This window comes from Nitrosomonas sp. H1_AOB3 (genome assembly GCF_015709435.1).
In the GTDB taxonomy this organism is placed as follows: domain Bacteria; phylum Pseudomonadota; class Gammaproteobacteria; order Burkholderiales; family Nitrosomonadaceae; genus Nitrosomonas; species Nitrosomonas europaea.
The window spans coordinates 576,717-692,059 of record NZ_CP054389.1 but is presented as its reverse complement, the minus strand read 5'-3'; the positions used below and the strand labels follow the sequence as shown (position 1 = coordinate 692,059).

The 115,343-nt window shown below is 51.0% G+C and carries 113 protein-coding genes and 1 tRNA gene (2 of these 114 cut by a window edge); 40 read left to right on the top strand and 74 right to left on the bottom strand.

The features are described from left to right. A protein-coding gene (locus HRU73_RS03360) for a chemotaxis protein CheW (RefSeq protein WP_287399454.1) crosses the window boundary here: on the top strand, positions 1-1,280 show its 3' portion. It extends 244 nt beyond the left edge of the window; 1,280 of the gene's 1,524 nt are visible here — the last part of the coding sequence; its start codon lies beyond the left edge, outside the window; it ends in the stop codon at positions 1,278-1,280. A gap of 19 nt (positions 1,281-1,299) precedes the next feature. Here HRU73_RS03360 and HRU73_RS03355 read toward each other — a convergent pair whose 3' ends face one another. The 10 genes from HRU73_RS03355 to HRU73_RS03310 all read right to left on the bottom strand — a co-directional run bounded on the left by HRU73_RS03355 (position 1,300) and on the right by HRU73_RS03310 (position 12,694). After that, positions 1,300-2,043, bottom strand: coding sequence for a uracil-DNA glycosylase (locus tag HRU73_RS03355; protein WP_287399453.1), 744 nt, complete (start codon positions 2,041-2,043; stop codon positions 1,300-1,302). A 55-nt stretch (positions 2,044-2,098) separates the two neighbouring features. Further along, positions 2,099-3,559 carry a class I SAM-dependent DNA methyltransferase gene (locus HRU73_RS03350; protein ID WP_287399452.1) on the bottom strand — a complete coding sequence of 487 codons (1,461 nt, stop codon included), beginning with the start codon at positions 3,557-3,559 and terminating at the stop codon, positions 2,099-2,101. Positions 3,560-3,674: 115 nt separating this feature from the next. Continuing rightward, positions 3,675-5,627, bottom strand: coding sequence for an RNA/DNA-binding domain-containing protein (locus HRU73_RS03345; protein ID WP_287399451.1), 1,953 nt, complete (start codon positions 5,625-5,627; stop codon positions 3,675-3,677). Next, the gene (locus tag HRU73_RS03340; RefSeq protein ID WP_287399450.1) at positions 5,624-7,135 is read right to left on the bottom strand and encodes a restriction endonuclease subunit S; all 1,512 of its coding nucleotides are present in this window, start codon (positions 7,133-7,135) and stop codon (positions 5,624-5,626) included. The genes HRU73_RS03345 and HRU73_RS03340 overlap by 4 nt, the downstream gene beginning before the upstream one ends. After that, the gene (locus HRU73_RS03335; RefSeq protein ID WP_287399448.1) at positions 7,132-9,912 is read right to left on the bottom strand and encodes a type I restriction endonuclease subunit R; all 2,781 of its coding nucleotides are present in this window, start codon (positions 9,910-9,912) and stop codon (positions 7,132-7,134) included. Before HRU73_RS03335 ends, HRU73_RS03340 begins: the two co-directional genes overlap by 4 nt. 42 nt (positions 9,913-9,954) lie before the next feature. Continuing rightward, complete coding sequence (gene rimI, locus HRU73_RS03330) at positions 9,955-10,428, bottom strand: ribosomal protein S18-alanine N-acetyltransferase (protein ID WP_287399446.1); 474 nt, start codon at positions 10,426-10,428, stop codon at positions 9,955-9,957. 2 nt (positions 10,429-10,430) lie between these two features. Further along, complete coding sequence (tsaB, locus tag HRU73_RS03325; protein WP_287399445.1) at positions 10,431-11,102, bottom strand: tRNA (adenosine(37)-N6)-threonylcarbamoyltransferase complex dimerization subunit type 1 TsaB; 672 nt, start codon at positions 11,100-11,102, stop codon at positions 10,431-10,433. Then, a complete protein-coding gene (gene thpR, locus HRU73_RS03320; RefSeq protein ID WP_287399443.1) occupies positions 11,083-11,658 on the bottom strand; it encodes an RNA 2',3'-cyclic phosphodiesterase in 576 nt (191 codons plus the stop codon). Before thpR ends, tsaB begins: the two co-directional genes overlap by 20 nt. A gap of 5 nt (positions 11,659-11,663) precedes the next feature. Beyond that, positions 11,664-12,155, bottom strand: a complete 492-nt coding sequence (ispF, locus tag HRU73_RS03315) for a 2-C-methyl-D-erythritol 2,4-cyclodiphosphate synthase (protein ID WP_287399442.1) — start codon at positions 12,153-12,155, stop codon at positions 11,664-11,666. A gap of 191 nt (positions 12,156-12,346) precedes the next feature. Further along, positions 12,347-12,694: a DUF488 domain-containing protein gene (locus HRU73_RS03310; protein ID WP_287399441.1), complete on the bottom strand. Its 348-nt coding sequence runs from the start codon at positions 12,692-12,694 to the stop codon at positions 12,347-12,349. A gap of 54 nt (positions 12,695-12,748) precedes the next feature. On the opposite strand from HRU73_RS03310, the gene HRU73_RS03305 reads away from it, so the two are divergent. The 4 genes from HRU73_RS03305 (at position 12,749) to HRU73_RS03290 (ending at position 17,367) form a co-directional block, all read left to right on the top strand. After that, entirely contained in the window at positions 12,749-13,423 is a 675-nt protein-coding gene (locus HRU73_RS03305; protein ID WP_276679816.1) for an ABC transporter ATP-binding protein, read from the top strand. Continuing rightward, a complete protein-coding gene (locus HRU73_RS03300) occupies positions 13,420-15,969 on the top strand; it encodes an FtsX-like permease family protein (RefSeq protein ID WP_287399439.1) in 2,550 nt (849 codons plus the stop codon). The genes HRU73_RS03305 and HRU73_RS03300 overlap by 4 nt, the downstream gene beginning before the upstream one ends. Then, positions 15,969-17,039 carry a lipocalin-like domain-containing protein gene (locus tag HRU73_RS03295; RefSeq protein ID WP_276679812.1) on the top strand — a complete coding sequence of 357 codons (1,071 nt, stop codon included), beginning with the start codon at positions 15,969-15,971 and terminating at the stop codon, positions 17,037-17,039. The genes HRU73_RS03300 and HRU73_RS03295 overlap by 1 nt, the downstream gene beginning before the upstream one ends. Before the next feature lie 85 nt (positions 17,040-17,124). Continuing rightward, positions 17,125-17,367 (top strand): sulfurtransferase TusA family protein, encoded by a 243-nt coding sequence (locus HRU73_RS03290; RefSeq protein WP_011111975.1) that lies wholly within the window; start codon positions 17,125-17,127, stop codon positions 17,365-17,367. Between the two features lie 118 nt (positions 17,368-17,485). Here HRU73_RS03290 and HRU73_RS03285 read toward each other — a convergent pair whose 3' ends face one another. From HRU73_RS03285 to HRU73_RS03270, 4 genes are all read right to left on the bottom strand, one after another. Then, on the bottom strand, positions 17,486-18,826 hold the full coding sequence (locus tag HRU73_RS03285) for an ATP-binding protein (protein ID WP_287399438.1): 1,341 nt from the start codon (positions 18,824-18,826) through the stop codon (positions 17,486-17,488). After that, entirely contained in the window at positions 18,823-19,512 is a 690-nt protein-coding gene (locus tag HRU73_RS03280; protein WP_011111977.1) for a response regulator transcription factor, read from the bottom strand. The genes HRU73_RS03285 and HRU73_RS03280 overlap by 4 nt, the downstream gene beginning before the upstream one ends. Before the next feature lie 142 nt (positions 19,513-19,654). Continuing rightward, the gene (locus HRU73_RS03275; RefSeq protein ID WP_281871811.1) at positions 19,655-19,945 is read right to left on the bottom strand and encodes a PepSY domain-containing protein; all 291 of its coding nucleotides are present in this window, start codon (positions 19,943-19,945) and stop codon (positions 19,655-19,657) included. Positions 19,946-20,029: 84 nt separating this feature from the next. Continuing rightward, a complete protein-coding gene (locus tag HRU73_RS03270) occupies positions 20,030-20,374 on the bottom strand; it encodes a hypothetical protein (RefSeq protein WP_287399437.1) in 345 nt (114 codons plus the stop codon). Between the two features lie 531 nt (positions 20,375-20,905). On the opposite strand from HRU73_RS03270, the gene HRU73_RS03265 reads away from it, so the two are divergent. After that, positions 20,906-21,730 (top strand): methane monooxygenase/ammonia monooxygenase subunit C, encoded by an 825-nt coding sequence (locus HRU73_RS03265; protein ID WP_281871803.1) that lies wholly within the window; start codon positions 20,906-20,908, stop codon positions 21,728-21,730. Positions 21,731-22,270: 540 nt separating this feature from the next. Here the strand turns inward: HRU73_RS03265 and ispD are convergent. Genes ispD through ftsY form a run of 4 tightly spaced genes read right to left on the bottom strand, consistent with a single transcriptional unit; the run spans position 22,271 to position 25,660 of the window. Further along, positions 22,271-22,978 carry a 2-C-methyl-D-erythritol 4-phosphate cytidylyltransferase gene (gene ispD / locus HRU73_RS03260; protein ID WP_287399435.1) on the bottom strand — a complete coding sequence of 236 codons (708 nt, stop codon included), beginning with the start codon at positions 22,976-22,978 and terminating at the stop codon, positions 22,271-22,273. Between the two features lie 36 nt (positions 22,979-23,014). Then, complete coding sequence (ftsX, locus tag HRU73_RS03255) at positions 23,015-23,935, bottom strand: permease-like cell division protein FtsX (protein WP_287399434.1); 921 nt, start codon at positions 23,933-23,935, stop codon at positions 23,015-23,017. After that, the gene (ftsE, locus tag HRU73_RS03250; RefSeq protein WP_287399432.1) at positions 23,932-24,585 is read right to left on the bottom strand and encodes a cell division ATP-binding protein FtsE; all 654 of its coding nucleotides are present in this window, start codon (positions 24,583-24,585) and stop codon (positions 23,932-23,934) included. Before ftsE ends, ftsX begins: the two co-directional genes overlap by 4 nt. A gap of 37 nt (positions 24,586-24,622) precedes the next feature. Continuing rightward, the gene (gene ftsY, locus HRU73_RS03245; RefSeq protein WP_287399431.1) at positions 24,623-25,660 is read right to left on the bottom strand and encodes a signal recognition particle-docking protein FtsY; all 1,038 of its coding nucleotides are present in this window, start codon (positions 25,658-25,660) and stop codon (positions 24,623-24,625) included. A 66-nt stretch (positions 25,661-25,726) separates the two neighbouring features. Here ftsY and HRU73_RS03240 point away from each other — a divergent pair, with 66 nt between their 5' ends. Together HRU73_RS03240 and alr are read left to right on the top strand one after the other, a co-directional pair. Then, positions 25,727-27,115 (top strand): M16 family metallopeptidase, encoded by a 1,389-nt coding sequence (locus tag HRU73_RS03240; RefSeq protein ID WP_287399430.1) that lies wholly within the window; start codon positions 25,727-25,729, stop codon positions 27,113-27,115. Positions 27,116-27,237: 122 nt separating this feature from the next. After that, positions 27,238-28,326: an alanine racemase gene (gene alr, locus HRU73_RS03235; protein ID WP_287399428.1), complete on the top strand. Its 1,089-nt coding sequence runs from the start codon at positions 27,238-27,240 to the stop codon at positions 28,324-28,326. Positions 28,327-28,344: 18 nt separating this feature from the next. Here the strand turns inward: alr and HRU73_RS03230 are convergent, their stop codons facing one another. The 3 genes from HRU73_RS03230 to HRU73_RS03220 all read right to left on the bottom strand — a co-directional run bounded on the left by HRU73_RS03230 (position 28,345) and on the right by HRU73_RS03220 (position 30,865). Beyond that, on the bottom strand, positions 28,345-29,139 hold the full coding sequence (locus tag HRU73_RS03230; RefSeq protein WP_276679841.1) for a peptidyl-prolyl cis-trans isomerase: 795 nt from the start codon (positions 29,137-29,139) through the stop codon (positions 28,345-28,347). 155 nt (positions 29,140-29,294) lie between these two features. After that, positions 29,295-29,597 (bottom strand): YciI family protein, encoded by a 303-nt coding sequence (locus HRU73_RS03225; RefSeq protein WP_287399427.1) that lies wholly within the window; start codon positions 29,595-29,597, stop codon positions 29,295-29,297. A 113-nt stretch (positions 29,598-29,710) separates the two neighbouring features. Further along, positions 29,711-30,865, bottom strand: coding sequence for an NAD(P)/FAD-dependent oxidoreductase (locus tag HRU73_RS03220; RefSeq protein ID WP_287399426.1), 1,155 nt, complete (start codon positions 30,863-30,865; stop codon positions 29,711-29,713). A gap of 305 nt (positions 30,866-31,170) precedes the next feature. On the opposite strand from HRU73_RS03220, the gene htpX reads away from it, so the two are divergent. Further along, the gene (gene htpX, locus HRU73_RS03215; protein ID WP_041356766.1) at positions 31,171-32,049 is read left to right on the top strand and encodes a protease HtpX; all 879 of its coding nucleotides are present in this window, start codon (positions 31,171-31,173) and stop codon (positions 32,047-32,049) included. A 70-nt stretch (positions 32,050-32,119) separates the two neighbouring features. Here the strand turns inward: htpX and HRU73_RS03210 are convergent, their stop codons facing one another. The 4 genes from HRU73_RS03210 to thiD form a co-directional block, all read right to left on the bottom strand. Then, entirely contained in the window at positions 32,120-32,821 is a 702-nt protein-coding gene (locus HRU73_RS03210) for an MlaA family lipoprotein (protein ID WP_287399425.1), read from the bottom strand. 220 nt (positions 32,822-33,041) lie between these two features. Then, the gene (gene hemL / locus HRU73_RS03205) at positions 33,042-34,325 is read right to left on the bottom strand and encodes a glutamate-1-semialdehyde 2,1-aminomutase (protein ID WP_287399424.1); all 1,284 of its coding nucleotides are present in this window, start codon (positions 34,323-34,325) and stop codon (positions 33,042-33,044) included. 36 nt (positions 34,326-34,361) lie between these two features. After that, positions 34,362-34,985 carry a thiamine phosphate synthase gene (gene thiE, locus HRU73_RS03200; protein WP_287399423.1) on the bottom strand — a complete coding sequence of 208 codons (624 nt, stop codon included), beginning with the start codon at positions 34,983-34,985 and terminating at the stop codon, positions 34,362-34,364. Positions 34,986-34,989: 4 nt separating this feature from the next. Continuing rightward, on the bottom strand, positions 34,990-35,835 hold the full coding sequence (gene thiD, locus HRU73_RS03195) for a bifunctional hydroxymethylpyrimidine kinase/phosphomethylpyrimidine kinase (RefSeq protein WP_011111993.1): 846 nt from the start codon (positions 35,833-35,835) through the stop codon (positions 34,990-34,992). Positions 35,836-35,887: 52 nt separating this feature from the next. Here thiD and HRU73_RS03190 point away from each other — a divergent pair, with 52 nt between their 5' ends. The 3 genes from HRU73_RS03190 to erpA all read left to right on the top strand — a co-directional run bounded on the left by HRU73_RS03190 (position 35,888) and on the right by erpA (position 37,097). Then, positions 35,888-36,076 carry a rubredoxin gene (locus tag HRU73_RS03190; protein WP_011111994.1) on the top strand — a complete coding sequence of 63 codons (189 nt, stop codon included), beginning with the start codon at positions 35,888-35,890 and terminating at the stop codon, positions 36,074-36,076. After that, complete coding sequence (gloA, locus tag HRU73_RS03185) at positions 36,076-36,465, top strand: lactoylglutathione lyase (protein WP_287399422.1); 390 nt, start codon at positions 36,076-36,078, stop codon at positions 36,463-36,465. Before HRU73_RS03190 ends, gloA begins: the two co-directional genes overlap by 1 nt. A gap of 266 nt (positions 36,466-36,731) precedes the next feature. Then, positions 36,732-37,097: an iron-sulfur cluster insertion protein ErpA gene (gene erpA / locus HRU73_RS03180; RefSeq protein WP_011111996.1), complete on the top strand. Its 366-nt coding sequence runs from the start codon at positions 36,732-36,734 to the stop codon at positions 37,095-37,097. 4 nt (positions 37,098-37,101) lie between these two features. On the opposite strand, the gene HRU73_RS03175 is transcribed toward erpA, so the two are convergent. After that, entirely contained in the window at positions 37,102-38,193 is a 1,092-nt protein-coding gene (locus HRU73_RS03175) for an anhydro-N-acetylmuramic acid kinase (RefSeq protein WP_287399420.1), read from the bottom strand. A gap of 32 nt (positions 38,194-38,225) precedes the next feature. After that, positions 38,226-39,464, bottom strand: coding sequence for a peptidoglycan DD-metalloendopeptidase family protein (locus HRU73_RS03170; RefSeq protein WP_324519807.1), 1,239 nt, complete (start codon positions 39,462-39,464; stop codon positions 38,226-38,228). Positions 39,465-39,650: 186 nt separating this feature from the next. Here HRU73_RS03170 and tyrS point away from each other — a divergent pair, with 186 nt between their 5' ends. Then, positions 39,651-40,880: a tyrosine--tRNA ligase gene (gene tyrS / locus HRU73_RS03165; RefSeq protein WP_281871790.1), complete on the top strand. Its 1,230-nt coding sequence runs from the start codon at positions 39,651-39,653 to the stop codon at positions 40,878-40,880. A 115-nt stretch (positions 40,881-40,995) separates the two neighbouring features. On the opposite strand, the gene nrdR is transcribed toward tyrS, so the two are convergent. Next, positions 40,996-41,475 carry a transcriptional regulator NrdR gene (nrdR, locus tag HRU73_RS03160; RefSeq protein ID WP_281871789.1) on the bottom strand — a complete coding sequence of 160 codons (480 nt, stop codon included), beginning with the start codon at positions 41,473-41,475 and terminating at the stop codon, positions 40,996-40,998. Between the two features lie 27 nt (positions 41,476-41,502). After that, the gene (gene glyA, locus HRU73_RS03155) at positions 41,503-42,753 is read right to left on the bottom strand and encodes a serine hydroxymethyltransferase (RefSeq protein ID WP_287399418.1); all 1,251 of its coding nucleotides are present in this window, start codon (positions 42,751-42,753) and stop codon (positions 41,503-41,505) included. A 206-nt stretch (positions 42,754-42,959) separates the two neighbouring features. Here glyA and HRU73_RS03150 point away from each other — a divergent pair, with 206 nt between their 5' ends. Then, positions 42,960-43,700, top strand: a complete 741-nt coding sequence (locus HRU73_RS03150; RefSeq protein WP_276678619.1) for a 4-aminobenzoate synthase — start codon at positions 42,960-42,962, stop codon at positions 43,698-43,700. A gap of 48 nt (positions 43,701-43,748) precedes the next feature. On the opposite strand, the gene HRU73_RS03145 is transcribed toward HRU73_RS03150, so the two are convergent. Beyond that, positions 43,749-44,723 carry a LysR family transcriptional regulator gene (locus HRU73_RS03145; RefSeq protein ID WP_281871787.1) on the bottom strand — a complete coding sequence of 325 codons (975 nt, stop codon included), beginning with the start codon at positions 44,721-44,723 and terminating at the stop codon, positions 43,749-43,751. 100 nt (positions 44,724-44,823) lie between these two features. Here HRU73_RS03145 and metE point away from each other — a divergent pair, with 100 nt between their 5' ends. Further along, positions 44,824-47,100 carry a 5-methyltetrahydropteroyltriglutamate--homocysteine S-methyltransferase gene (gene metE, locus HRU73_RS03140; protein WP_287399417.1) on the top strand — a complete coding sequence of 759 codons (2,277 nt, stop codon included), beginning with the start codon at positions 44,824-44,826 and terminating at the stop codon, positions 47,098-47,100. Positions 47,101-47,413: 313 nt separating this feature from the next. On the opposite strand, the gene HRU73_RS03135 is transcribed toward metE, so the two are convergent. Beyond that, positions 47,414-48,628: an argininosuccinate synthase gene (locus HRU73_RS03135; RefSeq protein WP_287399416.1), complete on the bottom strand. Its 1,215-nt coding sequence runs from the start codon at positions 48,626-48,628 to the stop codon at positions 47,414-47,416. A 38-nt stretch (positions 48,629-48,666) separates the two neighbouring features. Then, positions 48,667-49,590: an ornithine carbamoyltransferase gene (argF, locus tag HRU73_RS03130; protein WP_011112006.1), complete on the bottom strand. Its 924-nt coding sequence runs from the start codon at positions 49,588-49,590 to the stop codon at positions 48,667-48,669. Between the two features lie 38 nt (positions 49,591-49,628). On the opposite strand from argF, the gene HRU73_RS03125 reads away from it, so the two are divergent. Further along, complete coding sequence (locus tag HRU73_RS03125) at positions 49,629-49,751, top strand: hypothetical protein (protein WP_281871783.1); 123 nt, start codon at positions 49,629-49,631, stop codon at positions 49,749-49,751. Between the two features lie 3 nt (positions 49,752-49,754). Here the strand turns inward: HRU73_RS03125 and HRU73_RS03120 are convergent, their stop codons facing one another. The 16 genes from HRU73_RS03120 to HRU73_RS03045 form a co-directional block, all read right to left on the bottom strand. After that, positions 49,755-50,936 (bottom strand): aspartate aminotransferase family protein, encoded by a 1,182-nt coding sequence (locus HRU73_RS03120; RefSeq protein WP_281871782.1) that lies wholly within the window; start codon positions 50,934-50,936, stop codon positions 49,755-49,757. Between the two features lie 176 nt (positions 50,937-51,112). After that, positions 51,113-51,538 carry a YdbL family probable chaperone protein gene (locus HRU73_RS03115; RefSeq protein WP_011112008.1) on the bottom strand — a complete coding sequence of 142 codons (426 nt, stop codon included), beginning with the start codon at positions 51,536-51,538 and terminating at the stop codon, positions 51,113-51,115. Between the two features lie 45 nt (positions 51,539-51,583). After that, positions 51,584-51,826, bottom strand: a complete 243-nt coding sequence (locus HRU73_RS03110; protein ID WP_011112009.1) for a hypothetical protein — start codon at positions 51,824-51,826, stop codon at positions 51,584-51,586. After that, a complete protein-coding gene (locus HRU73_RS03105; protein ID WP_287399412.1) occupies positions 51,826-53,946 on the bottom strand; it encodes a hypothetical protein in 2,121 nt (706 codons plus the stop codon). The genes HRU73_RS03110 and HRU73_RS03105 overlap by 1 nt, the downstream gene beginning before the upstream one ends. Next, positions 53,898-54,785, bottom strand: coding sequence for a cysteine synthase CysM (cysM, locus tag HRU73_RS03100; RefSeq protein ID WP_287399410.1), 888 nt, complete (start codon positions 54,783-54,785; stop codon positions 53,898-53,900). Before cysM ends, HRU73_RS03105 begins: the two co-directional genes overlap by 49 nt. 228 nt (positions 54,786-55,013) lie before the next feature. Continuing rightward, positions 55,014-57,803 carry an XrtA/PEP-CTERM system TPR-repeat protein PrsT gene (prsT, locus tag HRU73_RS03095; RefSeq protein WP_287399409.1) on the bottom strand — a complete coding sequence of 930 codons (2,790 nt, stop codon included), beginning with the start codon at positions 57,801-57,803 and terminating at the stop codon, positions 55,014-55,016. A 530-nt stretch (positions 57,804-58,333) separates the two neighbouring features. Continuing rightward, the gene (locus HRU73_RS03090) at positions 58,334-58,894 is read right to left on the bottom strand and encodes a NifU family protein (RefSeq protein WP_011112013.1); all 561 of its coding nucleotides are present in this window, start codon (positions 58,892-58,894) and stop codon (positions 58,334-58,336) included. A 5-nt stretch (positions 58,895-58,899) separates the two neighbouring features. Next, entirely contained in the window at positions 58,900-59,379 is a 480-nt protein-coding gene (sufU, locus tag HRU73_RS03085; RefSeq protein ID WP_011112014.1) for a Fe-S cluster assembly sulfur transfer protein SufU, read from the bottom strand. Further along, the gene (locus HRU73_RS03080; protein WP_287399408.1) at positions 59,376-60,644 is read right to left on the bottom strand and encodes a cysteine desulfurase; all 1,269 of its coding nucleotides are present in this window, start codon (positions 60,642-60,644) and stop codon (positions 59,376-59,378) included. Before HRU73_RS03080 ends, sufU begins: the two co-directional genes overlap by 4 nt. A gap of 3 nt (positions 60,645-60,647) precedes the next feature. After that, complete coding sequence (sufD, locus tag HRU73_RS03075) at positions 60,648-61,955, bottom strand: Fe-S cluster assembly protein SufD (RefSeq protein WP_287399406.1); 1,308 nt, start codon at positions 61,953-61,955, stop codon at positions 60,648-60,650. Further along, entirely contained in the window at positions 61,952-62,743 is a 792-nt protein-coding gene (gene sufC / locus HRU73_RS03070) for a Fe-S cluster assembly ATPase SufC (RefSeq protein WP_011112017.1), read from the bottom strand. The genes sufD and sufC overlap by 4 nt, the downstream gene beginning before the upstream one ends. Further along, complete coding sequence (sufB, locus tag HRU73_RS03065) at positions 62,740-64,176, bottom strand: Fe-S cluster assembly protein SufB (protein WP_011112018.1); 1,437 nt, start codon at positions 64,174-64,176, stop codon at positions 62,740-62,742. Before sufB ends, sufC begins: the two co-directional genes overlap by 4 nt. Before the next feature lie 21 nt (positions 64,177-64,197). After that, positions 64,198-64,527, bottom strand: a complete 330-nt coding sequence (locus tag HRU73_RS03060; protein WP_011112019.1) for a HesB/IscA family protein — start codon at positions 64,525-64,527, stop codon at positions 64,198-64,200. A 24-nt stretch (positions 64,528-64,551) separates the two neighbouring features. Beyond that, a complete protein-coding gene (locus HRU73_RS03055; RefSeq protein ID WP_011112020.1) occupies positions 64,552-65,031 on the bottom strand; it encodes an Rrf2 family transcriptional regulator in 480 nt (159 codons plus the stop codon). Between the two features lie 290 nt (positions 65,032-65,321). Next, a complete protein-coding gene (locus tag HRU73_RS03050) occupies positions 65,322-67,820 on the bottom strand; it encodes an ABC transporter permease (RefSeq protein WP_287399405.1) in 2,499 nt (832 codons plus the stop codon). Positions 67,821-67,885: 65 nt separating this feature from the next. After that, positions 67,886-68,596, bottom strand: a complete 711-nt coding sequence (locus HRU73_RS03045; RefSeq protein ID WP_287399404.1) for an ABC transporter ATP-binding protein — start codon at positions 68,594-68,596, stop codon at positions 67,886-67,888. Here HRU73_RS03045 and HRU73_RS03040 point away from each other — a divergent pair. Beyond that, positions 68,595-69,281, top strand: coding sequence for an arylesterase (locus tag HRU73_RS03040; protein WP_287399402.1), 687 nt, complete (start codon positions 68,595-68,597; stop codon positions 69,279-69,281). The two genes, HRU73_RS03045 and HRU73_RS03040, sit on opposite strands and share 2 nt — an antisense overlap. A 46-nt stretch (positions 69,282-69,327) precedes the next feature. On the opposite strand, the gene HRU73_RS03035 is transcribed toward HRU73_RS03040, so the two are convergent. Then, positions 69,328-70,314: an RluA family pseudouridine synthase gene (locus HRU73_RS03035; RefSeq protein WP_287399401.1), complete on the bottom strand. Its 987-nt coding sequence runs from the start codon at positions 70,312-70,314 to the stop codon at positions 69,328-69,330. A gap of 486 nt (positions 70,315-70,800) precedes the next feature. On the opposite strand from HRU73_RS03035, the gene HRU73_RS03030 reads away from it, so the two are divergent. Next, complete coding sequence (locus HRU73_RS03030) at positions 70,801-73,359, top strand: Rne/Rng family ribonuclease (RefSeq protein ID WP_287399400.1); 2,559 nt, start codon at positions 70,801-70,803, stop codon at positions 73,357-73,359. A 136-nt stretch (positions 73,360-73,495) separates the two neighbouring features. Here the strand turns inward: HRU73_RS03030 and xerD are convergent, their stop codons facing one another. Both xerD and HRU73_RS03020 read right to left on the bottom strand, forming a co-directional pair. Continuing rightward, positions 73,496-74,413 carry a site-specific tyrosine recombinase XerD gene (gene xerD / locus HRU73_RS03025; protein ID WP_287399399.1) on the bottom strand — a complete coding sequence of 306 codons (918 nt, stop codon included), beginning with the start codon at positions 74,411-74,413 and terminating at the stop codon, positions 73,496-73,498. A gap of 144 nt (positions 74,414-74,557) precedes the next feature. After that, positions 74,558-75,388: a cytochrome C assembly family protein gene (locus HRU73_RS03020; RefSeq protein ID WP_287399398.1), complete on the bottom strand. Its 831-nt coding sequence runs from the start codon at positions 75,386-75,388 to the stop codon at positions 74,558-74,560. Between the two features lie 137 nt (positions 75,389-75,525). Here HRU73_RS03020 and ffh point away from each other — a divergent pair, with 137 nt between their 5' ends. Further along, positions 75,526-76,872 (top strand): signal recognition particle protein, encoded by a 1,347-nt coding sequence (ffh, locus tag HRU73_RS03015; RefSeq protein WP_287399397.1) that lies wholly within the window; start codon positions 75,526-75,528, stop codon positions 76,870-76,872. Between the two features lie 38 nt (positions 76,873-76,910). Here the strand turns inward: ffh and HRU73_RS03010 are convergent, their stop codons facing one another. From HRU73_RS03010 to coaBC, 3 genes are read right to left on the bottom strand one after another with little or no spacing between them, the layout of a single operon-like run. After that, a complete protein-coding gene (locus tag HRU73_RS03010) occupies positions 76,911-77,354 on the bottom strand; it encodes a DUF192 domain-containing protein (protein WP_287399396.1) in 444 nt (147 codons plus the stop codon). Next, on the bottom strand, positions 77,348-77,797 hold the full coding sequence (gene dut / locus HRU73_RS03005; protein WP_287399394.1) for a dUTP diphosphatase: 450 nt from the start codon (positions 77,795-77,797) through the stop codon (positions 77,348-77,350). Before dut ends, HRU73_RS03010 begins: the two co-directional genes overlap by 7 nt. Further along, entirely contained in the window at positions 77,784-79,013 is a 1,230-nt protein-coding gene (gene coaBC, locus HRU73_RS03000; RefSeq protein ID WP_287399393.1) for a bifunctional phosphopantothenoylcysteine decarboxylase/phosphopantothenate--cysteine ligase CoaBC, read from the bottom strand. Before coaBC ends, dut begins: the two co-directional genes overlap by 14 nt. 146 nt (positions 79,014-79,159) lie before the next feature. Between coaBC and radC the strand changes: the two genes are divergently transcribed. The 3 genes from radC to rpmG all read left to right on the top strand — a co-directional run bounded on the left by radC (position 79,160) and on the right by rpmG (position 80,332). After that, entirely contained in the window at positions 79,160-79,834 is a 675-nt protein-coding gene (gene radC, locus HRU73_RS02995; RefSeq protein ID WP_011112032.1) for a RadC family protein, read from the top strand. A 68-nt stretch (positions 79,835-79,902) separates the two neighbouring features. Further along, the gene (gene rpmB / locus HRU73_RS02990) at positions 79,903-80,139 is read left to right on the top strand and encodes a 50S ribosomal protein L28 (RefSeq protein WP_011112033.1); all 237 of its coding nucleotides are present in this window, start codon (positions 79,903-79,905) and stop codon (positions 80,137-80,139) included. Positions 80,140-80,176: 37 nt separating this feature from the next. Further along, positions 80,177-80,332 carry a 50S ribosomal protein L33 gene (rpmG, locus tag HRU73_RS02985; RefSeq protein WP_011112034.1) on the top strand — a complete coding sequence of 52 codons (156 nt, stop codon included), beginning with the start codon at positions 80,177-80,179 and terminating at the stop codon, positions 80,330-80,332. 77 nt (positions 80,333-80,409) lie between these two features. On the opposite strand, the gene HRU73_RS02980 is transcribed toward rpmG, so the two are convergent. Then, entirely contained in the window at positions 80,410-81,606 is a 1,197-nt protein-coding gene (locus tag HRU73_RS02980; RefSeq protein ID WP_287399392.1) for a DesA family fatty acid desaturase, read from the bottom strand. Between the two features lie 143 nt (positions 81,607-81,749). After that, on the bottom strand, positions 81,750-84,488 hold the full coding sequence (gene polA, locus HRU73_RS02975; RefSeq protein WP_287399391.1) for a DNA polymerase I: 2,739 nt from the start codon (positions 84,486-84,488) through the stop codon (positions 81,750-81,752). A gap of 15 nt (positions 84,489-84,503) precedes the next feature. Here polA and HRU73_RS02970 point away from each other — a divergent pair, with 15 nt between their 5' ends. The 4 genes from HRU73_RS02970 to HRU73_RS02955 all read left to right on the top strand — a co-directional run bounded on the left by HRU73_RS02970 (position 84,504) and on the right by HRU73_RS02955 (position 87,613). After that, positions 84,504-85,223 carry an LOG family protein gene (locus HRU73_RS02970; RefSeq protein WP_011112037.1) on the top strand — a complete coding sequence of 240 codons (720 nt, stop codon included), beginning with the start codon at positions 84,504-84,506 and terminating at the stop codon, positions 85,221-85,223. A 59-nt stretch (positions 85,224-85,282) separates the two neighbouring features. After that, positions 85,283-85,666 (top strand): DUF2782 domain-containing protein, encoded by a 384-nt coding sequence (locus HRU73_RS02965; protein WP_276817593.1) that lies wholly within the window; start codon positions 85,283-85,285, stop codon positions 85,664-85,666. A gap of 83 nt (positions 85,667-85,749) precedes the next feature. Beyond that, the gene (locus HRU73_RS02960) at positions 85,750-86,700 is read left to right on the top strand and encodes a homoserine kinase (protein WP_287399389.1); all 951 of its coding nucleotides are present in this window, start codon (positions 85,750-85,752) and stop codon (positions 86,698-86,700) included. A gap of 121 nt (positions 86,701-86,821) precedes the next feature. After that, complete coding sequence (locus tag HRU73_RS02955) at positions 86,822-87,613, top strand: BPSS1780 family membrane protein (RefSeq protein ID WP_011112040.1); 792 nt, start codon at positions 86,822-86,824, stop codon at positions 87,611-87,613. Between the two features lie 87 nt (positions 87,614-87,700). Here HRU73_RS02955 and HRU73_RS02950 read toward each other — a convergent pair whose 3' ends face one another. The 5 genes from HRU73_RS02950 to hrcA form a co-directional block, all read right to left on the bottom strand. Continuing rightward, positions 87,701-89,932, bottom strand: a complete 2,232-nt coding sequence (locus HRU73_RS02950; RefSeq protein WP_287399388.1) for a UvrD-helicase domain-containing protein — start codon at positions 89,930-89,932, stop codon at positions 87,701-87,703. A gap of 60 nt (positions 89,933-89,992) precedes the next feature. Continuing rightward, positions 89,993-90,862, bottom strand: a complete 870-nt coding sequence (locus HRU73_RS02945; RefSeq protein WP_011112042.1) for a phosphoribulokinase — start codon at positions 90,860-90,862, stop codon at positions 89,993-89,995. Between the two features lie 117 nt (positions 90,863-90,979). Then, a complete protein-coding gene (locus tag HRU73_RS02940; RefSeq protein WP_287399387.1) occupies positions 90,980-91,774 on the bottom strand; it encodes a M48 family metallopeptidase in 795 nt (264 codons plus the stop codon). A gap of 99 nt (positions 91,775-91,873) precedes the next feature. Continuing rightward, positions 91,874-92,968 (bottom strand): ferrochelatase, encoded by a 1,095-nt coding sequence (gene hemH / locus HRU73_RS02935; protein ID WP_276678581.1) that lies wholly within the window; start codon positions 92,966-92,968, stop codon positions 91,874-91,876. Between the two features lie 24 nt (positions 92,969-92,992). After that, positions 92,993-94,009: a heat-inducible transcriptional repressor HrcA gene (gene hrcA, locus HRU73_RS02930; protein WP_287399386.1), complete on the bottom strand. Its 1,017-nt coding sequence runs from the start codon at positions 94,007-94,009 to the stop codon at positions 92,993-92,995. 217 nt (positions 94,010-94,226) lie between these two features. On the opposite strand from hrcA, the gene HRU73_RS02925 reads away from it, so the two are divergent. Next, positions 94,227-95,117, top strand: a complete 891-nt coding sequence (locus tag HRU73_RS02925; RefSeq protein ID WP_011112046.1) for an NAD kinase — start codon at positions 94,227-94,229, stop codon at positions 95,115-95,117. A 5-nt stretch (positions 95,118-95,122) separates the two neighbouring features. Continuing rightward, positions 95,123-96,808 carry a DNA repair protein RecN gene (gene recN / locus HRU73_RS02920; protein WP_287399385.1) on the top strand — a complete coding sequence of 562 codons (1,686 nt, stop codon included), beginning with the start codon at positions 95,123-95,125 and terminating at the stop codon, positions 96,806-96,808. A gap of 29 nt (positions 96,809-96,837) precedes the next feature. Here recN and HRU73_RS02915 read toward each other — a convergent pair whose 3' ends face one another. The 5 genes from HRU73_RS02915 to rplM form a co-directional block, all read right to left on the bottom strand. After that, the gene (locus tag HRU73_RS02915) at positions 96,838-97,269 is read right to left on the bottom strand and encodes a bactofilin family protein (protein ID WP_281871097.1); all 432 of its coding nucleotides are present in this window, start codon (positions 97,267-97,269) and stop codon (positions 96,838-96,840) included. Continuing rightward, positions 97,250-98,023: a DUF6776 family protein gene (locus HRU73_RS02910; RefSeq protein WP_011112049.1), complete on the bottom strand. Its 774-nt coding sequence runs from the start codon at positions 98,021-98,023 to the stop codon at positions 97,250-97,252. Before HRU73_RS02910 ends, HRU73_RS02915 begins: the two co-directional genes overlap by 20 nt. Before the next feature lie 96 nt (positions 98,024-98,119). Then, positions 98,120-99,148 carry an N-acetyl-gamma-glutamyl-phosphate reductase gene (gene argC / locus HRU73_RS02905; protein ID WP_011112050.1) on the bottom strand — a complete coding sequence of 343 codons (1,029 nt, stop codon included), beginning with the start codon at positions 99,146-99,148 and terminating at the stop codon, positions 98,120-98,122. Positions 99,149-99,289: 141 nt separating this feature from the next. Then, on the bottom strand, positions 99,290-99,682 hold the full coding sequence (gene rpsI, locus HRU73_RS02900; RefSeq protein ID WP_011112051.1) for a 30S ribosomal protein S9: 393 nt from the start codon (positions 99,680-99,682) through the stop codon (positions 99,290-99,292). A gap of 11 nt (positions 99,683-99,693) precedes the next feature. After that, the gene (gene rplM / locus HRU73_RS02895; RefSeq protein ID WP_011112052.1) at positions 99,694-100,128 is read right to left on the bottom strand and encodes a 50S ribosomal protein L13; all 435 of its coding nucleotides are present in this window, start codon (positions 100,126-100,128) and stop codon (positions 99,694-99,696) included. 226 nt (positions 100,129-100,354) lie between these two features. Here rplM and HRU73_RS02890 point away from each other — a divergent pair, with 226 nt between their 5' ends. The 5 genes from HRU73_RS02890 to lipA all read left to right on the top strand — a co-directional run bounded on the left by HRU73_RS02890 (position 100,355) and on the right by lipA (position 104,474). Next, positions 100,355-101,476 (top strand): D-alanyl-D-alanine carboxypeptidase family protein, encoded by a 1,122-nt coding sequence (locus HRU73_RS02890; protein WP_287399382.1) that lies wholly within the window; start codon positions 100,355-100,357, stop codon positions 101,474-101,476. Between the two features lie 23 nt (positions 101,477-101,499). Continuing rightward, a complete protein-coding gene (locus HRU73_RS02885) occupies positions 101,500-102,360 on the top strand; it encodes a D-amino acid aminotransferase (RefSeq protein ID WP_011112054.1) in 861 nt (286 codons plus the stop codon). A 9-nt stretch (positions 102,361-102,369) separates the two neighbouring features. Further along, positions 102,370-102,633 (top strand): HP0495 family protein, encoded by a 264-nt coding sequence (locus HRU73_RS02880; protein ID WP_011112055.1) that lies wholly within the window; start codon positions 102,370-102,372, stop codon positions 102,631-102,633. Positions 102,634-102,895: 262 nt separating this feature from the next. Continuing rightward, a complete protein-coding gene (gene lipB, locus HRU73_RS02875; RefSeq protein WP_281871101.1) occupies positions 102,896-103,510 on the top strand; it encodes a lipoyl(octanoyl) transferase LipB in 615 nt (204 codons plus the stop codon). Positions 103,511-103,529: 19 nt separating this feature from the next. Beyond that, positions 103,530-104,474 carry a lipoyl synthase gene (gene lipA, locus HRU73_RS02870; RefSeq protein WP_287399380.1) on the top strand — a complete coding sequence of 315 codons (945 nt, stop codon included), beginning with the start codon at positions 103,530-103,532 and terminating at the stop codon, positions 104,472-104,474. Between the two features lie 33 nt (positions 104,475-104,507). On the opposite strand, the gene ttcA is transcribed toward lipA, so the two are convergent. Next, positions 104,508-105,452 carry a tRNA 2-thiocytidine(32) synthetase TtcA gene (gene ttcA, locus HRU73_RS02865; protein WP_281871102.1) on the bottom strand — a complete coding sequence of 315 codons (945 nt, stop codon included), beginning with the start codon at positions 105,450-105,452 and terminating at the stop codon, positions 104,508-104,510. 150 nt (positions 105,453-105,602) lie between these two features. Here ttcA and HRU73_RS02860 point away from each other — a divergent pair, with 150 nt between their 5' ends. The 6 genes from HRU73_RS02860 (at position 105,603) to HRU73_RS02835 (ending at position 110,272) form a co-directional block, all read left to right on the top strand. Further along, complete coding sequence (locus HRU73_RS02860) at positions 105,603-106,055, top strand: cupredoxin domain-containing protein (protein WP_041356772.1); 453 nt, start codon at positions 105,603-105,605, stop codon at positions 106,053-106,055. Continuing rightward, on the top strand, positions 106,052-106,579 hold the full coding sequence (locus HRU73_RS02855) for a DUF411 domain-containing protein (RefSeq protein WP_011112060.1): 528 nt from the start codon (positions 106,052-106,054) through the stop codon (positions 106,577-106,579). The genes HRU73_RS02860 and HRU73_RS02855 overlap by 4 nt, the downstream gene beginning before the upstream one ends. 4 nt (positions 106,580-106,583) lie before the next feature. Then, positions 106,584-107,072: a c-type cytochrome gene (locus tag HRU73_RS02850; protein WP_281871103.1), complete on the top strand. Its 489-nt coding sequence runs from the start codon at positions 106,584-106,586 to the stop codon at positions 107,070-107,072. 481 nt (positions 107,073-107,553) lie between these two features. Next, positions 107,554-109,071: a CHAD domain-containing protein gene (locus HRU73_RS02845; protein WP_287399378.1), complete on the top strand. Its 1,518-nt coding sequence runs from the start codon at positions 107,554-107,556 to the stop codon at positions 109,069-109,071. Further along, complete coding sequence (locus HRU73_RS02840; protein ID WP_287399377.1) at positions 109,071-109,820, top strand: ParA family protein; 750 nt, start codon at positions 109,071-109,073, stop codon at positions 109,818-109,820. Before HRU73_RS02845 ends, HRU73_RS02840 begins: the two co-directional genes overlap by 1 nt. Beyond that, the gene (locus HRU73_RS02835) at positions 109,817-110,272 is read left to right on the top strand and encodes a CYTH domain-containing protein (RefSeq protein ID WP_011112064.1); all 456 of its coding nucleotides are present in this window, start codon (positions 109,817-109,819) and stop codon (positions 110,270-110,272) included. The genes HRU73_RS02840 and HRU73_RS02835 overlap by 4 nt, the downstream gene beginning before the upstream one ends. A 115-nt stretch (positions 110,273-110,387) precedes the next feature. Here the strand turns inward: HRU73_RS02835 and HRU73_RS02830 are convergent. Then, positions 110,388-110,463, bottom strand: a tRNA-Arg gene (locus tag HRU73_RS02830). Positions 110,464-110,748: 285 nt separating this feature from the next. Further along, positions 110,749-110,964, bottom strand: coding sequence for a DUF3460 family protein (locus HRU73_RS02825; RefSeq protein WP_011112065.1), 216 nt, complete (start codon positions 110,962-110,964; stop codon positions 110,749-110,751). 153 nt (positions 110,965-111,117) lie between these two features. Here HRU73_RS02825 and HRU73_RS02820 point away from each other — a divergent pair, with 153 nt between their 5' ends. Beyond that, a complete protein-coding gene (locus HRU73_RS02820) occupies positions 111,118-112,536 on the top strand; it encodes a homospermidine synthase (RefSeq protein ID WP_281871107.1) in 1,419 nt (472 codons plus the stop codon). A gap of 96 nt (positions 112,537-112,632) precedes the next feature. Here the strand turns inward: HRU73_RS02820 and HRU73_RS02815 are convergent, their stop codons facing one another. The 5 genes from HRU73_RS02815 to HRU73_RS02795 all read right to left on the bottom strand — a co-directional run. Beyond that, positions 112,633-113,016, bottom strand: a complete 384-nt coding sequence (locus HRU73_RS02815; RefSeq protein WP_276679348.1) for a SirB2 family protein — start codon at positions 113,014-113,016, stop codon at positions 112,633-112,635. A 2-nt stretch (positions 113,017-113,018) separates the two neighbouring features. Beyond that, positions 113,019-113,495, bottom strand: a complete 477-nt coding sequence (locus tag HRU73_RS02810; RefSeq protein WP_011112068.1) for a hypothetical protein — start codon at positions 113,493-113,495, stop codon at positions 113,019-113,021. Between the two features lie 47 nt (positions 113,496-113,542). Beyond that, positions 113,543-113,887, bottom strand: coding sequence for a SpoIIAA family protein (locus HRU73_RS02805; protein ID WP_011112069.1), 345 nt, complete (start codon positions 113,885-113,887; stop codon positions 113,543-113,545). 90 nt (positions 113,888-113,977) lie between these two features. After that, positions 113,978-114,844: a DMT family transporter gene (locus HRU73_RS02800; protein WP_287399376.1), complete on the bottom strand. Its 867-nt coding sequence runs from the start codon at positions 114,842-114,844 to the stop codon at positions 113,978-113,980. Positions 114,845-114,864: 20 nt separating this feature from the next. Next, on the bottom strand, positions 114,865-115,343 hold the final stretch of the coding sequence (locus tag HRU73_RS02795) for an aromatic ring-hydroxylating oxygenase subunit alpha (RefSeq protein ID WP_287399375.1). It continues 628 nt past the right edge of the window; the window shows 479 of its 1,107 coding nt (coding positions 629-1,107); its start codon lies off the right edge, out of view; the stop codon is at positions 114,865-114,867.

Here is a 115,343-nt window from a genome sequence, read left to right as displayed (position 1 = left end):
CGCATGAAAACCGGTTGCTGGGCCTGCTCACGGAAGCTGTCACCGGGGTGTTCACCGGAGAAAGCGAAGAGATCAACCCAATCAGTTTCGCGGCAGCGGATCAGCCCGTTTTCCATGGCAGCATCCGTCGCAGCGATAACGGTACACTCGTCAATCTGCTGTCACCCTCTGTACTGGCTACACTCCGGGATGTGCCGCTGGCAGATCACCGGGAAATGAAAAAGAAGGCTGCAACCCGGACAGATGCTGCCAGCGGGCAGGACAAGGTCATGCCCGTGCTGTTACTGCGCTGCAACCGGATCGCCTTTGCCATCGATGCCATGGAGGTTTATACGACATTATCCGATCCGGAAATCAGAAATTCTCCACTGGCCATGGGCAGCTGCCGTGGCGTGATCGAACACGCCGGCAGCAGAATCCCGGTCCTGGATTTGCTGGAAATATGCGGACTGGGCAAAATCGAGCCGGACACACCGCTGCAGGCGTTTCTCATTCAACTACCCAAAGGCATGGCTGCATTTCTGGTCAGCAAGGTGATCGATGTCGTGCGTATCCGCGCCGGCGAAATCATCGATGTGCCCACCTATGCTCTGCCGCAACCGGAATTGTTCAGTGGTGCGATTCCCAAATCATCCCTGCCGGCATCCCGCTCGCAACAGGAAGCCATCCTCGCTTCCCAGTTTCTGGTATTGAGAGGTGCAGGACTGAAATCCAATCATGAAATCATGGCACTGGCCGATGTCAGCTCCCCGCAACAGCCCTTCATCCATCAGGATCACTCACAAACATCTGTTGCAGGCAAAAAAAATACCAGCCGTAAACGCGATATGGTGACCTACCTGCTCCGGAGTGAAACGGCAACGCCGTTTGAACAAATCCGGGAAATCCTGCCCTTCAACCACAGCATTCCTGTTTTTGAACAAACCGGCCCGCTGCTGGGCATGATCGTGATACGCGGGCGCAGCATTCCGGTGGTTTGCCTGCACCGGCTGATGACCGGACAATTCACGCCGGCCTCCTCTTCCGCCTATATTCTGGTGGTGGAAATCGACAATGAAGTGATGGGGTTTGCCATTCCCGCCCTGAAATCGATCGAAACGGCTGAATGGGAACCGGAATTACCGCAGTTCGGCGGATCGGCGGACGATGATCTGAAACGTGCGATCCATTCCAACAAACTGGCCCAGATTGGCAACGGTAATGCCATACGCATGCTTCCTGTGCTGGATCTCGAAAAAATAGGACGTGCATTCCGGGCACGACAACTGTCGGCAGCCTGAACCGCGGACAGGGAATCGCTTACGATGAATGAGCCGCCTGTAAATTGCGCATGGTGTCGCGGGCAAAACACAGGTCTTCCCATGCTTTGGCTTTGTCACCCAGCGAACGCAGCAAATAGGCAGGATGATAGGTGACGATCAGAGGAATCCCTGAAAATTCATGCAACCTGCCGCGTAGGCTGGCAATGCTGGCATCGGTAGCCAGCAGATTCTGGGCAGCTACCTTACCCAGTGCCACGATCAGCCTGGGCTGAATCAGTGCAATCTGGCGCAGCAGATAGGGACGACACTGTTCCGCTTCTGCATCCAGCGGATTACGATTTCCCGGCGGGCGACATTTCACGATATTGGCAATATAGACATCCTGACCGCGACGGAGGCTGACCGCCTGCAGCATATTATCGAGCAGTTTGCCGGCCTGGCCGACGAACGGTTCACCCAGCTCATCCTCGCGGGCACCCGGCCCTTCCCCGATGAACAACCAGTCAGCCTGCTCATCACCGACACCGAACACCGTCTGCTTGCGTGTTTGGCTAAGCGGACAGGCAGTGCAACCACTGACCATCTGCCGCAACTGCTCCCAATCCGCATACGCTATGGAAGTTGAACGATCTTCGGATTCTTCAAACGGGCGGCTTTCCGCAGCAGTTTCTATCTGATCGGACATATTCTTCCCCGAGTCAGGCGATTGACCGGCTATGGCACCCGGCCTGACGCGCCACACCGGTAACAATCCGAGTTCCTTGAGCCGATTGGGATCCATGGTTGTACCTTTCTTAATCAGACAAAACAGAAAATTTGGAAATATCCTGAATTAATCAATTATTTCGTAGCCCGATTGCAACATTCCGGAACGCTGACAACGCTGCTTCCAGATGCTCGATGATCTCCTGCTGCAACACATCTGGCGGCGGAAGGTCATCGAGGTTATCCAGGCTGTTGTCCTTGAGCCAGAAGATATCGAGACTGGCCTTTTCACGAGCCATCAGTTCCTCGTAACTGAAGAGTTTGAAGCGCTCAGTGGCGACGCGCTGATGACGGTTTTCCGGGTTGTAGCAGGTGATGAAATCCTGCAGATCAGCCAGCTTCAGCGTATGCGTCTTCAGCGTAAAATGCTTGTTCGTGCGCAGATCATAAAACCAAATACCCTTTGTATGCACGCGGCCATCCTTGGGTGCGTTATCGAAGAACACCACATTAGCCTTCACACCCTGCGCGTAGAAGATGCCCGTCGGCAGGCGCAGGATGGTGTGCACATCGCAGTTCTCCAGCAGCTTGCGGCGAATCTTTTCCCCCGCACCGCCTTCGAACAGCACATTGTCCGGCAGCACCACGGCGGCCTTGCCCGTCACCTTCAGCATGCTGACGATATGCTGCAGGAAGTTGAGCTGCTTGTTCGAAGTCGTTTCCCAGAAATCCTGGCGTTCGTAGGTCAACGCATCGCGATCTTCCTCACCCTCCTCATTGGTGATAGTCATGCTGCTCTTCTTGCCGAAGGGTGGGTTAGCCAGCACGTAATCCACTTTGATCTTGGGTTCGGCGATCAAGGCATCGGAGCGTTCCACCGAGGGCTCACCATCCAGTTCACCAATGTTGTGCAGGAACAGGTTCATCAAGCACAGACGCCGCGTGTTCGGCACAATTTCATTACCGAGAAAGGCCTCGTCGCGCAAAAATTCCTTCTGGCGCTTATCCAGCCTGGCACCCGGGCGAGTCAACCAGTTGTAAGCACCGAGAAAGAAACCACCGGTGCCGCAAGCGGGATCGGCAATCGTCTTCATCGGCTCCGGACGCACGCAGGCCACCATCGCTTCGATCAGAGCGCGCGGCGTGAAGTATTGACCCGCGCCACTCTTGGTATCTTCCGCATTCTTTTGCAGCAGCCCTTCGTACAAATCGCCCTTGGTGTCGGTATCGAGGCTGATCCAGTTTTCCGCGTCGATCATCTGCACCAGACGCGAGAGCTTGGCCGGGTCCTGAATCTTGTTCTGCGCTTTGAAGAAAATAGCGCCGAGCATGCCCGGCTCCTGCCCCAGCCTGTGCAGCGTGGCCAGATAATGCGCCTCCAGCGGCTCACCGGTCTTGCTACGCAAACCGGCCCAGTCATACTCCCTGGGGATGCGGATATCGCGGTTGTACGGTTCCTGCGCATATTCGTGCGCCAGCTTCAAAAATAACAGGTAGGTGAGCTGTTCCAGGTAGTCGCCGTAACCCACGCCATCGTCGCGCAGAGTGTGGCAGAAATTCCAGATTTTCTGGACGAGGGCGGAGGTGTTCATGGGCAGGCTCGGGCTTGATTGGATAACAACGCCACATGCAACGCGTTGAAATAAAATGTTTCTTGTTGGTTTTTGAGTTTGTTTTCCAGGATGCTGGAAAACAACGACTTGGCTTTCATGGCCTATTACCTTCTTTGGCCGTCCCAGTGGTATACGCCTGCCGTGGATCCTTCATGGCTGGATACGCAGTCTGCAGTTGGCCGTTCTTGACCATTCCGGAAAGGGTGCGTTTGCGCAGATCATCCGGATCACGTTTCAGAACCTGGGCAAGTACCCGCAACCCCAGATAGCGGCCTTCGCAAAGCACCAACAAGGTTTCCTGCAACACCGCCGGCGTCACTCTGCCCATGCTGGAGACGGGCAGCCCCAACTCACCGAGCTCCCGCTGGAGTGCCTCGGGGATGCTGCCCCAATCCAGATAAACGCTCCTGCTGACAGCACCAGAATCACCTAGCTCCGGTGGTTTGGTCGCTAGCTCCGGTGGTTTGGTCGCTAGCTCCGGTGGTTTGGATACCATGGGAGTGGCTGTCGCCTCGTTTTTCGTTAGATCAAAACCAGCTGCAAAGCGGGATTGCCAAGGCAGGAAGTAAACCGTCCCCCGCCCACTGCCATCAGGCATCAGCAGACCATCACGCACCAGTATTCCCAACATTTTGGTCAGATCGGCAGGATGATCGGTACAGATCTGCTTAAGCCGATCATGGCTAACCATGCCCTCCACATGGGCCGTGATCAGTGCCAGCCGTGCGTTGTCAGGCAAGTAAGTAAAGCGCGAGCCCATGCTCTGGGTCAGTGCTGACACGGCCTCATCAGGCACCAAGCTGCTCATGCGTAGCTCCATCAACGTCTGCTCAGGCTCCGACAACTCGTACAGCACAGGTCTGCGCCAATGCTGCCCAGCCCAGTTGGCATAGATCTTGGGCAACCCCGACCCCGCATGGTCGCCATAGCCGACAAGTTGGAACATGGTCTGCAAACGCCGGTTGCGACAATCGCTGTTGCCGCCGTGAATGGCTAGTTCTGGCGGGATGCGCATCCTGCCGGGATTACGGAATCCAAACATGTCCGGGCGTTTAACCACCATCACCGATACCCGTCCCGAATAATCGGCATGGATCAACGTGTTGGCCAGCGCCTCGCGCAGCGCCTCGTGAACAGGCGTGTCCTCCACCCGCTGACCTTCCTTGAGCTGAAATGGCACCTTCAGATCGGCCGTCAACTTCTGATAGACGCGCCGGAAAAAATCGTACAAATTTCCTGACCAAGTCCCATCCGGAATCAACCGATCCACCCAGCGGTTTTCTGTTTTCGCTTCCGGCCTTTCCTGATAATCCACCATGTAATGCGGCAATACATCCCGGATCACTTCTGCACGACCAAACATCAACAGGCCGGCAATGCGCAGCCCTTCATAGTCTTCCTCGCGGTTTCTGCCAAATACGCCAATACGCTCCAGAAAAGCAGGCACCGGCAAATCAGACCACACATGGCCCGGCTTCGCCGCTGCAAAGCGATTGCGGTAGGCGGCCACCGTGTCCACGTCCAGATCATTAAAGCTGAAATGGCGCAGCACCCGTTCATCGCGCGAGTCCTCCACCCGCTCCGCCAACAGGCGGCGCACGATTTCATCGTCTGCCTGGTAATCGCCTTCATAGCGACGCAGAAACGTGCCGCCAAACGGGTTGTTGCCGATATGCACCGGCTTGTGCTGGCGGGCCGCGCGCGGCACCTGGATGCGTAGCACGGTTCTGCCGTCAATCTCGACGGGCACCACATCCTGTTCGCCCAGCAGATTGACGCTCACCTGCTTACGGTTGTGCAGGTTGTCCCACAGCGCCTTGCGCACCTGCTCTACGTTCGCCAGACCCAGTGCGTGGAACGTGCCTCGCGGCTTTTCCTGCACGCCCAACAGGATGATCCCGCCATCGGCATTGGCCATGGCGCTGTAGCTTTTCCAGAAATCCTCGGGCAGTTCGCCCTTCCCATCACGACCCTGTGCCGCCTTGCACTCCAGATCGCAGGATTCCGCAAGGCTGGCGAGATCAAAGCCGTTCCATTGCTCGTTCATGCCGTCTCCTTCGCCTTGCGCCCGCGCGGCTTTCTCACTGCCTCATGCTCAGCGCGTTCAGCGCGGATGCGTTCCAGCAGCACGCTGGCCGGTTCGTCGTTCGGATCTTGCGGCACCAACTGGCCGGAGAAGGCGGCTTTGAGGATGTTTTTGCGTTGGGCGGCGGATTGTTTGAGGGCAAGCTCTACTGCTCTCTGCTGTTGCCTGATCTGATCAAATTGCCCGTCCAGCAATTGCATGATTTCACACTGCTCGACATTTGGCGGAAGAGGCAAAGTAATTGATTTAACAATTTGAAGGTTCAGGTTTGGCTGAACTCCGCCTGATGCTTGAGCCCGCATTCTCTCGTAACTGTCTAGCAGGAAAGCCTTGAGGTATGCCTTGGACGGTTGAGCCTCGGGTTCCAAAACGATCGCTGCGATTGCTTGGTTGATCGTAGCCGGGATCAGCAATTCAGAGCATTTTCCACGAGTTTTTCCTTCACCGTACATCGCCACCAAAAGCGAGCCAGGTGAATATATTTCAAGGCGACACTCCTTCAATGCCGTTTCCGTTACGAATTCTGTCGCGGATATCACGATCTCATTGTTAAGTGCACCGCTGGTCACCCAGGGAACTGTGCCCTCATTAAAATATGCGATTTTTGATCGAAGGGGCGTTACTCCAGTCCCGACTTGTGCCAACTGATCAATCGTCGCCCACACCCACCCCTCCGGCAATTCCGGCAAACCGCTGGTATCGGGCTGCACTGGTTCGGGGTATTTCTTCTGCCAGTCTTTGGGCGGGGTCTTGCCTTGTTCGGCGAACTTGGCAAGCTGCTTTGCTTCCCAGCGGGCGCGGCGTTCGGTGAGGATGCGTTCCAGCAGTTGCGCGCCTGTTTCCCGTGGCGAGTTGTGCTTGCGCTGTGCCTCGCGCCAATCGGCGGTGAGCGCGCCTTCCACAGCGGCTTTCAGCAGCGATTGCCGGTACTGCCCCAGCTTTTTCTGCGCGGCCTTGAGTTCGGCCACCCCGGCATCAAGGTCGGAGAGCAGTTCTTCGAGTTTTTCGACGATGCGGGTTTGTTCGGCTGCAGGAGGTAAGGCCAGCTCAAACTTTCCTAACTGATCGAACTTCACGCGAGGCCGATCACCCTCATATTGGCTGCATGCAAAGTCAACGAAGTCACCGGCTGATAGTCGCCTGTGTATGAATTTATTGTTGATACCCATGAGAGTTGGGAAAACGATGAACTCAGCCGAGGCCAATCCATCGAACTGCGGCTGCACCACCTTGTTCAAGTAAGGGCGCATCCGTCCATACAGAACGTCACCTGCAAAGAATCGAGCTGCACTGCTAGACATCGTGGCGGCGGGCACCGTTGTCAGTAACCTACTCGTTTGTGCCTCAACATGTTCAAGCCCGATGTACGGAGCATCAGGCATATCACGAGGTGACACACGCGTACTGCGCGGCTCGAACAATTGATCCAGTTTGATGCTTAGCCAGCCATCCGGCAGTTTTTTACTCACACCACCAACTCCCGATTCATCTCATCCATCAGCCCATCGAGCTGGTTGCCAAACACCGCCCACACCTTCTGCAAACCGCCCCTGCCCGCCAGTTCAGCGTAATCGAAATCATCGCGGCTGATGCTGCAACTGCTGGCGATATGGTCCTTCATCAACCGCAGCCATTCGGTTTGCTCCGGCGTGAAGGCGGTAGCGCGCTGGGCGTTGTGGCGGAATATCCATTCCTGAAAGCGCTTGTCCACCTGCTCGCTGAAGGGTTTGAGTTCGGTTTCCAACCCCAGTGCAAAGCGCACCAGTGACACCAGATCGGTGAGCTGGCGTTTGCTGTCCGCGCCTTTCACCTGGCTGGCTTGCACGCGGGCATAGGCGCTCCACAGGCGCTCGGTGGTCAGCATCAGCGGCGGGCGGCTGAGGGCTTCATGCAGTTCCTCGATCATGTCGAAGGTGAGTGCGCGGCGCTGGTACGGCTGCTGGTAGAAAAAGCTGAGCGCGGCGATTTCGTCTTTGTGCTGCGCGATGTACGTTGCGAAACTGTCGATGACCGCTTTGGCCTGCGTTTCGGCTTGCGCGCTGAAGCCCGAGAAAGTGATTTGATCGAGGTTGATATGGTCGATGAGCTGCTCGCGTTCGCGGCGGGCAGCTTCGATCTCGTCGCGCAGGGCCGGTTGATCGAAGGGCGCGCAGGCGGCAGCGACACGCTCGGCGCGGGCGGCTTCGATTTCTTCGGGCAGCAGGGTGTCTTCGCTGCGGGTGATGCCCTTTGCCTGGGCGGTGGCCAGTGCGGTGGCGACGATGGCGTCGGGGTCCAGCGCGGCAATCAGGCCCTTGCCCAGTTCCGCCACCGACATGCCGCCCGAGGCTTTTGCGATGCGGGCCTGGGCTTTGGCGTCCAGTTGCTTGCCCAGCCGTATCAGGCGGTTGGCGAGCGAGAGCACGGTATCGTCGTCACGGTGGCCGATGGCGACGCCTTGCAGCAGGTCCTTGAGCGCTACGCCGGGCTTTTTCTCCAGCGGGCGGCTTTCTGTTTTCAGCGATTTTTCCACGCCCACGGCGTCGATCAGCACGAAGCGGCTCTTGGCGCCGTCGGCACTGTTGCTGACGCGCTTGAGGCTGTCGCCGTCGAGCGAACGCACGCCACGGCCTTTCATCTGCTCGTAGTAGCCGCGCGAACGCACGTCGCGCATGAACAGCAGCACTTCCAGCGGCTTCACGTCGGTGCCGGTGGCGATCATGTCGACGGTGACGGCGATGCGCGGGTTGTAGTCGTTGCGAAAGCTGGACAGGATGCTGTCGGCGTCTTCTTCGGCGCGGTAGGTTACCTTTTTGCAGAAGGCGTTCCCCTGGCCGTAGACCTCGCGCAGGATGTTGATGATGTCGTCGGCGTGGCTGTCGGTTTTGGCGAAGATGAGCGTCTTCGGGGTTTCTTCGCGCGCCGGGAAGATCTGCGTCTCCACGGCGGTTTTCATGGCCTGGATCACCTGGCGGATCTGGCTGACGTTGACCACGGAACGGTCCAGCTCCTTACCGGTGTAGGGGGTGTCCTCTTCGGTTTCGCTCCAGCGCTTTTTGCGGGTTTGGCGGTCGCGGTGGTCCACCCATTCCCTAGCTTTCAGCTCGGCGCCTTTCTGGGTGATTTCAGTGACGATCTCGTACACGTCGTAGCCGACGTTGACGCCATCGGCCACGGATTGCTCGTAGGTGTATTCGGCGACGATGTTCTCGTTGAAGAAGCCGAAGGTACGCTTGTCGGGCGTGGCGGTGAGGCCGATCAGGCTGGCATCGAAGTAGTCGAGCACCTGCTTCCACAGGTTGTAGATGCTGCGGTGGCATTCGTCGATGATGATGAAGTCGAAGGTTTCCACCGGCACTGCCGGGTTGTAGCGCACCAACTTTTCCTGCCTGGTGGTCTGCTGGAGTTCGTTGAGCGACAGGTCTTCGGCGGACTCGTCGATAGGCTCGCCGGAGAGGATCGAGTACATGCGCTGGATGGTGCTGATGCACACCTGCGAATGCGGGTCGATGCTGGGCGATGCCAGCCGCTGCACGTTGTACAACTCGGTGAACTTGCGGCCATCATCGGGCGGCGTGTAGGCCATGAATTCTTGATGCGCCTGCTTGCCGAGGTTGCGCGTATCGACCAGAAACAGAATGCGCTTGGCGCCGCCGAATTTGAGCAGACGGTACACCGAGGTGATGGCGGTAAAGGTCTTGCCCGCGCCGGTGGCCATATGCACCAGGGCGCGGGGCTTGTTCAGCACCAGCGATTTTTCCAGCCCGGTGACGGCGCTGATCTGGCAGTCACGTAGATTTTTGGTGGGCAGGGCTGGCATCTGCTCGGCCAGTCGACGGCGCAGAGTGTTGGGTTGAGCAAGCCATGCGGCAAGCTGCTCCGGCTTGTAGAAATGAAAGATTTCGCGGGAGCGTGGCGCTGGATCAGCGTTATCCGTAAAGCGGATGATCTGGCCCGTTGCCTCGAAGAGGAAGCGAAGCGGAGTATTGTCTTTGCGCCATTTCAGGCTGGCGTTGGCGTAACGCTCGGTCTGGCTTTCGGTGACGGTAATGTTTTCACCGGCGCTGTCCTTCTTGGCTTCGATCACGCCGCAAGCGGTGCGATTGACGAAGAGCACGTAGTCAGCCGGGCCGGTGTCGGTGGGGTATTCGCGCACCGCAACGCCTGTTGCAGCACCGAGGTTGAGCTGCTTCATGTCCTGCACGACCCAGCCTGCCTGGATGAGCTTGTCGTCGATCTGCTGGCGCGCTTTGATTTCAGGTGTCATGCGTAAATAAAACAGGAAACCTGGGTAGTTGGAGCTTCGGTTTCATAACTCCAGCTTCATGACCAGTGCATCCTCACGTCCGCACATCGCCGGGTAGTAGCCCTTGCGTATAGCAATCTGCTGGAATCCAAGCCTCTGGTATAAATTTATCGCACCGGTATTCGATTCACGCACGTCCAACAGGACAAATTCCGCCTGATGCTTTCTGGAAAGCTCGGTCAAATGGCGCAGCATCTTCCCGCCCAGCCCCTGGCTCTGCCAGGCTGCCCCGACACCAAGTGTCAGCACATGGGCTTCGCCCGGCCCGGTCATCAGGATGCCGTAGCCCATCACCAGATCTCTGTTCGGCTGTACCAGCACGCGACAGTGGTAACCCGCCTTGATCGAATCACTGAAATTGACGATCGACCATGGAAAAAGAAAAATCTCATGCTCGATGCGGATGACCTGTTCCAGATCGTCCGGATGCATTTCACGAATTTCGGCCTGAAAGAAAGATGTTCCGGTCGTTGCCATCGTTATCGTTCACTTTCCTTAAGTGCCACCTTGTTGCGGATGTACACCGGGAGTGCTTCTTCCGCCACCCTGCCCTCACCGCTGGCGAACTTTATTGCCGACATCTCTGCCATTTCACGTGCGCGCGGATAGCAGCCTGGAACGATCCGCTGCAGGTTACTGCTGTACTTTTCCGATAAGACTGGCTGATACAGATCGAAACCACTGCCGCACCCTGTCCACCCGTCCCCGGATACTTCCGGAACTGTTTCCGGCCGGCATAGCAGCGGCTCATGCACACACAACCAGCCGGTTGCCGTTTTTTCATACGCTGCAAAGTACAGTTCTCCCATGCGCGCATCCAGTGCAGCCAGTACCCGCGGGGCATCGACCTGCTGCGCCAGCGCTTCCAGCGTGCTGATCCCGATCACCGGTATATCCTGGGCAAACGCCAGCCCCTGGGTAATACCACAGGCAATTCGCAACCCGGTAAAGGAACCCGGACCCGCTCCAAAAGCGATGCCATCGATCTGATTCAGAGCGATGCCGGCTTCAGTCAGCAGGGTTTGCAGCATCGGCAACAACAGCTCGGAATGGCGCTGGCCAGCCAGCACTTCCCTGCTGACGAGGTTGCCGTTCAGCCATAAAGCCAGGGAACAGTACTCGGTCGAAGTATCAAGCGCGATGATGTTCATCAAAATCCTGTGATGCGAGCGCCCAATCCGCAAGCGATTGATAGGCCGATCCGTATGGAGCTGGCCGGGATTGCACCAGTGACCATCGATCTGCCGCCCAGGCGACGGGCGGAATCGTTTCCGGAAAATGTTTCTGCTCGGGTTCCCGTTTGGCATTTCGCACCAGCGTGACATGCGGTACGAATTTCACTGTGTCATAGCGAACGCCAGCAGCAGAAAGCTGATTGCGCAAATCCTGTACCAGTACTGTCAGTTCGCCGCAAGGCTGTGAAACTCCAGCAGCGATGATGCTGCCTTTTCCCCAACAGTGCAGTTTATCCAATAACAGATCGAACGATGTACGGTGGATGGCTGAGCCTGCCTGGCGCAATATCGGGACCACGCTGCTATCCACTTCACCAATGAATGCCAGTGTCAGATGCAGGTTCTCCGGCCGCACACACCGGCCAGCACACTGATCTGCAATCCTTCTGGCCAGCCGGGCCAGTTGTTTACGCACCGCCTCCTGCGGCCACAACGCGAAAAACAGTCTGACGGAGGGAGCCACACTGGACATGATGGTTACACCTCATCTCCATCCGCGATCAGGCAGACCACTTCCGCCACGATCCCTTCGCCACGCCCGACAACCCCCAGCTTCTCTGCGGTTTTCGCTTTGATATTGATGTCTCCTGCCGGAAGAGCGAGATCCTGCGCAATGTTCGTAACCATCCCTGGAATATGGGGTGCCATTTTGGGTGCCTGGGCAATGATGGTTGCATCGATATTCACCACACGATAGCCTGCTTCAGTCAACAACCGGTGAACTTCACGCACCAGTTTGCGGCTGTCGATCCCCTGATAGCGCGCATCGGTATCGGAGAAATGCCGGCCGATATCTCCCAGGGCAGCTGCACCCAGCAGTGCATCACACAAAGCATGCAGCAGCACATCCGCATCCGAATGACCAAGCAGCCCTTTCTCATACGGAATGGTCACTCCCCCGATGATGAGATCACGCCCAACCACCAGCGCATGAATATCAAACCCTTGTCCGATTCTGATTTTTTTCATAGTAATTGAATGATTCTGAAACTGGCAGGTTGCCCGGGCCTGGGGTAAACAGCAGAAATTACCTGATGCTGCCGACCCGCTCTCCTGCATATGGACGAAACACGCGATTATCGCACGACCGGTCCGACTGCGAAAATCCGCAACTGATGCCGGCCAGCCACCAGCCTCTCTGTAAAAAATGCATATCCTTGTCAGTTTCGTTCCAGCAGATAATCCCGTAACACCACGGCCTGGTTGCATTCGGCATCACGTGCACCGTAAAGCAGTGTCAACCGTCCTTTGGCAGCTCTGTCCAGCAACTCTTTCATAGCAGGATTGGCTGACAGCTCGTCACGATAGCGACGCTGGAATTCTGCCCACTTTGCATGGTCATGATTAAACCACTTACGCAAATCAGCAGTGGGAGCAACCTCTTTCAGCCACAGATCACATGCCACCTGCTGTTTGGTCAGTCCGCGCGGCCAGAGCCGATCCACCAGGATACGGCAGCCATCTGCGGGATCGGCCGGTTCGTAAGCTCTTTTGATTTGGATGTCCATATCGGTAAAAACCTCGTATGCTCTGATCATGTCATCAACTATACAATACCCGGTATGAGCCTTACACCCGTTCTGGAATTGAGCAATGTCAGCAAAACCTATTCGAGCCGGCAGGTGCTGTCCGGTTTGTCGTACAGCTTTGCAGCCGGGGAATATGTCGCAATCATGGGAGATTCCGGAGTAGGCAAATCGACCCTGCTGAACCTGATCGCCGGACTGGACAGCCCCGACAGCGGCGAGATCAGAATTGACGGCAAAATCCTGCCGGTGGAAGACGAAGCAGCAACGAACCTGCGACGCAGGCACTTGGGATTCATCTTTCAGGCATTTCATATCCTGCCGCACCTGACACTGCTGCAAAATGTCTCGCTGCCGCTGTTGCTCAATCGTCTGCCCCTCGATCGTGCACCCGTCATGCTGACGGCAGTGGGTTTACAGGGAAGGGAACAGGATTTTCCCCATCAGCTGTCCGGAGGAGAACTGCAGCGGGTAGCCATTGCCCGTGCGCTGGTACACCGCCCTCGTCTGATTCTGGCTGATGAACCTACCGGCAATCTCGATCAGGATACCGCCCGTGAGGTACTGCAACTGATCCGTACCGAAATCAAAGCCAATCAGGCTTCCGCGATTATCGTCACGCACTCGCGCCTGGCCGCCGAGACAGCCGATAAAATTCTGGTGCTGAGCAAACACGGTCTCACACCCGCACAATCGGAAAATCAGACATGAATCCAGTATCGCTCACTCGCTGGCTGTTACTGGGTGAATGGCGCTCGCACCGCTTGCAGTCTGTTGTGGCTGTTCTGGCCATCATGCTCGGGGTAGCATTGGGATTTACCATTCATCTGATCAATACCGCAGCGGTCAGTGAATTTTCTGCAGCCACCCGCAGCCTCTCCGGTACATCCGATCTGACAGTACGTGCAGTGCAATCCACGTTCGATGAATCCCTCTACCCGACTCTCATGCAACATGAAGGCGTGGCACAGGCCAGCCCGGTACTGGAAATCACCGCAGGCGTGCCCGCCAAAGCAAAAAGCATGCATAACCCTGTTTTCAAGATACTGGGTCTGGATGTTTTTCGCGCAATCGCCGTCACACCTGATCTGCTAGGCGTTCCCGCAGAGGATAGACAAATGGACATACTGGCCAGCGATGCCGTTTTTCTGTCCCCTGCCGCAATGGAATGGTTGTCAGTCAAACAGGGAGATTCGATCGAAGTCAGTGCAGGCGCCAAACGCATCACGTTGCGGGTGGCCGGTGGACTGACGCGAGCACACGCCGGCCAGCGCATTGCCGTCATGGATATCGGCGCGGCACAGTGGCATTTCGATCAGCTCGGGCAACTCTCCCGCATCGAGCTGAAGCTGCGACAGGGTGTCGATCGCAACGCTTTCCGCGCAACGCTGGGCAAAGAGCTGGGCACATCCTACCTGCTGACGGAGAGCGAGGATGACGATGAGCGCGCACACAACATGTCCCGCGCCTATCGCGTCAATCTGAACATTCTGGCACTGGTGGCACTGTTTACCGGCGCGTTTCTGATTTTTTCCAGCCAGGTTCTGTCCACTATCCGACGACGATCACAGCTTGCCCTGTTACGTGTTCTGGGCATGACCCGCCAGCAGATACTGCGCCAGCTTCTGCTCGAAAACGGGATGCTGGGTGTACTGGGATCGTTACTGGGACTGGCGCTGGGGTATCTGCTGGCCGCCACGGCGCTGTATTTCTTTGGTGCAGATCTAGGGGCCGGCTTTTTCCCGGGGCTGGAACCCCGGCTGCATCCCGATCCTATGGCAGCACTGTTTTATTTTCTGCTGGGCACGGGTGTCACCCTGTCAGGCAGCCTGCTACCTGCATGGGAAGCTGCCCACGCCCATCCGGCACCCGCGCTCAAATCCGGCAGTGAATACACCGTGCTGGCGGCACTGCGCGCTCCCCGGCTGGCGGCTGCCTGTCTGCTGACAGGTGTCATCTTTGCCGGCTTGCCGCCGGTCGATGATCTGCCCGTGTTCGGTTATCTCGCCATCGTCCTGTTGCTGATCGGCAGCATGGCTGCGCTGCCGTACCTGTGCGAACTGTTTTTTTCCACGCTGTCACGCGCACTCAATCCAAACAGATCAAGTGTTTTGTACACGCTGGCCATCACCCGGCTTTCAAATGCCTCCGGTCTGGCAGCCATTGCGCTGGGCGGTGTACTGGTCAGTTTCAGCCTGATGGTCGCCATGGCGATCATGGTGGCCAGTTTCCGTATATCGGTGGATGACTGGCTTGCACGAGTGCTGCCGGCCGATCTCTACCTGCACCCCACCATTCATCAGGATATGCGCGGATTCATACCGGATGAGCAGCAGATCATTGCCAGCCAGCCAGGAATCGAACGCATCGACTTCATCCGCTCGATCCCGCTCACCTTCGACCCTGCCAGACCGAACATCACCCTGCTGGCGCGCCCGATCGACCGGAATGACCCCGGGCTGACGTTGCCTTTGACGGAAGATAGACTGCCGCCCGGCGATATTCCACCTGATGCGATACCGATCTGGGTATCGGAAGCCATGGTCGATCTGTATGGTTTCAAAACCGGTAAACGGGTCACACTCCCCTTTGCTGATCCGGAACAAACATTTATTGTCGCTGGAATCTGGCGTGATTACGGCCGCATATTCGGTGCAATCCAGATGCAATTGTCCGATTACCGCAGACTGACTGGCGACGACCATGCCAGTGATGCAGCGCTATGGGTAAAAGAGGGGGCTGCAATTGATACGGTAATATCCGCACTGCAGGCACTGCCGTTTGGCGATACGCTGGAAATCATGGAAACCGGCCGGGTCCGGGCAGTTGCCCTGAAGCAATTCGACCGCAGCTTCGTCATCACCTACCTGCTGGAACTGGTTGCGATTGGCGTCGGATTGATGGGCGTGGCCGCCAGCTTTTCCGCACAAACGCTGACCCGGATCAGGGAATTCGGCATGTTGCGCCATATCGGCCTCAGCAGACGGCAAATCCATCATATGCTGACGCTGGAAGGCGGATTGCTGGCCGGATTCGGCATTACTGCCGGATTCCTGGCAGGAACAGGTATCAGCCTGATTCTGATTTTTGTCGTCAACCCGCAATCTTTTCACTGGACCATGCAGCTGCACATGCCCTGGACATGGCTGCTGCTGATGGCGCTGGCAGTACTGGGTGCTGCTGCACTGACGGCATTTGCTGCCAGCCGGCACGCAGCTTCCGGTAATGTCATCCGCGCTGTCAGGGAGGACTGGTAATGCGTTACTTATGGATACTGTTGGGCTGGCTTGCCGTCCAGAATATGCTGTTTTCCGCTCCGCCGGTGCTGGCGCCGGTCGTTCCCGGCAAAGCACTCGAATTCCCGCAGGATTTCGGTGCTCACAATGATTTCAGGATCGAATGGTGGTACGTGACCGGCTGGCTGGAAACCCCGGCAGGAAAACCGCTCGGTTTCCAGATCACATTTTTTCGTACAGCGACTGAAATCGACAGGGATAACCCCAGCCATTTCGCTCCCGATCAACTGATCATCGCGCATGTAGCGCTGTCTGACCCGGCAATCGGCAAATTGCAACATGACCAGAAAATCGCTCGCGCAGGATTCGATCTGGCGTATGCCCGCACCGGTAATACGGATGTCAAACTGGATGACTGGATTTTTGTACGTGAAACCGATGGCCGCTACCGTACCCGTATCGAGGCAGAAGATTTCACCCTGGCGTTCATCCTGACACCTTCACAACCGCTGATGCTGCAGGGCGAGAATGGGTTTTCACGTAAAGGCCCGGGAGCGCCGCAAGCCAGCTACTACTACAGCGAGCCGCATTTACAGGTAAGTGGCATAATTAATCGCCAGGGAGAGGATATACCTGTAACCGGGACAGCCTGGCTCGATCGTGAATGGTCAAGCGAGTATCTCGACCCGAATGCTGCGGGCTGGGACTGGATCAGTGCAAACCTCGATGATGGCTCAGCGTTGATGGCATTTCAGATACGCGGAAAAGACGACAGCAAAATCTGGGCGTATGCCGCATTGCGCGACGCTTCCGGCCATACCCGGCTGTTTACACCTGATCAGGTCAGTTTTCACCCGATCCGCACCTGGCGCTCTGCCCGCACGCAGGCTGTATATCCGGTTGCCACCCGCGTCCTGACAGGCGAAACCGAGTGGCAGATTACACCTCTGATGGACGATCAGGAACTGGATTCACGTGCCTCTGCCGGAGCAGTTTACTGGGAAGGTGCAGTAACATTCACACGCGATGGCCAACCAGCCGGGCGTGGCTATATGGAACTAACCGGCTACGTACGTCCGTTATCGATGTGAAACTGATTTGACAGACTGTCAGCAGATATTACAAACAGATAGAATCCACCCATTTGCTGATCAGGTAATTCGAGGTAATAACAGTATGAATCCGAATAATGAATTTTTTGACAGGGAACTGGATGTGCGCGGGCTTATTTGTCCACTGCCCATCCTGCGAACGAAAAAATCCCTGTCTGAAATGACACGGGGACAGGTGCTCAAAATCATGGCAACCGACCCGGGTGCAGTGATCGATTTTCAGGTATTCGCCGACCAGACCGGACATGAACTGCTGTCCTCATCCGAAACTACCGGTGAATTCCTGTTTTATCTGAAGAAAAGGTAAATTCCGGAAATACTGAAGGTGGTAAAGCAGCCATTTTTACCTTCATCATGACAACAAACCAGCAGAATTTTTCCTTGTTTCATGGCGCTCCACTATCATAGTAATCTTACCCCCAACATCATTTGCTTTTCTCAAAGCGCAAAGTCACACTCAGACCACCGTCAGGATTGTTGCTGATCAACAGCTCACCTCCATAGACCTGCATGATGTCACGTACGATGGCCAGACCGATACCGTGGCCAGGGATGGATTGATCGGCCCGTACACCACGTTCCAGGATGCGGGCGATTTCGTGGGGCGAAATACCTGGGCCATCGTCCCTGACTTGAATCACCACTTGATCCTCCTGATAATCGGCAGATAAATGAATGCTGTGGTGACACCATTTGAATGCATTGTCGATCAGGTTGCCAAGCAGCTCCATCAAATCACCTTCATCGATGCGCAAATTCATACTGTCATCGATCTTCACCGTAATATGCGGCCGTTTGTCACGGTAGACTCTGGTGATGGTATTGATGATCCTGTCCGCCATCGAACGTAACGGGATCAACCTCATACCCGGTGAACTGCCGGCAGTTGCAGCACGGCGCAATTGATACTGGATGGTGTTATCCATACGGTCGATCTGCTCTTGAATCGTTTTGAGCCGGACAGCTTCGTCGTTTCCGCCATGAATCGCGCCCTGCAATACGGCAAGCGGCGTTTTCAGGCTGTGCGCCAGATCAGCCAGACCGTTACGATAGCGTTTCTGCTGTTTATGTTCGTGGGTAATCAGGGAATTGATACTGTCGGTCAGCAGCTTGAGCTCTTTGGGATAGCGGTCTTTCAGACTTTCCTGCCGGCCGGATTCGATCGCGGCAAGCTCCGTTGAAACCGTGCGTAATGGCAGCAACCCCCAGCGCAATACCAGCATTTGCGTAGCCAGCAGGAAAACGGCCATCAGACCCAGCCAGCCCCACAAATCTTCGCGATAACGTTCGATCTGCGCTTCCAGCAGCGCGGTATCGGTCATCACGTTGAAAATCAGTGGATAGTTGCCGGATGATGTTTCCCAGGCAACGCTGTAGCGGTAGATGAAGTAGGGCTCTTCATCGAGCGTGATTTGCTCGAATTCCTGTTTACCCTTTTCCAGCAGCGTGATACCGGGAATCGGTTTATTCAGCGACGAAGTGGAGCGCCAGACGATGGTATTGGCAGGGCCGGTCACGAAAGCATAGATATCCGAGTTGACATGACCGAATTCTGCATCCAGCAGGTTGGTGGGAATTTCCAGTTCACCGGATTCATCCACTTCGGTATCACCCAGCAGCATCAGCAGCCTTGCAAACAGCCGATCCTTCACACCGATACGCGCACTGTCATAGAAGGCACGATCCAATGTCAGGGTAATTCCGGCGATGAAAACCAGTAATACCAGAGCGGCACTGAGCAAGACGCGCTTGTTGAGCGACATCATGGCGATTTGCTGTTACATTCCAGCGTAAAACGATAGCCGCGCCCGCGCATGGTTTCGATCGGCTTCAATGTACCCTCCGGGTCGAGTTTGCGCCGCAACCTGCCGATCATGACTTCGAGCACGTTGCTGTCACGATCTTCATTGTGCGGATACAAGGCATCAGCGAGTGATTCCTTGGAAAGTATCTCGCCACGGTGGCACACCAGTTCTTCCAGCAGGCGATATTCAAACGATGTCAGTTCGATGTTCGCACCATCGACACTGACCGATTGTGCTGTGACATCCACCGCGATGGGACCACACTTCAGCAAGGTTTGCGGTATGCCGACAGCACGGCGCAATAATGCCCTGACTCTGGCTTGCAGCTCTTCCATCTGAAACGGCTTGGTCAGGTAATCATCCGCGCCCATTTCCAGTCCCTGCACCTTGTCCTGCCAGCTGCTGCGCGCAGTCAGAATCAGGATGGGCAGCAGGCTGCCGCGTTCCCGCAGCGCCTTGATGATTTCCAGGCCGGATTTACCGGGCAGGCCAATATCGATGATGGCAGCATCGGGCCGGTATTCCGTGGCGAGAAACAACCCTTCATCGCCACTGCTGCTGGTATCGACCATATAACCCGCTGCCTCCAACTGCCGGCGGATCTGATTTTGCAGACGAAATTCATCTTCGATGACCAGGATGCGCATTTAACTTTCCTGCAGCATACGGTAATGACTGAGGAACCTCTGCAAAACTATCTGCATTGCCATTTCTGCGTTAAAAGTCGGCTCAGAATACTCATTTATTACGTAAACGTACCGGATTGAATCATGAAATTTATTTTTGAGATCAACGGGCTGATACGACGGCACCATTCAGTGCGTCGATCAGAATCGTGTGGACGGTACCTTGATCACTGAGAATCTTGATGCGGTAGACGCGATCGGTCTGACTGATTGCCAGTACGCGCCCCGAGAAATGCTGTTGCGCGATTGCGATCGCACGCTGTTCCGAAATACCACCAGCCGGCTTGCCTGCTCTGTCATGTCCACTGGCCGCATCATGCCGGCGGGCTAAAGTGTCCGGCATCGCAGCAACCATGATCGACATAATCAGTAAAGCTTGCTGCCATCTGCTCATCACACCACATCCTTACACACTGAAAATTGAAATCAAGCGGGAAAGGGATGAATTTCCGGTTCATCCCCATACCCGCTTGTGACATCAGAACCGTAACATAAAATCCACCCTTCCGGTATTGATCCCCATCATCATTTGCGGGGGAACGACGTACACCGGGGCTGGGACCGGAGGATAGTAGCCGTACTGCTGCGGCTGCGGGTAGTTCTGCCGGTAATAGGCAGGTGCCTGGTTGTAGATATGCACATGCCCGCCGGAATGACGCTGGTGGTCATGACGATCATGGTGATGGTGGCGGTGATGATCATGGTGACGATGATGGCGATGACCTCTGTCTGCATGCGCTATAGAGGACATGGTGAGGCTGGCTGTTAATAAGCCGGTTAATATCAGGCCGGTCAAATTTCTTGTTCTTGTTTGAGTGGTCATGTCATTTCTCCTCGGTGTTGTGCTCATCAGGCCCATTCCTGATGGCGTCAATTTACGCCACTCTGTCTGAACGAAAACTGAATGAGGAAAACCTGATACAGCCGGCCGGATTTCATGATCGCAATACCTTTGCTGTGGAAGCGATGACCCATTATTTTGTTACACACTTTTGCCAGTACGTACCGACACTACTACAGAAGCAGTTCTGAGCCAGGAATACGCCCTTGCTTTTCAGTGTAATTGACTTGGGATAGGCCATCCACTTCGACATTGAACTTTATCGGATTTAAGGACTCAGATAAGTGCCTGTAAAAAAACAGGTTTTTTATTCATCCAAACAGAGGAGATATCCGCCATGAAAGCGTCTGAATCCGGCAGTTGCATGAGACTGATTCGATTAACCGCAATTTTCTCAGCAACCCGGAATTGTCCTAAATCGGATTTCACTTTGAAGCCCGACTGGTAACTTACTTTTTTCTAATTCAGGAATTTCTCCGGAAATTCCGATTGCTGCAAGAAGGAGCGTTATTTATGGCTACAAGCATATTGAAGGATAAGACTGCACAGCAAGTCGCTGATAAACCGGCTTACGACAAATCAGAATGGTTTGACGCCAAGTACTACAAATACGGCCTGCTGCCCATTCTGGGCATAGCGGTATTCTGGGTATGGTATCAGCGTACGTTTGCCTATTCCCATGGCATGGATTCGATGGAGCCGGATTTTGACCGGATCTGGATGGGTCTGTGGCGTGTTCAGATGGTCGTTATCGCCTTGGCAGCATTCTCCATCTGGGGATGGCTGTTGAAAACCCGGAATACGGCAGAACAGCTTGCCAGCCTGACTCCCAAACAGGAAATAAAGCGGTATTTTTATTTCATGATGTGGCTTGGAGTCTATATATTTGCCGTTTACTGGGGATCAAGCTTCTTTACCGAGCAAGACGCCTCATGGCACCAGGTGATTATCCGGGATACCAGTTTTACACCCAGCCATATTCCTCTGTTCTATGGCTCATTCCCGGTATACATCATCATGGGTATAGCGATGATCATTTACGCCAAAACCCGGTTACCGCTGTATAACAAGGGGTGGTCGTTCCCGCTGATTATGGTAGTGGCCGGCCCGCTGATGAGTCTGCCCAACGTTGGTCTGAACGAGTGGGGGCATGCCTTCTGGTTCATGGAAGAACTCTTCAGCGCGCCACTGCACTGGGGCTTCGTTATCCTGGCCTGGGCTGCCCTGTTCCAGGGTGGTCTTGCCATACAGCTCATAACACGTTATTCCAATCTGGTTGACGTGGAATGGAACAAGCAGGACAGAGCCATTCTGGACGATGTCGTAACAACTCCGTAACCGGGCATATTTCCAACCCTCTGGTAAATTCAGGGGGTTGGAACAGTCTGAATACCATCCCTCCCTGATTATCGAAACCTGATACTGTTATTGTGTTTTCCGATTCAGGTTGTCAGGATCCGGAAATGACAGATATCGATACCGTACGGTATTGGCCAGGTAATCAGAATTTTCTGCGAAGCAGGCTGCGAACAGCGTGGAGCAACTCAACTGCTGTTCGCAGTCACCATCACTAGCACACCATTTAAGCAGCGTCAGGATACCCTGGTATGGGACTGGCTACGGGAAATTTCAGAGTTGTTTAGCTTGCTTTTTGTCTAATCCAATGAATCACAGTAGCTCAGCAAAATCAACGAACAGCAGACGGTTGCACTACAAATGTTCTGCTTAGGAACCTCTGAAAAACTACCTGCGTTGCCATTTCTGCGTTAAAAGTCGGCATCAAAATGCTCATTTATTATGTATGAACTCCGCTTTTTCGCCGATTTCTGCCTTGAACTGACTGCCTCGCTGACGTTTTTCAGAGGTTCCCTTATGAGATCAGTTCTGCGTTGCGGTACGCTCTTGCAGGATCAGTTCAGCCAGTTTCAAATCCTGCGGATACGTCACTTTGAAGTTATAAGCATCGCCCGTTACCAGTTTGGGAGAGAATCCCAGCGCTTCCACGGCACTGGCATCATCGGTAATCCCTGCCGGGGCTTTTTCCAGTGCTTCAAGTAATAACTTCGTACGAAACATCTGTGGTGTTTGTGCCTGCCACAGACGTTCTCTCGGCTCAGTGCACATCACCCGGCCAGTATCATCTGCACGCTTTAATGTATCTGCCAGCGGCACTGCCAGCAGGCCACCGATTTCATCCTGCGCAAGCTGATCGAGCAATCGTTCAACCAGCGCCCGGCTCAACCCTGGACGAGCTGCATCGTGTACCAGTATCCAATCCTGATCCTGTACATGATTCTCAGCACGCAATGCTTTCAGCCCGTTGGTGACGCTTTCGGCACGGGTTGCCCCGCCGCAGCCAAACACCCGGATCTTGCCGGCAAATTCACTCCAGTCATGCCGTGCCCATTCTGTATCGTCAGGTGCCAGTACAACACAGACCATGCCAATACGCTCTGCGCTACACAAGGTGCGCAACGCATGATAAATCATCGGTTTACTGGCCAGTGGCCGGTACTGCTTGGGAATATCTTCTCCCATACGCGAGCCGGAACCGGCAGCCGGGATCAGTGCTATGAATTCAGCCATGCAACCACCCTGTGAGCAGATATGAATCCATAACCATCAGGAAATGGCACTTTCGTGGTCGATTTGTGCAAAATGCCGGGCGACTGACCAGCGCGCCCCAATCCACCCCAATGTGCCGGAGAATAAGATCAGAATCAGGCTGTCCTGCCAGGAAAGAGGATCGAGTGTGAACGTGGTGGCATATAACCGGGCCAGTTCAGACAAAGTCTCATTCAATTTGATGATTGTAAAATAAAGCAGCAGCCAGGCCAGCGCAGCACCTGCCAGCCCCTGTATCGCGCCAAAATAAAGAAATGGACGGCGGATATAACTATCCGTAGCACCAATCAGCTTGGACAGCTCGATTTCATCGCGCCGCGTCAGTATCTGCAAGCGGATGGTGTTGAACATGACGATGACGAGTGTCGTGCCAAATACTGATGTCAGCATGATGACGACCAGCCTGCCAACATCGAGCATGGCATCCAGCTTTCTGGCCCAGTCGGTATCCACCAGTACATGAGCGATCTTGGGCCAGGCTTGCATCATGGCCTGCATTTTTTCAATTTCACCGGCGGACAGGCTGCCAAGGTTGATCACGAATGCATCCGGCAGCGGATTCTGTTCGAGATTACGCATTACCTCAGCCATCCCGCTTTCTTGTTGCAATTCCTGCAGGGCGACTTCCCGGGAAATGAACTGAAACCCCTCGATTGCAGCTATTTTCTCCAGTCGGGTATTGATCAGTTCTACATCAGCCGAACCCGCCGCAGTATCCAGGATGAGGGTCATCTGCTGCGAATCCGTTGCGTGCCCGGATAGTGCGCGCAAATTTTCCAGCAGGATGAAGATACCGGCCGGCAGACTCAGGACGATGCTGAAAACGATGATGCTCAGCAAGCTGGTCATCGGCGTTCCGGCAAGCTGCCTGAGTGCACGTATCAGCGCATAGCCATGTTGGGATAACCAGTTGCTCATGCGACCAGCTTTCCCTGTTTCAATTCGATGATACGATGCCGGGTCGAATCAAGCAGCATTCTGTCGTGTGTCGAAATGAGAACGGTGACACCCACCTGGTTGAATGACTCGAATACCGCCATGATGTCCCGTGCATAATTGCTATCGAGATTGGCGGTAGGTTCATCGGCGATCAGGAGAGATGGACGATGGACAACTGCACGGGCAATACACAACCGCTGTTTTTCACCACCTGACAAGGTAATCGGATCTGCCTTTTCCTTATGCAACAGACCGACTTTATCCAGCGCGGCACGCACTCGTGATGCACTGGTTCTGGTATCGAAGCCAGTCACCTGCAGCGGCAGCATGACGTTGGCAAAAACGTTGCGATCGTACAGAATTTTCTGTTCCTGAAAAATCATTCCGATATTCCGGCGTAAGTAAGGAATGGCACTGCGCCTGAGCATACTGATATTCTGCTGTCCGACGACGATACTTCCGGAAGTCGGGCGTTCTATGACTGCAATCAACTTCAGCAATGTGCTCTTACCGGCACCGGAATGTCCGGAAAACAAAATCAGCTCTCCCTGATCGATCGACAGGGTAATGCCTTTGAGCGCCTCAAATCCTCCCGGATAACACTTACTGACATCGTTGAAGCTGATCATTGCCACCATACCGGACACTCAAACAAGGCAAAAGACGTCAGTCGAACAGTGCTTCAGCAAATTCACGGGCATTGAAGGGCCTTAAATCATCCAGCCCCTCCCCCACCCCGATGAAGCGCAGTGCTGGTGGTGTATCGGTAAATTGTGCAGCGATGGCAGCAATCACTCCGCCCCTGGCAGTTCCATCCAGTTTGGTCATGACCAGCCCGGTAACGCCCAGCGCATCATTGAAAGCCTTTAACTGGCTGACGGCGTTCTGACCAGTATTTGCATCCAACACCAGTAATACCTCGTGTGGCGCATCCGGGATAGCTTTAGCGATGACTCGCTTGATTTTCCTGATTTCTTCCATCAGATGAAGCTGGGTCGTCAGGCGACCGGCGGTATCAGCCAGGACGATATCGATTTTTCTGGCAATGGCAGCATTGATTGCATCGAAAATCACGGCTGCCGGATCACTTTTTTTACCCGGGTCACTTTCCTGTGAAATGACCGTGATCTGGTTACGTTCACCCCATACCTTGAGCTGTTCCTGTGCTGCTGCGCGAAAAGTGTCGCCCGCCGCCAGCAATACGGAGTGTCCCTGTGACTGGAAATAATGGGCCAGCTTGCCGATGGTCGTAGTTTTACCAACACCATTCACACCCGCGATCATGATCACGAAAGGTGTATGCCCGGTTGTGACCAGTGGCCGTTCCAGCGGCTGCAGCAGTTCGGTCAGCACATCCTGCAAGACTGTTTTGAGTTGTTCCGAATCATCCAGTGCATCACGCCTGACACGAGTGCGCAATGACTCCAGCAACCGGTTTGTCGCCTCGATTCCGGTATCTGCCGTCAATAAAGCAGTTTCGAGCTCTTCGTACAAATCCTCATCGATTTTCCTGCCACCGAACAATCCGGATAACTGCTTTCCAAGCTGCTGTCGTGTACGTGTCAGCCCTTGCCTGATCTTATCGGTAAAACTGACCGGCCCGGTTTCAACCTGAGCCGGATTTTTTTCATCAGGATTCTTTTTGGATTTAAAAATACTAAACATTCTGGTAGGCTGTTTCTGTTTCAGGAAGGTAAATATCATACCATCAACCGGTTACCGGGGTGGTGCCGGTCACCCGACCCAAGTCTGTTCAATTTCCAGTACGACATGAAAATCAGTTTCCATTTCAGCTACTTCGCCACTTTACTTTGCATTACATTGGCATGGCCGCTGCCGGCTACAGCCAATTCACATGAATATCTGCTCGACAACGGTCTCAAACTGGTCGTCAAAGAAGATCACCGTTCCCCCGTCGTTATTCAACAGGTCTGGTATAAAGCCGGCAGTATGGACGAAGTCAATGGCACAACCGGTGTTGCACACGCGCTGGAACATATGATGTTCAAGGGAACGGACAGTGTGCCCGCCGGTGAATTTTCCAGAAGGATTGCTGCCATCGGTGGCAAGGAGAATGCATTCACCAGCCGTGACTACACTGCTTATTATCAGCAGCTGCACCAGCGCCACTTACCGATGGCGATGGAGCTCGAATCCGATCGCATGCACAACTTGCAATTGACGGAGGAAGCATTCGCCAAGGAAATACAAGTTGTCATGGAAGAAAGAAGATTGCGTACCGATGACCAGGCACATTCACTATTGTATGAAAAGATGATGGCAACGGCTTTTCAGACACACCCTTACCGGCGTCCGGTCATCGGCTGGATGAACGATCTGGAGAATATGCAGGTAAATGACGCCAGGGACTGGTACCAGCGCTGGTATGCTCCCAATAATGCGGTGCTGGTGGTGGTGGGTGACGTTGATCCGGAAAATGTGTTCGTACTGGCAAAGAAATATTACGGAAGATTCAGTGCCGCCAGGGTCTCTGCTCTGTCTGAACGCAAGCCGCAAATCGAACCACCTCAAACAGGAATCAAGCGCCTGGTGGTGAAAGCCTCTGCACAACTTCCCTATCTGATCATGGGATACAAAGTCCCCGTTCTGAAAGATCCGAAAAATGAATGGGAGCCCTATGCACTGACCATTCTGGCAGAGGTGCTGGATGGCAATGCTTCTGCAAGACTCAACAAAACGCTGGTACGCGAAACACGTGTCGCGATCTCGGCCGACGCCAGCTATAATGCCATTGAACGCGGCCCGGGTACTTTTTTCATCGATGGAGCGCCCAGCGAGGACAAGACGGTGGATGATCTGGAGCAGTCGATCCGTACTGAAATCGGCAAAATCATCCAGTCCGGAGTCACACAGGAAGAGCTTGCGCGTGTCAAGGCACAGGTAGTGGCAAACCATATTTATCAGCTCGATTCCACATTTGCTCAGGCAATGCAGATTGGCAGACTGGAAAGCGTCGGGCTGTCCCACCGTGACGCAGATATCATTCTGGAGGGGTTGCAGGCGATTACCGCAGAACAGATCAGGAAAGTGGCCGAGAAATATCTGATCGATGATTCACTGACGATTGCCGTGCTGGATCCGCAACCTCTACCAGAAACCGCACACCCCCGGAACAGTAACATCGAGCTGAAACATTGACTCGGTTTGTTTCCTGGAGACGATCTGAAAATTGATCGTGACGCCAGTTATTTATTGTTTGCTTCGTGGCCATCCCAGCCGCGAGCTGCTGACTCTTTTTCAGCTCGGTTGATCCCCTATAAATGTCCCGGCCGATCCGCGCCTTCATAAATTGTGCTGCTTTACGGCACAACCTCGCCGTCGTTCGCAGACACGTTCACCAGGCTCGTATCATGGCCATCGTCAAGGCTGATGCCTATGGTCACGGTTTACTTCGTGTCGCCCGGGCACTTGATGCTGTCGACGGATTTGCGGTGCTTGAACTGGAAGCGGCGATTCAGTTGAGAGAAGCCGGATTCAGCCAGCCCATTCTGCTCCTGGAAGGTTTCTTTTCGATAGAGGAAATTGAAGCGATCAATCACTACAGGCTGAGCACGGTAATTCACTGTCATGAACAGCTATCGATGCTGCTGGCCCATAAAAAAACAGGAAAACCGGATATCTTCCTCAAAATCAATACCGGGATGAACCGTCTTGGTTTCAGGCCTGAAGAAGGAAATTCTGTCTTGAACAGGCTCAGACAATGGCATACAGATATCAGTATCACGCTGATGACACATTTTGCCTGCGCCGATGATTTACTGGAAGCAGATCATGTTGATCAGCAACTGGGCAATTTTGCACGACTCGAGGAAAAACGGGAAGGCTGTATACCCCGAACATTGGCCAATTCTGCTGCAATCCTGCGTTATCCCGGAACACATGCAGACTGGGTACGTCCCGGCATAATACTCTATGGCGCCTCCCCTTTACCGGACAAAACAGGTATCGAACTCGGATTACAACCAGTCATGACTCTGACCAGCCGGATCATCGCTGTACAGCATCTTGATTTTTCGGATCGACTGGGATATGGAGGACAGTTCGTTGCCGATCAGCCGATGCGTGTCGGAGTCGTTGCAGCAGGTTACGCGGACGGGTACCCGCGCCATGCTCCTACCGGAACTCCGGTACTGGTCAACGGCCGACGCACACGCTTGATCGGACGTGTTTCAATGGATATGTTGACTGTTGATCTAAGCGGGATCAATGAAGCTGGTGCAGGGAGCCTGGTAACCCTTTGGGGTGAAGGGTTACCGGTAGAAGAAGTTGCCAGATCAGCACAAACTATCAGTTACGAGCTCCTGGCTGCACTTTCTCCGAGAGTGCAAACCGTGAGCTCTATCCCCTGACTACTGATTGAATTCTGATTATTCAACTTTGGCGTTTTTACGCAGTGATTCGACCACCGCTGCAAACTTGCGCTGCAATACCCGCTGCTGCATATTTTGTTTTACTTCCTCGAAGGAAGGCGGAACAGCGGTCCGGACATCATCCAGACGAATGACGTGCCAGCCAAAAGGGCTCTGTACCGGTTGACTGGTGGTTTCGCCTTTTTTCAGTCTGGTCAGCGCATCAGCAAATGGTTTGACGTACACAGCCGCTGAACTCCAGCCCAGTTCGCCACCATTACTCTTGCTGCCAGTGTCAATGGAACGTTCGCCCGCCAGTTTATCGAACGCACTGCCTTTTTTGAGAGCCGCAACCAGATCCTTGGCTTCCTGCTCGGTTTCCACAAGAATATGACGTGCTTTGTATTCCTTGTCGCCCATCTGTGCTTTTACTGATTCATACTCCTTGCGCAATTCGCTGTCGCTGACCGGATTGTTCCGCATGAAATCAGCCTGATATGCTCTGATCAGTATGCCCTGGCGCGCGAGATCGATCTGTGTTACCACCTCCGGGCTACGGTCAAGCCCTTTCTTGATTGCTTCCTGCGCCAGTATCTCTTCCGTGATGAGATTCTCACGTAATGCGTTCCTTACTTCAGCCGAATCGGGCTGGCCCTGCGCTGTTGCGGCCTTGACTACCAGGTCGAGACGTGATTGCGGAATCGCTACGCCGTTGACCTTGGCAACTGTCCCCCCGCTCTGGGCATTCAGAGGAGCAACACAGACCAGCCCCAGAACAGTCAGTGGCACACAGAGAAACTTGGATAAGCGCATAAAATTTCCTTTATTGAATAGTATTAAGTGGTTGACAAATTTTATCTGAGAAGCATACATCTTAACAAAATACAGATGAATCCTTTTCAGAAACAGATAAATTTTTCACAAACTTCCTGAAGGATGTATCCGTAATCCCTGTCACTGCCGCCTGTCTATTCAGGCAGAACCTTCCTGAATGGCTTGACGGTTACTTTTTCATACACGCCAGACAGCAGATACGGGTCTGCGTCTGCCCATTCCAGGGCAGCATCCAGTGATGCAAACTCAGCCACTATCAGACTTCCGGTAAACCCGGCCGGCCCCGGGTCAATGCTATCTATCGCCGGACATGGGCCAGCCAGTAACAGCCTTCCCTGCTCCTGTAATTCACGGATTCTGGCCAGATGTGCAGGGCGGCTGGCAGCCCGCTGTGCCAAGCTATCGGGAACATCCTCACCATATATCAAATAAAGCATGTCTGTTTTCTCTCAATCCATATGAATTTTCTGCGATTTCCGGAAAAATCATCTAAGCTCGATTTCATTTCTCCAGAAAAGGTAAAACCGGGTTTACCGTAAGCAACCATTGTTCATGCCAATACAGGCGGCAAACGGGAAGCCAGTGTATTACGCTCAACCGTTGCTGTCCCGAGCAAGGCAAAGCCGTGCAGATTACCGGCTTCATCGTGATAAAGCGCTTTCATGCCATTCTCGATCGCTACGACTTCCCATTCACCTTGTACAGCAGGGTCAGGAGGTGAGACGACGGTCGGACATGCAGGCGTCTTGACCATTACCGGCATCGCCGGGTAGTGCAGCAGCGTTGGATTGCCAGCAATCGTCGCCGCCAGAGCCCTGCCCGCATGCGCAATCGGCAAAATGAAAGGTAAAACCTTTCCTTCCACTTCTGCACAATCTCCCAAAGCATAAATATTCTGAATACTGGTCTGCAAATAACGATTCACGGCAATGCCGCGATTCACCTGAATTCCAGCAACCGCAGCCAGGCGGGTACGTGGTCTCAGACCCACAGCGGACAGGATCATGTCTGCCTGAACGACTTTGCCACCCTCGTAGAACAACTGATAGCACCCGTTTTCCTTACTGACTCTTTCGACCGTTGTACCGAGTAAAAAATTGACCCCTGCTGCAGTCAGTTTATCGCGAAAGAACCTGCCAGCCTCGGGAGGAAGCAATCGCCCTAACGGTTGTGGGCTCAGGTCGAATACACTTACCTGATAACCTTTTGCTGCAAGATCATTGGCAAACTCGCAACCTATCAGTCCGGCACCCAATATGGCGATATGGCGCTTACTTTCCAGGGCTTCACGAAATTTGCGGTAATCATCCAGATTATTGACGGATAATATTTCATCCACACCTTCTCCCGGTATCGGCAGGCGAATCGGGTCAGCTCCCAGCGCCAGAACGAGTCGATCGTAAGTCAGTTGTCCGCCTTCTTCGAAAGAAACACTGCCTGCAGCAACATCGATAGCGTTGACACTGGTATAAGGCCGCACCGTAATATCCAGTTGCCCGGACATTTGCATGGTACCGGCACTCAAAATCGAATCAGGCGTTTTACCCGTTGCCAATGCATTGGATAACATCGGTTTTGAATAAAAACTGCCGTGATCGGCAGACAGGAGAGTAATCGGTACCGCGGTATCCAGTTTCCGCAATTCACGTACCACCGTATAACCAGCCAATCCGCTTCCCACCACTACCACAGACGGCTGATTCATCTTGATACACCCCATCTGACTCCAGTCAATTTACTTCTCCCTTTTTCTTAAATGGTGAAGCCGGTAATTTTTTGTACATCTCTGCCTGTAATTTCAGATTTTGTACAGCAACCAGCGTATTTTCCAGGTTTTTATTGTACCTCAAGCAAAGAGGATTCCAGTGACATACCAGGGGGAGTTACGTGAAATCACACATCCCTTGATATTGTGAAATATGTCACCATATAGGCGCTTGGCTTGAACGATTATTTTTTATTACTCTCAAAGTCAGATAGGCGTACCAATCAACTTGAAGGAAGAGGATGATGAAACGGATTTTTCTTTTTATAGTAACGAACCTGGCCATACTGTTAATGCTGAGCATCACCCTGCGTCTGCTTGGCGTTGACCGCATACTGGATGCCGAAGGCAGTGAATTAAATTTTAATGCGCTGCTGGTTTTCTCGGCCGTACTGGGATTTGGCGGCTCGCTCATTTCTCTTGCCATGTCCAAGTGGAGTGCAAAACACATGACCGGCGCCATGGTCATTGATGTGCCTTCCAACTCAACCGAGGGCTGGCTGGTGGAAACGGTACGTCGTCAGGCAAAAGCGGCAGGAATAGGCATGCCCGAAGTAGCGATCTACGATTCACCCGATATCAACGCATTTGCTACCGGAATGAACCGGAACAATGCGCTGGTGGCAGTCAGTACGGGATTGTTGCAAAAAATGAACCGGGACGAGGCTGAGGCCGTGCTGGCTCACGAAGTCAGCCATGTTGCCAATGGTGACATGGTAACGCTTGCATTGATCCAGGGGGTCGTGAATACCTTCGTGATTTTTCTCTCCCGGATCATCGGCCATATCGTCGATCGCGCCGTTTTCAAATCGGAAGAAGGGCACGGGCCAGCTTATTTTGTGACCAGCCTGATCGCTCAAATGGTGCTGGGTATCCTTGCCACGATTATCGTGATGTGGTTCAGCCGTCAGCGTGAATTCCGCGCAGATGCCGGCAGTGCGCAGATTTCCGGAAGGAACAAGATGGTTGCTGCGCTGCGGCGGTTGCAGCAGGAGTATGAACCTTCTCATTTGCCAGACAAGATTGCTGCTTTTGGCATCTCCGGACAAAAAAGCCAGATCGGGCGTCTGTTCATGTCGCACCCGCCTCTGGAAGAGAGAATCCAGGCACTGCAATCTGCCTGATGAAACAAAACCGGGGCTGGTAATTTACCCAGCCCCGGCAGAAATACCGTCAATAACTGCCCTAACCGAATCAATCGTCGATTATTATCTCTTCTTCATCAAAATTCACGGGCTCCTCCTCGGAAGCAGCACCGTTATTTTTTATCAGACTCCCTCGTCTTTGCAGGTAGGCGTCACGGACAAACTCATATTTATCCAGAGAGGCTTCCTCCAGCGTTTTGTCCAGATCCAGTAATTGTTCACGCCGATCGATAAATTCGACAGTCGTAACAGGCAAACGTACGGTCAGCAGATCGAAACTGGTGTAAATGGCTCTCGCCGGGTGAAAAATGGTACTGTCCACACCAATCCCTATTGCATCCCTTACCGTGCTGGGCCCCAGTATCGGCAATACGATGTAAGGGCCGCTGCCAATTCCGTAGAAGCCTAATGTCTGGCCGAAATCTTCATTACGCTTACTGATATCGATATCGCTCACCTGACTGATATCACTGGCCAGATCGATGGCACCCAACATTCCAAAAGTCGTATTGATCACGATACGTGTCGTACTTGCCATTGCATCCATGAATTTCAATTGCAGCAACGAATTGGCAGCGATAACGACATCATCGAGATTGGAAAAGAAATTGCCGACGACCATTCTGACCGGCGATGGCACGAACTGCTGATATCCCCTGGCAACAGGCTCCAGTACGACTTCATCCAATTTCTCGTTGAACGAGAACACCGCGCGGTTCATCGATTCCAAAGGATCATGCCGGTTATCCACAGTGGCACAAGCCGACAGTACGCTACCCAGTGACAGGAGTATCAGTAGTTTCCGAAAACAAGAAGAGCAAGTAAACATAACCCGTTAATTATTCTTTATATGAATTGGACATATTGCTACAGTCAGAAAATCACAGTAAACCAGCTGGCAAAATATAAACGGCAATCAACTGCACGGATTGAACCTTTCGTTCATTTCTACAGAATTGCTTCTCTGTTTTTCACATACCCTGACCAAATATCCGATCAGCCGCTGCCAATGTTTTATCGATTTCTTCATCACTGTGCGCAGCAGAAACGAAACCTGCCTCGAATGCGGAAGGAGCAAAATATACGCCCTCTTTCAGCATGGCATGAAAAAAGCGGTTGAATGCCTCGCGATCGCTCTCCATTACTTCAGCAAAACTTTCCGGTGGAGATTTTCTGAAATAAAGGCCGAACATTCCACCCATCGCCTGTGCACAGAACACCACACCATGTTTTGCAGCAACGGCAGTCAACCCTTCAGTCAGCTTATGAGTCATGGTCGACAACTTGTCGAAAAAGCCAGGTACCTGGATCTGGCGCAATGTTTCCAATCCGGCAGCAACGGCAACTGGATTACCGGAAAGTGTACCTGCCTGATACACCGGCCCCAGCGGCGCAAGACATTCCATCACGTCGCGCCGACCACCAAAGGCTGCCATGGGTAATCCCCCCCCGATTACCTTGCCTAGAATGGTCAGATCCGGTTTGATACCATATAACCCTTGCGCACATTCCAAACCCACACGAAAACCGGTCATCACCTCATCCAGGATCAGCAGACTGCCATGTTTCGTACATAATGTGCGTAATGTCTCCAGAAACTGAGGAGTCGCTTTGATCAGATTCATGTTGCCAGCCACCGGTTCGACAATCACGGCTGCAATTTCAGTACCCACTCTGCTGAAAGTTTCTTCCACCCCTGCCACATCGTTATAGTTCAATACTAGGGTATGGCCTGCCGTCTCGGCAGGAACTCCTGCTGAACTGGGATGACCAAAAGTCAGCGCGCCGGAACCGGCTTTGACCAGCAGCGCATCATCATGTCCGTGATAGCAGCCTTCAAACTTGATGATCCGGTTTCTGCCGGTATAACCACGTGCCAGCCGAATGGCACTCATTCCCGCTTCGGTACCGGAACTCACCAGCCGTACCATCTCCAGAGAAGGCAGCAGACGGCACAGTAACTCGGCTATTTCCAGTTCTGCAACCGTTGGCGCACCAAAAGAGGTGCCATGGCCTGCCGCAGTCTGGACTGCCCTGACGACATCCGGATGTGCATGCCCAAGAATGAGTGGTCCCCATGATCCGACATAATCGATATAGGATTTTCCTTCCACATCCCAGAAATAGGCACCCTGCCCACGCTGGAAGAAAACAGGTGTGCCTCCTACGGATTTAAAAGCCCGTACAGGTGAATTGACCCCCCCCGGAATATATTGTCTGGAGCGCTCGAACAGTTGCTGGTTAGTGATCGTCATTGGAATGTTTATAAAGATTATTGAGAAATTCTTGATTCAACCAAATAATTCTGAGAAATGCCACGCGGCAGACTGGATATCCCGTGCACCGAACAAAGCCTGACTGACAGCCACAGCATCACACCCACGGACAATCAGCACCTCGGCATTATCCAGATCGATACCGCCAATTGCCACGACGGGAATACCCAGTTTCTTTTTTGCAGCAGTCAGCAAATCAATCGGCGCCTGATGTGCACCCGTTTTGGTCATGGATGGATAAAAAGCGCCAAACGCAACATAATCTGCTCCTGCTTCTTCCGCTTCGATCGCGCGGTCGAGCTGATTGTAACAGGAGACCCCGATAATTTTATCCTGGCCCAAATGACATCTGGCTACCGCCGGAGAAATGTCATCCCCACCCACATGCAAGCCCTCTGCACTAATCTCCATGGCCAGATCCAGGTGATCGTTGACGATCAGGGGAACCTGAAACTGCCTGCAGAGCAGATGAATCTCCGCAGCTTGTACAAGTCGCAATCGGCTGTCGGCCGTTTTGTTCCGGTATTGGAGCCAGCTCACTCCACCAGCTAACGCCTGGCGAACTGCATCACACAACCGACCGGTATCTGCCATATCGGGGGTAATTGCATAAAGACCACTTACTCCAACCGGTTTCATAGGTTCAGCTGCTGGTACCACCGCCAGTCTCTTCCTCCGGATTTTCGCTCTCTGTCCAGAAAAACCTATCCGGAATATACTGCCCCATCCCAGGACGGAAACCTGCCTTGAGTGTATGCCAGGTAAAATCCTGCGCCTCATACACACTATCCATAATCGACATACCATGAGCGAGTGAGGCCGCTATTGCAGAAGACAAAGTACACCCCGAACCATGAAACGATCCGGGTAAACGCTGCCACGCATCGGAGCGGACCACGCCATTGGCATCGTAAAGTATGTTGACTACCTCTGGCGTGTTTTCGTGAGCGCCTTTGATGAGCACATAACCACATCCCCATTGCAGCAGCCGGTCTGCACTCTGTTTCAGATCCAGTATTTCCGGATCATCCTCGTCATCGAGCGCAATACGCCTAGCTTCCATACTATTGGGTGTAACAATGGTTGCCTGAGGAAACAGCATTTCACGCATGGCCGCAATGACTTCTTCATTGGCAAACGTGTCACCGCGGCCGGAAGCCAGGACGGGATCCAGCACCAGCGGTATATCCGGATAATCCGATATGATTTCAGCAATGGCCGAGATGATTTCAACACTGCCCAGCATGCCGATCTTGAATGCCTGTACCGGCATATCCTGCAGAACGGTCCGTGCCTGATCAGTAACCCATTCGGCGTCCATCACGAATATATCCTCAACACCGGTCGTATCCTGCACAGTCACGGCAGTAAGCACAGTAAGCGGATGGCAGCCCATTCCGGCAAGTGTCAGTATGTCCGCCTGGATACCAGCCCCCCCGCTCGGGTCGCTGGCAGCAAAGGATAATACGATTGGTGGTGGTAGAGACATGCACTAATACCGTAAAATGTCATTTTAACTTAAGCAAATCTACTTATCTATTATGACTACAGAGGACAACCAGGTTTACAATCGTTATATGTGCATGATTTGTGGTTTCATCTATGACGAAGCAGAAGGGTGGCCACAGGATGGTATTCCTGCCGGAACCCGCTGGGAAGACGTTCCTATGAACTGGACATGTCCTGAATGTGGTGCACGGAAAGAAGATTTTGAAATGGTCAAGGTGTAATGCGTATTCTTCATACCATGTTGCGGGTAGGCAATCTGGAACGTTCGATCCGGTTTTATACCGATGTTCTGGGAATGCAGATCCTGCGCCGCAAGGATTACCCGGAGGGAAAATTCACCCTTGCTTTTGTCGGTTATCAAAGTGAAACAGAAGGTACGGTACTGGAACTGACTCATAACTGGGAAACCGATCACTACGATCTCGGAACAGGTTTTGGACATATTGCCATTGAAGTCGACAATGCCTATGAAGCCTGTGAGAAAGTCCGGAATCTTGGTGGTCGCGTTACGCGCGAAGCAGGTCCGATGAAGCATGGGGCTACCGTTATCGCCTTCATAGAGGATCCGGATGGTTACAAAATAGAGTTCATTCAGAAGAAAACAGTATAGCCGTTTATATGCCTGAATATTCTGTATACAATACGGTTTGGCAGTTCCTCAAACCATATTTATGATGGTATGTTACTTTACTGCAGGTTACCGGTACCGGCAAAACCATCATGTCACGGATTCCTGAAAAGTGCTTGCGTTTACAGGCATGTCAGGCATTCATGAGATATTCAGAAAAATTTCTACTGCACATCTCGTGTTAATGGCATAAACAATCCTGACTGTTCAACTATTGGAATAACCAATCACATAGACAGGTGAACAAAATGGGTACAACGATCCATGAAGAAACAAGTGCAGCTCAACCTCCATTGAATTTTACCGATGGTGCTGCCAGCAAAGTAAAAGAACTGATTGAAGAAGAGGATAATCAGGCGCTCAAATTAAGGGTTTTCGTCAGTGGTGGCGGCTGCTCCGGGTTCCAATACGGCTTTACCTTCGATGAGATCGTCAACGAAGATGATTTCGTGATGGAAAAGCAGGGAGTGAAACTATTGGTCGATTCGATGAGCTTTCAGTACCTGGTAGGCGCAGAAATCGACTATCAGGAAAGTGCCCAAGGCGCACAGTTCGTTATCAAAAATCCATCCGCAGCCAGCACATGCGGATGCGGCTCTTCCTTCTCGGTCTGAAGTCTCAGGCCGGGTAAATCGCACCCAGCGTCCGGCTGCCAGTTGCGCCGGTTACAGCAGGAAGATTGCCAGGAGCGCGTTCAATCGATTGTCGCGCCAGCCAGGCGAATGCGCACGCCTCCACCCAGTCAGCCTCGATACCCAGTGCATCAGTCAGGTTGATTCTCCGACCCGGTAATTGCTGCTGCAACCGGGTAACCAGGGTGCCGTTATGCGCCCCTCCCCCGCATAAATAGAGCTCACGGACAGCAGGATAGTAAGTCTCGACTGAATCGGTGATCGTTCGCACAGTCAACTGCAGCAACGTGGACTGAACATCCTGTGTAGCTTCATCACCCCTCAAACAAGGTTGCAACCAGTCAAGACTGAACATTTCTCTGCCGGTACTTTTTGGTGGTGGCAAAGAAAAATAGGGAAAATTCAGCAGATTTTCCAGTAGTGGATTGATCACCCTTCCTGATTCCGCCCATGATCCATTGTGGTCATAAGTCATACCTGTATGCTTCAGACACCAAGCATCCATCAACATATTCCCTGGTCCACAGTCAAAGCCATTCACACCGCCACTGACGGGTAAACTGGTTATATTGGTGATCCCACCGATATTGATGATCAGGCGGTGAATATCCTGGTGTGCAAACATTTCATGATGAAATGCAGGAACCAGTGGTGCTCCCTGCCCTCCGGCAGCAATATCACGACTCCTGAAATCAGTCACGACAGTCATACCTGTCAATTCCGCCAGCAGGGCACCATTTACCAGTTGGATACTGTAGCCGTTTTCCGGTTGCGGGCAATGCCTGATCGTCTGGCCATGGCAGCCAACTGCTATGATCTCCCCGGGATCAATCCCGGATTTCTCAAGCAACCGTCCCACTGCTTGCGCATACCACCCTGACAACTGGTTACTCAGTATGGCTGCACGGTGCAGTTCATTTTCACCGGCCTGATTCAGGCCCAACAGCGCAGCCCGGAGAGGCGGATCATAGGGAATATAACAGGTATGCAGCAGCGAAAACGACGGCCCGGAGAAATCTACCAGTACTGCATCGATACCATCCAGACTGGTACCCGACATGATGCCGATGTAATACATTTCATCCGATATGTGTACTGCCCGGAACTGAATCAGTTCAATGCAGCAAAGCTGGAATTACGCAGCAGATCAAGCTGGGAAAGCAACTCGCTGGTTTGTCTACGGAAAGTTGAATAATGTTTCTTACTAATGGGCTGAGCAGCCGGCATGACGATTCTGGAAGGATCACGCTGAACACCGTTTACCCGTAACTCATAGTGGAGATGCGGACCGGTTGCCATTCCGGTTGACCCAACAAAACCGATAACATCCCCCTGCCTGACACGCTTTCCTTTCTGCAATCTCTTGTCGAAACCCGAAAGATGACCATACGCAGAGCTGTACTGTGCATTATGTTTGAGTACCACCAAATTTCCGTAGCCATTCTGCCAGCCCTTGTATTCAACGATACCATCCGCTGTCGCCATCACAGGCACTCCTCTCGGAGCAGCATAGTCGACTCCCCTGTGGGCGCGCCATCGCTTCAATATGGGATGATAGCGCGCATTGGAGAATCCGGAGCTGATCCGGGAAAATTTCAGAGGTGCCATCAGGAAAGGTCGACGCAGGCTTTCTCCTTCAGGTGTGTAGTATTCACCCTTACCATCTGATGGTTGAAAATAAACGGCTCTCCGGGATTTACCCTTATTGAAAAACTCTACTGCAAGCACTCGGCCCACCTGAATTTTTCCACCTTCATCCTGCCTGGATTCATAAACGACTGTAAAATGGTCACCTTTCTGGATATCCCGATGGAAGTCGATACTGCTGGAGAAAATATCGATCATCTGAGAAGCAATCGTACTCGGCAAATCGGCCTTATCAACGGCTGCAAACAATGAAGTGCTGATTACCCCTGAACCGATCTGGATATGAGTATCACTTTTACCGGATTGCTCACTCAGTTCAAACGCACCGTCCACTTTTTCAACCTGGAACTGCTCACCATTTCCATAGAAATAACGTAATGTCAGCAATTCTCCATCTGGACGAGTTTCCGCATGAACGACTTCGCCCGGCTTAAGCTGGCTCATTGCCTTGCTGCCACGAGTCGCATCCAGAAAATTGTTTTTATCTTCCTGGCTGATTTCAAGGCGGGCAAGAATCGCTACAATGGTATCCCCCCGGCGTATGCTTTCCTGATGCCAGAATGTCATCTCGGGGTCAGAAGATGCAAATTTTTCCGGAAGCTGTAAAGGACGAACGATTTTTTTACCAGGTATTTCATGCGGGGGAGCATCAGGAACGATCCCGAAGGCAGTAACCATTCCGAATAACGGCAAACTGGACAAAATGGTTATCCAGCGTACTTTTTTTTGTGCGAGAACAGCGAGCTTTTGCGCTAGAATGCTTCTTCTTTTGCGAGGTGACTGGTAGTAAATCAAATGCCATCACTCCTATTTCGTCTGTTGGAAACTTTTAAAGTCTAACATGGAAATGCATAAATATGATGACGACTGATTTTTTGTTGAGTAGCCGTGTCTGAATCAATCTCTCATCAACTGCAGCTAATCAAGCGCGGCTGTCAGGAGCTGCTGATCGAAGAAGAATTCGTACAGAAGCTCGCCCAGGGCAGGCCTCTCAGAGTTAAAGCCGGCTTTGACCCAACCGCACCGGATCTGCATCTGGGACATACCGTCCTGCTGAACAAGCTGCGCCAGCTTCAGGATCTCGGCCATCATATTCTGTTTCTGATTGGTGATTTTACCGGGATGATTGGTGATCCCAGCGGCAAAAGCGCCACACGTCCGCCCCTGACACGCGAGCAGATTACGCAAAATGCAGACACTTATGCATCTCAGGTATTCAAAATACTTAAACCTGAGCAGACAGAGGTGGTTTTCAATTCATCGTGGATGGATAAATTCAGCGCGGCGGATGTCATCAGGCTAGCGGCCACTTATACTGTCGCACGCATGCTGGAGCGGGACGATTTCAGCAAACGCTATCACGAGAACCGGCCAATCGCCATTCATGAGTTTCTTTATCCACTCGTTCAGGGCTACGATTCAGTGGCATTAAAAGCTGATCTCGAACTGGGCGGCACCGATCAGAAATTCAATTTACTGGTAGGACGTGAATTACAGAAGCATCATGGTCAGCCACCCCAATGCATCCTGACCATGCCTCTTCTGGAAGGACTCGATGGTATCCAGAAAATGTCCAAGTCACTCAACAACTATGTCGGCATCAATGAATCATCTGCTGAGATATTCGGCAAACTGATGTCGGTAAGCGATACTCTGATGTGGCGTTATATCGAATTACTGTCTTTTGAATCACTGGAAACCGTACGCCAGTGGCAAAATGAAGTGGAATCAGGCTGTAATCCGCGTGAAATCAAAATGCGATTCGCTCGGGAAATCGTGGCACGTTTCCATAGTCAGACTGATGCCGTTCGAGCGGCAGAAGAATTCGAAGCCCGTTTCAGCAAAGGTGTCATCCCTGACGATATTCCGGAGAAGAAGCTGTATATTCAGGATGCCGGACTGGCTCTTCCACAACTGCTCAAGCTGGCCGGGTTGACTGCCAGTACCAGTGAAGCTCTGCGCATGATCGAGCAGGGTGGGGTAAAGCTGGATGGAGATAAGGTAAGCGACAAAACCCGGATCATCCCATCCAATGTCACCGTCATTGCCCAGATTGGCAAGAGAAAGTTTGCAAAAGTTACCCTCGTAACCGAACAGAGCGGCAAACAGGCAAACTGACGGAATTGCCCGGCAATCTCTTTTTGTACGACCACAATCTCCTCGACTCAGGCCGATTGCTTGATTCAATGCGGTGAAAATGATACTGAAAAGCAAGTAGCCGTTTTAATTCTTGTCAGGAGGATGGGCCGTCACCGTTCTGCGGAGACGACTGAACTTCCCTGATGACTTCCTGAAAATCTCCTACATCCTCAAAACTTCTGTATACCGAAGCAAAGCGTATGTAAGCCACTTTATCCAGGCTGTAAAGCTCCTGCATGACCCACTCACCGATCGTGCGCGATGAAATTTCCTGCACCCCGCTTCCCAGCAGTTTTTGCAGTATGCGCTCGATTGCAGCATCCACCTGCCCGGTTGGAACCGGGCGTTTGTGCAACGCCCGGGCAAAGCTGGTGTAGAGTTTTTCCCGGTTGAATTCCACACGATTACCATCTTGTTTGATGACCTGCGGGAAACGTAATTCAACCGTCTCATAGGTTGTAAAGCGCTTCTCGCATTCCACGCAACGCCGTCTGCGCCTGATCCGTGCACCTTCCTCACTGATTCGCGAATCAACTACACCGGTATCCTCAGCACCGCAGAACGGACATCTCACCGCCACACCTCCAAATTGAAACGAACGTCAGTTTCCATACACCGGAAACTTCGTACACAATGCCTGCGCTTTCCGGGCGACCTGATCCAGCACTGCTGTGTTGGCCGGAGCATCCAGCACGTCAGCCACCAGATTGGCAAGTTCCTCGGACTCAGGTTCCTTGAAGCCGCGTGTAGTAATGGCCGGAGTACCGATCCGTATTCCACTGGTAACGAAAGGTTTTTGCGGATCATTCGGAATCGCATTCTTGTTGACGGTAATATGCGCCGCCTCCAGCGCGGATTCTGCCTCCCTTCCTGTCAGATTTTTGGCACGCAGATCGACCAGGAACATATGGCAATCCGTACGGCCAGATACGATACGCAGGCCGCGCTGTTGCAGCACCCTTGCCATGACACGTGCATTCTCGATGACCTGCTTCTGGTAATCCTTGAACGCCTGGCTGGAGGCTTCCTTGAAAGCCACTGCTTTGGCCGCGATGACATGCATCAGCGGGCCGCCTTGTGTCTGCGGAAATACTGCCGAATTGAGTGCCTTTTCATGTTCCGGCTTGGCCATGATTACTCCGCCACGCGGACCACGCAGTGTTTTATGTGTGGTACTGGTGACAAAATCAGCGATTCCCACAGGATTGGGATAGTAACCGGCAGCAATCAATCCGGCATAGTGCGCCATATCAACAAACAGATAGGCACCCACGTTGTCAGCAATCTGACGAAAAGCTTTCCAGTCTATGACTCGTGCATAGGAGGATGCTCCAGCCACGATCATGCGCGGTTTATGTTCATGTGCAAGCCGCTCCAGCTCTGCGTAATCGATCTCTTCGGTTTCCGGATTCAGGCCGTAAGAGATTGAATTGAATATCTTGCCACTCATATTGACTGCTGATCCGTGAGTCAAATGTCCACCATGAGCCAGCGACATACCCAGGAGCGTATTTCCGGGCTTCAGAGCCGACAGATAGACCGCGGCATTTGCCTGAGAACCGGAGTGCGGCTGCACGTTGACATATTCTGCATTGAACAGATTCCGGAGACGGTCGATAGCAAGCTGCTCGACGATATCCACATACCTGCACCCCCCGTAATACCGCTTGCCCGGATACCCTTCAGCATACTTGTTTGTCAGTACGGTACCCTGTGCCTGTAAAACAGCCGGACTGGCATAATTTTCCGAGGCAATCAGCTCGATATGATCTTCCTGCCGCTGTACTTCACCTTTGATGGCCTGCCATAAATCCGGATCGACCTGCTCAATCGTCAAGCTCTGTGAAAACATAATATTTCTCTCTGATTTTTATTGAAAAACGGCCATTCTATCATCGCGCCATATTGCAAGCTGTAATTGTGACATGACTTTCCGCCCATGAAACAGATACGGTTCCCGGGCATGAAATCCTTGTATCAATTTGACTTCATTTACCGAATTGGCGATGATAAAAAAAGCAGCATATTATTTCATTTCACTCTGAACAGGAGCTTTTCATGGCTACAAACACATTCAAGCAACAGGTCGATTCCATCATTCAAAGCAGACACCTGCTGCAGCATCCGTTCTACATTGCCTGGACCGAAGGCAAACTGACTCGTGAACAACTACGCCACTATGCTGAGCAGTATTTCTACAATGTGCTGGCAGAGCCTACCTACCTCAGCGCAGTTCACTTCAATACCCCGCATTTCCATAATGTGGAAAATAGTGGTGATATCAGCATTCGTCAGGAAGTTCTGAAAAACCTGATCGATGAAGAACACGGAGAGAAAAATCATCCTGCTCTGTGGAAAGCATTTGCATTTGCGCTGGGAGCCGACGATGCCAGCCTGACACAAGCCGATGCGCTGCCGGAAACAGAAAACCTGGTGGCAACTTTCCGTGATATCTGCATCAACGAACCATTCTATGCAGGATTGGCCGCATTACATGCGTTCGAATCTCAGGTGCCTGATATTGCTGCCGTCAAAATCGACGGTCTGGCCAAGTTTTACGGTATGAAAGATCCGGACAGCTACGAATTCTTCTCGGTTCATCAGACAGCCGATATCTTCCATTCACAAGCCGAATGGGCAATCATCGAGAAATTTGCCGATACACCGGAAAAACAGGCTGAAGTACTGGCCGCTACACGCCGGGCTTGCGATGCACTGTGGAAATTCCTGGATGGTATCCACGAAAATTACTGTGCCAATCTCATTTGCGAGGAAAAAACCGCAGTCACCCTGCACTGATCCTGCAAGTCTGATAAGCAAACAACCCATACCGGGCAGTCGCCTTCCTTAAACCGGAGATGACTGCCCGATCGTCTTTCTGGCCTCCCGTTTTTTCTCTTTCCTTTTCCCGCTCAGTGGCCTGATTCCATCCAGCCTGGCAAAGCAGATCTGACCAATAGTCTCCAGAAAATCCTGCAGATAACGCAATGAAGCATCCTCTTCCCGCACCGAAAGGTACAGATCGCTCCACAATCCACGGGTGCCGATACGTTTGGCAATCACATACTCGTAATCCAGGTAGTTTTTGATGCCCCAACCGGGCAACGCGGCAATTCCCCGCCGGCTCGCCACCAGTTGCAGAATGGCCACGGTCAGCTCGGTCGTTCGCCGCTGCCAGCTGACGCCAGCGGGAATCAACACCTGCCGGATCAGATCGATCCGTTCCTCGGGGACCGGATAGGTAATCAATACATCCTGTGCAAAATCAACCGCCTCCAGTACCCGTTTGTTACCGAGTACATGACCTGGCGCCAGCACTGCCAGAATCTCAAAGCGGAACAGCGGAAAATGAACGATTCCCTGCTGCGGCCTGTTTTCGGAGCCGATCACCACATCGGCAATATCCTGTCTGAGCAGCGCTACCGGATCACTGTGAAAACCGGAAACCAGATCAAGTTCCACTTCCGGCCAGTGCTGCCGAAAATCATCCATGATGGGCATCAGCCAGTCGAAACAGGTATGACATTCCAGCACAATCCGCAAACTTCCTGCCGCCTGCCGGGCTATTTTTGCCAGATCCCGCTCTGCTGACTGAACTTCTCCCAGTATTTTCTCCGCCAGTTTTACCAGACGTTTACCTGCCTCCGTCAACTGCACGGCATGACCGCTGCGTTGAATGAGGGGCAACTGATAATACTCCTGCAATGCCTTGATCTGATGAGATAGTGCGGACTGAGTCAAATGCACACGCTGCGCCGCCAGCGAAATGCTGCCGGTCTCGTGTAATGCATTCAACGTACGGAGATGCCGCAATTCGATCATATATGAAAATTATTCATATTTTATTACAAAAAGTTTCATTTGATTCATTATAGAGCATTCTACAGAATGGTGATTTTTCCGATCATGTAGAGAGAATTGAATGAGAACACTGACACATAACCTCGGATTTCCGAGAATCGGCGCACAACGCGAATTAAAAAAAGCACTCGAAACTTACTGGAAAGGACAAAGCGATGTCGATCAACTGCTGGCCACAGCGCGTGCAATCCGTACCGGTAACTGGCTGTTACAGCAAAAGGCAGGAATTGACCTGATCCCGGTAGGCGATTTTTCACTGTACGACCACATACTCGATATGACCACGTTGCTCGGAGCGATTCCTCACCGTTTCGGTAATACCAGTGACAAAATTTCTCCTGCTCTGTACTTTGCCATGGCACGCGGTACCGCCGATCAGCCGGCAATGGAAATGACTAAATGGTTCAATACCAATTACCATTACATCGTTCCGGAATTTGATGACACCACCCAATTCCGCCTGGCATCCGACCGGCTGTTCCAGGAAATCGAAGAAGCTAAAGCACTGGGAATAACTGCAAAAGCTGTCCTGATCGGTCCGCTGACCTATCTGTACCTTGGCAAGGAAGTCACACCCGGTTTTCAGCGACTGGATCTGCTCCCCCGCCTGCTGCCGGTTTACCGGGAAATCCTGCAAAAAATCGCTTCGCTGGGTGTGGAATGGGTACAAATCGATGAGCCCATCCTTTCTCTCGATCTCGAACAACCCTGGCGGGATAGTTTTGCAGAAGCCTATCACACACTGCATGACAGCAGCTGCCGCCTGCTGCTCACCACTTACTTCGGTACGGTTGATCACCATCTTACCCTGCTCAAGAATCTGCCGGTGGATGGGCTGCATATCGACGTAAGCAGCGCCCCGGAACAGCTCGAATCATTTCTCACCGAAGATTTCTCCGGTAAAACACTGTCGCTGGGTTGCATCGATGGACGCAATATATGGCGCACCGATCTGTCGCAAAAACTGGAAACACTGTCGCAGGCTGCATCCCGATTTGCGGGTGAACTCTGGATTGCTCCGAGCTGCTCCCTGCTGCATTGCCCGGTGGATCTGGCACTGGAAACGAAACTGGAGCCGGAAATCAAAAATTGGCTGGCATTTTCCGCTCAAAAGCTGGAAGAAATGACTACACTCGGGCGTGGATTGAATCAAGGTAGAGAATCAGTCGAAGCGATTCTGACTGCCTCGGATGAAGCCAGGCGATCGAGGATGGAATCCAGCCGCATCCATAATCCGATCGTTCACCAGAGAGTCGATAATCTGACCGAGCGTGACAGTCAGCGTAACCACCCCTTTGCAACCCGAAAACATCTGCAACAGCAACGCTTCAATCTGCCCCTGCTGCCTACCACTACGATAGGTTCTTTTCCACAAACTGGCACTATCCGCCAGGCACGTGCTGCGTTCAGGAAAAATGAGCTCAGTCATCTCGAATATCTGTCAGCCATGCGTGCCGAAATTCGGGAAATGATTCGCAAACAGGAAGAAATCGGACTGGATGTGCTGGTTCATGGTGAGCCCGAGCGCAATGACATGGTGGAATATTTCGGTGAACAATTATGGGGCTATATCTTCACGGAAAACGGCTGGGTACAAAGCTACGGTTCCCGCTGCGTCAAGCCTCCCATTTTATATGGTGATGTCTACCGTCCTGAAGCCATGACTGTTGAATGGATAAAGTATGCCCAGAGCCAGACCGGTAAACCGGTCAAAGGTATGCTGACCGGGCCGGTCACCATGCTGATGTGGTCGTTTGTGCGCGATGATCAGCCGCGATCGACCACTGCACTGCAACTGGCGCTGGCAATTCGTGATGAAGTCGCAGATCTGGAAAATGCCGGCATCGGTATGATTCAGATCGATGAACCGGCATTTCGTGAAGGGCTCCCGCTCAGAAAACAGGACTGGAAATCTTATCTGGACTGGGCGGTAAAAGCATTCCGTGTCGCCAGTTCCGGCGTGAAAGACGAAACTCAGATTCACACTCATATGTGCTATTCCGAGTTTCACGATATCCTGCCGGCCATCGCCGAACTGGATGCCGATGTAATCACGATCGAAACTTCACGCTCCCGCATGGAACTGCTGGATGCCTTCGTGAAATTTTCCTATCCGAATGAAATCGGCCCCGGTGTGTATGACATTCATTCCCCCCGGGTACCTGATGCATCGGAAATGCTTGAACTGCTGAAAAAGGCTTCCCGGTATATCGATCCCACGCTGTTGTGGGTCAACCCGGATTGCGGCCTGAAAACACGCAACTGGCCGGAAACGCAGACAGCCTTGCAAAAAATGGTGGATTGCGCAAAAACCCTGCGCAGCGCGCTGCAAGCCTGACCACCAGCCATCACATCTTCCCTGTGGTTACCGGGTACGATTCCAAGCCAACCTTTCCCTGGCTGCCTGCCCGTGTAACCGTCATCACCCCAAATACCAGCCTCACTCACTATTTGGATTTCGAGTGACATAACTTCGGATCAAAGAAAAATGGAGACAGTCAGAAAAACGATTAACTCAGCACCTTTTGCAAATCTGACAGCAAGGCAAAGTTGTTGGTGTTACCTCCGCCAGCAGAGATATCGACCATATAGTCTCATGGCCAATACCCATGCTGACGGCGATGGCGAAATGGGCAGGTTTTTCTGCGAATTCAGCACCTGCGGAGAGCTTTTGCAATCCGCATTCTCAGCGCATTGAGCTTGATGAAACCTGCTGCATCAGCCTGATGATAAGCCCCACCATCTTCTTCAAATGTCGCAATGTCGGGGTCAAATAACGAGTCGGTCCGGGAATCACGCCCGACAACCATCACATTACCCTTATACAATTTGACTCTGACCCGGCCATTCACATTCACCTGGGATTCATCGATGAGCACCTGCAACAGTTTTCTTTCCGGACTCCACCAGTAACCGTTATAAATCAGCGCTGCATAACGCGGCATCAGATCATCTTTCAAATGCGCGACTTCGCGGTCAAGCGTAATGGATTCGATTGCACGATGGGCACGCAACATGATCGTGCCACCAGGCGTTTCATAACAGCCGCGTGATTTCATCCCGACATAACGGTTTTCCACCAGATCGAGACGGCCGATACCATGTTTTCCACCCAACTGGTTAAGCCTGGTCAGAATGGCTGCGGGAGACAACCTTTCACCGTTCAATGCAACAATATCACCGCGTTCATATTCCAGATCCAGATATTCAGGCTCACCTGGAGCAGTTTCAGGAGAGACCGTCCAGCGCCACATACTCTCCTCCGGCTCCGCAGCCGGATCTTCCAGCGCACGCCCCTCATAAGAAATATGCAACAGATTGGCGTCCATGCTGTAGGGCGATCCTGCCTTCTGCTTCATTTCGATCGGGATACCCTGCTTCTCGGCATAAGCCAGCAGTTTTTCACGCGAAGTCAGATCCCACTCGCGCCAGGGAGCAATTACCCGAATATCCGGCTGCAACGCATAGTAACCAAGCTCAAAACGTACCTGGTCATTTCCCTTCCCGGTGGCACCGTGAGAAACCGCATCCGCGCCGGTCTGCTGCGCAATTTCAACCTGACGTTTGGCAATCAGCGGCCGGGCAATACTGGTCCCAAGCAGATATTCCCCTTCATAAATCGTATTGGCACGGAACATGGGAAAAACATAGTCACGTACGAACTCTTCGCGCAGATCCTCAATGAAGATTTCCCTGATGCCAAACTGTACGGCTTTGGCACGCGCCGGCTCAATCTCCTCGCCCTGGCCGATATCCGCCGTAAAAGTAACCACCTCACACTGATAGGTATCCTGCAGCCATTTCAAAATGACTGAGGTATCCAGCCCCCCTGAAAATGCCAGTACTGCTTTCTTGACTTTATCCATGTCTCTTCACAATTAAAAAATTCCCGAATAATCGAAAACTACCTGACACCAATTCTGCCCAGCAGTAAATATTCCATCAGTGCTTTTTGTGTATGCAGCCGATTCTCGGCTTCATCCCATACCACCGACTGAGGGCCATCAATGACCTCCGCATCCACTTCTTCACCGCGGTGTGCCGGCAGACAATGCATGAACAGGGCTTCTTCTTTGGCACAGGCCATCATCTCAGCATCCACCCGGAAATCTGCAAAATCATTTTTGCGCGTATCCGCCTCATCCTCGAAACCCATGCTGGTCCACACATCAGTCGTGACCAGATCGGCGTCTTTTACTGCATCATGCGGGGAGACAAATTGTTCGTAGTGATCCGTGCCATACAGACCCGCCCGTTCCGGCTCCACTTCATAACCCGGTGGCGTGGAAACATGCACGTTGAAGTCAAACACCTCAGCAGCCTGCAGCCAGGTATTGCATACATTATTGGAATCACCGATCCAGGCCACAGTCTTACCCGCAATACTTCCTCGATGTTCCATGAAAGTGAAAATATCTGCCAGAATCTGGCAGGGATGGTATTCATCTGTCAAACCATTGATCACCGGTACCCGTGAATTTTCAGCAAAGCGTTCAATGACCCCATGCTCGTGAGTACGTAAGGTGATGATATCGACCATTCTTGAGATAACCCTGGCAGCGTCCTCCACCGGCTCACCACGACCCAGCTGAGTATCGCGTGTCGAAAGGTAAATAGCACTACCACCCAATTGGTGCATCCCTGCCTCGAATGAAAGACGTGTACGGGTCGAATGTTTCTCGAAAATCATGGCGAGCGTACGGTCGGTCAGTGGCCAGTAGCGACGGTATTGCTTGAATTCATTTTTGATCCAGCGCGTCCGGTCGAACAGGTATTCATATTCCTGCCGGTCAAAATCCTTGAATTGTAAAAAATGCCTGATCTGCATAAGTGATTTTTACTAATGAAAAATTTTCGAGAACACTCGTGTCCCGTCTCGATCATCAGATCAACGGGGCTGAAATCCGGTCGCGTCTGGAAAAATACAGCAAGCAGGGAATCTGCCGGGGGATAGATCTCTCAGGCAGTCGTCGTACGACGGCTGCCTGATGGCTATTTCACCCGGCTCTCAAGAAACCAGGTAATAAGTGCAGAAACCTCGGTCACCACCTGTTCTGCTTCTGCTTTCTGCATATTTAATGCCGGCAGCAACCGCACCACTTTCTCGGAGGTGACATTGATCAATACACGACGTTTCAGTGCTTCAGGCACAAGCTCGCTGCAGGGTCCCGGCAACTCGATCCCGATCATCATCCCCTGCCCGCGAATTTTCAGAACATCCTGCCAAGCCTGTAAACGACGCCCGAATTCCTCCCGCATGAAATTACCGATGGTTACCGCATTATCCATCAGCCCTTCCTGTTCGATGATATCGAGGGTAGTCAATGCTGCCCTGCATGCCAGCGGATTGCCACCAAAGGTGGAGGCATGGTTACCGGGTTTGAATACTTCCGCTGCTTTCCCACCCGCCAGACACGCACCAATCGGCACGCCAGAACCCAAACCTTTTGCCAGTGTCATGACATCCGGCATGACCTCACTGTGCTGAAAAGCAAACCACTTGCCCGTACGCCCCAGACCGCACTGTACTTCATCGAGCATCAACAACCAGCCATTCTGATCACAAATCCTGCGCAGCCCCTGCAGATAATTGGCCTGTGGAAAATTGACTCCCCCTTCACCCTGATAGGTTTCCAGCAGGATAGCCACGATTTCTCTGTTGTTAGCTGCTACTTTGTTGACTGCTTCCAGATCATCGTAAGGCACCCGCACGAACCCGGTCAGCAACGGTTCAAAACCTGCCTGGGTTTTGCGGTTACCCGTGGCAGTCAGTGTTGCCATCGTCCGGCCATGAAATGAACGTTCCATCACAATGATCGTCGGCAGGTTGATTCCCTGGTTATGGCCGTAAAGTCGCGCCAGCTTGATGGCAGCCTCATTTGCTTCCGCTCCGGAATTACAGAAGAAGGCTTTCTCCAGGCCCGACAGGCTGGTCAATCTGTCAGCCAGTCGTTCCTGATGCTGGATATGGTAGACATTGGAAGTATGGATCAACGTCGATACCTGCTCGCACAGTGCCTTTACCAGCACTGGATGGCAATGCCCGACTCCGCAAACCGCGATACCCGATAACGCATCGAGGTAACGGTTACCCTGATCATCCCACAGCCAGACTCCCTCGCCCTTGACAAAGGTAACAGGAAGCCGTGCATAAGTATTCATTACATGAGACACGAAAGCACACCTGATATTTTTCTGATCCTGAAACAATATGGCGGCTTGCGCCGCCACTCCAGGGGATTAATCCCCTCACATCCAAATTTAATAATGTTCACTTATTTATCATTCTATTTCAAGCAGTTTTTCTGATAGTGCCTGGAATGACAGCTCATCAGCACTGCCATTCCAGGCTATTTTCTCTGCCAGGAACCATTTTCCTGCTGATACCACCAGCCTGATCTGGCCGATGCAATCCATCGCTGGGCGAATGTCGAACGGATATTGCCTTCCCACTCGGGATGATTATTGGCCAATGCAATTTCACGATAGAGTGCGTTACGATCCTGATTCTCGGCAGCCACAAGGGAATTGACTGATTGCCGTCCGGATAATGGTACGGCATTAGCGTCACGCAGAACGATCAGACCATCACGAGTCAGACCTACCGCACCGCTGTCATAAAATGGCACCAGTTGACCATGACGCTGTCGCATGTTTTGCTTCAACCGGGTAACCGCCGGGGTATTGGCTTCAAAATCCACTGCAGTCGCAGTACCGGCATACAAAAGGCAGCCCAGTGATACCAGCATCATGAATCGGACTAACTGTTTATACATGGATATTTCCTCTCAAGAACAGGGTTCCCACGGCCATGCAAAATCTTATGGTTTGGTTTTGCCGGTTTCACTGTCAGTTTTATCGCTGACATCATTACCCGGTTTATTCCCTGATCGATCATTTTTGCCGCTGTTCCCATCGGTCTGCCATACTTCTTCGATGATTTTATCAGCCACTTTTTCGGCCGCTGCCGCCGGAAAGTAGATGTTGATGGTTACACAGCCAGTCAGTACAAAACCGGCAGCTACCAGCAGAATCGGGGTGTAATAACTTTTTGTCATCGTCATCAGTGAATAATCGGGTTGCCGCTCTCAATGGCATGTCTCAGGCGCTCGAGCAGCTCAGGCCAGTCCACTTTCCGATTATAGCCGGTAATGGTAATTGCCGGTATGCCACTGCCCTTGATCAGCATATAGCCTCCATCATGAGTTGCCGGTCCTATTCCTCCCATATTGCAGACACTGCCGCGTAACTTGCAGCTCCAGCCGATTTCCGCATAGCCAAATTGCTCGAACAAACCAAGAAAACTTTTCTGAATAGCTGTCACCGCCAATCCACCTCCCAGTGCAATAAGATTTTTGATTGCCGCCTGACTGATCCTGCGTTTGTAATCTCCCGCGCTGCTGGCCAGTTTTGCGTCAAACTTCACCGGCTCCCAGTTAATCAACTCAAGGTCATCGATTTCCACATCGACTCGCCCCTGCATATTTCCAAACGAGTAGGCACGCGTCAACAGATCAAGGTCGATATGATACATGGCCATATCCATGGTCAAGTGCGGTGTCAGGCTGAGGGGGCCGGACAATGCCAGATTTCTGGCTACCGCAACCCCGTCGAATATTCCAAAAACGAGTTCGCCGTCCATCGTCATAATTGAATTGGCGTAGCTCATTCTCGGTATGGTGCCGGACAATGTCCCGAACATCGGTTGAATATGCAGGGATTCGGTCAGTTTCTCCATGGAGATCGGGGCAAGTAATCCATCGAATTGCCATTGCCAGCCGGACGCCTGCATGGACGCCATGAAATTTTCTATCAGCATTTTTCCGTCCAGTACCGGTATTTCTGCACAAGGGATACTGAACCGCATCCCGTCAGTCCCGATCGGGATATATGTCTCCCCTAGAGGGATTCCCACCATCTGGGCGTTGCTGAACCGGATCGACCCATCCCGTTTTTCGTTGCTATTCCATGGTATATGGGCATTCAGCCTTTCAACCGCAAACCGTCCGTGCGCGTCGGTCAACGATACATCCTGCAAACCGACGATTAATTCCTGGTTATCGTTACCCTGATAGCGCCAGTCAATGTTCACCTGCCCGGCAGCCTCTGTCTCAGCCAGCGCAGTATCCACAGCCAGCGGCCGGATGATGCTGCCAAACAAAGCAGATAATTCCAGATCTCTGGCCGATAACCACGCCTGCTGCAATGACTGGTCCGCAATACCGGCCACTGCAGAAAAATCAGCCTTACCTGTACCCGCCAGATTGAATTCACCCTGCGTTATATTGATACGCTCATCTTTTACCGTTCCTCTGACAGTTAACTGATGCCCTTCTCCGGAGAAATAAAACGGTTGCCAGAAAATTTCACCCTCTGGCCAAGTGATTTTGCCCCGCCACTGCCAGTCATTCCGTTTTTGTTGTGCATCTGCGTCAAGCTGCAGATCGATCCCTTCGCCCGCGTGTAAACCACTCGCATCACTGAAGGATAATTTACTGATACCCAACCATGCTGACAGTGCTGAAACTGAAGCGTTGTTCCCGCTCAGACGGATGTTTCCATTGAGTATTGCCTGATGCACCTGTATCCGGTCATCTCCCTGAGGCAGCAGATCAGCCAGAAATTTTCCCTCCCCGTTTACTACTTGCAGGACACCTTGCCACTTGCTTGCCTGCCAGTTGACCTCCAATCGCCATTTCTCCTTTGATTTATTTGAGGCTGGCCGGATTTCAAGCACAAACTGTTTATGTTGCAAGGAAAGCCGGAAAATCATTGTCATAAATCGCTCACCGATCTGCAACGTTCCCGTATTGCAATTCATCGATTCGCGATCGATATGAACCGGATTACATCTCAAGCGTAAGCCATGCCATGTTTGCTTTCCGATCGCCACTTCACCCAAATTGATTTCGAGGCTGGGTGACGGAGCACCGATCAGCTTGATACCGGCAGAACGAATACTGAAAACAGGGTGCCGGATGTTCTCCAGCGTAAAATCAAAGCGGGGAGTGGCGGCAATGGCCGGGAAACATAAGACAAGAATCAGAAAAAACAACCAGAACCGTGTAAACAGTCGGTACACACAATCCAGAAAACCGCCACGATGAAACCAGAGTCGATCCGGTTTCATGCCTTTCAGTAAGGAAAAACCCCGGTCGATAAGTAGCGATCCCCGCGATCGCATACGATAAAAACAATTACTGCGTTCTGCACCTGCGCGGAAACCTTCAGAGCGGCTGCCAGAGCCCCTCCAGAAGAAATACCGGTGAACAATCCTTCCTCACGCGCCAGACGGCGAGCCATTTCCTCGGCTTCCTGCTGGGATACCAGCAAAATACGGTCAACCAGCTCCGGCTGGTATATTTTGGGCAGATAAGCTTCCGGCCATTTACGGATTCCGGGAATCTGTGCATTCTCCTGTGGTTGCACACCGATAATTTCCACCTTCTGCTCCTGTTCGCGGAAATAGCGGGCACAGCCCATGATCGTGCCGGTCGTTCCCATACTGCTTACGAAATGTGTGACCGTTCCCGCCGTATCCTGCCAGATCTCGGGGGCTGTAGTTTCATAATGCGCCAGCGGATTATCGGGATTGGAAAATTGATCGAGAATGATGCCCTTGCCGGCATTGCACAGTTGCTCAGCAGTATCTCTGGCCAGCTCCATGCTTCCCTCTTTGGGAGTCAGAACAATCTCGGCACCATACGCAGACATTACCTGACGGCGCTCCAGGCTCAGATTCTCCGGCATGACCAGAATCATGCGATAACCCAGAATCGCCGCTGCCATGGCCAGTGCAATACCGGTATTGCCACTGGTTGCTTCGATCAGCGTATCTCCCGGCCGGATGTCGCCGCGTTGCTGTGCACGCATGATCATGGAATAGGCTGGCCGATCCTTGACTGAACCAGCCGGGTTATTGCCTTCCAGCTTTGCCAGAATGGTATTACTGGTTTCACTCGGAATACGCTTGAGCCGAACCAGGGGAGTATGGCCGATGAAATTTTCGATGGTGTTATGCATGCCGGGATATGCGCTGTCACAAACAAAATCAGATTATCTCATACATACAAAAACCCCCTTGTGAATTCCTGCCACACAAGGGGGTTGCTTAGGGCTCGATCGAGATTCGGCCTGAAGAGCCGACAATGAAAAAACTATCCGGATATGTCATCCATGTTGCCCGGATTCACCGGTTTACTGCATCCTCAGTATCGATCGCTTCGAAAATAATTTACCGGTGCTGTTTTGTCACAGGCTTTCAAGCAGCTTTTTCGCATCATCTCTCTGAGGGAACGGTTTATCGCCATCCAGTAGTTTCTCAAGCTCCTGACGTGCTTCAGCCTTGTTGCCGGATTTGAATAATCCGACCGCGTAGTGATAACGGATTTCTGCAGCTTCCGGAACGGCCGTGACTGCTTTCTGCAGGAGTGAAGTTCCTCGTTCAGCATCTCCCTTCTCGATCAAAATCCAGCCGAGTGTGTCCAGGATAGCTGGGCTGTCGGGCGCCTGTTTGTATGCCTTCTCCGCATATTCAAGAGCAACAGGATCCTTCTTCTGCTGATATACCCACGCCAGGTTGTTCAATGTGGCAGCATGATCGGGATGCTGCTTCAAGATAGTCTGATACTCTTTGATAGCAGGATCATATTTCTTGCTGGCCAGATAAACACCTGCGAGATAGGTACGTGTAACCGCGTCGGTCGGATTTTCTTTCAGCCATTGATTGAGTCGCTGATCAGCCTGCTTTTCTTTTCCACTCTGGCTCAGGGCCGTATGCAGTTTGATCAGCAACTGGCTGTTCTTTTGCCTGTTCAGTGCCTTTTCATAGGCTGTAGCAGCGACAGCGGCATTTTTCTGCCTCATCTGCAAATCACCCTCCAGCTCGAATCCAACCGGCAGTTTCTCGTGCTGCTTCTGTAAATCACGCGAAATATTGAATGCATCTTCCACACGATCGGCTGCGACTGCCAGCTGGGCCTGCATCAGTTTGGCTTCCCAGAGATCCGGTTTGATGGTCAGCGCCTTTTTTAGTGAACCAGCAGCGGCCTTGTTGTTCTGCATGGAGCTGTAGATTTGCGCCAGTTGTAACTGGGCAGGAGCAGAATCCGGTAATCTGGCAGCCAGTTTCTGGAAATTTTCCAGTGCAGCATCTTTATCACCAGTGGCCAGGTAAGAACGTGCGAGCAGTTCCACGATACTCAGATTATCGGGATGAATACCTTGCAGCTTCTTAGCCAGCGCAAGTGATTTCCCGGGATCATTCACTGCCAGATAATGCGCTCCCAACTGTAAAGCAGGTTGCAGTTCATCCGGATTTTCCCGACTGGCTTTTTCCAGCCATCCGGTGGCCTCTTCTTTATTTCCGCGTGCAAGTGCAATGCCCGCCAGTGCATTCATTGCCTGTACATTTTTTTTATCCCGCTTCAGAACGTCTTCAAAACGCTGCTGAGCTGCTTCAGGATGGTTTTCCTGCATATCGATTCTGGCCAGATTGGAAATGGCCGGGAAATAATCAGACTGGATGGAAAGTGCCTGATTGAAGCTTGAACGTGCTTTGGCTAAATCTTTTTTACCCAGATAAATGCCACCTTTCAGGTTATGTAGCAACGGATTATCCGGTTGTTCCGCAAGCTGTGATTCAACTGCTTTCAATGCTTTGTCAAACTCGCGCAGCTGCAAATGAGTCAGAACAAGCATAACGCCCGCCCGGCCGGATTGATCATCCAGCTGGGCAGCCTGTTCCAGATCAGCAATTGCACTTTTGCTATCCCCCTGCCCCATCTTGCTCATGGCCAGCGCGGTATATAATGATGCGTTGTCTGGCGCCAGTTCGCCAGCTTTCTCAAAATATTCAGAAGCTTTCGTAAAATCTTTCGATCGCATGTAGGCTTCTCCAGCAAGCGCAAATAATTGCGGATCCTGCTGCACTGACTTCAATGCCGGAGTAAGGGTGGTAATTGCCTGTTTGACCTGATTATTTTTCAGCTGAATCGATGCCATCAGCTTAATGGCATAAAGATTGTTAGGAATTGCTTTCAGATATTGTTCCACATATTGCCCCGCCTGAGGAAACGAACCCAGAGCAAATTGGGTAGCACCTGCAAGCAGTACACTCGGTAAATGACCCGGGGCCGAACTCAATATCCGTTGCAAAGTCTCAAGGGCCACCGCATGTTTACCCTGACTGAAGTCAAGTAACGCCTGAGTGTAAGCGGCAAGCAGACTGCCTGGAGCAATTTTGCGAACAGCATCCAGATCTGCCTGAGCAGCTTCGAATTTCTTGGTACTGATCGATATGGTTGCCCGGTTGATATACGCAGCTTCTGATTCAGGGTTCAATTTTATGGCTTTATCATAATCGGCCAGTGCTTCGTCGATTTTGTTCTGCGCCCGCAGCAAATCGCCTCTGAACAATACCGCATCACTGTTTTCCGGGTTGAGCTTCACCGCTTCTTCAGAAAAATTCATGGCCGATTCAATATCGTTACGAGCAAGTGAATATCTGGCCAGCCCTGTCAACGCATCTGAAAATCCCGGTTTGTCTTGCAACGCCTGTTCAAACAATACCTTGGCTTCTTCAAATTTGCCGAGCGCCAGCGAAGCATTACCACGCAGAGCAAGCAGTTCGGCAAAATTTCCTTTGTCGGATAATTTTCCGGTTTCATCCAGCACCTGCTGAAATTTTCCCATTCCCAGCCAGGCTCGACTCAGGCCGGGCAACACTTTGACCGGATCCATACCGAGATCGAGTGCTTTATTCAATTCCTTTTCTGCCGACTGAATATCTCCTTCCCTGTTATAGAGCGTTCCAAGCAAGTAGCGGATTTCAGGATCATTCGGGCTTTGCTGCAGCGCATTCTTCAACTGGATAATGGCCGCCTTGTCATTACCCTGCTGCTGATACTGCTTTGCCTCGGCCACCAGCGCTTGTGCATCCATGGGTTTACCGCAGGCTGAAAGTATCAGGATAACGGCTATCACAGGAGCAAGAATTGCCGTCGATTTCATTTGGGTGATCGTTTTACCTGAACCGCTCATATCTACCTCTTTTGGTAATTAAGTACATAAATTTGCAAGATGCCCCTCGAAACAAACCTGAAGTTACGGTTTTTATCCGAATACATTCAATCGAGTAGTTATAGCACAACCAGCAGGTTGGCAAATTTATGAAATCAACAGGGATTATATGTTTTAACACCGAAACAACCTGATATCTAAACGGAATACCGGATAAAACCATTTCCGTCGCGATCAGCATACATTAAAAAGCTATTTACCCATATATAAAAGGATAAATACCACACCTGAAGAACAGTAGACAGACGATGAAGGCGGTAGTGTTGAAAGGGGATTACGTGCAGCGATCACAAAAGCATGGTACAGCTCTGAACGGAGTTTATCTCTCTGATCAGGAAAGGCAGTGAGTCAATCAGAATCCAGGCTCCACGAAGAATATACGTAGCACCAGTTATGCCATGTTCATGGCATAACTGTATTGGCAACTGATCTCCACTTCTCGTAAAAACCAGTCATTCTGAAGAATTTTTGTACAGATCGTAAGTATGGTGTCAGGCAGATACTACCCGGATATCCGGCTCAATCGTCCTCAGAAGCTGTTCAATTCCTCTCAACGTTCCGGAAATCGAGCTGGGACAGGTACCACATGCCCCCTGATAGTGAATACGCAGAATATTACCTTCCAGTGCCAGTACATGAAGATCACCACCATCATGCTGCAAAAAGGGACGAACTTCTTCATCCAGCAGGATATTGATTCGCTCCAGCCGCTGCTGATCCTCTTCACTGAGATCAGCCAGTGTTCTACTGGCTGCAGCAACGACGGCAGCCGACTGATCCGTTGCAGCCGGCGCTGCACGAATCGGATCTGCCACCTCACGTGCCAGATCCTGCCAGTCTGCCCCTCCATCCTGTGTAATCGTGATCCAGCGATCTACATAAAAGACATTGGTAACGTGATCGATATCGAACAAAGCAGCAGCAAGCGGATCATCAACTGCCTGCTCGGCATGATCATAAGATTTAGCAACTCCCCAAGTCAGTGGCTCCTTCAGGACAAATTTCAATGCATTGGGATTGGGGGTTCCTTCGATTTCGGCAATCTTCGGCATAGCTGTCAGTGATTGTTTGCTACCAGTTTGCTTGCATGATCATCTGCTTCTGTCGTGGCACTATCCGTTGAATTCATGGCAGCATGCAAGGTATGCCACGGCAGAATCGCGCACTTGACCCGAGTCGGTAAATCACGCACCCCCGCAAGTACCTTCAGCCTGCCGAGGTGATCGAAGCTCTTATCCTCTCCACTTACCAGCATTTCTCTGAATTCCTGAATCAGAGCCTCAGCTTCCTGATGTGATTTCCCTTTGACAGCATTCGTCATCATCGAAGAAGATGCCTTACAGATCGCACAGGATTCACCCTGGAATGCGATTTCTTCAATATGCCCGTCGAGCATATTGATATCCAGCTCTATGCGATCACCACACAAAGGATTATGTCCCGTCGCATGATGAGTAGGCGAACGAAGTGCACCATAGTTACGCGGCTTACGATTATGATCAAGAATGACTTCCTGATAGATCGATTTCAGACTCATTGTGCGAAAACCTTTTGTACGGATCGAATACCCGCCACCAGGACCTCGATCTCTTCTTTAGTGTTATAAAACGAAAATGAAGCACGTGATGTCGCCGCTACATTGAAACGCTGCATGATCGGCTGCGCACAATGGTGGCCCGTGCGTACGGCGATTCCATCCTGATTCAGTAACGTGCCAACATCATGCGGATGAATACCATCCACGACAAACGATATTACTGCCACTTTATCCGGACAGTCACCCACGATTCTCACACCTGGAATCATCCTGATCTGTTCTGATGCATAAACCAGCAGCTCATGTTCATAAGCGGCAATGGCATCCAGGCCGATCTGTTCCAGATAATCAATGGCAGCACCAAAGCCTATTACTGCAGCAATGGGAGGAGTACCCGCCTCAAACTTGTACGGAATATCGTTGTAGGTCGTTTTTTCAAAGGAGACTGAGGCAATCATATCCCCCCCCCCTTTGAATGGCTGCATGGATTCAAGCAGATGTGCTTTACCGTATAGAATACCGACCCCGGTAGGGCCACACATTTTATGTGCTGAAAATGCATAAAAATCACAGTCAAGATCCTGCACATCGATTTTCATGTGGGGCGCTGCCTGGGCACCATCGATCAGAACGGGCACACCGTGCTGATGTGCCGTGGTAATCATGCGTTTGATCGGGTTGATACTACCAAGTGCATTGGAAACATGTGACAAACCCACAAACCGGGTTCTGGAATTGAAAAGTTTTTCATATTCTTCCACCAGAAGCTCACCCGCATCATTGATCGGGACTACCCGGATACGCACACCTTTTTCTTCGGCCAACATTTGCCATGGCACGATATTGGAATGGTGCTCAAGCGCTGTCAGGATGATTTCATCCCCATTCTGAATAAATTTACGTCCATATCCATGCATGACCAGATTGATACTGTCAGTCGTACCACTGGTGAAAATCACCTCTCTCTCTTCACGGGCACCGATGAAATGCTGCAGCTTGCGCCGAGCGGCCTCATACTCCTGGGTGGCGAGATCGGATAAATGATGTACCGCGCGATGAATATTGGCATGCTGGGTTTTCTGGTAATGCACCAGGCGATCGATTACGGCTTGCGGCATCTGACTGGAAGCAGCGTTGTCGAGATAAACCAGTGGTTTGTCACCCACCTTGATATCAAGAATCGGGAAATCTGCACGCAACCGCTCCATTCCGGATGCTATCGTCTGTCGTACAGAAGGTGTCAATAATGCATCGACCATTTTCATGATTTAACCAATTCGTGTTCTTGCGAGAATATATTCTTCAAGCCGCTGTTTGAGCGAGGGCACGATGACACGATTGATGACTTCTCCACCAAATGCATAAGTCAGCAAATTGCGTGCCGCCACTTCAGTGAGCCCTCTACTCTGCAAATAAAAAAGCGACTCGTTGTCCAATTGCCCCACCGTAGCCCCATGGGCACATTTAACGTCATCGGCAAAAATCTCGAGCTGGGGTTTGGTATCCATACGAGCTTTGTCCGACAACAACAGGTTACGGTTCAACTGTCTGGCATCCGTCTGTTGCGCATGCGGGCGCACCATGATTTTTCCACTGAAAACACCGTGAGCACTTTCATCCACGATACATTTGTGGAGCTGCCTGCTTCGGCAATACGGATTGGCATGATCGATAAAAGTATGTGTATCCGCGAGCTGACGACCGGCTATCAGTGCCAGTCCATCCACCTCGCACTCAGCATTCCCGCCTGCCAGTATGATCTTCTGGTCAAAACGCGAAATGCGTGCACCCAGTGCAAGACTGACTGAATCATAATGAGCCGACTGTGCAACAAGCACAGAACCATTGGCGATATGGAAAGCCTGCGAACTCTCACGTTGCACACGGATATGATTCACACAAGCTGAATCTCTGATATACATTTCCGTTACTGCGTTTGTCAGAGATGCTCCCTCATGCAACGTCACATATTCTTCGACAACGGTCAAGTTAGCCCCCGGTTCCGCAATCAAGAGGCAACGTGGATAGACAGCCACATCCTTCCGCGAGGTGACATACAGAATATGAACTGGTACTTTCACGGAAACACCGGCCGGTATGACGATACAAACACCGTCATGCATCAACGCAGTATTCAGTGCTACGAATACGTTTTCCTGGAAATCAGCAAGCTGGCCAAAATATCGTTCGGCAATGGAAGCACGTGTACCGATCAACTCGGACAAACTGCAAACAGTGATAGAACCGTCATCTGCCAGACTGGACAAGTCAGACATGTACTGACCATCAACAAACACCAGTCTGCAAGCGGTCTCATCGAGAAAAGTACCTGCCTGTTTATCCAGCCCCGGTAAAGGCGCGGCAGAAGCCCTCGGAAACGGCATGCTCCTGAGTGAGGAAATATCCGTGAAACGCCACTCCTCATCACGGATCGTGGGTAGTCTGAGTGATTCGATACGATCCAGCGCATCCTCCCGGAGCTGATCCAGATACGATACGGAATGAACAGGAGAGGCTTCCTTTTTCCAGGATTCGATCAGCTTCTCAAGGTAATCATCCCGGATGGCCGTACTCATGGCTGTGCTCCGGTTGCCTGATCATTTGCATGAATCCAGTCATAGCCGTGTGTTTCCAATGCCAACGCCAACTCTTTACCGCTTGTCCTGATGATGCGCCCTGCCTCCATCACGTGAACGTAGTCAGGGACGATATAATCCAGCAATCGTTGATAGTGCGTCACCAGAATCATGGCATTATCCTTGCTGGATAACTGATTGACCCCGTTTGCTACTATCCTGAGTGCATCGATATCCAGTCCTGAGTCCGTTTCATCCAGCAGAGCGAGGCGAGGCTCAAGCAACGCCATCTGCAATATCTCGTTACGTTTCTTCTCCCCTCCTGAAAATCCTTCATTGACGCTGCGATCGAGAAAATCCGGATTCATCTTGAGCAATTTCATTTTTTCCCGCACGAAATCATCGAATTCGAGAGGATCCAACTCTTCCTTGCCACGGTGTCCCTGGACGGTGTTATACGCCAGCCTCAGGAACTGGTCATTGGCAACACCCGGTATTTCCACTGGATATTGGAACGCGAGAAATAGACCGGCTTGCGCACGTTCCTCTGGTGCCAGTACTGACAAATCCTGGCCATCGAAAAGTACCGTACCTTGGGTTACTTCATAACTCGGATGACCAGCCAGCACCTTGGCGAAGGTACTCTTGCCTGAACCATTCAATCCCATGATGGCATGAATCTCACCACTCCTGACAGTGAGATTCACCCCCTTGAGAATCTCGGCTCCACCCACCGTCGCGTGCAAATCACGCACTTCGAGCAGAACCTTGCTATTTGCATTTATCATCCGACACTTCCTTCCAGCTTGAAGCTGAGCAATTTGGTGGCTTCCACCGCGAATTCCAAAGGCAGCTGCTGAAAAACCTCCTTGCAAAAACCATTGATAATCATCGACACTGCCTCTTCTGCACCAATACCGCGCTGGGCAAAATAGAACAACTGATCTTCCCCAATTTTAGATGTTGAAGCCTCATGCTCAACTTGTGCACTATCATTTTGCACCTGGATATACGGGAAAGTGTGCGCTCCGCACTGACTACCAATCAACATCGAATCACACTGTGAATAATTGCGAGCGTTCCGGGCAGTCGGAGCAATCCTTACCAGGCCACGATAACTACTGTTGGACTGGCCTGCTGAAATTCCCTTGCTCACGATGGTACTGCGGGTGTTCGCACCAATGTGAATCATCTTGGTGCCGGTATCAGCTTGTTGATGATGATTGGTCACCGCAACGGAATAAAACTCACCCACCGAATTCTCTCCGCGCAAAATGCACGAAGGGTATTTCCAGGTAATGGCTGAACCTGTTTCCACCTGTGTCCAGGAAATACGGGAATTTCTACCCTTGGCTAATCCACGCTTGGTAACGAAATTGTAAATACCCCCCACCCCGTTCTCATCTCCGGCATACCAGTTCTGTACAGTTGAATACTTGATATCCGCATCATCCAGCGCAACCAGTTCGACTACAGCCGCATGAAGCTGGTTGGTGTCAAACCGGGGAGCGGTACATCCCTCCAGATAGGAAACAGACGCACCTTCCTCCGCAATGATCAATGTACGCTCAAACTGCCCGGATTCTTCTGTGTTGATACGGAAATAAGTAGATAGATCCATTGGGCATTTGACGCCCTTAGGGATAAAGCAAAAAGAACCATCAGTAAATACGGCAGAATTCAGTGCCGCATAGTAATTATCCCCTGGTGGCACGACCGTACCCAGGTACTGCCTGATCAACTCGGGATATTTCTGCACAGCCTCTGAAATCGAGCAAAAAATGATACCGACTTCAGCCAGTTTCTCCTTATAGGTAGTTGCAACCGATACACTATCAAAAATGACATCGACGGCAACTCCCGCCAAAGCTGCCCGCTCATGCATGGGGACACCCAGCTTTTCAAAGGTGCGCAACAATTCGGGATCGACTTCATCCATACTGGCAAGCTTTTTCTTCGGTTTGGGTGCCGAGTAATAACTGATGTCCTGAAAGTCGATTTTGGGATATTTGACGTTCTGCCAGGCAGGCTCGACCATATCGAGCCACTTCCGGTAAGCCTCCAGCCTGAATGCAAGTAACCATTCAGGTTCATTCTTTTTAGAAGAAATCAGCCGGATAATATCTTCATTGAGCCCTTTAGGCGCAATATCAGCTTCTATATCTGTGACGAAACCGTGCTTATATGGCTGATTCACCAAATGTTGTAATACAGCACTCATTTTTTATAATTCCTGGATTTACTAGGTTTTAAGGCTGAAACTCTCTCCGCAGCCACAAGTATTATCTATGTTCGGATTACGAAATTTAAACGAGCTGTTCAGACCCTCCTGGATGAAATCGATCTCGGAACCATCAATGAAAGACAGCTGGTCACGTTGAACAACGACTTGGGCATCATGTGACTCAAACAGCTGATCGTCTTCCTGCACTTCGTCAGCATAGTCAAAACTGTACGCAAACCCCGAACAGCCTGATTTTTTGACACCCAGTCGCAATGCAACCCCTTTCCCCCGCCTCTCCAGTTGTTGCCGGATCTGCCTGGCTGCACGCTCAGTTAATGTAATTGCCATAAAAAATCTCTCGCGAGCAAATAATCAGAACGCAGCTTCCCGCATGTCATACAACTTGACGACTGCCTGCTCACGCTGCAATTCGCGTTGCAGCTCACGCTGACTCTGCTCCTCCACCAACCGCTTCAAAGTAACGTGACCGAGATAATCGAATATGATCTCGTTTAGTTTCGCCCACAGGTCATGCGTCATACATTTGCTGTCACCAAGACAGTTTTCTTTGCCACCACATTGCGTGCTGTCAATGGGTTCATCCACAGCCAGAATGATGTCGGCCACCGATACTTCGTCAAGCCCCTTGGCCAGACAATAGCCTCCACCCGGACCGCGCACACTATCAACCAGTTTGCGCTGGCGCAATTTGGCGAACAGTTGTTCCAGGTAAGACAGTGAAATCCTTTGCCGCTCACTGATATCGGCCAGCGCAACCGGCCCGTTACCATGCCGTATCGCGATATCCAGAAGAGCAGTTACCGCAAACCGTCCCTTTGTCGTCAATCTCATTGCTACCCCCTAGCGTATTGTTTAAAGCGATTTAGAAACGTTTACCATGAATATTTGCCCGGCCATAACTGTATAATACCCGACAATATTAGTCAACTATAGCGTATAAGGATCGAGTACAAAAACAGTGCAAATCAACCGTGGGCAGTATCTACCCGGATGAAAAGATTTAAGCGCGAAACAAGCCGGGACAGGGTATGAGAAGCAGCGAAATGATTGAAATCAGCTCAACGAAAACTAGAGCCTGTTTATTGCCATTGCATCATTCAAAGAGCGGGTATTGAATTATTTTATTTTCTGAGTACCTGTAAAGGTGGCTGAGACAGTGTCGTACGTGTCCCGATCAGGCCAATTACTGTCACACCGATCACGCTTACCAGCACACCCACCGCACCAATCCACAGGCTGGGCGAATAAGTGATATGCAGCACATATTTACCGATCAGGTAACCGAGAGCACTTGCCCCTGCTGCCGCAAAAAAACCTGCCAATGTCCCGAGCACTGCAAACTCCACTGCCCATGCACGCGCAAGCTGCTGCTTTCTGGCCCCGAGTGTCCGAAAAATTGCAGCTTCGTAAATTCTTTCATCTTGAGTCGAAGCAATCGCGGCGTACATTACGGCAAATCCCGCCAACAGTGTAAACAGGAATACAAATTCGATCGCATGCGTTACTTGCTCGATCATATTTTGTACACGTTCAATCACACTCGCCACATCGATTACCAGAAAATTCGGAAATATACGGATCAGCTCCTGCAGGATAGGTGTCTTGTCGGGTGGCAGGTAAAAACTGGTGATATAACTTACAGGATAATTATCGAGCAACCCGGGACGAACCACGGCAAAAAAATTTACGTGGAATGTATCCCAATCCACCTTGCGCAAACTCGTAATCGTCGCTGAGAAGTCTCCTCCTCCTGTATAAAAAGTCAGACGATCACCCATTTTGAGACCCAGTGTTTCGGCAAACTCCACCTCCATCGACAGCTCATGTTCGGATGATATGACCTCCTCGCGCCACCAGCGTCCTACCACGATTTCATTATCCGATTGCAGGGTATCCGTCCAGGACAGGTTGAATTCACGATTAACCAGCTGCTTGGCTCGCGGATCAGGGTAATCATTAAGATTTACCGGCCGATCGTTGATTTTCATCAGCCGGCCACGCACCATCGGAAAAATTTCCGGTCGTGGAATAGCATGCTCATCGAAAAACCCCATCAACTTCTTCTGTTGATCCGATTGAACATTTACCAGAAACCGGTTAGGTGCATTCTCCGGCAGGCGGGCATGCCAATCCTCGAGCAAATCATTACGAACCAAAGTCAGCGTCAGCAGCGCCATCAATCCCAATCCCAATGCAGTAGCCTGCACCAGACTGGGAATAGTTCGTCTTCGTATATTGGCCAATCCGTAACTCCACGGACCCGAACCTTGCGGACGAGTCAGCAGGAACAACCGGATCAGCAACAAGCCGAACAGGCCAAACAGGATGACTGCCAGCAGAAAACCAAACATGATCATGATACCCAGCTTGAATGATTCAGCCTTCCAGATAAACAGCACAGACAGTATGGCAAATCCGAATCCATAACCCGCCAGACTGTGCAAATTTGCCAGTTCAAGATCACGCCGGATGACACGCAACGCAGGCACCTGCCGCAGATTCAGCAAGGGGGGAAGAGCAAAACCCAACAACAACACCATACCGGTCAGTATCCCTTGTATAAAGGGCAATACGCTTGGCAACGGCAACGCAATCCCGAGCAGTTCTGACAGCCAGTATGACAAAAACTCCTGTGTCAGCACGGCCAGCACACACCCCAGTAGACTTGCAGCCGAGCCCAGCATTACAAAATAGTATGAATACAGGCGCAGCAGGTCGGATTCAGTTGCACCCAGGCAGCGCATGACAGCACAACCATCCAAATGGCGCTGGATGAAGCGCCGTATGGCCAGTGCCACTGCTGCTGCTGCCACGACAACACTGGCCAGAGCAGCCAGACTCAGAAATTTACCAGCTCGATCAAGTGCTGACCGGATCTCCGGTCGTGCATCCTGAATACCCTCGACACGCTCGCCCGGAGACAGCCGCTCACTGATCCAGCGTCTGAACCCGGCTACACGCCCTTCATCTCCTGCCACCAGAAGCTGATAACTGATTCGACTGCCTGGCTGGATCAACCGGGTAGCAGCCAGATCCTCCTCATTCATCAGCAATCTGGGATTCATACTGACGAACCCGACGGAATGATCCGGCTCACTCTCCACCATCGACATGACTGTCAATTCTGCAGCACCCACCTCGATCTTGTCGCCCAGCGTCACTTTTAATGCCACCATTACCTTTTCATCCACCCAGACGGTTTCACGTTCAGGTATTCCTTGAGCAACCCGGATATGTTGGGCAGCAACCCCTTCCGCTGGCGGGTCAGCCAGTTTCAACTCCCCTCGCAACGGATAGCCAGGTGCTACCGCCTTGACGCTCGTCAGAAGGCTGTTGTCACCAAAACTGATCATGCTGGGAAATCTGGTCAGGTGGGTAGTCTTTAATCCGAGCTGCCGGGCATATTCAGCATAACCGGGTGGCAACGGCGTGTCGGAAATTACCAGTAAATCTCCCCCCAGTAACCGGTTACTTTCCAGCACCAGTGCTCTCTGTACCCGATCTGAAAAAAAGCTGACGGTAGCCACACTGCTCACAGCGATGATGAGTGCCAGTGTAAGAATATGCAGTTCTCCTGCTCGCCAGTCTCGCAGCAGCATACGCAAAGAAAGCCTGATCATGTTCATTTCAGGATACCCTCGGACAATTGGCTGGAAATACGAAAAAGCGGAAAATCAAACCCGAATCAGTCAACCGCCCGGCCGGCAACTAGCTTGATGACACGGGAACAACGGGCAGAAAGGTTTTCATCGTGTGTTACCAGAATGAGTGTCGTTCCCTGCTCCCGATTGATAGCAAACATTAGGTCAATGATCTGAGCTCCGGTTGCTGCATCCAGGTTACCGGTCGGCTCATCGGCGAACAACATTTTCGGACGGGTGACAAAAGCCCGCGCGATAGCCACACGCTGTTGCTCTCCCCCGGAAAGCTGCCTGGGATAATGCCTGATCCTTTTCTCCAACCCTACCCGTTCAAGCCAGGAATGTGCAACTTCACGGGCATTACCAGCACCTGACAGCTCCAGCGGCAACATGACATTTTCAAGCGCGGTCAGTGAGGGCAGCAACTGGAACGACTGAAACATGAACCCCAGCAATCTGCCACGCAAACCGGCACGTTCGTCTTCATCCAGCTTGAAAATATCTTCCCCATCGAGAAAAACCGTTCCACGGGTCGGTACATCCAGCCCTGCCAGCAAGCCGAGCAGGGTTGATTTCCCAGAACCGGAAGCGCCGACAACGGCAATCGATTCTCCAGCACAGATCTCCAGATTGATATCCTGCAGAATGGTCAGTCGGATTTCACCCGTGTCAACCTCTCTGGTTAAACCGCTGGCCTGTATGATAGGCTGATTGTTCACAGAAACCGATTGTTCAGCTGGGAGTTGATTTACCATGAAAAAACTGCTGTTCGTCATATTATGTTTGTTTAGTATCTTCTCACTCAGTTCAGCCTGGCCTGGAACAGGCACCAGTATCATAGTGCTGGGCGACAGCCTGTCCGCAGGATATGGCCTGCCACCGGGAACCGGATGGGTGAATCTGCTTGAGCGGCGATTACAAAACCAGTCTCCCGATTACAGAGTAATAAACGTCAGCATCAGCGGGGAAATTACCTTGGGCGGGCGCAACCGGATTGAACAGGCACTCAACGACCATGTGCCGGATATCGTTATCGTTGCACTGGGGGCAAATGACGGTCTGCAAGGTCGATCGATCACCTCCATTTATGAAAATCTGGAAGCAATCATTCTGGCCTGCAAACGGTACAATGCCACTCCATTACTGGTCGGCATGCAACTGCCGCCCAATTATGGCATAAGTTATACGCAAAAGTTTCGTGATATCTATCCACGCTTGGCACGGGATCAACAATTACAGCTGGCTCCATTCCTGATGGAAGGTTTTGGCGATCAGCCCGAATCCTTCCAGGCCGATGGAATCCATCCCACTATCCAGGCTCAGGAAAAAATGCTGGATAATGTCTGGCCGGCATTGACTGCTGTGCTGAAATCAGTCCGAGCACCCGTCGCCAGCGAAGAATCAGCCGATAAAACCAGTACAGAAGCAATCCTGCCATGATAAAAATTTTCTGAACACACAGAGTTTCGGCTTCACAGAAGGCGTATCAGGGCAAATGGACATTCAAATCCAGATTTCTCAAAAATACGCGTAGCTCATCCGGCAATGGTGCTTCCAGACGTAAAAGATCGCCTGTCACCGGGTGTGTACAGGTGAATGCCGAAGCATGCAGAAACATGCGCCTCAATACTTGCCCCCTCCCATCATCCTTCTGTAACTGTTTATTCAATCCAAAATCACCATATTTATCATCCCCTGCTATGGGAAAGCCAAGATAGGCCAGATGCACACGAATCTGGTGAGTACGGCCGGTTTTGAGTTCGGCATCAAGCAAGCTGAAATCTTCCCATGCCTTTTGCAAAGTAAACAACGTATGCGCTTGCTGTGCCTTATCCTGATCATTTCTGCCAGCAGCAACGGCAACACGTCTTTCTCCCTCTGCAGTCAAATATTTATTCAATGGTAAACGGACATTCTGTACCGAATTTTTCCATTTTCCGCGAACCAGTGTCAGATAATGCTTCTCCACCGTTCCTTCACGAATCTGCCGGTGCAACTCCAACAGAGATTGACGTTTGCGGGCCAGCAGCAAAATACCCGAGGTTTCACGGTCAAGGCGATGCACCAGCTCCAGAAATTTCCAGTCCGGATGTTGTCCGCGCAACTGCTCGATCACACCATGGCTGATGCCACTGCCTCCATGAACCGCGATCCCGGCCGGTTTATCGATCACCAGCAGATGGTCGTCCTGATACAGGATATTGAAGCGATCTGTCCGATACACTCCCTGACTGGATACCGGCTTCACCGACCTGATAACGGGTGGAATACGGACTTTGTCACCAAGCTGCAGACGATAGCTGGCATCGATACGTTTACTGTTGACACGCACCTGCCCACTGCGAAGTAGTTGATAAATATGACGTCTGGGTATTCCCTTCAGCGATCTGATGAGAAAATTGTCGATACGCTGGCTTTCAGCAGTTTCATCAATCTGTTTAACAACCGCATGTTCCGATATAATACCCGGCATAATTTTCTCTTTACCGGGCACCCTGCTTTTACCTATACTTTTCACACCCGAATTCCTGTAAATCTGTTTTTTCACCATGAAGCGATTGCGTGGTCAGTCAAGTAGTCATGTACCCGGATTTTCGTTTTCATACGCTGGATAAAGCCAGTTTCCGGCTGGTTAATGTCGCTCACCATATAACAAGCAGCGATGATATTTAATTTGCGCGCTCGACGTACACATATTCAAGTTCCTGATTCCATACCCGGATACACAGGGTATGTTCTCTGCAGGCTCTGTATCTCGCCCGTTTCTGATCCGGTCGGTTGTGGAATCGAAACACCGGCTGTCAGTTATTGACTGGTCAACTTCAAAGGATACCAAAATCATCATCCGCATCATGATCCAACCAACCGGGTTACAGACACACCCAAGCAAAAAACCATCAGATGCCACATTGGCAGTGAACGAGAAATTCGCCCGTAAATTGAGCGCGGGAGACACTAAATGAAACGTATGTTATTCAATGCGACCCAGCCTGAAGAGCTGCGCGTCGCCATCGTAGATGGGCAGAAACTCATCGATATCGATATCGAAACCCTGGGCAAGGAACAACGCAAAAGTAATATTTATAAAGCAGCTGTCACCCGCCTCGAACCCAGTCTTGAAGCTGCCTTCGTCGATTACGGCGCCGGCCGTCATGGTTTCTTGCCTTATAAGGAAATTGCTCCAACCTGCTTCGACAGGAATACCGACTGGTCCGGTCATCGTGTGGCCGACCTGTTACGTGAAGGTCAGGAGCTGATTGTACAGGTTGACAAGGATGAGCGTGGCAACAAAGGTGCTGCCCTCACTACTTACATCTCTCTGGCCGGGCGTTATCTCGTCCTGATGCCCAACAACCCGCAGGGTGGCGGTATTTCACGCCGGGTAAGCGCGGAAGAGCGGGCAGAATTACGTGAAGTCATCAACAACCTTCAGGTACCTGAAGGCATGAGCATCATTGCACGCACCGCAGGTATCGGACGCAATGAAGAAGAACTGCAATGGGATTTGAACTATCTGGTACAGCTCTGGCGTGCCATTGAAGAGGCCGCCAGTAACGAGAAAGGTGTCTTCCTGATTTATCAGGAAAGCAGCCTTGTGATCCGTGCCATTCGTGATTATTTCCACGCGGAAATCGGTGAAATCCTGATCGATAACCCTGAAATATATGAGCAGGCATATCAGTTCATGGCAAATGTCATGCCGGCGAACGTGGATCGGTTAAAACTCTATCAGGATGATATTCCACTGTTTTCCCGTTTCCAGATCGAACACCAGATCGAGACAGCCTACTCCCGTCAGGTTACTCTGCCTTCAGGTGGCTCGATTGTCATTGACCATACCGAGGCACTGGTTTCCATCGACGTCAATTCAGCACGTGCCATACGTGGTTCAGACATCGAAACCACTGCGCTCAACACCAATCTCGAGGCAGCCGATGAAATCGCCCGGCAATTGCGCCTGCGTGATCTGGGCGGACTGGTAGTGGTCGATTTTATCGATATGGAAGTCACCCGCAATCAACGGGAAGTGGAATCCAGTCTGCTCAAGGCATTGCGCCTGGATCGTGCACGCGTCCAGATCGGTAAAATCTCCCGCTTTGGATTACTCGAATTATCGCGGCAACGACTGCGACCCTCTCTCGGGGAAGGAAACTATATCCCTTGTCCTCGCTGCCATGGTACCGGTCATATTCGGGGAACGGATTCATCCGCTCTGCATATTCTCAGAATCATCCAGGAAGAAGCGATGAAAGAGCAGACCAGTATGCTGCAGGTACAGCTGCCAGTGGATGTTGCCACATTTCTGCTGAACGAGAAACGATCGGAGATATATCGGCTCGAAGCACGTCTGAAAGTCGGGATTATCCTGATCCCCAACATCTATATGGAGACGCCCAACTACACGATTACCCGGTTGCGCCATGAAGACATCAAATCAACCGAATTACCGCCAAGTTACGAAATGGTGGAAAAGACCTCCGAAGAAGTCACACTCCCCTCTATTTCCCAGGAAACCCGGGCAACCCGGCCCAAAGCAGCGGTAACCGGTATCAAGCCCGAGCAACCCGCCCCCGTTCCTGAAGAAAAACCTCGAGAACAGCTTTCATTCCTGGACAAATTCTTCAGTCTGTTCAGGCCGGCAGGCAGCAACCGGACAGAAACCGATCAAGCTGCGGAAGAATCTCAGACAAAACCTTCTCGCGGTGAACGTAGTCGCAACCGGCGCGATCGCGGCCGCAGCAAACGTACGAAAACCAGTACCCAGGTAACGGCAAACGGATCATTGCAGGAAGCAGGCCATTCGTCACTGCTCGATCGCCCTGTAGTAGAGCATCCTGTTGCCGATCGTGCTACCGGCAATGATCGGCAACATCGCAAAAATGGCCGCCAGAATCCGCCGCAGAAGCTCGAAGTGGCAAGTGATCAGCTCGATGTATCGACAACACCGGCAGATACAGCTGCTACAGCAGACTCTACCAGTGAAAGAAAAACAGAAAAACGAGGCCGTTCACGCCGCCGTCGTGGAAGTTTGCATCGTGACCGGGAAGATCAGATAAATCTGAACACGGCCACCGGGCAGGATGAAGTGATACCAATCGGAGAAAATGAAACGGTCGAACCCGTTGTATCTTCTGATGATGACAGCAAAGATACCGAGAATATACTCCTGCTCCCGGTGGAACCAGTCGGGGACACCAGCTCGACTCCGACAAACGATATCATTGAGAATCAGGTAACAACGTCCGCCGAGATCATTGAAACTGAAACAATCCATACCCGCGGCGAACCGGATAGCGAGTATCAGGTAACGGTTGAACCGCATCCTCATCAAACGATCGAGTTACCGGATCTCGCCCAGAGCGGATTGATCATGATAGAAACAGCTCCGGATAAGATATCCGAGACAGAAGAAGTTCCTCCAGCGCCTTCCAGAAGGCCGCGCAGCCGGCCCCGTCGTTCGGCAGAACCGACTGCTGACAATGCAGAACCTCTGGTGCAAGTGGAAACCAGAGACTGATACAATCGTCAGGCGAAAATCTCTATGGCGTGCCTGTTGGGCAAACTCACTGCGCGATCAGGTATGCCATAGAAACTCTCCACAAATCGATTCAAATCTGATCGCCGTGTAAAGCTCATCATCGAAGGCTCACAAGTTACAGCGTCCCCCTTGGATGATGCCGGGCATGCAATTGCTTCAGCCGCTCGCGTGCAACATGAGTATAAATTTGCGTAGTTGAAATATCACTATGGCCAAGCAGCAGTTGCACCACTCGCAAATCAGCACCATGATTGAGTAAATGAGTAGCAAAGGCATGGCGAAGTGTATGGGGAGACAACAGCTTTACGATTCCTGCCTGTCGTGCATGGCGCTTGATCAGATACCAGAATGCCTGGCGGGTCATGGCATCACCACGTGTGGTCACGAATGACATATTGCTATGTTTGCCCGCCAGCAGTACCGGGCGCGCTTCCTGAAGATACAAGCTCAGCCAGTGCAATGCTTCCTCACCCAGAGGAATCAGACGCTCCTTACTGCCCTTACCTAAGATACGCACCACTCCCATATCCTGGCGAATTTGGGAAATGCTTAATCCAACCAGCTCTGAAACACGCAACCCTGCAGCATAAAGTATTTCCAGCATGGCACGGTCACGTAAACCAAGTGGCTGCCGGGTGTCCGGTGCTGCCAGCAGTGCTTCCACCTCCGTCTCAGTCAGGCTTACAGGTAAATGGCGGGAGATTTTCGGACTATCTATATTCGTGGCAGGATCCGCCAGGATTTTCCCCTGGCGTAACAGATACCGGTAAAACCGTTTGATACAGGTGAGCGCCCTGCAAGTAGTACTTGCTTTCACCCCCTGCCCGATCCTGTCGGACAGAAAAGACAGCAAATCAGCTTGTGTTACGTCACTCAATGATCCGTTTGTCCTTGGCTGCCGGCCGAGCCATTCAACCAGTTGCATCAGATCTGCCCGATAGCTGGCCAATGTATTACGGGACAGACCATCCTCCAACCATAAGGCATCCGTAAACTCATCCAGCATCCGGATATTGGTGTCGGTTATGTTCATGCGGAGCATATCTCTGAAAAAATCAGGGCTCTGGCGCACATCACCCTGTCAATCTGTGATTCCGGTCAATAGTGGCAAAAGAAACTTTCAGCTATTCTCAAGAAGAACTGCTGCTGATCAGCACAATGACTTCCGGAATCCTGATTACCGGTTGAGAATGATTTCCAGCACGAATTTGCTGCCGATGTAGGACAGAACAAGTGCAACAAATCCAGCCAGCATCCAGCGAATGGCAGTGCGGCCGCGCCACCCGTACAGATGCCTTCCCGCCAGTAAAGCGGCAAATATTCCCCAGGAAATGAAACCGAATAATGATTTATGTGTGAATGGGACAGACTGGCCGAATAATTCCTCCGAGAAAACAATGCCACTGAGCAGAGTGAGGCTGAGCAGGATAAATCCAACCCATACAAGACGGAATAGCATTTTTTCCATCACCAGGAGCGGTGGCAGTTGTGAGAATATCGGGGAGACCTCTGAATGATGCAAGCGACGTTCGAGCAGCGTCATCAACACTGCGTGCAAGGCCGCAATCGTGAAAAGACTGTAAGCAAGCATGGCTGCCAGCAAATGGGCCTTGAAGGCTGTCATCCCGGCATGAGCAAGCGGATGGATGGAAGGCAGCAGTAATGGTATCAGAACGGCGATCGCTGCTATGGCTGAAAGTGGAGCGATGAGATTCTGTAATCCCCGCAATGATGAAAAGAATCCGGATACCCAGTAAATCACCGCAGTCAGCCAAACAATGGCCGAAATGGCATTCCCGACACCGAAGCTCAGCACATTATCCATAAACACGGCGTGATAAAGCACCAGACCGTGTACTAACAGTGGAAGCAGCATTACATACTGCTGCAGCCTCACATTCGGCACTGCTCCTGCAGCAGATGTGTCGGTACGCATGGCTCGCCAGAAATACCATCCGGCAATCCCGTAAAGCAATGAAGCACTGAGATAAGTTAGAATGCTGGGCATTGGCAATCGGTCTGAACAATTGGCGAAGAAGCAGCCAGTCTACTCTTCGTCCGAATAAAGCAGAAGTACTGTCTGGCAGCAAAGTTTAACACAGGGCGTCACTCTCGCCAGCGAATACCGTTTCTACAGGAGCTTACATGTTTGACAATTTAACCGAACGACTTTCCGGTGTCATCAAAACGTTGCGTGGTGAGGCACGCCTGACTGAAAGCAATATTCAGGATGCGCTGCGCGAGGTACGCATGGCCCTGATCGAGGCAGATGTAGCCTTGCCGGTCATCAAAATATTCATCGAGCAAGTCAGGCAACGCGCAATCGGTCACGAAGTACTGGACAAACTCTCTCCTGGCCAGGCACTCATCGGTGTTGTTCATGAGGAGCTGGTCGCCATCATGGGCGGCGACAAGGCGGAACTCAATCTGAATGTTGCTCCGCCTGCTGTCATTCTCATGGCAGGGTTGCAAGGTGCCGGTAAAACCACCAGCAGCGGCAAACTGGCGAAATGGTTGATGGATCAGAAGAAAAAGGTCCTGCTGGTGTCCTGCGACGTTTATCGCCCCGCGGCAATCGATCAACTGGCGCTGCTGGCTGAACAAACCGGAGCCGATTTCTTCCCGGTACAAACCGGCCGGCAACCTGCTGAAATCTGTACTGCAGCCCTGGATTTCGCACGTAAGCATCATCATGACGTGGTAATCGTCGATACTGCCGGACGACTGGGTATCGACGAAGCCATGATGCGGGAAATCAGTCAGCTGGAACAATTGCTGAAGCCGGCTGAAACATTGTTTGTCGTCGATGCCATGCAGGGACAGGATGCGGTCAATACCGCCAAAGCCTTTGCAGAAGTACTGCCACTGACTGGTGTAATTCTCACCAAGCTCGATGGTGATGCACGTGGAGGAGCGGCACTTTCTGTCCGGCACATTACCGGCAAACCGATCAAATTTGCCGGTGTCGCTGAAAAGCTGAACGGGCTGGAACCGTTTTATCCCGACCGCATGGCTTCGCGCATCCTGGGTATGGGGGACGTGCTCGGACTGATCGAGGAAGCACAGCGAACATCAGATCAGAAAGAAGCAGAACGCCTGATGAAGAAAATGAAATCAGGCAAGAGTTTCGATCTCAACGATTTCCAGCAACAGTTTCAGCAGATGAAAAAAATGGGCGGCATGAGCGCCATGCTGGAAAAACTGCCTCACCAGTTGAGTCAGGCCGCACAAAACATGAATGTCGATGAAAAAATCATCAACCGTACCGAAGGCATCATCAACTCCATGACACCTCAGGAACGGATCAAGCCGGAGATTATCAAAGCTTCCCGAAAACGTCGAATTGCTGCAGGCTCCGGTGTTTCCGTACAGGAAGTCAATCGCCTACTCTCACAATTCGAGCAAGCACGCAAGATGATGAAAATGATGAATAAAGGTGGTATGGCAAAAATGATGAGAGCAGTCAAAGGAATGCTCCCAAACATGCGGTAGATAAACGCCGGTGTAACAGTCCGACGGACATTGGTATGCTACCTCCCGGTGTCCAGGAGTTGCATAACCTGGTCACCCACTTCGATCTTTCGTGCTGCAAACCAGCCCGTATTCATTTCCAGCGCATAACGTGCAGCACGAACAGAGCAGTGTGGAATCAGCGTTTCCGGAGTCATTTCGGCAATATTAATGATTTCTTTTGCCTCATCCAGAAAAGCAACACTCAAAGGAAGAGTCGTATCTTTCATCCACATACAGTGAATGCCGGCAACCGGAAAAACAAAGAGCATACCGCTGTCTTCAGGAAGATACGTACGATACATGAGCCCTGTCGTACGAGCAGCAGTCGTATCTGCCAACTCGACGGTGATCACATGATCCAGAATACTGAGTTTCACGACTGGCAGCGATTGATCCTCAGCTTCACCCGTATTCGACAAACTGCTGACCATCAGCAATACAGCAAGGCAGGATCTCAACATTTACCGGTACTTCCAAACCCCTGTTCTCCGCGCTGACTCGGCTGAAAATTTTCCACGACATTAAAACCGACCTGTACCACGGGTACGATAACCAGTTGTGCGATCCGCTCCATCGGATCGAGCGTGAATCCTGCCTGACCTCGATTCCAGCAGGAAACCAGGATTTGCCCCTGATAATCTGAATCGATCAGCCCCACGAGATTGCCCAGCACGATTCCATGCTTATGTCCCAGGCCGGAACGAGGCAGAACCATTGCGGCAAAACCGGGATCAGCCAGATGAATGGCAATACCCGACGGGATCAACAGCGTTTCCCCCGGATGGATTTCCATTCTTTCATCGATGCAGGCACGCAAATCGAGGCCGGCCGAGCCCGGTGTGGCATAGCCGGGAAAAACATCTTTCAGACGCGGATCGAGCAGCTTGATATCAACTTGTTTCATTATGATGGGTATATCCCTTACGTTTATCATAGAGATGGGCGATATGCGCCATGACCAACCGGGCTTGTATATTTTTGTTGGCCTTTGGCAGATAGTACGTCCCTTCGTCATCCAGCAGAATCAGGGAGCTTTCGTTTGAACCGATAGTTTCAACAGCATTATTGGCAACGATCAGCGGCAATTTCTTCCTTTTCCTTTTCTCTGCGGCATATTGTTCGATTGCCTCCGTTTCCGCTGCAAACCCCACACAAAACGGAGGGTTAGGCAGATTGGCGACATACTGCAGAATATCCGGGTTGGGTATCAGGGTCAGCGTAATATCTGCTACCGTTTTTTTGAGTTTGGAAGGGTGGCATTCAGCCGGACGATAATCCGCAACAGCTGCAACGCTGATAAAAATATCATGACCCTCCACTTCTGCTTTTACGGCAGAGAACATTTCACTGGCACTGACAATGTGGGTCAGCTTATCGACTGCCGGAAAGGGAGGACAAACCGGACCGCATACCAGAGTCACCTGTGCACCGGCCTCAAGTGCTGCCTGTGCAATTGCTATACCGGTTTTCCCGGAACTCAGGTTGGTAAGCCCCCTGACTGCATCCAATGCTTCGAAAGTCGGGCCCGCTGTAACCAGTACCCGCTTACCTGAAAGATATTTAGGCTGAAAAAAGCAGCGAACCTTATCCAGTAAATCTTCCGGTTCGAGCATGCGCCCCTCTCCGATTTCTCCACAGGCCTGGTAGCCACTGCCAGGTCCGAGCACCGTAACGCCATCCTGCCGTAAAGTAGCGAGATTGCGCCGGGTGGCAGCATTTTCCCACATCTGTACATTCATGGCAGGTGCTATCAGCAATGGACAATCTCGTGCCAGACAAAGCGCAGATAGCAAGTCATCTGCCAGACCATGCGCGATCTTGGCAATAAAGTCGGCACTTGCCGGTGCAATCAGAAGCGCATCCACCTCCCGGGAAAGATTGATATGCGCCATACCGTTCAACATACCGATATCCCAAAGTTCAGTAAATACCTGTCTGCCCGTAAGTCCCTGCAACGTAGCCGTACCGACGAACCGGCAGGCAGATTCAGTCATCACAACCTGTACTTCAACCCCTTCCTGCATCAGGAGCCGGACCAGCTCCGCTGCTTTGTAGGCAGCAATACCGCCCGTTATACCCAGCAACAGACGTTTTCCTGCAAGCGCATCAACCAGAATCATATTAAGCAATAGATATATTTATATTCAGATAGTTACATTATTTTTTCAGTAAAAGAATAAAACAGCCATTCATTTTTGGCTGGAATGACCGTTCCACTCACATCACCGGAGTCAAGCGTATTCACTTTTACAGGATTCATTCAAACATGGCAATTTCTGACTGGCCGGAGGCTGAGCGCCCGCGGGAGAAACTGATCGAGAAAGGTGCCGCCGCCCTTTCAGATGCGGAATTACTGGCTATTTTTCTGCGTACCGGCATTACCGGGGTCAGCGCTGTCGAGCTGGCTCGCAAGCTGCTGACTCATTTCGGCAGTCTGACAAAATTATGTGCTGCAAGCCTGCACGAATTCAGCGAGCTGCCTGGAATGGGACCGGCAAAATTTGCACAACTACAAGCAGTTATGGAAATGGCAAAACGCGCATTAGCGGAAGAGCTCAAGAATGGTGACATCATGGATTCTCCGCAATCCGTACGCAACTATCTTTGTCTGAGCCTGAAAGGAAAACCATACGAAGTTTTTGTCGGTATTTTTCTGGATGCCAGACATCGAACGATCGTTACCGAAGAATTATTCAACGGTACATTGACACAAGCCAGTGTTTATCCGCGTGAAGTTGTCAAACGTGCCCTCTATCACAACGCAGCAGCTATGATTTTTGCACACAATCATCCTTCTGGAATCGCTGAACCCAGTACAGCAGATGAGATATTGACCCAATCCCTCAAACAGGCACTGGCACTGGTGGATGTGAAGGTACTCGATCATTTTGTCATCGGCAGCAGTGAAGTCGTGTCATTTGCGGAACGTGGCCTAATTTAAATTGAAAAACATATCCATACAAGCTATTATGTTGGGCTTCGGTATTTTAATCACAGGAGTTATGTAACATGGCGCGTGTATGTCAAGTCACGGGGAAGCGCCCCATGAGTGGTCATAATGTCTCTCATGCCAACAATAAAACCAAACGCCGCTTTCTGCCAAACCTTCAATCACGCCGCTTCTGGCTGGAAAGCGAAAATCGCTGGATACGTCTGCGCCTTACCAATGCTGCGTTACGTACCGTTGATAAAAACGGTATTGATTCAGTAGTTGCCGACATGCGCGCACGCGGAGAGCGTGTCTGATTAGCGCTCTGCAAAACAAACAGAGAAAGGTATATCTATGCGCGAGAAAATAAAATTGGAATCCTCAGCAGGAACAGGTCATTTTTATACTACGACCAAAAACAAACGTGCCAACCCGGAAAAACTGGAAATCAAAAAATTTGATCCGGTAGCTAGGAAGCATGTAACCTACAAAGAGACAAAACTTAAATAAAGTATTTCTTGTAAGTTAGTCCTAATAACAAAAAAACCCGCGTATGCGGGTTTTTTTGTTTGTTTATTACCTGACGTCTAAGCCATGGCATAGCATCGTAATCTGCGGGAGAATTTCTCCAGTAATTCAATACCACTTTCTTCCGCACGACGACACCAATCCTCCAGTTGCTTAAGCAACTCATCCTTGGTTGCTGCAGAACGTTCCCATATCGAAGACAGTTCTTCTCTCATGCGATAAAGCTTATCCAGCTTCTGAGCATGGCTTAATACCGTCTCCAGCTTAGTACGTTCCTCCTCTTTCAAGGTCTTGGCGTCAGCCAGCACCCAGTTTCTCAAAGTCAAACCATCCACACCATTTTCAATTGCAGCCTGCTGCAAATGCACCAGCTCATTCTTGAGTGCGATCTTCAATGATTTGGTGTATTTCGCCAGAATCTCATACCGGTGGGAAATAACCGCCTGTAATGTTTCCAGATCACATTCGGTTTTGGCTTTATTCAACTGCAACTTGGGAGCTATTTTCTTCACTCGTGCCAGCCCCATCATTTCCAGTATTCGGATATACATCCAGCCAATATCGAATTCATACCACTTGTTGGATAATCTGGCAGAAGTCGGATAGGCATGATGGTTGTTATGCAACTCTTCCCCACCGATCAGGATTCCCCACGGAACGATATTACGACTGGCATCCTCCGAGCGGAAATTGCGATAGCCCCAGTAGTGTCCGATACCATTTATGACACCCGCAGCCATCACTGGCGTCCACATCATTTGCACAGCCCAGATCGTCAACCCAAGCGGGCCAAATAAAATCACATTGATAATCAGCATAGACGCAATACCAGCCACACTATGTTTGGTATATACATTGCGCTCTATCCAGTCATCAGGAGTACCATGTCCATAACGGTCGAGTGTCTCTTGATTCTTGGTCTCAACTTTGTACAGCTCTGCACCCTCACCCAATACCTTTTTTATACCAAAGACCTGTGGGCTGTGAGGATCATCCACGGTTTCACATTTTGCATGATGTTTCCGGTGAACTGCTGCCCATTCCTTGGTTACCATGCCGGTTGTCAGCCACAGCCAGAAACGAAAGAAATGACTGGGTATAGGGTGTAACTCAAGTGACCGATGTGCCTGATAACGATGCAGAAAAATGGTGATACTGGCAATCGTTATGTGGGTAAATACCAGCGCCACAACAATATAGCCCCACCAGGGCAGATCAATGAGTCCATTCATCAATATTGATGCGATGTCGTCCATATTTGTAACTATCCTCCTCGCTATTTACAATTTTATACCACTTCAATCTAAAGAGATGTCTCTCATAAGTCAAGAAAATTAACAATATTTTCAAGTATAACCGGATAAAAATTTGTATTTCCCAATACGGATCAGAAACACAATCAATGCGCCTGATCCCAGTTTTTTCCGATACCTGTCTGAACTTTCAGCGGCACATCCAGTTTGAGAACATTTTCCATCAGTCGAGGCAGATTTTCCTTGATTACTGGTAATTCATCCACAAGCACCTCCAACACCAGCTCGTCATGAACCTGCATGATCAGTTTACTCTGGAGTTGTGCTTCGGCCAGCCATCGATGTACGGAGATCATGGCCAGTTTGATGATATCTGCGGCAGTCCCCTGCATCGGCGCATTGATTGCCGCCCGTTCAGCTCCCATCTGGCGATTACGCTGATTACTGCGGATATCGGATAATTGCAATCTTCTCCCCAGGACGGTTTCGACATACCCGTGCTGCTTTGCAAGTTCTCTCGTACGCTGCATGTAATCCGCCACGCCCGGGTAACGCGCAAAATAGCGGTCGATAAAAGTACGGGCAGCCGTACGCTCTATACCCAGTTGAGTGGCAAGCCCGAATTCAGACATGCCATAAATCAGACCAAAGTTGATAACTTTGGCGTAACGGCGCTGCTCTGGATTTACCTGCTCAACAGGAACACCAAACACCTCGGCAGCCGTGGCACGATGGATATCCTGTCCTTCAGAAAAAGCGTGTATCAGCCCTGCATCCCCGGAAATATGCGCCATGATGCGCAGCTCGATCTGCGAATAATCTGCTGACATGATAAGCCAGCCATCCGGCGCGATGAATGCCTCACGGATACGCCTACCTTCCGGTGTACGCACCGGAATATTCTGCAAATTCGGATCGTTACTTGCCAGACGGCCGGTAACGGCAACCGCCTGCGCATAATGGGTATGTACACGGCCGGTTTGCTTGTTCACCATCTGCGGCAATTTATCGATATAAGTCGATTTGAGCTTGGCAAGGCCCCGATAATCCAGCAAAACCTTAGGCAGCGGGTAATCCGACGCCAGCCTTTGCAGCACTTCTTCATCAGTGGATGGCACCCCTTTGGGTGTTTTCTTGATGACCGGCAATTTGTGCTGACCGAACAATATTTCTTGTATCTGCTTAGTTGAATTCAGATTGAAAGCATGACCAGCGAGGGAATGCGCCTGCTGTTCAAGTGCAACCAACTGCTGCGTCAGCTCACCACTCTGCACCCGTAGTAAATCGGTATCGAGCAGTACGCCATTACGTTCGATCCGGAACAGGACTTCCAGTAACGGTATTTCGATCTGCTGATAAATATACTCAAGATGGGCATCCTGACTGATTACCGGGTATAAAACCCGATGCAGGCGCAAAGGGATATCCGCATCTTCAGCTGCATAGATCCCCGCCCGATGAATTTCCACCTGCTCGAACCCGATACGTTTCGCTCCCTTACCGGTTACTTCATCATAGCTGATGGTTTGTATGCCTAGATGCCGGCTGGCCAGACTGTCCAGATCATGCGACAAATGGGATTCCAGTACATACGATTGCAGCAGGGTATCGTGTACGATCCCGTTCAGCATTACTCCATGATTGGCAAACACATGCCTGTCGTATTTCAGATTTTGTCCGATCTTGAGTTTCTCGTCACTCTCCAGCCAGGGCTTCAGCCGTTGCAACACCTGTTCACGATTCAGTTGCGAAGGTACACCCGGGTAATGATGGGCAAGCGGTATATAAGCTGCTTGCCTCGGCTCCATACAAAACGAGAGCCCTACCAGCTTTGCTTCCATCGGATTCAGACTGGTCGTTTCGGTATCGATCGAAACCAGCTCGGCAGATTCACATTGCGCCAGCCAGTCACCCAGTTGCGCATCAGTCAGAATAATCTGATAGTCACGCCCATCATCATTTTCTCCCTCTGGTACCGATGGATCATCCACTATCGCAGCCATAACACTTGACTCGGCTTTCTCATTTTTCTCCGGACCAGGCTGTTTGAGTTCGCGCAACCAGCTCCGGAATTCGAGATGCTCGTAGAGTTCTGTCAGCCTGGCTGTATCGGGCGGAACGGCAACCAGATCCTGCCAGTCCATTGCAAGGGGGACATCACATTTGATCGTCAGCAGTTTTCTTGAAACCTTCAGCCAATCCAGCGCCTTGCGCAGATTTTCACCCACCACACCCTTTATCTCATCCGCGTGCGCAATCAGATCATCCAGCGTGCCATATTGATCGAGCCACTTCACCGCAGTTTTAGGGCCTACTTTCTCCACCCCGGGAATATTGTCCACGCTATCCCCCACCAGCGCCAGAAAGTCGATGATCTGTGCAGGTGCCACACCAAATTTCTGCAAAATACCTGATTCATCCAGTGATTCGTTATTCATGGTGTTCACCAGCCAGATGCCTGGCCTGACCAGTTGTGCAATATCCTTATCGCCCGTTGCGATCACACATTGCGCCTGCCTGGCGATTGCACGTTCCACCAGCGTTCCAATAACATCATCGGCCTCAACACCCTCCTCTATCAGCAGCGGCCAGCCCATCGCCCGGATACAGGCATACAAGGGACCGATCTGGCAGACCAGATCTTCCGGCATCGGCGGGCGGTGTGCTTTATATTGCGGGTAAATATCGTCCCGGAATGTTTTACCTTTTGCGTCAAACACACACGCGCTATAATCTGGCCGGTATTCCTTATGCAAGCGACGCAGCATATTCAGCACGCCATAGATTGCACCAGTAGGTTCATTAAGGCGGTTACGCAAATCGGGCAGGGCATGAAAAGCACGATACAGGTAGGAAGAACCGTCGACTAGCAGAAGTGTTTTCATCAAACAAGGACCTCTATGAGCTTGCAAGCAAAATTATCGGATGCCCTCACCTTGGAGAAACCCTGGTCAGCCCGGGAATCATGGCGGGTTTTCGGAATTGTGGCGGAATTTGTCGAAGGCACGGAACGACTCGAATGTATCCAGCCCGCCATCAGTATTTTTGGCAGCGCCAGAACCCCTCCTGACCATCCGCATTATAAATTAACCGAAGCGATCGCAAGGCAATTGTCGGATGCCGGATTTTCGGTCATCTCCGGTGGTGGGCCGGGTATTATGGAAGCAGCCAACAAAGGTGCTTTTTATGGCAAATCTCCCAGTGTGGGGTTGAACATTCAGCTTCCACACGAGCAGCACCGTAATGTTTATCAGGATATCAGCCAGACTTTCCGCCACTTCTTTGCCCGCAAGTATATGTTCATCAAGTTTGCAACCGCCTATGTCGTGATGCCGGGCGGATTCGGAACGCTGGATGAGCTGATGGAAGCATTGACACTCGTCCAGACCGGCAAAACCCGCAAGATGCCGATCATTCTGGTTTGTTCAGATTTCTGGACAGGAGTGATCGACTGGTTTCGACAGGTACTTGTCCAACATGACTTCATTTCATCAGAAGACATGGATCTCATTCAAATTGTGGATGAACCGTCCCAGGTCGTAGATGCAATCTTCCGTTATTATGAAACTTCAGGATTTGAGCCCTCTGCTGCTGAACGCAACATACAGCTCAATCTTTAGCACTAGCAGATTCATATCACTAGAGAACATCAGAATATTCCAACTTTCCGGTAATCAGCATGAGGTCAACAACGCTTTTATTTTTCTGCAGCAACCTGGTCTGGATATCGCCCCTGACGTGGGCGCAAACCAGCCAGCAACCGGATAATCTGATTCCATTGCCGGAAATTCCCGAATCTCCTTCTGCCGGGGAAGAAAACGGCCTTCCTCCCGAACTGGGACTGGATCCATCTCTGGAACCGGAAATAACGATTCACGAAGGAAAAGACAAAACGATGATTGAAGAGTATCGCGTCAATGGCGAGCTGTATGTCATCAAAATCACCCCCCGGATCGGCAAACCTTATTATCTGCTGAATCGGCGCAGTGCTGCCGGGATGCCTCACCGGGGAGATATGGAATCGGGTGTAAGTGTTCCGATGTGGCAGATTTACCGCTTCTGAGCAAGAGTCAGGGCCCAAGCATCTTTCATCAAACCTGCCTGTTTGTTGACCGCCTTCTCAAACCAACTTTCAACGCTTCATTCATGTCTGTTTTCACCCCGGTTACCAAAGAACAGCTTGCTGTCTGGCTGAAAAATTACTCACTTGGATCACTGATCGACTTGCAGGGTATTTCATCCGGTATTGAAAATACCAATTATTTGGTCACCACTACACAAGACAAATTCATTCTCACTCTGTTCGAGAAGCTGACCAGTACCGAGCTGCCCTTCTATCTCAACCTGATGGCACATCTCTCCGAGCAAAGCATTCCCTGCCCCAGGCCCGTTGAATCACAAAACCACCGCCTGCTGGGGCAGTTGAACGGCAAACCAGCCTGTATCGTAACCTTCCTTCCCGGACGATCCATGGTACAAGTCGCAGAAAAACAATGTGCACAAGTCGGTAAAATGCTTGCCAGAATGCATCTGGCTGGCCGAAACTACTCCGGCTGGAATCAAAACCCGCGCGGATTGAATTGGTGGCAGACTACGGCCGAAACAGTCATGCCTTTCCTTTCCTCTTCCGAGCAGAATCTGCTCGATGAAGAATTGCAATTCCAGGCGGCACAGATGACTGCCAACCTCCCGCAGAGTGTCATACATGCTGATCTTTTCCGGGATAACGTCCTGTTCACATCCGACGGCATTGGCGGTGTCATCGATTTTTATTTTGCCTGTAACGACACGCTGCTCTACGATCTGGCGATTACAGCCAATGACTGGTGCACGCTTACAGATGGCATAATGGACAAAACACGGATGCACGCCCTCGTAACGGCCTATCATGCTGTACGGCCATTGACGGCTGATGAACATTCCGCCTGGCCAGCCATGCTGCGCGCAGGTGCACTGCGCTTCTGGCTATCGCGTCTGTATGACTACTATCTTCCCCGCCCCGGGGAACTGACACATAAAAAAGATCCGGGTCACTTCAAAAGAATTCTGGAACATCACCTGAGCAATCCGGGTGTATTACCCTCTTTTCAGGCCTGAGGCGGATAGATCAGAATTATCATTCAGTACACCCGGTCAGGTGACGACTGCCTTTCTCACCTGTATCCTGTAAACAATCAGGTTTTTGACAGACTTACTTCAAATTACTGGAGAACGACGGATGGAAGCGCGATACGTACGCGGCAGACAGGGCTTACAGTGGATTCTGAGTGGCTTTTACTTTTTTCGTATGGCGCCACTCAACTGGATACTCTTATGCTTCACCTATTTACTCATTGGTATCACACTGGGACTCATCCCGTTGCTGGGCAGTTTCATCGGTATATTGACCGTGCCCGTCTTCGTAGCCGGGATCATGGTCGGGTGTAGGAAACTGGATCTGAGCGGCAAGCTCGAACTGGAATACCTGTTTTACGGATTCAAAAAATACACGGTACCTCTCATCACAATCGGTGGAGTTTATCTGATCGGCGATATTCTGATTACCGGTATTTTCATGCTGCTTGGGGGAGATGCAGTCGTTGATATGTGGCTGCACGGCAAACGATTCAGCGAAAATGAATTACCCGGCGTCATGGATGATCTGCTGTTTGCCTCATTGCTTTGCCTGTTGCTCGCCATTCCGCTGATGATGTCGATCTGGTTTGCACCCATGCTGGTAGTCTTTGAGAACATGCCTCCGCTCATCGCCATACGCAAAAGTTTCTTTGCGTGCCTGAAAAATCTCTTTGCTTTCCAGATTTATATGGCCATCTTGTTTGTTCTTGGAATGTTGGCAGCGATGCTTTACGGGTTGGGTTTCATCATCTGGTTCCCGGTCGCATTTGCTTCCGTTTACGTCAGTTACAAAGACATCTTTCACTACGAACAGGATGAAGATACTCAGCCCAAATCAGATGAGCCAAGTACTGAAGAAAACAAAGAAGATTCCAGCCAAACCAATGAACACTGAGCCGAGCCCAGGATCCGGTTTACAAGGAAGATCCATCAGAAAAACTGGCAGCAGCCTGTTTTCAGATCGGTAGCTATACAACTGCCGTTACAGGGGCTCCAGTTTTGCATAAGCAAGCGAGAGCCATTTTGTACCTGCCTGGTGAAAATTCACCTGGATCCGCATATCCGTCCCGCTACCCTCATAATTCAGGATAATACCCGTGCCAAATTTGGCATGCGATACTTGCTGGCCGACGTGAAAACCTGCGCTATTCAGCCCTGATGATGTCATTCCGACTGCTGCCATCGTACTCCTGCCTTTCTGACTGCTATTTATAGTGCTGGCAACGGTTTGTCCTGTTCCCGACACCCCCTGACGAAAACTTCTTCCGGAAAAATCGGAGCGCAGCCTCTTCAAAAGATCTTGTGGGATTTCATCAACAAAGCGGGAAGGTATGTTCACACGCACCTGACCATGCAACATGCGGCTCTCGGCGTAACTCAAATACAGGCGCTGCCGGGCACGTGTCATTGCCACATACATCAGACGCCTTTCTTCTTCCAGACCATCAGGCTCATTCCGGCTGTTTTCATGGGGAAACAGACCTTCCTCCAGACCGCTGATGAATACCGAATGAAATTCCAGTCCTTTTGCAGCATGTACTGTCATCAGCTGAACCGCATCCTGATAACCTTCCGCCTGATGCTCACCCCCTTCGAGCGAAGCATGTGCCAAAAAAGCAGTAAGACTGTCATCTTCGGACTCATGCACAAAACTGGTCGCGGCATTGATCAGCTCCTTGAGATTCTCCAGGCGCTCGCCACCTTCACGTTCAGCCTGATAATGTGCTGCCAGCCCGCTCTGATCGATCACACGCCGGATAATTTCCGGTAACGGCAAACCCTCGCCATCCTGCTGCATGGATAAAACCAGGCTGACAAAACCTGCTATTCCTCTCCCGGGCTGGCTGTTCCTGGTGGCAACCGCTTTCCCTCCCTCATATACCTTGAATGCTGCCTGCCACAGACTGGTGCCGAGCATCGCAGCCTGATCCTGTAACTGTTCCAATGTACGTGCACCAATTCCTCTGGGAGGAAAATTAATGATCCGCAACAGGGCATTGTCATCATCCGGTAAAGCGATCAGTCGTAAATAGGCCAAAGCATGTTTTACTTCCTGACGATCGAAGAAACGCATACCGCCATAAACACGATAGGAAACAGATGCATTGAACAAACCATGCTCCAGCACCCGTGATTGCGCATTGGAACGATAGAGCAGGGCAATATCAGAAAGAGCCAGGCCATCGGCATGCAGTGCCTTGATTTCATCAATGATGAAACTGGTTTCATCCATATCTGTGGCGGCATGATATACCCGCACCGGTTCACCCTTCCCCGCCGCAGTCCACAAATTCTTACCCAAACGCCCCTTGTTATGTTCGATCAGCGCATTGGCAGCATCCAAAATATTGCCGTGCGAACGATAATTCTGCTCCAGCCTGATGATCTTCGGTACGCTGAAATCCTTTTCGAGATCCCGCATATTCCCGACATGCGCTCCCCGGAACGCGTAGATGCTCTGGTCATCATCCCCGACGGCAAAAATGGCTGCATGCTGCTGCGAACCCGGGCCCGCCAGCAATTTGATCCATTTATACTGCAGGCGATTGGTATCCTGAAATTCATCCACTAATATATGTTCGAAACGACTGCGATAATGATCACGCAGAATTTCATTGCGGCTCAATAATTCATAGCAGCGCAGCAGTAATTCGGCGAAATCGACCGTACCTTCCCGCATACTGACAATTTCGTATGCCTGGTAGCATTCGGCCAGAGTCTGATTGAAACCGCCATGCACATCGACCTGCGAGGCTCGTAATCCCTCTTCTTTGGCATTATTGATAAACCATTGCAGTTGTCTGGGCGGCAACATCTTTTCATCCAGTGATCGTTCCTTCAGCACACGCTTGATGACAGCCAGCTGATCAGCCATATCCAGTATCTGAAATGCCTGTGGCAACCCCGCATCTTCATGATGAGCACGCAGCACGCGGTGACACAAACCATGAAATGTGCCCACCCACATAGCACGAGTGTTGACAGGCAGCATTGCACCGATACGCGCGACCATCTCGCGTGCTGCCTTGTTGGTGAAGGTAACTGCCAGGATATTCTGTGGCCGGGTGCGGCCCGATTGCAACAGATAAGCAATTCGTGTAGTCAGCACCCGGGTTTTACCACTTCCGGCACCTGCCAGCACCAGTGCTGACTGGTGTGACCAGGTGACGGCTTCCAGCTGTTCCGGGTTGAGATCAGTAAGTAATGCAGTCATATAGAAGGGAACAGCCGAATTCCCCCGCCGGCTGTCAGAGTCGACGGGGTCTCAGAAAAACTATTTTTTGCTTTTTGCCACCAGATCCAGAATCAGCGGCGTCAGGATCAGCTCAATCGCCATACCCATTTTACCACCTGGAACAACGATGGTATTGGGACGAGACATGAACGACCCGCTTATCATATTGAGCAGATAAGGGAAATCTGCTCCACGGTGATCACGGAAGCGGATAACCACCATACTTTCGTCCAATGTGGGAATATCCCGTGCAATGAACGGGTTGGATGTATCAACCGTCGGCACACGCTGGAAATTGACATGTGTGCGTGAAAACTGAGGAGTAATGTAATGAACGTAATCATGCATACGGCGCAAAATGGTATGTGTCACCGCCTCGGCCGAATATCCTCTGGCAGCAGTATCACGGTAGATCTTTTGTATCCACTCCAGATTGACGATTGGAACCACACCCACCAGCAGATCGACATACTGACTGACATCAGCCGTATCACTCTTCACTCCGCCATGCAGACCTTCGTAAAACAACAGGTCAGTGCCCGGCTGAATGGACTTCCAGGGTGTGAAGGTACCGGGCTTCTGATTGTAAGGTTGAGCCTCCTGTTCATTATGCAGATAAAGACGAATCTCTCCGGATCCACTTTGGCCATACGACCGGAACAATTCTTCCAGTTTCTCGAATTCATTGGCTTCCGGGCCGAAATGGCTGATAGGACGCCCTCCCCCTTTTTCCGACTCTTCAACTGCCTGTTTCATGGATTCACGGTCATAACGGTGGAAGCTGTCTCCTTCCACCACAGCCACATTCAGCCGCTCGCGCTGAAAAATATGCTCAAAACTTGTCTTGACTGTAGAAGTTCCAGCTCCGGATGATCCGGTTACTGCAATGACAGGGTGCTTCTGCGACATTTGTTTTTATCTCCTCAAATATAAAAAAAATAATTTCCCTAAAACCAGCAAACCGCCGTTCCGCAATTGTATTGCGAACACCTCATTCATTGCTCGTACAGCCGTCACCCAATGAGTCTATTTGGTACAGCGGGGATTCTTTCCTGCAGCATTTGCCTGCTGCTGTAATCGTTGCGCCCTTGGCAAATCTGCCTGCAGATTTTGTATACGGGAAGTATGCGAAGGATGTGTGGACAAAAATTCTACCGGTTCTGCTCCCTGGCTGGCCTGTGCCATTTTTTGCCACAATCTTATGCTTTCTGCCGGATTGAACCCGGCCTTGGCCATTAAATCCAGGCCGATCGTATCTGCCTCTGATTCATGCAATCTGCTAAACGGCATGATAACCCCGTATTGCGCACCAATCCCCAGCAGACCGACTGCTGTCTGCCCCAATGCAGATTGGGGTGCGGCAATCGCCTGGATGAGTGAAATTCCCAGATTGGTGCCCGCCTGCTGAGATAAGCGCTCATTACTGTGGCGCGCCATTACATGTCCGACTTCGTGGCCAATGACTACTGCCAGCTGATCCTGGTTATCCACCAGATTGAGCAGGCCGGTGTGCACACCAATTTTTCCGCCGGGCAACGCAAACGCATTCAGTGATTCATCTTCAAACACGACGACTTCCCATTCTCCTCCCACTTCCCGTGTAATCGCACTGGCTACACAACTGACGAAACGGTTATTTGCCGCATCATGACTGATTTTGTTTTCTCGCTTCAATGTATCGAATGCCTGGAGGCCCATGCTGTTCACCTCAGCATCCGGCATGAAAGCAACCTGTGTCCGGCCAGTGGGAGAAGTCGCACAAGCGGCGAGAATACAAACAAGCAGGCAGGAAAACAATAACTTTATCTTTGAAATACTCATCACTATCCCTCCCTTAAATCTGGACATACCCCGGGTATCTGACGTCTGCCAGGGGCAAAAACGCTGCACCGGTCATTGGTGAAATCACACATGAACACATCATTCCCTTGCACCCAGAGCAAGCGCCCGTTTGCGGGATCGTTCCGCAGCTTCTTCGGATAATCGCCGATCAGCCCAACCGGTCAAATGGGTTTGAATGATATTCCCGATCGCCTCGATCCAGAGTGGATGCTCATTGAGGCTTGGTATGTAATGAAATTCACCCCCGCCCGCCTCGGTAAAAATCGCTTTTCCTTCCAGTGCAATTTCTTCGAGTGTTTCCAGGCAATCCGAGACGAAGCCAGGACAAACGACATCGACTCGCCCGGTTTTCTGTTTACCCAACTCTGCCAGAATTTCCGCAGTATAAGGTCCCAACCATTGCGCAAAACCAAAACGAGACTGAAAACATATCTGATAGCGATCATCCGCCAGTTCCAGTGCTTCAGCCAGCAATCGCCCGGTTTTCTGACACTCGCAATGATAGGGATCACCCATCTCCAATGTTTTACGCGGCACGCCATGAAAACTGATGATCAGTTTGTCAGGCTGGCCGTGTTTTTCCCAATAATCACGAACATTCTGTGCCAGTGCTGCAATATAACCCGGATCATCGTGGTAATGCCTGACAGTGCGAATATCAGGAATATTACGCATTTTCCTCAATTCGGAAAAAACACCGTCCAGCACACAACCGGTACTGCTGGCAGCGTATTGGGGAAATAGCGGTAATACCAGAATACGGTCACAGCCTTGTACTTTCATCTGCTGCAATTTTTCCGCAATGGACGGATTGCCAATAATCATCGCATATTCAACCACCAGCGAAGAATCAGCCTGCTGCTCCAGTAAAGCGGCTACCAGTGCCGTCTGGCGCGCAGTATGCACTCTCAGGGGAGAACCTTCGGATGTCCATATCTGCTCATACTTTTTGGCAGACTTGGCCGGCCGGACATTGAGAATGATGCCATTCAGAATGAACCACCACAACCAGCGTGGAAATTCGACGATACGCGGCTCGCTCAGAAACTGCTTCAGATAAGCTCTCAGTGCTTTGGCAGTCGGTGCATCCGGCGTACCCAGATTGATCATCAGAACACCGGTCTTGCCGACCGAACCATGGCGATAAGCGGGTTCCGGTAACATTCGAGTCATAAGTGGAATGAAGTAAACAGGCTATTACGACAGATTGCTCGAAAGCAGCTTGGCGGTAATATCCACGATAGGAATGATACGTTCATAAGCCATGCGCCGCGGGCCGATCACACCAATCGTGCCGACGATTTTTCCTTCCATTTCATAAGGTGCAGTAACGACACTGACCTCTTCCAGCATCGTTTCATCCGACTCTCCCCCGATGAAGATCTTCACCCCGTGTGCCTGACGGCTCAGCTCCATCAGTTGTAACAGTTTAGATTTTCGCTCAAACATTTCGAACAGACTTTTCAAGCTGGAAAGATTATCTGATAAATCGCGCACGTCAAACAGCCTGTGTTCTCCAGCAATTACCACTGCTTCGCTGCTTTCCTGCAAGGCATCATTGCCTATTTCAATTGCTGCATTCATGAGACCAGTCATATCCCGACGCAATTGTGTCAACTCGCGCTGGAGCCCTGAGCGAATTTCTTCCAGCGTACAACCGGCATAGTGCTGATTGAGAAAATTTCCGGCCTCGATCAGATCAGACTGACTGTAAGCGGTTTCCGTAAGAATGATACGATTCTGGACATCACCTTCCGGTGTCACCAGAATCAGAAGAATCCGTTTTTCAGTCAGTGCCACAAATTCTATATGGCGAAAAACTGCGCCTCCCATCCGTTTAGGTGTGACCACCACGCCTACAAATCGGGTCAGCTCTGAAAGCAGACGAGAGGTAACATTCATCAAATGGGTGGGGTTGTTCGGATGCAGCTGGTTCTCCAGCAAAGTAATCTGCTCATTATCCAGCGACTTGACCACCAGCAGGGTATCGACGAAAAAGCGATAACCCAGCGTGGTAGGCATGCGCCCGGCCGATGTATGCGGACTGGAAACATACCCCATTTCTTCGAGATCAGTCATCACATTGCGGATCGTGGCCGGACTCAGGTCCAATCCGGAAAACTTGGCGAGTGAGCGTGAACCGACTGGCTGACCTTCATGAATATAACGTTCAACCAGGGTTTTTAGCAGAATTTTCTCGCGTTCGTTAAGCATTTATCTATTCTACACGAATCAGCCCTGCTACAAGTGGGGTTGGCCTGAAGCTGAAATCCCTTGGTTTCATGGATAGCGTAATACTACTTCTCGGCTGATTTCTACCTTTTTTGGCATGGGCTGCGGTAATATCCGATCCTTACGGTCACTTGGAATCAGCCGGATCGCCTGAAACAGAAATCCAGGTATTTTTAACCGCTCCGACCTCTTATCACTAATGGACAGCGCCTTATTCAAAACGATTGCTCTGATCGGGAAACACAAAAATCCCGATATCGTGATTCCCCTGCTGAGTCTGGCAGAGTATCTGACCGACCGAGGTATCAGTGTGGTACTGGACTCTCTGACCGCCGCCCATATCAGTAACAGCAGGTACCCTATACTGACACTGGAAGAAATCGGTAAACAGGCAGATCTTGCAATCGTGCTGGGAGGTGACGGAACGATGCTCAACATTGCCCGTGCACTCGTTCCGTTCAGTGTTCCACTGATCGGCATCAACCAGGGAAGATTGGGGTTCTTGACTGATCTTACAGCCGATACCATGCACGAAACCCTGAATGACATGCTGGCAGGCCAGTTCGTCGTGGAAAACCGCATGCTGCTGACCGTCGAGGTTACACGCAATGGAGAAAGTGTCTTCAAAGAACTGGCTTTCAATGATGTGGTACTTCACCGAGGTATCAGCAGCGGTATGATCGAACTTGAAGTCCACATCAACGGTGAGTATGTTTATTCTTTACGATCGGACGGCCTGATCATTGCGACACCCACCGGATCGACAGCTTACGCGCTTTCCTCCGGTGGGCCGATCCTGCATCCCGGTCTCAACCTGATGACACTGGTGCCGATCTGCCCACATACCCTCAGCAACCGCCCCATCGTAATCGGCGCAGATGCAACCATCGAAATCAAAGTTCATTTCACGACCGAGATAAAAATCTACACAGACAGCCATTCCTGGTTCGATCTGAGTGAACATGACAGAGTATTCATTCAACGCTGTCCGGAAACCATCAAACTCCTGCACCCCGTCCACCACAGTTACTACCGTATGTTGCGAGAAAAACTCGGCTGGAGCGGTATTCTTCAAAAAAACAGCCGGTAGTCTCCATGCTGCAAAATCTGTCTATTCGCAATTTCATCATCGTTGACCATATTGATCTGCATTTCAAATCAGGTTTTACAGTTCTGACTGGCGAAACCGGCGCAGGAAAATCCATTCTGATCGATGCGCTGGAACTCGTACTGGGAAGACGAGCTGATACGAGTCAAATCAGATATGGCTGTAAACGTGCTGAAATTACTGCACAATTCTCCGTAAACACCATCCCTGCTTTACAGGAATGGTTAGTGGAAAATGCGCTGGAAGATGAAACCGGTATATGTCTGTTGCGCAAAATCATGGAATCGGGTGGACGTTCACGCAACTTCATCAACGGACACCCTGCCACCCTCCAGCAATTACGCACGGTTGGTGAATGGCTGGTCGATATTCACGGCCAGCATGCCCATCAGTTGCTGATGCATGGCCACAAGCAATGTGAATTGCTCGATGCCTGGGCAGGTGAATCGGATCTTGCCCGGGAAGTAGCCTCCGCTTACCGGCACTGGCAGGATCTGTGCCAGCAAAGACTCGCATGGGAACAGCACAGCGAACAAAATTTGCAGGAGCACGAAACCCTGACGTGGCAACTCCAGGAACTGACCGCCCTGAATTTCTCACTGGAAGAATGGGAAAATCTGCAAATCGAACATAATCGGCTGACACATACCGCAAGCCTGCTGGAAACCGCACAATTCAGCCTGGAATCATTATCGGAAAATGAAACGGCGGTACTGACGCAACTCAGCACGGTACTCACCCGCCTGAACAGCCTGATCGATATCGACAACACACTCGAACCCCTCTGCAACCAGTTGCAATCAGCTCAGATACAACTGCAGGAAATCGTATATGAATTGAAACGTTATCAGCAGCACCTTGATATCGACCCCCGCAGACTGCAGGAAACAGAAACACGCATTGCAGCCATTCATGGAACAGCCAGAAAATACCGTATCATGCCGGAAATACTACCGGATTTACTGGAAACAACCAGACAACGCCTGGAATCATTGGGAAATGCAGCAAGCGGCGAAGCACTGATGAAAGCAGAGAAATCTGCCAGGAGTAATTTTGAAAATCTCGCCGCCGGGTTGAGTCAGGCAAGGCAGCATGCCGCAGATCAATTGTCTGGCTTGGTCACGGAAACCATGCAAACTCTGGCAATGGCAGGAGGCCGCTTCAATGTGGCATTGATCCCGATACCCTCGGGTAATCTGCACGGCATGGAACAGATCGAGTTTCAGGTGTCGGCCCACCGGGATCTGCCCTTACGCCCGCTGAATAAAGTAGCCTCCGGCGGTGAACTCTCACGTATCAGCCTGGCAATCCAGGTCATTACCAGCAAAGCCGGCACTGTCCCCACCCTGATTTTCGATGAAGTCGATACCGGAATAGGCGGGCGCATTGCCGCAATAGTAGGCAAATTGCTCCAGCAACTGGGAAAAACACGACAGGTAATGAGCATCACACATCTCCCACAAGTTGCAGCCAGAGGAGATCATCACTGGCGCGTATCCAAAACCTCCGGGACAGAAGATGAGCAACTGCCGGCAAGCCATATTTCAGAACTGGATGCAGCAGAAAGAACCGAAGAAATTGCCCGGATGCTGGGCGGTGAAAATCTGACTGCCGCCACGCGTCAGCACGCAGCAGAAATGCTGGGATACGATAAACAGAATCAATCGACTTGAGCAGGCGGAATCCGGCTCTGAAAATAAAACTACTCCGTACTCTCCTGTTGCCCTTTGGATTCCTCGGCGGAAGCAACGTATGTGATCAGCTCCGGTTGAGAAGTCTCGGTACGGACCATTTTCCCCTCAATAACCGCTCCCTGATGAATTTTGATGGTTTTATAGAAAATATCCCCGCTAATTTTCGCTGCGGGCTGCAGTTCGAGGCTTTCATCGCAATGAATCGGCCCTCTCACTGTGCCATTGATGACGATATACGGCACTTTGATTTTTCCTTCGACCATCCCCTGCTCACTGAGCACCAGCAAGGAATGTTGTTTACCATTTGCTGACACGATGCTGCCACAAATACGACCATCCACACGCAGCCCGCCAGAAAAATGAATATCGCCAGTAATTACGGTACCTTCCCCAATCAATGTATTGATATCACTGACTATTTTATGTTTTCTTCCGAACATGCTCCGATTCCTTTAAAGGTAACTGGATCGTCTTCGTTAATACTGCCTTACTCGAGCCGTTCTCATAAATAAAAACCTGCAGACTCTTCACTACCGTATCTGCCGGTATCTGGAAACTTTTCTCCAACCTGTGATAAAAGCGAAAATTGATAGGAAACTCTTTGGAAGCATTCTCATCCACGAGTGAGATGAACTTCTCCTCGCCATTTTGAAGCAACCCAACCACAAATTCGAGCTTGCCACTGAATTCTTTTAAACGCTGGCCTCCCTGAGCAAGCAACAATGTATACAGATACTCACCTGGGAGTTGGCCCGCTTCCAATGAAAAACGGTGAATGATAAGTTCCACATTGGAGGATTCCTCATTTCCGGAAATCATCTGCTGGAACAAGGTTAAATCCTCCCTCAGCCGCTCATTTTCCTCATCCAGAGATTTGACCTGCTTTACCAGGTCCGCACGAGTAGCATTACCGATCTGCAACTGTCTGACAAGCTCCGCAAGCTGCGAACAAAGCGCGGTATCGTATTTTTCCAGGCAGCTGTTCGATTCAAGGATTTGCTCGAGCACGGGATCAGCCGTAACCGTAATGTTACCGGCCGGCTGAGCTGTACTTTGCCCGATGACATACATTCCATAGGCCAACAGGGCTATCAGCAACAACCCGACAAATGACATCAGCAAACGCCGGTACCAGGGAACATGAGGGCGCACAACCAGCTTAGGTGCGCTGATGCTTTGTCTGTTATGCAGCAATTTTCTCCCCTGGCTCCTGGAAATTTCTGAAAGGCTTACGCTTGCACTATTCGCAACACGATATTTCTTCAGCTACTTCACTTATCAGTACACTGACTAAGGCAGCAGCGGAACATGCCGGATACCGGTCGTTTCCGGTAATCCATACATAATATTCATGTTCTGAACGGCCTGGCCGGCAGCACCTTTAACCAAATTATCGGTAACCGAGAGTATCACTGCGGTATCACCATTCCCCGGACGATGAACTGCAATCCGGCAAAAATTTGAACCACGTACCGAGCGGGTTTCCGGATGGCTGCCGGCAGGAAGCACATCGACAAAGGGCTCATTGGCATAACGGTTTTCATACAGGGTTTGCAAATCGACATCTCTGGTCAGCCTTGCGTAGAGTGTGGCATGAATCCCCCGGATCATCGGAGTCAGGTGAGGCACGAAGGTCAATCCGATCGGCCCATTCGATCTCTCGGACAGTCCCTGCCTGATTTCAGGCAAATGGCGATGTCCTGGCACAGCATAAGATTTGAAGTTATCTGACGCTTCCGCATATAAGGTATGTATTTCGGCTTTGCGACCTGCCCCGGAAACACCTGATTTGGTATCTGCAATCAGATGATCCGCATCTACCGCCCCCGCTTCGATCAGCGGAATAAAACCCAACTGCACTGCGGTTGGATAGCAACCGGGGTTGGCAATCAATCGTGCATCCCGGATTTTTTCCCGATTGACTTCAGGCAAACCGTAAACAGCTTCGGCTACCAGCTCAGGAGCGGCATGCGTCATGCCATACCATTTTTCCCACTCAGCGACATCCTTGATACGAAAATCAGCGGCCAGGTCAATCACTTTTATTCCTGAATCGAGTAAAGCTTTTGCCTGCTGCATGGCAATCCCATTGGGAGTTGCAAAAAAAACGACATCACACTTGCTGAAATCCACTTTCGCCGGATCACTGAACTTGAGCGCAATCTGCCCGCGTAAACTGGAAAAAAGTTCATCCACTCCCGTACCTGCTTCCTGTCGGGATGTAATGACTTTAAGTTTGACTTTCGGATGCTGTACGAGAATACGTAACAGCTCGACGCCTGTATAACCTGTTCCACCTACAATGCCAGCATTGATCATCTCTGAGAAATAACGACCAGAAAGTTAATTATCCACCAAGGAATAGCAGATACCCGTTACTGCGTGCCACATACAAAATCCGATACAAAAAAGCCGCCCATGAAATGGCGGCTTTCCAGCATATTCTGAAAATAATGGCGATCAACGTTTGGAAAACTGCTTGCGACGCCTCGCTTTACGTAAACCAACCTTTTTCCGCTCTACTTCACGCGCATCTCTTGTCACAAAACCAGCTTTGCTCAGAATCGGTTTCAGTGTCTCATCATAACCGATCAGCGCACGAGTGATACCATGTCTGACTGCTCCGGCCTGCCCTGACTCACCCCCCCCGTGAATATTGACCATGATATCCAGATTAGAGGTATTTCCAGTCAGTTCCAGAGGCTGGCGGATAATCATCCGCCCTGTTTCACGGGAAAAATATTCATCAGCAGGTTTATGATTTACTGTGATGACACCTGTGCCCGGTTTGATAAAAACCCGTGCAACTGCACTTTTTCTGCGACCGGTTCCGTAATTATATTGAATAGCCATGATTTATCAGATTAAGCGTTAATTTCCAGTGGTTGCGGTTGCTGAGCCGCATGAGGATGAGTATCTCCAGCATAGATTTTCAGTTTTTTTATCATGGCATAACCAAGCGGACCCTTGGGCAACATACCTTTTACAGCTTTTTCAAGCGGCCTGGTGGGAAAACGCTCATGCATTTTCTTGAAAGTGGTCTCGTAAATACCCCCAGGGTAGCCACTGTGGCGATAATATTTCTTATCTTCAGCCTTGTTACCGGTCACTCTGAGCTTGTCGGCGTTAATGACCACGATATAATCGCCCGTGTCGACATGCGGTGTATAAATAGGCTTATGTTTACCTCGCAAGCGATGGGCAATTGCTGCAGCCAGTCTGCCCAGAACTTTGTCGGTTGCATCAACCACAAACCACTCATGCCTTACTTCATGTGGTTTGGCAGAAAAGGTCTTCACTGATTTTCCTTTGTTTTTGGGTACAAGATAACCTCGAATTATGAGTCACCCTGTAGATAAAGTCAAATTCAGGATAGAAGGGACCGGGAGACAACAACCGCTATGTTTTGCAGTATTACAGCAACTCGACTCACCTTCTTTACACTGCCACCGGTAAACACAGGATAATACTGTTCGATTCAAGAAATCCATGACGCGAGTTATAATTAAACTTTTGCAGATTCTCATGAAACAGTTCATTCTCTCTCTGTTTTTATTGGCGACAATTTCTTCGGCATGGTCACAGCAACCGGAACTGGCAGTTGCAGCCAAATCTTTCATTCTGATCGATTTTCATAGCAGCCAGACACTCGCCAGTTCCAACCCGCATGAACGATTGGATCCGGCTTCACTCACTAAGCTGATGACGGCTTATGTCGTCTTCTCCGCTTTGCAACAGGAACGGATCAAGATAGACCAGGTCGTTCCTGTTTCCAACCGATCGTGGCGCATGGTGGGTTCACGCATGTTTATCGAGCCCAATAAACAGGTCACTGTCGATGAATTGATCCATGGCGTTATCGTGCAGTCGGGAAATGATGCCTGCGTTGCACTGGCAGAACTAATTGCCGGTTCAGAAGATCTGTTTGTGCACATGATGAACGAGGAAGCAAAACGCCTGGGCATGCACAACACCCATTTCACGAACTCAACCGGTCTGACTCATTCTGATCATTACAGCACTGCACATGATCTGGCTCTACTGGCTGCAGCCATTATCAGAGATTTTCCAGAACGCTATCCGCTCTATTCCTTGCGTGAATATACTTACAATGGCATTACCCAGCAAAACCGCAATCGTCTCCTGTGGACGGATCCCAATGTCGATGGCATGAAAACGGGGTGGACGGAAGCTGCCGGGTACTGCCTGGTAACTTCAGCAAAACGTGATCAGCGGCGTCTCATCTCTGTGGTAATGGGCACCGCTTCTCCCAATGCCCGCAGTATCGAAAGCCAGCGCCTGCTGAATTACGGATTCCAGTTTTTCGATACCGCTCACCCCTATAAGAAAGATCAGCCCGTGGCCAATGTTCAAATCTGGAAAGGCGCACAGAATAAACTCAAAGTCGGATTTGACCGGGATATCTATTTCTCGCTCCCCAAAGGCAAAGTCGAGGGATTGAAGGCCCGGATGGAATACCGTCAGCCGCTCATTGCCCCGATCGATCGTGGCCGGGAAGTGGGAATGGTAAAGTTCATCCTGGATGGACAGGAAATAGCCACCTACCCACTGGTTGCACTGGAGACCGTCGATACTGCCAGTTTCCTCGGGCGTTCCTGGGATAACCTTAAAATGCTGTTCAACTAACCACGCAGACGATAAAAACAGACATGATTTACCTCAATGGCAAATTTCTGCCGATGGAACAGGCTACCGTTCCAGTGCTGGATAGAGGCTTCATCTTCGGTGATGGTGTCTATGAAGTCATACCGGTTTATTCACGTAAACCGTTCCGGCTGGGCGAACATCTTTCCCGGCTGCAGCACAGTCTGGATGGCATACGTCTCCAGAATCCTCACACTGAAGAACAATGGGCTGGTCTGATCGAACGCATCATCGAGCTGAATGAAGGTGATGATCAGTACCTTTATCTGCACATTACACGCGGGGTGGCAAAACGTGACCATGCCTTTCCTCGCGAAGTAACGCCCACTGTCTTCATCATGAGCAACCCGCTTCCGGCTCCACCTGCAAAATTGCTCGTTTCCGGAGTTTCAGCGATTACCGCCAGGGATAATCGCTGGGGGCGCTGTGATATCAAAGCCATTTCACTGTTGCCAAATATCTTATTGCGCCAGCTTGCCGTGGACGCACAAGCCATGGAAACGATCCTGTTACGCGATGGTCTGTTGACCGAAGGGGCCGCCAGCAATATTTTCATCGTAAAAGACGACCTGCTGCTGACCCCCCCCAAAGATCACCGTATATTGCCTGGCATTACTTATGATGTAGTACTGGAACTGGCTGAAACACATGGTGTTCCACATGCGACAAGAGAAATATCAGAGCTTGAGTTACGTACTGCACGGGAAATCATGCTGACTTCTTCCACCAAAGAAATTCTCCCGATCACACAGCTGGATGGACAACCGATCGGTAATGGCACCCCAGGGCCAGTATTTCAGCAACTGGATCGGCTCTATCAGGCATATAAGCTGGAAGTCATGCGCGGGCATGCTCCACGCCAGTAATACAATTCCATGACAGAAGAATCACTCATTGAATATCCTTGCGATTTTCCGATAAAAATCATGGGAAAGTCACAACAGGGATTCACTCAGTCTGTTCTGAGTATCGTCAAAACCTATGCACCTGATTTTGATGACACCACCCTTGAAGTTCGTTCCAGCAGAAATGGTGCCTATCTGAGCCTGACCTGCACAATTCAGGCAACTTCACGCACACAACTGGATTCTCTCTATCAGGCACTGCATGATCATCCAATGGTAACCATGCTGCTCTAAGGAACCTCTGAAAAACGTCGACGAGGTAGTCAGTTCAAGGCAAAATCGGCGAAAAAGCGGAGTTTATGCGTATAAATGAGCATTTTAAGCCGATTTTTAACGCAGAAATGGCAACGCAGGCAGTTTTTCAGAGGTTCCTAAGCAATTCAATACCGATAATCTTCATGCTCATTGCTGCAATGAAATTGATCTGCAAGAAGATAAACGCTCAGCTCTGAATGATTTACTCACGGGCTGAATCATAAACCGGGCAACAGGCAATATGTTCACCGTTACCGTAAAAAATATGGGGACCACTGAGTACCTCACTGCCTGGCAGGCCATGAAAAATTTTACGGCCCAGCGCACCTGTGAAACCCCGGATGAGATCTGGCTGCTGGAACATCCGCCCGTTTACACCCAGGGAATTGCCGGAAAACCTGAACACCTGCTTTTCCCGAATCAGATCCCGGTCATCAAAACCGACCGGGGCGGACAAATCACTTATCACGGCCCGGGACAGATCATTCTCTACCTGTTACTGGACTTGCATCGCTGGCGACTGAACATCAGACAACTGGTCAGAAAAATGGAAGGTGCCGTGATAGACTTGCTGAGTGAATATGATGTCGTTGCACAAGGCGATGAAAATGCGCCGGGTGTTTACGTCGACGGTGCCAAAATTGCTTCTTTGGGGCTGAAAATCAGACGCGGAGCCTGCTATCACGGCATAGCCTTCAATGCCGATATGGATCTTACACCCTTCACCGCGATCAACCCCTGCGGCTATCGTGGTTTGCGTGTTACGCAGGCAAAAGACCTTGGCATAGCAGATTGCAAAGAGATGCTCGCCACCAAACTGGCACAGAGTTTCATTAATCAACTAACCGATGCTTAACAAAGGATAACCATTACTCATGGCCGCTGACACCCATCAACGAGGTGCCGCCAAAACGGCACGCAACCCGGTCAAAATCGATCTGGAACAATCCGGACAGTTATTGCGCAAGCCTTCCTGGATTCGTGTACGTTCATCCAACAGTCAGAAATATCTGGAAGTAAAACGTCTGCTGCGTGAAAACAGATTACATACCGTTTGTGAGGAAGCCTCCTGCCCGAATATCGGGGAATGCTTCGGTCGTGGCACAGCAACATTCATGATACTCGGTGATCTGTGCACCAGACGCTGCCCGTTTTGTGATGTGGCACACGGCCGGCCTCATGCGCCCGATCCTGATGAGCCGATGCACCTGGCCAATTCCATTGCGGTACTGAAGCTCAATTATGTCGTCATTACCAGCGTGGACCGTGATGACCTCAGAGATGGCGGTGCGCAACACTTTGCAGACTGTATCCGCGCAATTCGTACCCAGTCTCCACAAACACGGATCGAGATTCTCGTCCCCGATTTTCGCGGCAGACTGGAAGTGGCACTGGAAAAACTGTCTGCCTGCCCGCCTGACGTGATGAACCATAATCTGGAGACCGTACCACGCCTGTATAAGCAATGCCGGCCGGGTGCAGATTACATGCATTCATTGCAGCTGCTCAAGGATTTCAAGGCGGCTTTCCCTCATATCCCGACCAAGTCCGGCCTGATGCTTGGACTGGGAGAAACCGATGAAGAAATCATCGAGGTCATGCACGATTTACGCGCACACCAGGTTGATATGCTGACCGTTGGCCAATATCTGCAGCCCAGCAAAGGACACCACCCCGTCATGCGTTACGTTTCACCCGAAGATTTCAAAACCTTCGAGCGCATCGCTACAAATCTGGGATTCAGCCATGCTGCTTGCGGTCCGATGGTACGTTCGAGTTACCATGCTGATCAGCAGGCGCACGAAGCTGGCATTGAATAAAAAATAATGTCGATCAGGAGCGATCGATAATTCTTATATCACCCCGCTTTGGACAGCCCCGCCATCATGCTCATTCTCCGGTTCGAATGTGGAATCATCGTCATGATCCATATCGACCGGAATAACGGAAAGGGGCTCTTCATCAAACGCTTTATCACCTTCTTCAATCGCAATACCGTGAGGTTTGAGTCCGACAAAATCATACCGGCTGGTATCCGCCAAATGTGAAAGTTGAATATTCTGTAAAGCAGTAAACATCGTTTCAAGCCGGCCGGGATATTTTTTATCCCATTGCTGCATCATTTCCTTGATCACCTGTCGCTGCAAGTTCGGCTGCGAACCACACAAATTACAGGGAATGATAGGAAATTGTGCATGCCAGGCATAAGCCGCCAAATCCTTTTCCTTACAATACGCCAGCGGCCGGATCACCACATGACATCCATCATCGCTCACCAATTTGGGAGGCATTGCTTTCAGCTTACCCCCGTAAAACATGTTCAGAAAAAAGGTCTCCAGAATATCGTCCCGATGGTGCCCCAGCGCAATCTTGGTGGCACCCAGCTCGGTCGCCACCCGGTAAAGCACACCTCTGCGCAGACGAGAACACAAGCTACAGGTTGTTTTCCCTTCCGCAATCACCCGCTTTACAACGCTGTAAGTATCCTGTTCCACGATACGAAAGGGCATATTTATTTCTGACAGATAGCCCGGCAATACATGCTCAGGAAAACCTGGTTGCTTCTGATCCAGATTGACAGCAATCAACTCAAAATCCAATGGTGCATGTGCCTGTAGATTGCGCAGAATATCCAGCAATGCGTAGCTGTCCTTACCACCGGACAGGCACACCATGACCCGATCACCTTTCTCGATCATGTTGAAATCGGCAATAGCAGTTCCAACGAGGCGCCGCAACCGCTTACGCAACTTGTTGGCGTTATAATCAGCCTTTCTGGAAAGTGTTTCTGTAACCATATGGATTCCGGGTATACCTAGCGGAGAATGCAAATGAAAAATAAATGGAAATGAACGGGATCAGAATGCAGAGAAATGTTCGTGTAGTATTAATGGTCAAATAAAACAACAACCAGTAATTCCGATCTTCTGCTCACAATGGAGGAACATATGAAAAAAACTTTGATCGTATTCCTCATGCTTTCTTGTCTGGGATCTGTTGGCGCTTATGCTACAGCAAACCACAGCCATGCAGCAATCGGTGAACCAGGTGTTCAGGAAAACGTCACACGTACAATCAGACTTGAAGCATACGAATACCGCTTCTCACCTTCTGAAATCAATATCAAACAAGGCGAAACCATCCGATTCATCGTCAAAAATACGGGAAAAAAGAAACATGAAATGATGATAGATACCATGCAACATCTTAGAGAGCATGAAAAAATGATGCGCCAGCACGACCATGGCGCACACACTGAACCTAATCAAATAATACTCGAGCCTGGCGAAGAAAAAGAGTTGATATGGCATTTCACTCAAGCAGGGACTATTGACTTCGCTTGTCCGGTCCCTGGTCATTTCAAAGGAATGCGAGGCAAAATTATTGTGGAGAGCAAATGAAAATACAATTTAACAGATTCCTTACCCGTTCCTTACTGACGGCTGCATTAACAGGAGCTGCCAGCATGGCAGCTGCAGCAACCATGGAAGTGTACAAAAGTCCGACTTGCGGCTGTTGCGCCAAATGGGTCGATCACATGCGCGACAACGGGTTTACCGTCAACATCCACGACATTGGTAACGATGAAGCCAGGGCAGAAGCCGGCATTCTCCCCGAGCTCGGGTCATGCCATACCGCTTTGGTCAATGGCTACGCCATAGAAGGACATGTCCCTGCGGATGACATCAAGCAACTTCTGAAAGAACGCCCCCGTGCAGTCGGATTATCAGCGCCCGGCATGCCACATGGTTCTCCCGGTATGGAAACCGGACGTGTCGATTCCTATAACGTATTGCTGATCAGGAAACCTGGAGATAAGCGCAGTGCAACCGAAATTTATAACCGATATGGCCCGGGAAAATCCGGGGCAGCAGAGAAAACATCCGAAAACAGCACAACTGACTCAGTGTTAAGGCTCAAATAACGTGATGCCTGCAAGAGTTCTACTGCTCGTATCCCTGTTTCTCATTGTCGCCTGCTCGGAACAACGCGATACCGGGCAGACTGGTAATACACTGACACTCGATCAGATTCTGGGCAGAGACTTATCTCCGGAACAGGTCACGCGCAATTTTGACCCCGAACAGGTTGCACGTGGACAGGCTCTTTTCCGGAAAAATTGTGCAGCGTGCCACGGGCAAAATGCAGAAGGAACTCCCGATTGGCGCAAGCCTCTGGAGAATGGCAGATACCCGCCCCCGCCGCTGGATGGAACGGCACATGCCTGGCACCATTCCACGGAAGAGCTGAAAAATTTCATTCTAAATGGCGGCCCTCCGGGGGAAGGACGTATGCCCGGCTGGGCAGGGATACTGGCAGATCAGGAAATCGATGATATTCTGGTCTGGATCAAATCCCTGTGGCCAGATGAAGTCTATCAGGGCTGGTATACCAGAATCGAGAACAGGCCGAAATAATTTGCTGGAACCATTCTCCTTGGGTTCTGCAGCCAGATCTTCAAGATTGTGTAGTGTTGCTATGCTGGCATACTCGTTCCATTGAAAGTCAAAATCCTTCACGGAAAACCATCCGCCGGCAAATTATCTGGCAGATAATTTGCCGGCATTCTCTTCTTTGCTACTGTAGAAAATTCAAATCATGAGCTCTCCCTCGGTACCTCCTCAGCATGGAGGATACCGGCATTTACGCCAATGATATTGATTTCAATTGGCAGCATCAAAAAAGCATCGAAAAATGAACCAGTTTGTATCGTCCACTCGTCATATATCTGTCACACACATATCATAATGTGACGTCATGGCGCGTCACAGGATCGGATGATTGAGTCCCAGCCATGGTGGAGATCAGGATGATCATGATCATGGAAGAAACAAGCATGCAGAAAATCATTGAAATACTCATCGAACACGAGTTGGATCGTTCAAATAAACTAAAGAAATGAGTTCAAAGTCCGCGAATTACTATATGTCGGTCGAGCAACTGAGTAATCTGGCAGGTAGCGACATTCAGGGATTGGTGCCGATACTGGACTGGGACGAGAACGAATACAGTTTTGCGATCCTCGATTGCTTTGAGCAAAGCCTGCAAAAATCGCAAAGGCTGTTATTCGTGATTGATGAGCAGGTGGAGCTGTTGACAACGGAAGGGATAATTCTGAGCCAGCACGCCAGACCGGATACCCGATTTGTCACGGAATTTCAGGAAGGGCCGGTAAAGGAAGCGCTGACGGGCCTGTCACCACTCCGGGCGCTGCTCACCGTAGCGTCGGGCACAATGAGAAATGGAAAACTCTCGCTGATCGACAATGAGGGCAAAACCCACACACGAGCCGGGCTGCGGGAACTCATGCCAATCAGCGGCAAAGCAGTCGTACTGATTACGCCACAGGGGCTACGCGGCTACGATCAAGCGCTGGACGATCTGACAGCGCACATACGCACCAGTGGCGGGACACCATTGACTGCGGGCAATCTTTATCGGATGATCGACCACGCTTGTGTCGATTACGTCGCCAAGCCGACAATCGAGATCCATCAAGAGGAAACTGCCTTCGATACGGCGACCAATCTGATCGACAGCTATCTCTCTATCGTCCGGATGAATGAATACGGCATCATCCATGATCTCGATACTGAGTTCCTGCATGACTACCGTATCGCCCTGCGCAAGATCCGCTCGATACTGAGCCTGTTCAAGGGCGTCTATGACATTGACCAGGCTCACCAACTCAAAATACGCTTTTCCGCACTAATGACTCCTACGGGGCCGCTTCGTGATCTTGATGTCTATCTGCTGGAGCAGGAATCTTTCTACTCTCTCGTGCCCCACACGATGCATAGCGGGCTGGATGCAATGTTTTCGCTAATGCGCAGCAGGCGTACGGACGAACAGGCCCGCCTGGCGATCCATCTCAAGATCGGTCGCTACAAAAAAGAGATAAAGGCGCTCACGAAACTGTTCTCGAAGAAGCGTAAACTGAAACCGGGACCTAATTCCAGTCGCACCTCCTACGATTTCGCCTGTGAACTGATCTGGAAACGCTATCGCAAGATCTGCCGCCTCGCCGCAACTATAAATGTCGCTACTCCAGACCAGGAAATCCATCAGTTGCGCATCGAATGCAAGAAACTACGCTATCTGATGGAATTCTTCAGTGCTGTTTTCCCACAAGAACCATTTGACAGCTTGCTGAAATCATTGAAACGACTTCAGGATTCACTGGGCCTGTTCAACGACTGCGTGGTTCAACAGATCAACCTTCAGGCATTTGTCGATGACCTCAATGACGAACAGCACAAGCTCGAAATCACTCAGAGCATTGGTTCGCTGATTACCATTCTGTACCAACGTCAATCCGCCGAGCGTGAAAAAATCACGGATGCCTTTGGGCGTTTCAGCAGTAGCCGCATGCAGCGGTCTTTCCGCACATTGTTCCGCAGTAGAGAGGAGTTCTGATGCAGATCGTTGCCTGTTATTCCAACAAAGGCGGAGTCGGAAAAACTGCCACCGCTGTCAATCTTGCCTATGCCTTCGCAACATCTGGCCGGAGGACGCTGCTATGCGATCTTGATCCACAAGGTGCGTCAGGGTTTTACTTTCGCGTAAAACCATCGAAAAAATTGACAGAAGCACGTTTTTTCGAGGATGTCGAACATTTTACCAAGTCGATACGCGGCAGCGATTACGACAATCTCGATATTCTGCCCGCGAATATAAGCTTTCGCGACTTCGATGTTTTTCTGTCGAAGATGAAAGATGCACGTTCACGTCTGAAAAAGGCTCTGAAGGCGGTAAAAGGTGATTACGATATCGTGCTGCTCGACTGTCCTCCCAACATCTCTATTCTATCGGAAAATATCTTCCGCGCGGCAGATGCGGTCGTGACACCAGTGATTCCCACGACACTTTCGCAACGTACTTTCGAACAGTTACTGGAATTCTTCCGCGAACACGATCTGCCGATGGAAAAGATTCATGCCTTTTTCTCGATGATCCAGGGAACCAAAACCTTGCATGGGGAGATGATCGTTGAACTGACACATAATTATCCCAAACGAATCATGGCCGCAAAGATCCCCTTCGCCTCCGAAATCGAGCGGATGGGAGTGGTACGGGCCCCTGTTCTCGCGACCGCACCGGACAGTCCGGCAGGTAAGGCGTATCAGGCACTGTTCGATGAACTTCTTGAGCGGATAGTACCGTGACCGAGATCGAACGCAAATTTCTCGTGGCAACTTTCCCTGACGGCGAATTGCACGCTGTTCCGCTCCGTCAGGGCTATCTGACCACCCCCACAGATTCAATCGAGCTGCGCTTGCGTCAGCAAGGCACAGAATATTTCATGACGCTGAAATCCGAGGGTGGATTATCCCGACAGGAGTATGAAATTCAGATCGATGTGACTCAGTTCGAAATGCTGTGGCCTGCCACAGAGGGGCGGCGTGTAGAGAAAACCCGGTACAGTGGAAAGCTGCCCGATGGACAGCTCTTCGAACTCGATGTCTTTGCCGGACATCTGTCACCCCTGATGCTGGTTGAGGTGGAGTTCCTTTCAGAAGATGCCGCACAGGCATTCATACCACCGCCGTGGTTCGGGGAAGAAGTAACCGAAGACAAGCGCTACAAGAATAAGGCACTCGCTCTTTCTATCCCTTGAACGGCGGGCAGAAAGGTTCAGGATATCTCATACTCGGATGCGGGTAAGGTTATGGGAGTCAGTTGCTTTTCTGTCCATTGAGGTGCACACCTCGACTGCCCTCAAACAGTTCAAGTGGCGCGCCCAACACGATTCGAACGTGTGACCCCTGCCTTCGGAGGGCAGTACTCTATCCACTGAGCTATGGGCGCCTGGGAGAACCTGCTGATGCTCTGTTTCTCGTTCCATCAAAGAAGTTCAAGAAACGGCAGGGTAAATATGTAAGACTCTGGATGTCTTGTTACTGATCTGAAACATTACCGTCAGATACAGTGAACCGGAGTGAGCGATCTCAAACCATCAGATAAAATCATGCTCCGGCCCGATAAACAACAACGGACACTGTAATACCTGTAAGAAAACAGGCCGCCGCAATTATACTACCTTCCAACCGCCATTTGAACGTACTGCCGCGGAAAAACACAGGAAGCAGGCAACTATTTTTCTGTTTCTTGTTCTTGATCTGGCCACGAAAAATATACGTAGCTTCTCTGTGGCACTTCGGCTTCCTCGAAGCATTTCAAAGCTTCACGATCCACATCTTTATCCCACCAGATTGCACGCGCTTCTTTTTGTTTTTCGATAAGTTCGGGTCGTTTTGCAAACAATTCCCGCATAAATTTGGTGTGTTCCGATTCGTAGAAATAATCCATCCTGATTTGCCCCTGAAATCACTAATATATACAATCTGCTCCTTTCACCCTCTGGCAGCGGCTTTTTATCTCCACGCCCGCCTATCCTGAGCTTTTCAATCATTATAAATCAGTATCAGCAACAAAATCACCAGGGAGGAAAATATCTGATCGATGGACAGGTATGAAAAATTCGCAGCACCTGCAGGCAAATTCATTTTGATAGGTTTTGGAAGTGTCGGACAAGGTTTCCTCCCGTTATTACTCAGGCATTTTGACCTCCCGCGCGAACGCATTCTAATCATTACCGGTGACGATACAGGAAGAGCACAAGCGGAAAAGGAGCAGATTTCTTTCAAAGTCTGCCCGCTTACTCCCGGTAATTACAGAGAAATCCTGAACTCGATAGTAGAACGTGGTGATTTTCTGCTCAATCTGTCCGTCAATGTCTCAAGCCTTGCGCTGATCGAATACTGCCATGAACGGGAAATACTCTATCTCGATGCCTGTATAGAGCCATGGCCGGGCGGTTATACCAATATTCATATTTCTCCTTCAGAACGCTCGAATTATGGTTTCCGGGAACAGGCACTGGCACTCCGCCAGAAACTCGGTGGCGGTACGACAGCAGTACTTTGCCATGGCGCCAACCCTGGTCTGATTTCTCATTGGGTCAAGCGGGCTTTGCTGAATATTGCGCACGACATTGAAGGCATTACCACCGTTCCCCGAACACAAGACGAGTGGGGTCAGCTTGCACAAAAACTGGATATAAAAATCATGCAATGCGCCGAAAGAGATACCCAGATCGCCAGACCGTTCAAGCACATCAACGAGTTTGTGAATACCTGGTCAATCGACGGTTTCATCGGAGAAGGACAGCAACCGGCCGAGCTGGGTTGGGGAAGCCACGAAAAATATGAACCGGCAGACGCCCGGCACCACCGTTTCGGCTGTGATGCCGCCATTTATCTGCAACGCCCCGGTATGCGCACACAGGTTCTTGGCTGGACACCATTGACCGGCACTTATCAGGGCTTTCTGATCACTCACTCGGAATCCATTTCGATCGCGAATTACTTTACCCTTAAAAATGGGAACGATGCTCGCTATCGCCCTACCGTTTACTACGCCTACCACCCCACCGATGCCACCATGCTGTCGATCAATGAATTCAGCGGAAGCAATTTCAGGCTGCAGAATAATGTACGCCTGCTGATGCATGACATCGAACAGGGCACTGATGCACTCGGGGTAGCATTGATGGGACACGCCCGGGGAATCTACTGGTATGGTTCGATGCTATCGATCGAGCAAGCTCGTGATCTTGCCCCTTACAACAATGCCACCAGCCTGCAGGTAGCAGCAGGAATACTGGGTGGAACGGTTTGGGCAATCGAGAACCCGGCATCAGGGATTGTCGAACCGGATGAAATGTCATTTGAACGGGTACTGCAGGTTGCCACACCTTATCTGGGAGAAGTGACCGGTCGATATAGTGACTGGACACCTCTTCAGGGCAGGCAGGCGTTATTCGAGGAAGATCTGGATACTTCTGATCCCTGGCAATTCAAAAATTTCCGGATAAGCTGAAATCAGGCTGAAAAGACCTGATTGAATCCATGGCAGCAGCCCGGGGATTCACGAACACGCAACGATTGTAGTATGTCAGTTACTGCCAGCCCGATGTCAGAACAAAAGAGGATTTTTTGTCAGGGCAACCGATACGATATAGGCAAATACAATCTGTGCCAATATCCAGGCCATCACTTTTGCCCGGCGTGTCTTACCCAGTCTGAAAGCAACGAGGCCAAGCATGATATAGAGCAGCAGACCGATGATTTTAGCGGCCAGCCAGGTTTCGACGAGCGGGTTTCTATGAGTCAAAACCGCCAGTGCAACAGCGCTTAGCAACAAAACCGTGTCATTGATATGCGGAGCAATCTTTACCCAGCGTTGCCGTAAACGGGGGGAAGCATTCAGCATCCATATTCCGCGCAGTACGAATAACGTGTAGCTGATGGCTACGCACGTCACATGCAGATGTTTCAGTATCAGATAGTCGATCATCATTCTCAGAAAAATGACCAGCCGTGACTTCCCGCAACGGCACCAGCAGCGGTAATCAGGCTGAGACTCAGCAGCAGCCAGTGCATTCTCTGCATTCTGGCTAGCGTAGCTTCAGGATCCTGTTGCGCATTTTCGCTGACTTTTTTATGCATCACACGCGGTTCTAGCACGAACAAAAACAGAGTGAATATGCCCCACACCAGCACCATGGCGTGCATCCACCAGAAGCGAATCTCAGTAAAGCGATGCCAGGCATCGAGAACATGGATCATATAAAAGCCGGTCAACCCGACCAGCAGCGTGGTAAACCGTGCCTGACGTGCAAAACGTTTCTCAATACGGTGAAAAATATCCATCCGGTCAAAAACCGGCGGCATTCTTGCGATTACCGGCAACAGCGTACTTGTCACCATCGCGACACCGCCTATCCACAGCACGACTCCCAGTACATGCAGCACCCTTGCCAGCACAAAATCATCCATATCAACCACTCTCCACCTATCTAACCGAATACTACATCTCTATCCGATTAGATCCTGGCCCAGCCATATGCCTCATCATAATCAGAAAACACGACGACATCCGCATCGGTAAACAAATTGGAAACCCATGCACTCCACACCTGCCACTGGCTGTCAGTCACCACTGCCACTCGATTGATTTTACTGCCATGCTCACGCATGAACCTGATTTCCTTCCATGCGACATCCACCGAATAGGACACCATGTCACGCAAATCCAGCAGTAAATTGGCTTCCCCGTTGAAGTGAAACTGGTAGAGCACCTGATCTTCAAATTGTCTGAAATCATCCAGGGTAAATTCCCCGATAACAGCGACCACAATAAGATTGCCGGTTTCTTCAATATTGATCATCGATCATAAGCTCCAAGTGATGAATGTTAATCATAGACAAACAACAGTGCTGGCGTCACCCGATATTCCGGCACCCCCTTTCACAGAATATCAGTCATCCAGCGTAACGATGCTCGAATTGCGCACCGGTATTCCCCGGATACTCAGCAATCCCCCCAGTATGATCAGTCCCATTCCCACCCAGGCAGAAACAGGCAGGCGTGCATCCCAGAAGAACAGATCCATCAATCCTGCGAACAGCACTGAACTATAGGAAAGTACTCCGACAATGAGAATATTGCTCCCCCGGTGCGCACGAGAAATAGCCAGCTGCGCCAGAGTTGCCGTGACTCCGATACCCAGCGCCAGTGCCAGACTTTGCGGACTGACCGCGCTGAACGCGGTAAATGTCAGCCATAAACCGGTGGCAACCGTACATACCAGTGTAAAGTAAAACACGGTGAGCCAGTCAGATTCACCCAGCTCACTCAACTGCCTGACATGAAAGTGCGCAATGCCTGCAAACAGGCCGGAACCAATACCGATCAGCGCCAGATACCATTGACCTTCCGCCAGAGTGGGTCTGAGCAGGAAGATGACTCCAATGAAACCCACTACCAACGCCCCCGCCAGCAACCAACTGAATTCCTCTTTCAGTAATATCATGGCCAGAAATGCCAGAAAAAGGGGCCAGGTGTTATTCAACGAAATCGCAGTCGCCAGTGGCAACTGCAAAATACAGTAAAAAAACAGCAACACTCCACCCAATCCGGATAATCCACGCCAGCAATGGTTCTTCCAGTGTTCCGTCACGAGGGGCATGCCATAAGCACGCATGACCAGAAAAGTTGTAATCACCCCCACCAGCGAACGGTAAAATACCAGTTCGGTATTGGAAAAGAATGCTGCAGCAAGTTTGACCAGCACTCCCATACAGGCGAACATAAAGCCTGCCACCAGCATCCATAATGAGGCCATTCTGGTTGCAAAACTCCGGCTCAGTACAGATGAGGCTCGATTTCACGGCGGAGGAAGCGGTGGAAATGCTCCATTCCTGCTTCCATCGGTTGCTGATATGGACCTGTTTCATTCACCCTCTGCTCATACAGCGCACGCCGGCCTGCCGTAATTCGCCTGCAGATTTCATCATCTTCTCTGGCTGTCTCCCGGTAGGCAGCTTGCTCTCTTTCCACAAACTCGCGTTCAAACAGGGCGATTTCTTCCGGATAATAAAATTCGACGATATTCATGCACTGCTCTATTCCGGTTGGCAGCAGCGTGCTGACAACGAGTGTATTCGGATACCATTCAAGCATGACATTCGGATAATAAAGCAGCCAGATCGCACCATGACGGGGAATCTGCTGATTATTCTGTTGCAACACCTGTGCGTGCCATTTCTGGTAAACCTCGGAACCGGCGTGACTGAAATCAGGATTCACACCAACGGTCTGCACGCTGTACCAATCACCGAATT

What these genes read in the sequence shown, in the direction of transcription:
- HRU73_RS03355 (WP_287399453.1), bottom strand. Translation starts at nt 2,043, where the DNA reads ATGGATCCCAATCGGCTCAAGGAACTCGGATTGTTACCGGTGTGGCGC.
- HRU73_RS03350 (WP_287399452.1), bottom strand. Translation starts at nt 3,559, where the DNA reads ATGAACACCTCCGCCCTCGTCCAGAAAATCTGGAATTTCTGCCACACT.
- HRU73_RS03345 (WP_287399451.1), bottom strand. Translation starts at nt 5,627, where the DNA reads ATGAACGAGCAATGGAACGGCTTTGATCTCGCCAGCCTTGCGGAATCC.
- HRU73_RS03335 (WP_287399448.1), bottom strand. Translation starts at nt 9,912, where the DNA reads ATGACACCTGAAATCAAAGCGCGCCAGCAGATCGACGACAAGCTCATC.
- rimI (WP_287399446.1), bottom strand. Translation starts at nt 10,428, where the DNA reads ATGGCAACGACCGGAACATCTTTCTTTCAGGCCGAAATTCGTGAAATG.
- tsaB (WP_287399445.1), bottom strand. Translation starts at nt 11,102, where the DNA reads ATGAACATCATCGCGCTTGATACTTCGACCGAGTACTGTTCCCTGGCT.
- thpR (WP_287399443.1), bottom strand. Translation starts at nt 11,658, where the DNA reads ATGTCCAGTGTGGCTCCCTCCGTCAGACTGTTTTTCGCGTTGTGGCCG.
- ispF (WP_287399442.1), bottom strand. Translation starts at nt 12,155, where the DNA reads ATGAAAAAAATCAGAATCGGACAAGGGTTTGATATTCATGCGCTGGTG.
- HRU73_RS03310 (WP_287399441.1), bottom strand. Translation starts at nt 12,694, where the DNA reads ATGGACATCCAAATCAAAAGAGCTTACGAACCGGCCGATCCCGCAGAT.
- HRU73_RS03305 (WP_276679816.1), top strand. Translation starts at nt 12,749, where the DNA reads ATGAGCCTTACACCCGTTCTGGAATTGAGCAATGTCAGCAAAACCTAT.
- HRU73_RS03300 (WP_287399439.1), top strand. Translation starts at nt 13,420, where the DNA reads ATGAATCCAGTATCGCTCACTCGCTGGCTGTTACTGGGTGAATGGCGC.
- HRU73_RS03295 (WP_276679812.1), top strand. Translation starts at nt 15,969, where the DNA reads ATGCGTTACTTATGGATACTGTTGGGCTGGCTTGCCGTCCAGAATATG.
- HRU73_RS03290 (WP_011111975.1), top strand. Translation starts at nt 17,125, where the DNA reads ATGAATCCGAATAATGAATTTTTTGACAGGGAACTGGATGTGCGCGGG.
- HRU73_RS03285 (WP_287399438.1), bottom strand. Translation starts at nt 18,826, where the DNA reads ATGATGTCGCTCAACAAGCGCGTCTTGCTCAGTGCCGCTCTGGTATTA.
- HRU73_RS03280 (WP_011111977.1), bottom strand. Translation starts at nt 19,512, where the DNA reads ATGCGCATCCTGGTCATCGAAGATGAATTTCGTCTGCAAAATCAGATC.
- HRU73_RS03275 (WP_281871811.1), bottom strand. Translation starts at nt 19,945, where the DNA reads ATGAGCAGATGGCAGCAAGCTTTACTGATTATGTCGATCATGGTTGCT.
- HRU73_RS03270 (WP_287399437.1), bottom strand. Translation starts at nt 20,374, where the DNA reads ATGACCACTCAAACAAGAACAAGAAATTTGACCGGCCTGATATTAACC.
- HRU73_RS03265 (WP_281871803.1), top strand. Translation starts at nt 20,906, where the DNA reads ATGGCTACAAGCATATTGAAGGATAAGACTGCACAGCAAGTCGCTGAT.
- ispD (WP_287399435.1), bottom strand. Translation starts at nt 22,978, where the DNA reads ATGGCTGAATTCATAGCACTGATCCCGGCTGCCGGTTCCGGCTCGCGT.
- ftsX (WP_287399434.1), bottom strand. Translation starts at nt 23,935, where the DNA reads ATGAGCAACTGGTTATCCCAACATGGCTATGCGCTGATACGTGCACTC.
- ftsE (WP_287399432.1), bottom strand. Translation starts at nt 24,585, where the DNA reads ATGATCAGCTTCAACGATGTCAGTAAGTGTTATCCGGGAGGATTTGAG.
- ftsY (WP_287399431.1), bottom strand. Translation starts at nt 25,660, where the DNA reads ATGATATTTACCTTCCTGAAACAGAAACAGCCTACCAGAATGTTTAGT.
- HRU73_RS03240 (WP_287399430.1), top strand. Translation starts at nt 25,727, where the DNA reads ATGAAAATCAGTTTCCATTTCAGCTACTTCGCCACTTTACTTTGCATT.
- alr (WP_287399428.1), top strand. Translation starts at nt 27,238, where the DNA reads ATGTCCCGGCCGATCCGCGCCTTCATAAATTGTGCTGCTTTACGGCAC.
- HRU73_RS03230 (WP_276679841.1), bottom strand. Translation starts at nt 29,139, where the DNA reads ATGCGCTTATCCAAGTTTCTCTGTGTGCCACTGACTGTTCTGGGGCTG.
- HRU73_RS03225 (WP_287399427.1), bottom strand. Translation starts at nt 29,597, where the DNA reads ATGCTTTATTTGATATATGGTGAGGATGTTCCCGATAGCTTGGCACAG.
- HRU73_RS03220 (WP_287399426.1), bottom strand. Translation starts at nt 30,865, where the DNA reads ATGAATCAGCCGTCTGTGGTAGTGGTGGGAAGCGGATTGGCTGGTTAT.
- htpX (WP_041356766.1), top strand. Translation starts at nt 31,171, where the DNA reads ATGAAACGGATTTTTCTTTTTATAGTAACGAACCTGGCCATACTGTTA.
- hemL (WP_287399424.1), bottom strand. Translation starts at nt 34,325, where the DNA reads ATGACGATCACTAACCAGCAACTGTTCGAGCGCTCCAGACAATATATT.
- thiE (WP_287399423.1), bottom strand. Translation starts at nt 34,985, where the DNA reads ATGAAACCGGTTGGAGTAAGTGGTCTTTATGCAATTACCCCCGATATG.
- thiD (WP_011111993.1), bottom strand. Translation starts at nt 35,835, where the DNA reads ATGTCTCTACCACCACCAATCGTATTATCCTTTGCTGCCAGCGACCCG.
- HRU73_RS03190 (WP_011111994.1), top strand. Translation starts at nt 35,888, where the DNA reads ATGACTACAGAGGACAACCAGGTTTACAATCGTTATATGTGCATGATT.
- gloA (WP_287399422.1), top strand. Translation starts at nt 36,076, where the DNA reads ATGCGTATTCTTCATACCATGTTGCGGGTAGGCAATCTGGAACGTTCG.
- erpA (WP_011111996.1), top strand. Translation starts at nt 36,732, where the DNA reads ATGGGTACAACGATCCATGAAGAAACAAGTGCAGCTCAACCTCCATTG.
- HRU73_RS03175 (WP_287399420.1), bottom strand. Translation starts at nt 38,193, where the DNA reads ATGTATTACATCGGCATCATGTCGGGTACCAGTCTGGATGGTATCGAT.
- glyA (WP_287399418.1), bottom strand. Translation starts at nt 42,753, where the DNA reads ATGTTTTCACAGAGCTTGACGATTGAGCAGGTCGATCCGGATTTATGG.
- HRU73_RS03150 (WP_276678619.1), top strand. Translation starts at nt 42,960, where the DNA reads ATGGCTACAAACACATTCAAGCAACAGGTCGATTCCATCATTCAAAGC.
- HRU73_RS03145 (WP_281871787.1), bottom strand. Translation starts at nt 44,723, where the DNA reads ATGATCGAATTGCGGCATCTCCGTACGTTGAATGCATTACACGAGACC.
- metE (WP_287399417.1), top strand. Translation starts at nt 44,824, where the DNA reads ATGAGAACACTGACACATAACCTCGGATTTCCGAGAATCGGCGCACAA.
- HRU73_RS03135 (WP_287399416.1), bottom strand. Translation starts at nt 48,628, where the DNA reads ATGGATAAAGTCAAGAAAGCAGTACTGGCATTTTCAGGGGGGCTGGAT.
- argF (WP_011112006.1), bottom strand. Translation starts at nt 49,590, where the DNA reads ATGCAGATCAGGCATTTTTTACAATTCAAGGATTTTGACCGGCAGGAA.
- HRU73_RS03115 (WP_011112008.1), bottom strand. Translation starts at nt 51,538, where the DNA reads ATGTATAAACAGTTAGTCCGATTCATGATGCTGGTATCACTGGGCTGC.
- HRU73_RS03110 (WP_011112009.1), bottom strand. Translation starts at nt 51,826, where the DNA reads ATGACGATGACAAAAAGTTATTACACCCCGATTCTGCTGGTAGCTGCC.
- HRU73_RS03105 (WP_287399412.1), bottom strand. Translation starts at nt 53,946, where the DNA reads ATGCGATCGCGGGGATCGCTACTTATCGACCGGGGTTTTTCCTTACTG.
- cysM (WP_287399410.1), bottom strand. Translation starts at nt 54,785, where the DNA reads ATGCATAACACCATCGAAAATTTCATCGGCCATACTCCCCTGGTTCGG.
- prsT (WP_287399409.1), bottom strand. Translation starts at nt 57,803, where the DNA reads ATGAGCGGTTCAGGTAAAACGATCACCCAAATGAAATCGACGGCAATT.
- HRU73_RS03090 (WP_011112013.1), bottom strand. Translation starts at nt 58,894, where the DNA reads ATGCCGAAGATTGCCGAAATCGAAGGAACCCCCAATCCCAATGCATTG.
- sufU (WP_011112014.1), bottom strand. Translation starts at nt 59,379, where the DNA reads ATGAGTCTGAAATCGATCTATCAGGAAGTCATTCTTGATCATAATCGT.
- HRU73_RS03080 (WP_287399408.1), bottom strand. Translation starts at nt 60,644, where the DNA reads ATGAAAATGGTCGATGCATTATTGACACCTTCTGTACGACAGACGATA.
- sufD (WP_287399406.1), bottom strand. Translation starts at nt 61,955, where the DNA reads ATGAGTACGGCCATCCGGGATGATTACCTTGAGAAGCTGATCGAATCC.
- sufC (WP_011112017.1), bottom strand. Translation starts at nt 62,743, where the DNA reads ATGATAAATGCAAATAGCAAGGTTCTGCTCGAAGTGCGTGATTTGCAC.
- sufB (WP_011112018.1), bottom strand. Translation starts at nt 64,176, where the DNA reads ATGAGTGCTGTATTACAACATTTGGTGAATCAGCCATATAAGCACGGT.
- HRU73_RS03060 (WP_011112019.1), bottom strand. Translation starts at nt 64,527, where the DNA reads ATGGCAATTACATTAACTGAGCGTGCAGCCAGGCAGATCCGGCAACAA.
- HRU73_RS03055 (WP_011112020.1), bottom strand. Translation starts at nt 65,031, where the DNA reads ATGAGATTGACGACAAAGGGACGGTTTGCGGTAACTGCTCTTCTGGAT.
- HRU73_RS03050 (WP_287399405.1), bottom strand. Translation starts at nt 67,820, where the DNA reads ATGATCAGGCTTTCTTTGCGTATGCTGCTGCGAGACTGGCGAGCAGGA.
- HRU73_RS03040 (WP_287399402.1), top strand. Translation starts at nt 68,595, where the DNA reads ATGAAAAAACTGCTGTTCGTCATATTATGTTTGTTTAGTATCTTCTCA.
- HRU73_RS03045 (WP_287399404.1), bottom strand. Translation starts at nt 68,596, where the DNA reads ATGGTAAATCAACTCCCAGCTGAACAATCGGTTTCTGTGAACAATCAG.
- HRU73_RS03035 (WP_287399401.1), bottom strand. Translation starts at nt 70,314, where the DNA reads ATGCCGGGTATTATATCGGAACATGCGGTTGTTAAACAGATTGATGAA.
- HRU73_RS03030 (WP_287399400.1), top strand. Translation starts at nt 70,801, where the DNA reads ATGAAACGTATGTTATTCAATGCGACCCAGCCTGAAGAGCTGCGCGTC.
- xerD (WP_287399399.1), bottom strand. Translation starts at nt 74,413, where the DNA reads ATGAACATAACCGACACCAATATCCGGATGCTGGATGAGTTTACGGAT.
- HRU73_RS03020 (WP_287399398.1), bottom strand. Translation starts at nt 75,388, where the DNA reads ATGCCCAGCATTCTAACTTATCTCAGTGCTTCATTGCTTTACGGGATT.
- ffh (WP_287399397.1), top strand. Translation starts at nt 75,526, where the DNA reads ATGTTTGACAATTTAACCGAACGACTTTCCGGTGTCATCAAAACGTTG.
- HRU73_RS03010 (WP_287399396.1), bottom strand. Translation starts at nt 77,354, where the DNA reads ATGTTGAGATCCTGCCTTGCTGTATTGCTGATGGTCAGCAGTTTGTCG.
- dut (WP_287399394.1), bottom strand. Translation starts at nt 77,797, where the DNA reads ATGAAACAAGTTGATATCAAGCTGCTCGATCCGCGTCTGAAAGATGTT.
- coaBC (WP_287399393.1), bottom strand. Translation starts at nt 79,013, where the DNA reads ATGATTCTGGTTGATGCGCTTGCAGGAAAACGTCTGTTGCTGGGTATA.
- radC (WP_011112032.1), top strand. Translation starts at nt 79,160, where the DNA reads ATGGCAATTTCTGACTGGCCGGAGGCTGAGCGCCCGCGGGAGAAACTG.
- rpmB (WP_011112033.1), top strand. Translation starts at nt 79,903, where the DNA reads ATGGCGCGTGTATGTCAAGTCACGGGGAAGCGCCCCATGAGTGGTCAT.
- rpmG (WP_011112034.1), top strand. Translation starts at nt 80,177, where the DNA reads ATGCGCGAGAAAATAAAATTGGAATCCTCAGCAGGAACAGGTCATTTT.
- HRU73_RS02980 (WP_287399392.1), bottom strand. Translation starts at nt 81,606, where the DNA reads ATGGACGACATCGCATCAATATTGATGAATGGACTCATTGATCTGCCC.
- polA (WP_287399391.1), bottom strand. Translation starts at nt 84,488, where the DNA reads ATGAAAACACTTCTGCTAGTCGACGGTTCTTCCTACCTGTATCGTGCT.
- HRU73_RS02970 (WP_011112037.1), top strand. Translation starts at nt 84,504, where the DNA reads ATGAGCTTGCAAGCAAAATTATCGGATGCCCTCACCTTGGAGAAACCC.
- HRU73_RS02965 (WP_276817593.1), top strand. Translation starts at nt 85,283, where the DNA reads ATGAGGTCAACAACGCTTTTATTTTTCTGCAGCAACCTGGTCTGGATA.
- HRU73_RS02960 (WP_287399389.1), top strand. Translation starts at nt 85,750, where the DNA reads ATGTCTGTTTTCACCCCGGTTACCAAAGAACAGCTTGCTGTCTGGCTG.
- HRU73_RS02955 (WP_011112040.1), top strand. Translation starts at nt 86,822, where the DNA reads ATGGAAGCGCGATACGTACGCGGCAGACAGGGCTTACAGTGGATTCTG.
- HRU73_RS02950 (WP_287399388.1), bottom strand. Translation starts at nt 89,932, where the DNA reads ATGACTGCATTACTTACTGATCTCAACCCGGAACAGCTGGAAGCCGTC.
- HRU73_RS02945 (WP_011112042.1), bottom strand. Translation starts at nt 90,862, where the DNA reads ATGTCGCAGAAGCACCCTGTCATTGCAGTAACCGGATCATCCGGAGCT.
- HRU73_RS02940 (WP_287399387.1), bottom strand. Translation starts at nt 91,774, where the DNA reads ATGAGTATTTCAAAGATAAAGTTATTGTTTTCCTGCCTGCTTGTTTGT.
- hemH (WP_276678581.1), bottom strand. Translation starts at nt 92,968, where the DNA reads ATGACTCGAATGTTACCGGAACCCGCTTATCGCCATGGTTCGGTCGGC.
- hrcA (WP_287399386.1), bottom strand. Translation starts at nt 94,009, where the DNA reads ATGCTTAACGAACGCGAGAAAATTCTGCTAAAAACCCTGGTTGAACGT.
- HRU73_RS02925 (WP_011112046.1), top strand. Translation starts at nt 94,227, where the DNA reads ATGGACAGCGCCTTATTCAAAACGATTGCTCTGATCGGGAAACACAAA.
- recN (WP_287399385.1), top strand. Translation starts at nt 95,123, where the DNA reads ATGCTGCAAAATCTGTCTATTCGCAATTTCATCATCGTTGACCATATT.
- HRU73_RS02915 (WP_281871097.1), bottom strand. Translation starts at nt 97,269, where the DNA reads ATGTTCGGAAGAAAACATAAAATAGTCAGTGATATCAATACATTGATT.
- argC (WP_011112050.1), bottom strand. Translation starts at nt 99,148, where the DNA reads ATGATCAATGCTGGCATTGTAGGTGGAACAGGTTATACAGGCGTCGAG.
- rpsI (WP_011112051.1), bottom strand. Translation starts at nt 99,682, where the DNA reads ATGGCTATTCAATATAATTACGGAACCGGTCGCAGAAAAAGTGCAGTT.
- HRU73_RS02890 (WP_287399382.1), top strand. Translation starts at nt 100,355, where the DNA reads ATGAAACAGTTCATTCTCTCTCTGTTTTTATTGGCGACAATTTCTTCG.
- HRU73_RS02885 (WP_011112054.1), top strand. Translation starts at nt 101,500, where the DNA reads ATGATTTACCTCAATGGCAAATTTCTGCCGATGGAACAGGCTACCGTT.
- HRU73_RS02880 (WP_011112055.1), top strand. Translation starts at nt 102,370, where the DNA reads ATGACAGAAGAATCACTCATTGAATATCCTTGCGATTTTCCGATAAAA.
- lipB (WP_281871101.1), top strand. Translation starts at nt 102,896, where the DNA reads ATGTTCACCGTTACCGTAAAAAATATGGGGACCACTGAGTACCTCACT.
- lipA (WP_287399380.1), top strand. Translation starts at nt 103,530, where the DNA reads ATGGCCGCTGACACCCATCAACGAGGTGCCGCCAAAACGGCACGCAAC.
- ttcA (WP_281871102.1), bottom strand. Translation starts at nt 105,452, where the DNA reads ATGGTTACAGAAACACTTTCCAGAAAGGCTGATTATAACGCCAACAAG.
- HRU73_RS02860 (WP_041356772.1), top strand. Translation starts at nt 105,603, where the DNA reads ATGAAAAAAACTTTGATCGTATTCCTCATGCTTTCTTGTCTGGGATCT.
- HRU73_RS02855 (WP_011112060.1), top strand. Translation starts at nt 106,052, where the DNA reads ATGAAAATACAATTTAACAGATTCCTTACCCGTTCCTTACTGACGGCT.
- HRU73_RS02850 (WP_281871103.1), top strand. Translation starts at nt 106,584, where the DNA reads ATGCCTGCAAGAGTTCTACTGCTCGTATCCCTGTTTCTCATTGTCGCC.
- HRU73_RS02845 (WP_287399378.1), top strand. Translation starts at nt 107,554, where the DNA reads ATGAGTTCAAAGTCCGCGAATTACTATATGTCGGTCGAGCAACTGAGT.
- HRU73_RS02840 (WP_287399377.1), top strand. Translation starts at nt 109,071, where the DNA reads ATGCAGATCGTTGCCTGTTATTCCAACAAAGGCGGAGTCGGAAAAACT.
- HRU73_RS02825 (WP_011112065.1), bottom strand. Translation starts at nt 110,964, where the DNA reads ATGGATTATTTCTACGAATCGGAACACACCAAATTTATGCGGGAATTG.
- HRU73_RS02820 (WP_281871107.1), top strand. Translation starts at nt 111,118, where the DNA reads ATGGACAGGTATGAAAAATTCGCAGCACCTGCAGGCAAATTCATTTTG.
- HRU73_RS02815 (WP_276679348.1), bottom strand. Translation starts at nt 113,016, where the DNA reads ATGATGATCGACTATCTGATACTGAAACATCTGCATGTGACGTGCGTA.
- HRU73_RS02810 (WP_011112068.1), bottom strand. Translation starts at nt 113,495, where the DNA reads ATGGATGATTTTGTGCTGGCAAGGGTGCTGCATGTACTGGGAGTCGTG.
- HRU73_RS02805 (WP_011112069.1), bottom strand. Translation starts at nt 113,887, where the DNA reads ATGATCAATATTGAAGAAACCGGCAATCTTATTGTGGTCGCTGTTATC.
- HRU73_RS02800 (WP_287399376.1), bottom strand. Translation starts at nt 114,844, where the DNA reads ATGGCCTCATTATGGATGCTGGTGGCAGGCTTTATGTTCGCCTGTATG.